Below are 115343 nucleotides of genomic sequence, written 5' to 3'. Positions count from 1 at the left end.
ATCGCGCGCGGGGAGGTTCGTCCCGACCTCGACGTGAATGCTGCCACGGATTTGTTGACCACCAGTCTGTTTGGAGTCGAGGTGGGAACCGATACCGGTCTGACCGGCGAGTCGTTGCGCGACCTCTCCGACCAGCTGGTCGATATGTTCCTGGCCTACGTGCGATCGTCCAATCCAACTCCCGCCGCCATTGACGGACGGGCAGCGTCCGAATTACGCTGACCTTAATCCGGATTAAGGTAGGTGACGAGCTGCATGGCGAAACGTGTCGTAATGGTCGCCGAGATACTGGAAGACCAGTGCACGGGATGCAATAGGTGTGTCCTGGCCTGCCCCACCGTGGCGATCACGATGAGACCGAGACGCCCTGATGAGCCGGGTCCCGGCCGCAATATCGCGGTCGTTGAGGAAAACATCTGCTACAACGCGCAGAACTGCATGGAGGTGTGCCCGGACGATGCGATCGTGATGTGCCCGCTGGACGAGCCGTTCGAGGTCGGCGTGTCCGATACGGGCGTCTCATCCGAATCGATCGGGAACCTGTGTATGCAGGTCGGCCTGCTGCCGGACATGCTCGTATGCGTGTGTACCGACACGCTGGCCGGCGAACTGGCCGAGGCGATCCTCGACGGCGCGCACACACCGGAGGACGTCGCGCGGCGAACCGGCGCGAGAACCGGCTGTACTGAAATCTGTCTGGACCCGATTTTGCGGCTGCTGGCCGCAGCGGGACACGGTGACCCTCGGTGCAACCCGCGTAACGGCTGGCAGTGGTACGGAATACCGGGAAGGCTGATGAACTTCGTGAGTCCCGATGGCCAGGTGGACCCCGAATTGGTAGCGGCATATCCACATCTGCCGATGCAGAAGGATGTCAACGCAATGTTGTTCAAGATGGACGAGGCCTGACCATGTCGATCACACCGATGCCCGCCCCGCCGCTAATGCCGACCTGGAATGGCCGGCACCCCGCCGACGTCGTCGCGGTTCGCGCCGCCGACCTGGACGGCATCGTGACCTTGCCCATCCGCGAACTGACACCGTGGCTGCCGGAACCGATCTGGGCGCCCAACCGCCGCCTGGGTCCCACTGACGAGGAAGAGGTTCGGGCGCGCACCCGCGCCCGGCTCGAAAGTGTGGACTGGTCGAAGATCAACAAGGGTGACCGGGTCAACCTGGTGGCCAATCCGCACGGCTTCGCGCTGTCGGGCATGGCCTACGTGGCGATGCTGGAAGAGGTACAACGACACGTCGAAACGGTGACCGGCGCTTCGGTGCGGCTGCGCATCGCCGAGTCGATGGGCCACATCGAAAACCCCGACTGGATGCGGATTTTCGACCTCGAACGGCGCTTCGGAGATGCGCAGGAATGCCCTCAGATCGGCCAGGGCGTCGAGATCGACACCCGAGTCGGGCCGATGTACCTGACCCGGCAGCTGTTCCAGGGTGACCACTTCATCCACACCCACGTCACCGAGATGCGCGAGGGCTACCTACACCGCATGCAGGACCGGTTGTTCAAGCCCTTCGGTATGGCCTACACCAGGCTCGAGACACGGTCGGCCTACCACTTCGGTTACGGCCCCCGCACCGGGCAACTGGTGGCCCGCGCAGTGTTCGACAGCACCTACATCCAACAGCGCTACGTCTCCACGGTTGTCCTCAACACCAGCCCGGAGGGCGTCATCGACGTCGACGCCGATAACGACCTGGAACGGCTCGATCGTCGCGTGGCCACCGACATCTTCCGCAACTACGCCACACTCATTCGGCTCATGAGCGAAGTCAAGGACGTCACCGTCGTCTTCGACGGCCACGGCAGCACGATCTACAGCTATGCCGGCGGGATACCGTTCGACGTCCTCTACTACGCTAATGCTGACTGGCTCGATCTGGACAACCCCGCGTTATACGCCGCGCTGCTGCCCGAATCGATGCGCGGGCTGATCGGGCAGTACATGATGGGAGAGAACGCCAACATCAAGGCCTACGTCATCAATTACATGGCCGGCGGCGTCCCGTACATGTACTTGCTCAGAGGCGTTCCCACGATGGTTACCAGCCCGAAGGTGATGGACTGGCTTGCGCAGGATCCCTCGGCATGCTGGATCGTCAACGTCGCCGAGGTCACCGACGGGTTGGCCGACGCCGTCCAGCGTGCGATGGCAATTGCCAACTCCGACAACGTCATCGTCTACGACGGGCTGCCGGGCGCCATGCATGTTTCTGAATCGCTCGCGGAGGCGCTCCGTCGAGTCGCACCGCGAGTGATCGAGGACGTCGAAAAGGTGCGGCTACCCAAGTGGCTCGCGCAGCGTGACTTGCCCACCGTGTCACTGACTTCGACGACCTGAGTTCGGTATGCCTGAGGTCGAACTGCTGGACAAGACCGAGATCTGGGTGCGCGGAATCACTTTGGACCGGACCGATCTGCGCTCCCTGGCCGCTGCCGCCGCGCGGGCTCTGGATCTCTCCGGAGACTCAGTGTTTGTGACCGACGCGCGCGCCGACCATGTGGTGTTCGACGTGCTGAAGCCCCGAGCGGAACTCGCTAGCTTTGTCGGGCGAGAAGCCGAGCTGCTCGCCGTGCTTGGCGAAGTCGCCGGCGTCACGATGTCACCGCGTGCGTCGGTGCACTCTCGCGGTGTCATGGGAATGATCGGGGCGCCGTCCGACGAGGTGGACCAGATACTCTCGCGGGCAACCGAAATCGACGAGCAGCTCCGCACCTACGTCTCATCACGTGTCGCCGTGATTTCCACTGGCCCAGAGGTTGTGGCGGGCAACGTCAAGGACACAAACATCGCCGTCGCAACCGACATCATGGGAGCTGCCGGATTCGAGGTGACCGCCGCCGGCGCCGTGCTGGACAACGAGGACGCCATCGTCGGACGTGTGCTACGGCTGACGTCCGAAGGCTTCGGCGTCATCATCACCACCGGCGGCGTAGGGGCAGAGGACAAAGACCGCACGATCGAGGCGCTGCAACACTGCGATCCACGCTTGGCCACAGCGGTTTTAGCCACCTACCCCGTGGGGCACGGGCGACACGTCAAGCCGCACGTGCGGGTGGGCGTTGGGCAAGTCGAGTGGACACGCCTGATCGCGTTGCCCGGGCCGACCCGTGAAGTCGAAGCGGCCCTACCCGTCGTGGTGCAGGGCGTGCAGGAAGGATGGGGAAGGCGGCAACTCGCACAGGCATTGGCGGCCAGCCTGCGGGACTGCCTGCGCTGACGCACAATGCAGCGCCGCACCTCATCCTTGAATGATCGCGGTCGAGGCGAGTACCTTTCCAGTACGATGATCGTCCGAAATGTAGGGGCCCAATGGGCTGTCTTGGAGAAGGGTGCCGATCTTGCCGGTGACGACAGTGGGGGCGGTCTCGTCTGGGCCGACCGAACCATTCACGCTCGAAGAGGTCACGGTCGACGATCCTCGCGACGACGAAATCCTGGTTCAAATCACGGCAACGGGCATCTGCCACACGGACCTTTTCTTCAAGAGCGTGATCCCGGTCGAACTGGGCCCGTGCGTATTGGGTCATGAGGGTGCCGGTGTCGTGACCGCGGTGGGAGCGGGCATCGCCGACGTCCGGCCGGGCGACCACGTCGTGCTCAGTTATCGCAGCTGCGGGGGATGCGTTTACTGTCAGGGCGGCCACCCGGCGTACTGTGATCAGACGGCTGCCCTCAACGCGCTCGGGCATCGAACCGACGGCACCCCTAAGCTGCACAGCGGTGCAACGCCGTTGTTGGGCAACTTCTTTGGCCAGTCGAGCTTCGCCGGCTATGCGCTGGCGGGGCGGGACAACGTCGTCGTGGTCGGCAATGACATCGACTTGGCGATCGTCGCCGCCCTGGGCTGCGGCTTCCAGACCGGCGCCGGCGCCGTGCTCAACGCATTGAGGCCGCCCGCGGACGCACGGCTTGTCGTTTACGGCACGGGCAGTGTCGGATTCGCGGCGCTGCTGGCGGCGCGGGCTAGCGGTGTTGAGACCATCGTCGCGGTTGATCCGCTCTCGGAGCGACGGGCACAGGCCGAACTTTTCGGCGCGATCGCCGTCGACCCGAACGCCGATGATGCCGCGGCTCAGATCAATGCGGCGACGTCGGGCGGCGCCACCCACGCGGTCGACACGACGAGCATCCCGGCGGTCATCAGCGCGGCTCTTGCCGCGTTAGCCACCCGGGGAGAGCTCGTCGTCCTCGGTCTGGGCCCGTCGGATGTCACCATCAACGTGCAGGACTTACTGCTCAGGGGAAAGGTGCTGCGCGGTTGCATAGAAGGTGAGAGCCGGGTGCAGGAGTTCATCCCCGAGCTCGTCGAGCTATACAGCAGCGGTCGTTTTCCGATCGATCAGCTCGTCACGCGGTACAAGTACGACGACATCAACCGCGCCATCGAGGATCAGGAAGCGGGCAGGGTGATCAAGCCGGTTTTGATGTGGTGAGCACTCCACCTCACAGCAATAACCGGAGGGAGGGACACCCCTTTTTCCCACCTAAGAGCGACACCGCGCAATGAGGCCGGGGTTGTCGCTGTCAGGCGAGCAAAGATGACACACAAAGGCGCAGCAGCCGCTGGGGCCCTGTGACGAGAGCGCTGATTGGTCCTTGCTAAGCAGGCACTCTCGGCGGGACCCAGCCGCCGAGGGAGCGCTCGAGTGCCATTGCGACGGCTATGGACCGATGATCCGCACCTCGCGGCGCGACAACCTGCACCCCGAGCGGAAGGCCCTCACGCCCCAGGCCGAGCGGCACCTGAGTCACCGGCAGCTCCAGGGCGTTGAAAATAGGCGGGAAGCGAAAGTGAAGAGCACCGCCTCTGCCGTGCCGAGGCGCCACGCCCGTCGCTGTCGGATAGAGCATGACGCCGTCGTCGCCGAGCATGCTTTCGATCTCGCCTTGCAGCGTGCGAGCGGTTTCGGCCAGCCGTCCGATCAGCTTGGACATCTTGCGTAGCGGATTGATGAGGGTAGTGACCGCGAAGACCGGCGCGATGTGGTCAGATCGCCCGCGGGCCAGCCTGATCGGCTCGCCGACGGCGGAAACCAGGGGTAGGCGGCCAGGCGTCGGGTCGAGAACGAAGGGCCAGTCACCTTCCTCCAGTAGCCGGCCGAGGTAGGGGAGCAGGGAATTATGCAGGCCCGAAACTTTGCGCTGCTCGACGGTCGCGCCCTGCTCGCTGAGCGCGGCGCCGGCCCGCTTCATCGCGCCGAGCATTTCCGCGGAGACCGCCGGCCGCGCTCCATCCGACGCGACCAACAGCACGCGGAGTTCACCCAACCGCACCGCAGACGGTTGCCCCAACTGAAACGCTTGACATTCCGGATCCCCGAGGTCGGGCCCGGCGAGCACGCGCAGCAGGGGCATCAGGTCCTCGGCCCGCCGGGCGATGGGACCGGTGGTATTGATACGGAGTTGCGAGCCTTGGTATTTCGGGAACTGCCCAGACGAAGGCACCAGCCCGCCCGTTGGCTTGTGTCCGAAGACGCCGTTGCAGAACGCCGGAATGCGGATCGATCCCCCCACGTCGGTGCCGAGGCCGAAGGGCGATCCGCCCGCTCCGACGATGGCTCCCTCGCCGCCGCTGCTGCCTCCCGCGGTGCGGGCCGGATCGTACGCATTGCCGGTGCGACCGTAGACGCGATTGTCCGTGGCGGTCCAGGCGGTCAGCTCGGCCACGTTGGTCACGCCCAGCGGGATCGCACCTGCGGCCCGCAGCCGCGCCACCGAGGGCGCGTCCTCTTCGGCGATCACATTCCTGCGCGCGACCAAACCACAACTGTTCGGCATGCCGGCCAGGGCGACGTTCTCCTTGATGGTGCAAGGAACCCCGTGAAACGGCGGCAGACCGTTCGGCCCCTCGCGGCGCAGCCGCTCGTCGGCCGCGTCCGCCTCTTCCCTCGCACGCGAGAAGCGCTCACACACCACGGCGTTGAGGGCTGGATTGACCCTCTGGATTCGTGCGATGTGAGTATCGATGACCTGCCTCGAGGTCACCGAACCTGCGCGGATCCGGCGGGCCAGCGCTGTAGCCGACAGCGTCAGCAGTTCGTCGCAAGCCGGAATGTCTGTCTCCATGTCCGGGCGGCTCGGTTAGATACCTCGCTGGATCGTGGCGCCGCCGTCCACCCTGAGCTGCATGCCCGTGACGTACCGCGACTCGTCGGAGGCCAAATACAGCACCGCGTAGGAGATGTCGGAGGGATCAACCCAGGCAATGGGCATCGCCTGCATCGCCCGGAAGCCGACTTCGGCCTCTTCGACGGTGGGGTTGGGCAGATCGGGCCGGAAGGTCCTGTACATCGGTTCGCTCTGCAGCATGGGGGTGTCGCAGTTGCTGGGGTGTACGGCGTTGACACGAATTGACTTGGGCGCCAACTTCACCGCCAGCGTCGTGCTGTATTCGACGATCACCCGCTTGGCCAGGTTGTAGCCGGCGCCACCGAAGCCCTGCGGCCCCCCTCCCGAGGATGAGTTCGAGAGCAGGCCCGCCACCGACCCGGTCATGATGATCGACGCGCCCTCGTGCAGATGCGGCAACGCGACGTGCACGGCGTTCATCACACCGATCAGGTCGACATCGACGGCGTCGACGAACGCGTCCACCTCTTTACCTTCGCCGAGCGGGCAGATGCCCGCGTTGGCCACGACGACGTCGAGCTTGCCCAATTCGGAGATGCCCGCGCTGAGTGCCTCGGCGAGCGCTGTCCGGTCACGCACGTCGGCCTCGGCGGTGACGATGCGCCGGCCGGTCTTCTCGACCAGCCTCGCGGTCTCCTCAAGGTCTTCGCGACGCGCGAGCGGGTAATCGTTGCTGGCGATGTCCGCGCAGATGTCCACCGCGATGATGTCGGCACCCTCTTCGGCGAGATGCACCGCGTGGCTGCGGCCTTGACCGCGCGCGGCACCCGTGATGAAGACGACCTTGTCCTCGACCCGACCCATGTTTTCCTCCTCGGTATGGAAGCTAATCCTGAATAACGTTGGCTTGCAGGCGCGCGGCGATCAGCATGGTGACCAGCGGCTGGGGGGAGACGACATCGGCCAGGCCGGCGTCGAGCGCGGCGCGCACGCCGGCTTCTGTGTTGTCGTCGAGCGCCGGATATTCACCGGCGACGTGTGCGGCCAACGGGCTGATCCCGCGCGCGAGTTTGCCGAGTTCGGCCAGGTCGGGAGAATCGTCTTCGGACCAGGCCGTCAATTCGAGAATGCCCTCGCGGACTTCGCCTTCGGTACCGTCAAGCGTGACCTGCTTGCCGACGAGAAGCTGGACGACTCCGGTGCCGCATCCGACGACCGACGGCCGGTGCAGTTCGCGCGACACGACGGCCGCATGGCTGGTCGCGCCGCCGATCCCGGTGACGATGCCGCGCGCGGCCATCATTCCCTGGATGTCATCGGGACTGGTGGCCGAGCGCACCAGGATGACATCCTCGCCGTCCTCGGCCGCATCGATTGCCTCGTCGACATCGTTGTAGGCCGTGCCCGACACCACGCCGGGACAGGCCGATAGGCCTTTTGCCAGAAGCGGTGCGGCGAGCCTGGTTTCGGGTTGCAACGACGGTTTCAGCAGCGTCTCGACCTGCGCGGGGTCGATCCGGCGCAGGGCCTCGGCGTCATCGATCAGGCCCTCGTCCCGCAGGGCCAGAGCCAACCGCACCGCGGCCTGCGCCGACCGCTTGGCGACCCTCGTCTGTAACAGCCAGAGCTTTCCCTGCTCGACGGTGAACTCGATGTCCTGAACGTCTTTGGAGATGCGTTCGAGGGTGCCGGCTGTTTCCATCAGCTCGTCGTAGATCGCCGGCTGCTCGTCACGCAGCGCGGACACCGGCTCCACGTCGAAGGTGCCCGACACAACGTCCTCACCCTGACCGCCGGGCAGCCATTCACCGAATGGTTCGGCTGCGCCGGTCATCGGGTTGCGCGAGAACAACACGCCCGTGCCCGAGTCTGACTCCATATTGCCGAAGACCATCGCCTGGACCACGACGGCCGTGCCCCCGAGGTCACTGAGGCCGTGATGCTTCCGGTAGGCGATGGCGCGGGGAGAGTTCCACGACCTGAACACCGCACCGATCGCGCCACCCAGTTGCGCGAACGGGTCGTCGGGTACTTCGCCGTTCTCGTCGCCGAGCACGATGCGCCGATACATGTGACAAAAACGCCGCCGGGTGTCGCCGGCGAGCTCGGGACTATGCAACTCGCCCAGCGCCGACTCAACAGCATCATCGATGCCCAAGTCCAGCACCGTGTCCAACATCCCGGGCATCGACAACGCGGCGCCGCTGCGGACGCTGACCAGCAGCGGCCGCGGCCCGGACCCAAATGTCCGTGACGTCTCCGCCTCCAGCCAGCGCAGCTTGACGCGGACCTCGTCGCGGATGGAAGCGGTCGTGGCGTCGGGCTCGTCGAAATATTGTGCGCACACCTCGGTGGTGATGCAGAACGCCGGTGGGACCGGCAAGTCCTCGCCGCGCATGACGTTGATGCCATAGCCCTTGTTGCCGAGGATCTCTCGTGGCAGCATCGCCGTTCCGTCGAGCAAGACGACGGGCGGGTGCTGGAAGGACGTGGATCCGGTCATTCCTGCCGACTCCTTTCGGCCGACCACAAGCTGTCCACTCATCGTTTCACCACCTGAATATCGGAGCTCGTGATGTCCCACGTGAGGACCGTGACCCCCTCGTCACGCAATTGATGCTTGAGCACCTTCCCCGTGGCGTTGCGAGGTAGTTCGGTGCGGAACTCGATGTATCGGGGTACGGCGAAATAGGGTAGCTTGTCCAAACACCAACGGCACAGTTGTTCTTCGGTCAGGTCGGCGTCGTCGCGGCGCACCGCCGTCACCTTGACCTCGTCTTCGGTCAGGTCTGACGGCACGGCGTGGACCGCGACATCCGCGATGTCGGGGTGGGTGCGGAAGGTGCGTTCGAGCTCGTAGCTCGAGATGTTCTCGCCGCGTCGTCGCAAGTAATCCTTCTTGCGGTCGACGAACCAGAACCACCCATCCGCGTCGAATCTCCCGATGTCGCCGGTGTGAAACCACAGGTTGCGCATCACCGCAACGGTGGCTTCCGGCCGGCGCCAGTAACCCTCGAACATGACGTGCGGTTTGCGGGGACGGACGATGATCTCGCCGGACTGGCCGTCCGCAAGCTCGACGTCGTTGTCGTCGACGATCCGGACGTCGAAATCGTCGTTGCGGCGGCCCGAGGCACCCAGCGGCGCGGTGAGGCCCTGCTGGTTGCTGGTGACGAATGACGCCTCGGTGAGGCCGAAGACCGAGTTACCGGCGCTTCGCACACCGAACCGTTCTTTCCAGGTGGCGATCAACTCGGGGGTCCACGGTGCGCCACCCACATGCTCGATCTGCCCGAAACACTCCGCCATCTCGGCCGTGTCGGGCATCGTCGCGATGAGCGCGATCATGATGCCGAGGATCGAAACCTGCTGTGCACCGGATCTTTTAATCTCAGGCCAGAACCGGGACAGCGAGAACCGCTCGGCGATCGAGACGGTTGTCTTGTTCACCGCCGACGCCAGCACCGATGTACCTGCGGCGTTGAGATGGAACAGCGGCAGCGGCGTCCACAACGCGAATGCGGGATTACGCATTGCCGCGGTGTTTCTCGCGACGTTGCAGATGTAGTTGTGGCTAATCATGCAGCCCTTGGAGGGACCCGTCGTGCCCGAGGTATAGATGAGCATCGCCAAGTCGCCGGGGGCCACCGCAACCGGTTCGGCCAGTCCCTGGTCGGGCGTGATGGCATCTAGGGGCGTCACCGAGCACGGGCACGACTCGGGCATAGTCCCGCGCACCACCAGGTGCTTGAGGTCGTCGAGTTCGCCGGCGATGTCGAAGATGCGCTGGGCATAATCCGATTCGGCGATCACCACCGGCGCGGCCGCATCACCGATCTGGTGGCGCAGGTATTCGCCCTTGAGTGCGGTGTTGACCGGAACCCACACCGCGCCAAGGAAGTTGGCCGCGAACCACGAAACGATGGCGTCGACGTTGTTGTCGAGGATGCAGACCACCGTTTGGCCGGGGCCAACACCCAGCCGGCCCAAGCCGGCGGCACACCGCAGGGAAAGGTCCCACACCGCCGAATAGGTATACGTCTGACCGGCGAAATCGAGGAACACTTTGTCGGGCGACTCTTCGACGGCGCGGGCCAGCACGGCGGTCACGGTGTCGGATTGCCCCGGTGCCCACACCGGCGACGCGCCGGACCGCACGCTGGTGGAGGGCAGGTCGGTTGAGGTCGCAGCGATCGTCACTGGTCTGCTGGTCCTTCCTGGTGTTCGTCACGGGAATTGCTCGTCGATCGGCACGAAGTCGGGCATGGTGAGGCCCCGGCGCAGCCAGTTCGCACCATCGAGCACCAAGGTGTGGCCCGTCAGGTACGCGGCGAATGGCGAGCAGAGATAGGTTGCGGCCCAGCCCAATTCGTGGGGTTTACCCACTCGGCCGGCGGGTATGCGCTTGCCGCCGGCTTCGGGGTTCTGGCGAGCAAGCAGTACGGGAGGCAGATCCTGGTGCGGAAACAGGCCGGGCGCCAGGCAGTTGACGCGGATGCCCTTGGGCGCCCATTCGACGGCCAGCGACTGAGTCATGTTCGTAACGCCGGCTTTGGCGGCGGCGGAATGCGCGGTGCCGGGACCGCCGGTCCATGAGTAGGTGGCGCCGATGTTGAGGATGGCTCCGGGTGCGGATCGGGCGATGGCCCGACGGGCGAATTCCGTGCTGCACAGAAACGTGCCGTTGAGCACGATGTCGACGACACTGCGCCAGGCGTTGGCAGACATCTTCACGGCCTGCGACGGGAAGTTGCCCGCGGCATTATTGATCAAGACATCGGCAGGACCGAGTTCGCGTTCGATCTGGTCGAACGTCGCGGTAACAGCGCTCTCGTCACGTACGTCAAGCTCGACTCCAATCGCGTTGGCGCCCAGGGACGTCAACGCCGCCACGCCGCTGTCCCGGTGTTCGGCTTTGCGGCTGGCGACGGCTACCGCCGCGCCCAGCCGGGCGAATTCGGTGGCCATCGCCTTACCCAAACCGGTGCCCCCTCCGGTGACCACGACGACTTGTCCGGCATAGGTGTCCGGCGGCAGCATGGCCGTACCGACCGGAGGAGGTGCTGGTAGGGGCATTTCAGTGTCCGTCGCTTTCGGATGCGCCGTCAGAGGCGTCTCGGCGTCGCCGCAGCGCCTCCTCCTTGATGCTCAGGTATTCCTCGGAGCTGAACAACGCGGTCTGAGCCAGTAGCTCCTGGCCGAGGCCGTTGCGGATCGGGCCGGCCGTAGCCTGGTTGACCAACATCTTGCCCATCGACACGGCCAGTTTCGGTTGCGCGGCCAGTTGTCGGCACAACGTCATCGCGCGGTCATGGAGCTCGTCAAGGGGCACGACCTCCTCGGCGAGGCCCCACGCATACGCCGTACGGGCGTCGATGCGAGCGCCGCTGAGTACCAGGTACTTCGCGCGTGCCGGCCCCACCAGGGCGGGCAGCACCTGCGTTCCACCGGTGTCCGGTACCAGACCCAGTCCCACCTCGGGGAGGCCGAAGATCGCGTCCTCGGCGATGATGCGCATGTCGGCGGATAACGCGATCTCGAAGCCGCCTCCCAATGCGGCGCCTTGCACCGCCGCGACCACCGGCTTGGTCGATTCGAGCACCTCCAACCGAATCCGTTGGTGTTCCCTGACGAAGGTGAAGTCGTCTTCGCCGTTGGCGCGCTTGCCCAACTCGGCCTTGTCCCTCCCCGAGCAGAACGAACGGCCCTCGCCGCGGATCAACACGCACCGGACCGAGTGGTCGTTGAGATAGGCGCGCAGCGCCTCGCACATCTCGTCGAAAAGGGCGTCGGTGATGGCGTTGTGGCGGTGGGGTCGATTGAACGAGACCACCCCCACGCCGTCGACGAGTTCGGTCTTCAGCTCACCTTCGGTGGTCATGCTCGCCTCCCGCCCGCTCCGGTCCTCGCTCGTTGCTCGCTGCGATCCTCACTCGCGTCGTCTTCAGTGGTCATGCTTCCTCACTTGTCTGGGCACTGGGCAGTCCGCCCAATAGTCCGGCTGCACGCTCGAAAGATTCTGTGGCACAAAGGGTATGCGTTCGTTTGACGAAGCGGTGGGCGCTGTCTTCGACGGTGAAACCCATGGCTCCATGGATCTGGACATTCGCCCTCGCGTTCGCGAAGGCCGCGCGACGACAACACGCGGCGGCTGCCAGTGCGTAATAATCGGGGTCCGACACCCCAGATGCCTCCGTCACCGCGGCGAAGAAGGTGACGTTGTCGGCGGCCAAGGAGTGGGTGGCCATGTCGGCGCACTTGTGCTTGATCGCTTGGAACGCGCCGATCGGCTTGCCGAATTGAACCCGGCTCTTGGCGAATTCGGTTGCCAGATCCCTGGTGGCTCCGCAGATGCCGGCCAGCTGCGCCGACGCCAGGATGGACAGCACCCTCCGCAGCCGGCTCGCCGTTCGGGTGTCATCGGCCGCCGCGGAAGCGGCCCCCAGTTCGGCCAGGCGTGTGTGGCCCACGGACGTTTCATCTTCAAGGCCGGCGCTCGGCTCCAGATGCTGCGGGGCGGTGTAGAGGGCGGCCCGGTCGGTGTCGACCACCAGGACCAGCGCCGAGTCCTCCGGGTCGAGCACCAGCAGTCGGTCGTCATCCCCTGGCAGTGGGACAGCCCGCGCCACCCGCGCCTGGCCGCCGATCAGCTCCGCCGACAGCGCAGTGTCCCCTGTCCACGCCGCCAACCGCGCGGCGGCCAGCGTTGTCAGGATGGGCCCCGGGACGAGCCCGCGACCGATTTCCCGGAAGACGAAGACCTCGTCGAGAAGCGTTGCCCCGGAACCGCCCGCATCCTCGTCGGCGGCCAGCCCCAGCCATCCGAGCTCGGTGATTTCCTTCCACCGAATGTCGTCCAGCCGGGCGATCGAATCGGATAACGGCACCCGCGATTGGATGTATTGACGGGTCGCCTCCGACAGCGCGTCTTGGTCGGCGTCGGGGAGAAAGTCCACGGTGGCTCCTAACGGTTCCGCGGGAGGCCGAGGACGCGCTCGCCAACGATGTCGCGCTGGACTTCGGACGTGCCGCCGCCCATGGTGGTTGCGTAGGAGTACAAGTACTCGCCGATGTCGTTGCCGTACCTGCCACCGCGGTCGAGACCGTGAACGCCGATGACCTCCATGCGGACGCGGCGAATGCGTTGCGCCAGGTCGGCATAGAAGATCTTGATCATTGACCCTTCTGGGCCGGGAACATCGGTCCGCGCTGCCGACGACACCGTCGCATAGGTCATCGCCCGCATCGCCAGCACGTCGGCGCGCAGGTCCCCGAGTTGGGTGCGGACACTCGAATCGTCGAGCGCCCCCAGGCCCGCGGCATCATCGATGAGCCGCTCTAGAGCCACCGACAGTTCCGTCTGCAACTTCATGAAACCGGTGCCGCGTTCGAACCCGAGGGTCGACATCGCGACCGACCAACCGTCATCGATCTCGCCCACCACATTGTCGAGGGGAATGCGGACGTCGTCGTAGAACACCTCGCAGAACTCGGACAGGCCGTCCATCGAGATGATGGGTCGCACGGTGATTCCAGGGCTGTGCATGTCGCAGATGACCCACGTCAGTCCGCGGTGCCGGGCCGACTCCGGGTCGGTCCGAACCAGTAGTTCCTGGAAGTCGGCCATGTGGGCGAAACTGGTCCAGATCTTTTGGCCGTTGACGACCAGTTCATCGCCTTGGATGGACCCCTTGGTGGAGATAGCGGCAAGATCGGAGCCGGCGCCGGGTTCCGAAAACCCTTGGCACCAAACCTCTTCACCCGCCAGAATTTTGCGAAGATGCCGCCGCTTCTGCTCCTCGTTACCGCGGGCGATAAGGGTCGGCCCACCGTGATTCATGCCGACGAAGCCACAGCCGATATCGGGCCCCCCGGCCTTCGCATACTCCTCGAGCCAGATCAGTTGACGAACCAGGGACAGCCCCTGGCCGCCGTATTCGCGGGGCCACGCAATGCCGCCATAGCCGCCGTCGAACTGGCGCCGCTGCCAGGCCATGTCCCAGGCTCGCGCGCCCGCGAAATCGTGCGGGCGGTCGTCTGTCGGAATATTTTCGCGCAGCCAGGCGCGCACTTCCTGCCGAAAGGCGTAGTCCTCGTCGGTGAAGGACAGATCCACTTGGTCTCCTGGCTGTCGGTGCCACTGCAGCGTACAGTTTATCTAGATAAACTCTATCGAATCAAGGTAGCTTAGGGGCACCTGGTCCTCAGCGACGATGCGGCGACCTCCGGTCCGGGGCGCTTCGGATAGGAACGCTCGAATCTTCAAATTCGTCTAAAGGATCTATCGACTGCGTCCTAATGTTTCATCACGACCTGACGATTCACCCAGCGGGAGCCGACGGCGGTGACTAACCACAACTTCTCGCACACCGGGTCCCACCGGCCGGTGCGGCCATTGAAGATGTCGGACCAGATCGCCGCCCAAATCCGCCGGCTGATCGCGCGGGGCGAACTCCTCGACGGTGACTGGCTGCCCACGGAGGCCGAACTCATTCGTCAGTTTGGAGTCTCGCGGCCGACGTTGCGCGAGGCGTTCCGGTTGTTGGAGGGGGACTCGCTGGTCACCATCAGGCGGGGGCCTCCCGGCGGTGCCCAGGTCACCCTACCCGGGCCCGACGCCGTGGCCGGCCTTTTCGGCATGGTGCTCATGCTGGCCGGGACGTCGATCGGCGACGTGTGGGACGCGCGGCTGACCATCGAACCGGCCGCGATCCGGCGGCTGGCCGAGACCGCCACGGAATTACAGCTCGCCACGCTCGACCGTGAGCTGGACGAGGTGCGCGCGGCCGCGGCGCTTGACCCACGATCGTTCCACCAGGCCGGCGTGCGGTTCCACGTCCGGCTCGTTGAGCTCTCCGGCAATCGGACCCTGACCGCCCTGATCGGCATGCTCGCCGAGATCATCGAGCGTGAGCTCGCGAACGCCGTGGCGGAGATGGGGGCGGACAGCGAGGAGGTGCATCGTGCAAACCGGCGGGCGCTGCGCGGCTATGAAAACATCGCGGAGCTCATTCGCGCGGGGGACGGCTCGGGGGCGGAGCATGCCTGGAGCGAGCACATGAATACTGTGCGACGGTACCTGGGCAGTACCAGCGGCGAGGGTGGTGTGCTCGATGTGCTGTATTGAATTCCGTTATGCGGCTTGGCTTCAGCCGTAGATTCGGCTTAGTTGGGCGAGGGAGTCGTCGGTGCGCGTGTGCAAGACGGTGGCCATGCCCAGCGCGCGGGCAGGGACAAGGTTGACCTCGACGTCGTCGACGAACACGCAATCGGCGGGCGTCCGACCAAGTTTTTCTGCGGCGAGCTCGTAGATTGCGCTGGTGGGCTTGCGGATTCCCACCTCGGCGGACACCACGACTTCGCTGAATTGCGGCAGGCGGTCCCACGGGTAGCCGTCGCTGGGGCCCCATGAGTTGCTCACCAACGCCGTTTGCACACCTCGATCCGCGAGCGCCTGCACCGCCTGGATCATCTCCAGGTCGACCCGCTGAGTTGTCTTCTGTACCTCCCGAAACCATGCCGCGCCGTTGACCTCGGCGGCGGCATGCTTGGACAGCACCGGACTGATTTGATCGAGGAACTCCGGTATCGAGATCAGCCCCAACTCGATCAGCGCGAACGGGCTGTCCTCGGTGTGCTCGGGGGAAAAGACCTCGGCGATGAATCCGCCCGGGTCGACGCGATGAGCCCGGCAGCTCCGCTCGAAGGAACCCATGACCGATTCGGTGAGCACGCCGCCGAAGTCGATGAGGAGGGCTGGGTGGTCACCCGCGCGCTGAATCATAGCTTCAGATTATCTAGATGCGGTGCGGTTCGGCGAACCGCGTACCGCGCCGGCTGCAGGGACCTCTGAGGACGGCGTCAAGAATCTAGAGAATCTCTACTCAGGTCATTGACACCGTGATGTAGCGCACCATAGATTTTCGGGGAACGGACTTTACGAAGGCGGGCAACTTTCTATGCATGTGATGGTGACGGGCGCCTCCGGAGACTTCGGTTCCTGCATCATCCCGGAGATCCTGGCCCGAGGTCACGAAGTGGTCGGGTTGTCGCGCCGCCCCCACTCCCTACCTTCTCCACTGTATCGGCACGTCAGTGCCGATATTCGGGATCCCGACGCGGTCGCTGCCGCAATGAGAGGGGTCGACGCGGTCGTGCATCTCGCGTGGACGACACACCCGATGCATGACATCGAAGCCACCCGCGCGATCGACGTCGGGGGGACCCAAGCGGTGGTCACGGCGATGGAACGCGCCGGGGTCTCCCGACTGGTTACCGCGTCGTCGGTGATGGCCTACGGCGCGAATGCGGATAACCCCCCGCTGCTGAAGGAGTCCGATCCGCTGCTGCCGTCCGTCAAACACATCTATTCCACGCACAAGGCCGAGGTCGAGGCACTGATCGCCGCATCCTCGCTCAACGCGGTCATGGTGCGTGCAACAAACATCATGGGACGCACCACCACGGGGGTTACCCAAGAAGGCTTCGCGACCCCGGCCATCCTGGGCATGAAGGGTGGCCGAAACCTCTTCCAGTTCGTCCACCCTGACGACCTCGCCCGGTTCTTCGCAGATGCCCTGGATCACCCCGAGTGGTCCGGGCCGGTCAACCTCGCCGCGCCGGACACGATAAAGATGCCCGAAATCGCCGAGATCCTCGGCAAGCGCTATATAGAAGTGTCACCCAAGTACGCGGACGCAGTGCTCAGCTTTTTGTGGGATCGAGGTTGGTTCTCTCTCGACCCGGGAGCGGTCGAGGCCTTCCTCAATTTCCCGCTGGTAGAGACCACCCGGCTGACAGAGGAATTCGGCTTTCACTGCGCATGGTCGTCGCGGCAATGTGTCGAAGACTTCGGACGTACCAATCGGTCCCACGTCTTCCTCGGGACGCGGCGGGTACCGGTTCCGTGGTGCTTCCCGTGGGCATGGGTACCCGAGCCACCCATCGCCGATGGCCGTCGCAGCGCCGCACCGGAAGGGCTCAGTGGTGAATTCGACACCACCGTGGATCCCAACTGGCAGGTGTTCACCGCGGCGAATACGTCGGAGGCATTTCCTGGTCCGATGACTCCGTTGTCATTGGAGCTGGCGATCGAGGCGCTGCGCGCCGGCGGCACCCAGGCGGCCGAAGTGCTGCGTCTTGACGGCGAGCTCAAACGGGCCCTGACCCAAGAACAGGTCGGGTCATTCGGTCACGGCATCTACGCCAACCTCTCCGTCATCTACGCCATGGGCGAGGCGATGCCCGGTGGCGGTGCGTCCGCGTGGCAGGACATGTTGTTCGGCCAGGGCGCTGGGGAAGTTCCGTCGTTCAACAAGCCCACCGCATGGGAAACACTGCGGCGGTTACCGCTGATGGCGACTCAGCTGAGCGGCTTCGGCAGGGCGATCCGCGGCATCGACGCCCATGCGCGGCGCTCGGCGCGCGACGCGAAGTACTACGCGACGCTCTCCGATGCCCAGCTGCACGCGTGGTTGTTGAGAACTCGCGACGAAGTCGCCAACGCCTGGGCGGCGGCGGGACAAGCCTCGGCCTTTGTCGTTCCGGTGATGGGCCTGATTCAGAAGCAGGCCGGAAAGGGGTTCGCGACCCGGATCCGCGGTGGCACAGACGATCTCGCCAGCGCCGGTGTCGCCCGCGGGGCGTACGCTCTGGCACAGATGGCGAAGGCGGATCCGTTGATCGAGCAGACGTTGCGTGACAACTCGGCTGCGGTGGCCGCGCAGATTTTGCGCCGCGAACGCCCGCGTTTCGTTGCCAAACTGGACGAGGTGGTCGCCGATTACGGGCACCGGGGTCCGAGGGAAACCGAGCTGGCCAACGCGGTCTTCGCCGATGCACCCGACAGGCTACTGGACGTGGTGACCAAGTTGCTCGCGAGCCGCGAACGCGTCACCGACGAGTTGCCGCGCCTAGGTCTGCGGCTGCGGGCTTTGGCGTCGCTGGGTGCGCGGTTTCAGCGGTTGCGGGAGACGGCTCGTGACACCACCATTCGCCAGACCCACCAGTACCGGCTGGTCGCCCGCGAAATCGGCAACCGGCTGGCGGCGCGCGGCATGATCGACAGCCCCGACGACGTGTTCTATCTGGTGCGCGCGGAGCTGAGAAGTCCGCCGGCGGATGCCAAAGCGGTGATCGCCCGGCGGCGCGCCGAACGCAAGCGGCTGGAGACCCAACGACCGCCGCTGAACTTCGTCGGTGAATGGACCCCCGACGGCGACGCCGACACGGAACTGATGCCCGGCGAAACGTTGCAGGGCACCGCCGCGTCCGCCGGCCTGGCCAAGGGCCCGGTCCGCGTTCTCACGGTGGATTCCATGGACGAGCTCGAGCCGGGCGAGGTGCTGGTGACCGCGTTCACCGACACCGGTTGGACGCCGTTTTTCGCTTACGCGGCGGCCGTCATCGTTGACACCGGTGCGGAGATGTCACATGCCGCCGTAGTGGCCCGCGAATTCGGAATCCCTTGTGTGGTGGGGACTCACACCGGAAGCAAAGTGCTCAAGACCGGTCACGTGGTGGAGGTCGACGGCGCGTCGGGTGTGGTGACGAGGGTCGAATGAGTACACCTATCGCTGCGGCCCCGGCGAGATCTTCCTACCAAGGCCTCTTCGTCGACGGTGGCTGGCGCGCAACCGAAACGGAAGCGCCGGTGTTGAATCCGGCGACCGAAGAAACCATCACCGCCGCACCGTGGGGTGCACTCGTCGACGCCGATGCCGCCGTGTCGGCCGCCCGCAAGGCATTCGATGAGGGTCCGTGGCCGAGACTGACGCCCGCGCAACGATCGATCGCACTGGCCCGACTGCGCGACGTGTTGGCCGGCTGGGCCGAGGACATCGTGGGATTGGTGGTCGCCGAAGCCGGCATCCCGATATCGGTGGCGCGGCCCAGTCAGTTCGACGCGCCGATGCAGCTTTTCGAGTTCTTCGTCGAGCGATGCGCCGCGTTCGAGGCACTGCGCCCGCTCCCGGTTACCAACTTCCGGAACCGCCAGGGCGCCAACGTTTTAGGGTCGGGTGTCGTGCAGCGCTCCCCCCGCGGCGTGGTCACCGCCATCACACCCTTCAACGCCCCCTTCTTCGTCAATCTCCTCAAGGTCGGTCCCGCGCTGGCCGCCGGATGCACTGTCGTGCTGAAACCCTCGGATTTCACGCCGTTGGAGGCGTTGCTGTTGGGGGCAGCGGCGCAGGAAGCGGAATTACCGCCAGGTGTGCTCAACGTGGTCACGGGCGGAATCGAGGTGGGGGAGTGCCTGACCACCGACCCGCGGGTTGACATGGTCACGTTCACCGGATCGGACGCGGTAGGTGCCAAGGTGATGGCGCAGGCCTCTACGACTCTCAAACACATCACGCTCGAACTCGGCGGAAAGTCGGCGATGATCGTGCGCGCCGATGCCGACCTCGACGCCGCGGCGGCCAGGGGCGCGCAGGAACTGACCCTGTTTTCCGGGCAGGGTTGTGCATTGTGGACGCGGCACTTGGTGCACCGCTCCCTCTATGAGAGCTACCTCGAGCGCGTGACCGCGATGCTGCGACGTCTTCCCCTCGGCGACCCCACCGATGCGCACACGGTTGTCGGCCCGTTGATTCGGGACACCGCATGCATCAGGGCCGAAAAGTACGTGGCGGGCGCGCTGCAGCAGGGGGCGAGGGTGATGGCCGGCGGGCGTCGCCCCCCACAGATGGCCCGCGGCTATTACTACGAACCCACGCTGCTGGCCGACGTCCGCAGTGACATGACCGTCGCCCAGCAGGAGGTGTTCGGCCCTGTCGGAGTGGCGATCCCGTTCGACGACGACGATGAGGCCGTGCGGATCGCCAACGACTCCGTCTACGGTCTGTCCGGTTCGATTTGGACCGCTGATCCGGGTGCGGCTTTCGGGATGGCGCAGAACATTCAGAGCGGGAACGTCAGCATTAACGGTGGCACCGGGGGCATGAGCCCGTGGGCGCCGTTCGGTGGCTACAAGCGATCGGGTGTGGGCCGAGAATTGGGCGCCGATGTGCTCGACGACTTCACCGAGACGAAAGCGATTCAATTCCATGCCGGTTGACGCAAGAGGGCGATGACCGTGGCAACCCACTATCACGGCCGGCCGATCGAACCCTACCGCCTGGGTGTGCTTATCGACCTGCCGGACCATCCGGGACTCAGCGACGCGTGGCCGGACGCGGTCCAACTGGCATGTGACGAGGTCGCCGCGCGGGGACTGTTGGAACGTCCTGTCGAACTCATCGTCCGCGAGGTATACGCCCAACCCTGGGCTTCGGCGGCCGGGCTGATCAAAACGTACCGAGAGCTCGTCGAGGAGCAGGACGTCCTGGGCGTGGTCGGGCCGATGACATCCGACAACTGTCTGGCCCTGTTGCCGGAGATCGAGCGTCTCGCCGTTCCCACGGCAACGATATGTGGCTCAACGAAATACGTCGGTGACTACGCTTACGCCTTCGCTAATGGCGGCCTGGCCGACGAGCCGGCGGTGATGGCGGCTTGGTTGCAGGCCAACGGTCATCGCAGGATCGCGGTCCTTCGCGAGCGCACCCAGATCGGGGAGGAGTTCGCTCAGTTCCTGCGGTACGAGCTGCAGCCACACAGACTGGTGGTGACCGCCGAACCACCGGTGTATCCGGCGACCAGCGTCGAGGAACTGGTCGGTGCGCTCAAGGTCTGCCGCGACTCGAAACCGGACGCGCTGGTCTACCTCGGCCTGGGTGGTGTCAACCAGTGGGTGCGTCCGGCGCTGGAGCGCATCGGCTGGGATCCGCCACGGATCCAGACGACCGCGTTCGTCAGCGCCACGTACAGCACCGAACGCGCCCAGCGACTCGAGGGATGGGTCGGCGTGGATCAGTACGACGAACGCAACGAGGTGTTCGCCGCCGTGCTGAAACGGTTTACCAAGCGTTACGGGTACACCCCGGCAAACTCGGGCATGTCGACCGCCTACGACATCGGCCACGCATTTGCACTGGCGCTGGGCAGGATGAGGATTGCCACCTCCACCGCCCTGCGCGATGCGCTCGACACCTTGCGCCGCGTCCCGGCGTGCACCGGCGGACCCGGGACCATCATCACACTGGGGCCCAATGACCGCCGCGCCTACAAAGGTGCGGATTTCTTGGTCCTGCGGCGAGCCGTCAATGGCACCACCACATTCGAAGACATTGCGCCAGTCAAAGCTTGGGAGCAGCCCTTATGACCACCAGTACCGGCTCCGGATTGCGTGACTACATCCGCACCGCCGACGACAGTGCCTACGTCGATGCGGCGGCGGCCGAGACACCGCGCTCACGGATCGTCGAGCTGTATGGCCCGCTCGGCGAGGCACGACGACGCGCACCGGTGCATCATCAAAAACAGGCGGAGCTAATTGGCGTCGAGGACTACCGTAAACAAGAAGCCTTCAACAAGGTTTCGTTCTCCTGCGCGCTGAGCTACGAAACCTGCCAACAGGCACTCGCCGATGACCGGATGTCGTCCAAATTCTGGCTCGACACCATCGGCCACGTATGGGGCCGCACCATCATCGGCATGGACGGGTCCGAACACCGACGGCATCGCGGCCTTATCACGCAGGCTTTCACGCGCCGGTCCCTGGATCGCTGGCAGGAGACGGCGATACTGCCGGCGGTTCATGGCTTGATCGATCGGTTCGAACGCAGTGGATCGGCCGACCTGTACCGCGAGTTCACTCTGCTGTTCCCGGTCTACATCATCACTGAAATGATGGGCCTCCCTTACGAGGACATCCAGCGATTCAACACCTGGGCCGGCGAGACGATCGCGGTGTTCTACGACCACGACCGCGCGATGGAAGCCTCCCGCAATCTCGAGAACTACTTGTCGCCGTTGATCGAGGAACGTCGCGGCGGCCACGGCGAGGATCTGATCACCTTGCTGGCCAACGCGGAACTTGACGGCAGCCGGCTGGACACCATCGAAATCGTGTCCTTCTTACGGCTTTTGCTCCCCGCGGGCGGCGAAACCACCGCGCGCTCAACGGCGAGTTTGCTGCTCGGCCTGCTGCAGAACCAGGATCAGCTCGATGCCCTGATCGCCGATCGGAGTCTGCTGCCCCAGACGATCGAGGAAGGTCTGCGGTGGGAGCCGCCGCTGAGCTCTATCAATCGAATCGCGTTGGAAGACTTTGAACTCGGCGGTGTCCAGATCGCGGAGGGTACTGTGCTGGAAATATCGATCGGCGCGGCCAACCGTGACGACACCCGGTGGCAGGACGCCGACGCGTTCGACATCTTCCGGGAGAAAAAACCGCACATCACATTTGCCTGGGGCCCGCACGCCTGCCTTGGCACCCACCTGGCGCGGTCGGAGATGTCGGCGGCGCTCACGGGATTGTTCGACCGGCTGCCGGGGCTGCGACTGGACCCGGAAACCGGCCACGAGGCACGCGTCCAGGGCATTGGCCTGCGCGCGCCCAACAAGGTCCCAGTCGTCTTCGACGCACGTTGAGTCATGCGTTCCATTCTCGACCCGCTGTAGAAAGGCGAAAGAACATGGCTCTGAACAAGACTCCAGCTGCCCGCAAGCTCGGCGAGTACGGCTATGCGCCGGTCGGTGCGATAATCGAAACGGATCCCGCGCAGTTCTGGGGCGAGGTCAATGGCGTGCCGATGGGAATGCAATACCTTTACGGCTCAGTGAGATCGGCCGCCGGAGACTACTGGTGGCCGATCCGCGGCTTCTACCCAGACAAGGCTCGTTATCTGCACCTCGCCGAAGCCAAAATCGGCGAGGACTTCACGTATTCGAAGGATCACAACACCTCCTACTCGGGACCGGTGGAGCACGGCCAGCGCGATGGAAAGTGGGGGGTGTGGCGCCCCGACGGCACACCGATGCTGTTGACGTGGGGCGACAAGTTGGAATGGCACGACGACGATCACGTATCCCTCACCGGTGACCTGGTCGGCGACGGCGTTCAGTTCTTCTCGCCGGATCAAGAGGTTCCGTCGTCGTACGCGTCGCGCCTGTTTCGGGTCGAAGGCACGGTCAAGGGCACTCATGTCAATGGGTTGGTATTCCACGACAGCATCCACATCGACAAGGGAGTCGACTACATCGCCAGCCCCGCGATCGCCAAACACGAAGCGGCTTGGGTGGGGTTCGCCACCGAGTTCGAAGATGGGAACGTACATTCCGGGCACCTCGTGCACGGAATCGGCGAGTTCAACATCATGGTCATCCACCGCACTGACGGCCCTCCGTTGATCGCCAAGGACATCGACGTCGAGATCGAACTCGAAGGCGAACCCTTGGACAAGTCGACCTTCCCGACCAAGGTCACATATCGGGGCGGGGGACAGACCTGGATTTGGGAGGCCCATCAGGGCGGCCGTTGTCCCGTGCGAGACGACCTGCAGGACGAACATCGCTGGCGTCAGGGCTGGGTGTACCAGGCGGGAGAGACGCGCAAGCCCAAGACCACTGAAGCGTTGATGGAGACTTATAACTCTCGACTCCTGAGGACGGGTGCGCTCAAGGGGGTCGGTGTGTGACCGGCACGCTCCCCGGGCGGCCCGCGTGGAGGTGGCCCTCGCGGCGGCGCGGTAACTTCAACTTCCGTAGTGTCGTCAGCACCTACGAATTTGCTTCTCGCGATGCCTATCTCGACCGCGAATATTTTGGGCTGGCGCCGATGGGCACCTACTTTTTCAGTTGTGTCTCGGACCGCGACGGCAACTTCTATGCCCCGATCCGCAAGGTTGTGACCGAGATGTCGACCGGCCTGCAGTTGTCGTCGAACCTCGACACCGACACCTTGGAGATCGCTCCACAGGCATTCATGGCTTCTCATCGGGGCGCTGGGGTGAAGTGGTCGATTGCGGATGAGTTAGACCGGTTCACGGTCATTGCGGCCGCGACGCTCTACAGCCAACCCTTCTCCCTGGCCGTCGCCGACGGCCACTTCGCGTGGAGCGAAGGAGATTTGATGAACATCGAAGGTCGGCGCCTCGGTCTCGGTTATCAGTGGTTCACGCCCAACATCGACGAGCGTGGGGGGAACTTCTACGCGTCGCAGGCGTTTGCGGCTGAGGGCCACGTCCAAGGCCGACCGGTCAGTGGCTACTTCTCACTCGACAGCTTCTATGGCCCCGTCGGCCAGGTCTACAACAATGGTCCGATCTTCAATGCGGTGGAGATGGCCTGGGTGTCGTTCGTCAACACCTATGCCGACGGTGAGCACGAAAGCGGGGGCCTCTGTTTGGGCAAGGAAGAATGGGGTTTCGCGGTGGTGTCCGATCACAACGGACCCGTCGTCGAAACCACCGAAATTGAGGCGGACGTGGTGCTTGACGTGGACAAGTACGTGGAGAGGGCGCGCTACCGCACCGACGGTACCGAGTGGGAATTCACCGCGATCGACCGCGGGCAGATGAGATCACTGGCCGCGGCGCGTCGAGACGCCTATCACGGTCAGGCCGGTAGCGTGCGCCGGGTCGGCGACCGCCGGGTGCCGCTGACGTCGCACGCCTGGATCGAGACCTTCCCGCTCAACGGCCTGGACCGTCACTACACGAAGTAGCTTCAGACATGACGTTGCGCGTGGCGGTAATCGGCGCCGGACCCGCCGGATTTGCCGTGGTGTCAGCGCTTCTCGCGGAGAGCGCGCTAGAGGTGGAGATAGATCTCGTCGACCGTGCCGGCTTGCCCGACGGCTTGCTGCGGCATGGCCCGGCGGCGGGAGCGCGGTGCTTGCGACGGGTTGCGCGCGAGGTCGACGCGGTTCTCGGTGACAGCAGAGTGACCTACTTGGGCAACGTCGTGATCGGTTCGGCGCTACCGCTGGGCGACGTGCGGTCCGTTGTCGATGCGGTGGTGTTGACCACTGGTGCGCCTCGCGACATGCCGTTGGCTGTTGCCGGCTGCAATTCGGTGGGTATCGGTACCGTGAGCCACGTCGAGGCGTGGTTGGCCGGCAACCGCGATGTGGAGGTTGACGAGCTCGACCTCGCGATGGACTCCGCGGTGCTCATCGGAATTTCACCAGTGCCCCTGAAGGTCGCCGAAGTACTTTGCGGACACCCGCCAAGTGGCGTCTCCGACGAAGTGTTTACCCGGCTCGCCACCAGCAAGCTACGCCACGTCCAGCTGGTGGACATGCGACAGCAATCCGAAATATTCGTGCCCCCAGGGGTTCCCGCGGATCTGGTGGTTCGTACGGGACTTACCCCGGTCGGTGTCGTGGGACGCAACCGAGCCCGCGCGCTACGGTGCGTGCACCGGCCCGACGCCTACGGCAGGGTGGTCAGCGTGGACCTGAGAGCCCAACTGTTACTTCGCCCCCGGGCTGAGTTGTTCTGCTGGAACGGCATTGACGAGGACAATGGACACGTCGCCCATCGAGGCAGCCGGGTGTTGATCGGCTCGATACCCACCGCGGGCCTGTACGTCGCCGGTTGGGCGGGGCGAGCACCGTCCGACAACGGTTCGCATCCCGACGATGCGGCCGCGGTCGTCGCCGCGCTGAAGGCCGATCTCGTTGAACTTTCGCCGCCACGCGGGACCATTGCTGAGGTTCTCGCTGAACGGGCCGTCGAGGCCTCCGGCCTGAACGGCTGGTCAGCCGTCGACGCAACGGCTGTGCTACTCGACCGGTTCGCCGGCGAGGGAACGGCACCGTTGGCGGACTATGAGTCGTTGATGGAGCAAGTCGACGAGGACTGACCGGGTGCGTTACCGTGTCAGTAACATAGTCAACCTAGTGCCACACGTAGTCGAAAGAAAACAGGGTCATGCAGATCCGCGAGCACGTTGAATCGGGCAAGCCGGCGCTCATCCTTCATCCGTCCGGGAAAACAGTGAGTTTCGCCGAGATGGAAGCCAGCGCCAACCGATTGGCGCACCGCTTCCGCCAGGCCGGTCTCGGCGAAGGCGACGCGATTGCGGTCGTCATGGAAAATAACGAGCACATTCATGCGGTCATGTGGGCCGCGCGTCGCATCGGGTTGTACTACGCGGTGATCAACACCCACCTGACCGCCGCCGAAGCCGCCTACATCGTGGCCAACAGCGGCGCCCAGGCGGTGATCGGTTCGCGCGTGACACGGCCGGTGTGCGAAGAGCTCGGCAAACATCTGGGCGAGGGGCTGCCGGCACTGCGCGTGATTGCCGACGACGACCTCGACGGCTGGCAGCGCTACCCGGAGTGCATCGCCGGCTATCCCGATACACCCGTAGCCGGTGAGCGCGAGGGCGAACTGCTCCAGTACTCCTCGGGCACAACCGGACGTCCCAAGGGCATCCTGCGCAAGCTGACGCACCTGACGCCGGCGGAGGCGCCATTGCTCCTCACGCCGCTGTTCGACAGGGTGGGCATCGCAGGCGACTCGGTGTATCTGAGCCCGGCGCCGCTGTACCACACCGCGCCCGGCTACTGGTCGATGACGGCTCAATCGATGGGTGCCACGACCGTGGTGATGGAGAAGTTCGACCCCCGTGGTGCGCTGGAGGCCATCGAGCGCTATGGGATCACTCACGGGCAGTTCGTTCCGGCGATGTTCGTGCGGATGTTCAAGCTGCCTGAAGCTGAACGCAATTCCTATGACCTGTCGAGTCTGCGGCGGGTGGTGCACGCCGCGGCGCCCTGCCCGGTTGAGATCAAGAAGGCCATGATCGACTGGTGGGGGCCTATTATCGACGAGTTCTACGCGTCGTCCGAGGGTGCCGGGTCAACCTTCATCACCGCGCAGGAGTGGCTCGCTCACCCGGGATCTGTCGGCAAGGCGGTGACCGGTGTGTTGCACATACTGGACGACAGCTCTCAGGAGTTACCGCCGGGAGAGGCCGGCGACATTTATTGCGAAAATGGGCTTACGTTCACCTATCTCGGTGACAATGACAAGACCGCCGCTTCACGCGACATACGTGGCTGGACCACCGTCGGCGATGTGGGATACCTCGACGAAGACGGGTATCTCTACCTCACCGATCGGCGCCACCACATGATCATCTCCGGGGGTGTCAACATCTATCCGCAGGAAGCCGAGGACATGTTGATCACCCATCCCAAGCTGCTCGACGCGGCCGTGTTCGGCATTCCGGATCCCGAAATGGGGCAGTCTGTGAAAGCCGTTGTGCAGACCACTGATCCGACCGATGCGACCGAGGATTTCGCTGCGGAGCTGATGGGTTGGTTACGGGACCGGCTCGCGCACTACAAGTGCCCGCGGTCGATCTCGTTCGAGCCGTCGCTACCGCGCACCGATACCGGTAAGCTCTACAAGCGCACGTTGGTCGAGAAGTATTCGTAGGCTTCGGCGATCACTCCCGTCTGCCGAGGGTAAGGGCGCTCAACGCCGTCCTCATGTCTTCAGGAATCGAAATTGGACGCCCGTCATCCGCGACCGCGACGAGTACCGTGTCGCACACGCTGAGACAGGCGCCGTCGACGAACAGGGCGGAGGACGCGACGTACGAGGTGTTGCCCAATCGGCCGACCCCAACGCCGGCATGGATGGTTGCCGGCCAGTGAGCTTCGGCGAGGAAGTGGACGACATTCTGTGCCGCCACAAGTCGCAGCGAACGCCGTCCCCGGCGGTAGATACCCGGCGCCGCGCGAGAGTTCATTGTCGCCCGGGCGTTCTCGTGGAGGGATTCCAGCGCCAGGTTGTTGAGATGGCCATTGACATCCATGTCGGCGTACCGCGCCTCGACGGGCACGACGATCGGATAAGAAGCTTGCCGGCACCGCAGCGGGTCCGGTCGGGGACTGGTATGGAACAACTGCGCATCCTCGTCACGCTCGGCGTTCATCATGGCAGTGAATTACCGTGTCACCGCGGCGGCCAGCGCGCTTCTCTCCCGGCCGATTTCGGCACGGGCGATGCTGCGCATGTGGACCTCGTCGGGACCGTCGAAGATGCGCATGGCGCGCTGCCAGCCATACATGCGGGCCAGCGGGACGTCGTCACTGATCCCCGTCCCGCCATGCACCTGAATGGCCCGGTCGATGACGTTGCAGGCCATTTGCGGAGCGACGGCTTTGATCTGGGCGACGAGGGTGCGGGCATCTTTGTTGCCATACTGGTCGATGGTCCAGGCGGCTTTCTCGCAGAGTAGCCGTGCTTGGTCGATTTCGTTGCGCGACAATGCAATCTGCTGCTGTACCACACCCTGCTCGGCCAGCGGCTTGCCGAACGCGACGCGGGTTCGGGCACGGTCCGTCATCAAGGCCAGCGCGCGCTCAGCGGCGCCGATCGCACGCATGCAGTGGTGAATCCGACCCGGTCCCAGGCGGGCCTGAGCGATCGCGAACCCCATGCCCTCGTCGCCCAGCAGATTTGATGCCGGCACCCGCACGTTGTCGTAGATCACCTCGGCATGGCCGTGTTGGTCCTGCCATCCGAACACGGGCGTCGAGCGAACGATTGTCACCCCGGGGGTATCGGTGGGGACCAGAATCATCGACTGTTGCTGATGAGAGGCGGCATCGGGGTTGGTACGGCCCATCACGATCAGTATCTTGCAGCGCGGGTCGTTGGCACCGGTCGTCCACCATTTGCGCCCGTTGATGATGTAGTCGGCACCATCTCGGATGATCGACGTCTGGATGTTGCGAGCATCGCTGGAAGCCACCGCCGGTTCGGTCATCGAGAATGCGCTGCGGATCTCGCCGGCCAGCAACGGTTCTAGCCAGGACTTCCGCTGCTCCTCGGTGGCGAAGAGGTGCAGGGTCTCCATATTGCCGGTGTCGGGCGCCGCGCAGTTAAGAGCCTCCGGAGCGATTTCGGTGCTCCAGCCCGACAATTCCGCCAGCGGTACGTACTCGACGTTGGTCAGGCCAGACAGGGGCGGTAAGAACAGGTTCCACAGTCCACGCTCCTTGGCCAGCGCCTTGAGCTCTTCGACCACCGGTGGAACGGAGTGGTCGTGGGAACCCGCCGCCGCGCGGTGCTCGTCGTAAGGCTTCTCGGCCGGAAACACGTACTCGACCATGAAATCGGTGAGCCGTTTGTGATAGTCAGCCGCCTTGGCAGACATGGCAAAGTCCACTGCAGAGTCCCTTCGGTATCCATTTCGCAGACCGGCACTCTATGCCGGTGCGTCCACGGGCGGCAACGCGTCGCTGCGCAACGCCGTTTTCGCCGACGAGTCGACGCTCGCTATTAGATTAGTTGTCGACGTCGGGGGCCGGGACGGGACCGCCATCGCGGAATATGCAACCGCCTACTGTCCCGGGGTTGCCTCAAGGCGGCCTACCGGCGCCGTGACTGCCGTTGTGGTTCAACCAAAGTCGACCTATCGGGGGCCCCGGTCGGTCGTTCTATCAACTCGCCGAAAGGATCAAGGCTGTGATCAAGGCCGGCATGCGCCTGCAGAGCCAGGTGTGCGATACCCAGGTGATAGTCGTCAAGGCGACCGCCGCTCTCGAGGACCTCCGTGCCGGTGGCATCCCGATGGTGGCCATCGGTGCGGCGCCGTCACCGGACGCGGTACTCGACCCGGACTACGAGCAGGGGAGTGTCATGGGGAAGCGGTACGTCGACGAGGCGGGCGCGGAGGTGCTGGTGACCCGCGCGGGCAGGGGAAGCCTGTCGGTTGGGGATACGGTCCTGAACCTCAAGGAGGTCAAACCGCTTCCGGCCAGTGACTGACACCCTCATTCAGGCTCGGTGGGCTGGGGAACCGCTATCGCGGCAAACCGAGTACCTGCTCACTCAGAATCGTCTGCATCACCTCGGTGGTGCCGGCGGCGATGGTGCTTGATCGGCTGAAGAGCAGTGCCTCGGTGGCGGTTGGCGCTTGGCCGGCGATGGCGGCCGGGCCCGCGAGGTGGTAGGACAACTCGGCCAACCGCTGGTCGACTCGGCTCCAGGCCAGTTTGACCACCGACTGTGCGGGACCGGGATGGCCGGACCCGATTTCGGCGATGGAACGCTCCGCGAGTAGTCCGAGCACCTCGGCATCAACGAGCAGTTGGAGTGCTTCATCACGCGTGCTCACCGAAAGCGGCGCATGCGCGGCAAGTGCGCTGCGCACTGCCGCGCGGGTACGTGCGGCGAGGATCATCGCTGCGGCGCGCTCGTGAGCCAGGGTGCTGATGGCCACCTTCCAGCCCTGGTCGAGCGGACCCACCAGCGCCTCCGTCGGCAATTCCACACCGTCGAAGAAGATCTCGGAGAATTCCGACTGACCGGTGATCTGGCGGATCGGCGCGACGGTGATCCCTGGCAGATCCAGCTGCACCAACAGCACCGACAGCCCGCGATGCGACCGGCCTCCGTCGGCGGCGGGAGTGCTGCGGGCCAGCACCAGACAGGCATCGGCCTCAGCGCCATGCGACGTCCAGACCTTCTGCCCGGTCAGCACCAGGCGATCACCTCGCCGTTCGACTCGGGTGCGCAGACTCGCCAGATCACTGCCGGCTTCCGGCTCCGAAAAGCCTTGGCAATACAGCACTTCGCCGCTGCGGACCTTTGGCAACATCGACTTCTGCTCGTCACTGCCCCAGGCCATGAGGGCCGCGGCGACGGTGTTGACCCCGATGAAACCCGCGATCGGTGGGGCGCCGGCGGTGCTCAGCTCCGTTTCGCAGGCCACCTGGGTGGCCAGGTTGACATTCCGCCCGCCGTATTCGATCGGCCAGTTGAGCCCTACCCAGCCGCCGCGGTCCAAGCGCCGGTGCCAACTCCGGCAAGCGGGGAAGTCGGTGCGTTCGCCGAACTCGGCTCTGAAGTGCGGTAGTTCGTCGTGCAGGAAGTCGCGCAGCTGCGCCACCAGCGCGGTGTCGGCCGCGGCGTTCGGGTGGCTCACCCGCGCGCCCCTTCCACCAGCCGTGCGACGCCGGGCCGATCCACCTTGCCGGTCTCCAGCCGCGGTATGGCGGCCACGAAGATCACCTGTCGCGGCAGTTCGTAGGGGGCCAACCTCGACCGCAGTTGTTGCCGGACGGCTTCCGCGTCACCCGTCGCACCCGCAGTGAGCACTATCGCGGCGACCGGCACCTCGCCCAGACGTTCGTCGGGCAGACCGGCCACCGCGGAGTCGGCGACTTCCGGTAGCTCATTGAGCGCCGCTTCCACCTGCGCCGGGTACACGTTGAAGCCGCCGCACACCACCATGTCGCGCACCCGGCCCACCACGTAGACGAACTGGTCGTCGTCCAATTTGCCCAGGTCACCGGTGCGCGGCCAGGCACCCGGGTTGGCGGGGTGGCCGCTGGCATCCAGATAACCCGACATTGACGAGGGGGCGCGCGCCGCGATCTCACCGACCTCGCCGATCGGCAGCGGTTCACCGTCGGGGTCAAGGATCGCCACCTCGACCCCGGGCGCCACCCGGCCCACCGTGCCGTCCGGCCGACGGCCCGCCCTCACGTCATCCGGCCGCTCGAAGGCGATCGCACCCGCGAACTCGGTCTGACCGTAATTGCGCAGGATCGGGACATGGTACTTCGCCTCGAACGCGACGCGTGTCGCCTCCGGCAGGGCTGCCGTTCCGACGATGGCGTGATCGACACCGGCAAGCTCGGCGTCCTCGCCGAGCTGCGTGAGCTCCCAGGCCATCGCGGGGGTCAACGGCAGCATGCCGAGGCGATAACGCCGGCACAGGTCCACTACCAGCTGGGGTGAGAATTTGGTCGCCAACAGCACCGGCTTACCCAGCCACCACGCCGTCAAAGTGCCGAGCAGTCCACCCATGTGAGCGATCGGGACCATCACCAGCCGAGGCCCGCGGGCTGGAACCCTCGGCGGCCTCCCCGCGTCGTCGAGGCCGGTGCCCGAGGCGATACCGACCAGGCTGCCACGCAGGGCCGCGAAGGTCAGCGATGCCCCCTTGGGTGTTCCGGTGGTACCCGAGGTAAACATCACGACGGCCTCGCCGGCCGGTGCGAGTCGGCCTGAGCCGGTGTGTTCGACCCGCGCGCCCAGCGTGCCATCGGTACCGGGCGTGATGAGGCTGGCCGCTGACGTCTCGGAATTACGGCGGGCCACCTCGGACTCCGGCACCATCGTGCTGGCCGCGACCACCGAACATCCCGCTCGCCATGCGGCGTGGATGGCCACCACCGAGGCGGCGTTGTTGGCGAGCCTGACCAGAACACGGGTGCGCGGAGCCAGTTGTGCTGCCAGGCTTTCGGCTTCCTCTAGCAGTTCCCCGAAGGTGTACTCGACCCCGTCGGCGATCAGGGCTGTGCTTGTTGGGGCAGCCGCGGCCGAGCGGGCAAGGATGGCTGCGACACCGGTCTGAGGTGACACCGAGGCCGCCGTCATGAGCTCTCCTTCGACGAAATGCTTCTTGGCGAAAAGAAGTCCTACCTATGTGGATCGCTCCTGACGGTACGAGCCCGATCCGTCGCCGCGCACCATCGGATTGGTGTCCCCGGCGAAAGCCGTATTTTCGCAACCTCATGCTGGTTGTCGGCCGGGGCCGGCCCCGTCGGGGTCTGGCGAACCGGTAGTGAGAACGCGATTTGCCGCCGTCGGGGCTGATTCGCCTTGCTTTGACGACCGTGTACAGCGTTGTCTTGTTTGGTTGAACAAGACACCCCATGCCATCAGGCAGAGGTATCGACCAGAGAGGCGTGAAGTCAGCGTGAACATCACAGGTGTCCGCTTGACGAGCCGCTGCTACCGCCATGCAACCGAAGACAAGGTCGGTCACCCGATAGCCGCTAGGAGTATTCGATGACACAAACCAGCTCGTCCGAACGCACTGATGAGAAGTTCGCCGCAGCGACCGCCTTTGAGATCGATGACGCCGACATCGAAAAGGACCGCGCCGCTCTGGGAGTGTGGTCGGCGACCCGCCACCAGGAATTGCTGTCAACCGCCACACCCGAGGCCATCCGCAATTTCGCGCACGGCTACGGCGATGACAACCCGCTCTACACCGACCCCGGCTACGGAACGACCACCCGCTGGGGCAGCCAGGTCGCGCCGCAGATCATGGCCGCGGTACTGAACGCCCCCCTGCGCGGCGACAAGGTGCCGAAGGAACTGCGGGGCGGCAGTTACCGCGGCATCCACGCGTTCGTGTCGGGCGGTACCTGGGAGTGGTACCGACCGGTCTACCCCGGTGACACCCTCTACAGTTTTTCCGGGTTGGAGTCGGTAGAGGAAAAGCAGTCCGAGTTCGCCGGGCGGTCCGTCATCCGGATCCTGCGCGACGTCAAGATGAATCAGCACGCCGAAGTGGTGGGCGTGTATCGCACCCTGGTGATCAACACCGAGCGCAAGACAGCCAAGGAAAGGGGCAAATACAGCAACATCCGGGAGCCCTCGTACACCAAAGAGGACATCGAGGCCCTCGACGCGGTCTATGCCGCCGAGACGGTCCGGGGCAGTGAGCCCCGGTACTGGGAGGACGTGAAGGCCGGGGATGACATGGGAAAGATGGCGAAGGGCCCGCTGACCACCACCGATATGGTGGTTTTCCACGCCGGCGGGTATGGATTCGTGCCGTATGGGCTCAAGACGTCCCGGCTGAACTACAAGAACCGCCTTCGGATCCCGGCCTTCTACATCGACAACGAGTACGGCGTTCCTGATGTCGCTCAACGGGTGCATTGGGATTCGGAGTGGGCCAAGGCAATCGGCAATCCGCGTGCCTATGACTACGGGGTGCTGCGGGAATGCTGGATCCATCACTTCCTTACCGACTGGATGGGTGACGGTGCCTTCGTGGTGCGCCAGCACGACGAAATCCGCAAGTTCAATTACCAGGGCGACATCCAGTACCTGACCGGCCGGGTCGACGGCAAGCGTCAGGAAGACGGCTCGACCCTGGTCGACCTTTCGGTCGAGGTCCGAAATCAACGGGGCGACGCCACCGCTCAGGCCGAGGCCACGATCTCGCTGCCCAGCCGCGAGCTCGGCGCGGCGATGCTCCCGGAGACGCCGCGCGACCTTGCCCGGGATGCGGTCCGCATGTTTGAGCGGCACGGCGAGCTGGTCAGGGAGGATCGTCGTGGCTGACGCCGTTGGCGTTTCCATGAGCGTCGATGACGCAATTTTGACGATCACCCTCGACAGGGCTGACAAAGGCAATGCCCTGCGGCAGCAGGATTGCGCCGCAGTGCGGGAGGCCGTGCAGCGGGTGGACGGCGGGGGTGAGGTGCGAGCCATCCTGATTCGCGCCAACGGCCGCCACTTCTGCGCCGGTGCGGATCTGGTCACCGCCAACGCCGCGGACGTCAAGCCGACGGCCGGACATCTGACCCGGGGACTGGCCGTGGGCGCCCACGGGATGATCGCCGCTCTATGGAGCTGCCCGGTGCCCACCGTTGCCGCGGTACAGGGCAAGGCAATCGGTCTGGGCCTGCATCTGGCTGTCGTGTGTGACTTCACCGTGGCCGCCGATGCAGCCAGCTTCGCCGAGTTGTTCTGCAAGCGAGGGTTTTCCGTCGACAGTGGTGGGTCATATCTACTGCCACGCCTGATCGGTTTGCGCCGGGCCAAGCAGATGTTGCTGCGGGGAACCGCGGTCGACTCCGCGACCGCCGCGCGGTGGGGTCTCATCGACGAGGTCGTGGCAGCCAGTGATCTCGATGAGGACGCCGCGCGTCTGGCAGCTGAATTAGCCTCCGGGCCAACGTTTTCACTGGGACACACCAAGCAACTACTCAACAACCGGGCGCCTGTGGGACTGGACGAGGCGCTGTGGCTCGAAGCCGCGTCGGTGGAAGCGACGGTTCGCAGCGCGGACTTCAAGGAGGGCCTGCGGGCGTTCTCCGAACGGCGCGAGCCGGTATTCACGGGACGTTGAGTTTGCGCGACATTCCCATGCAACATGCAACGCTGATCTCAGATGAGCAACGCGAATTAATTCGTGCTGTGCAAGCATTTCTCGACAAACGCTCACCGGAAGCCGAGGTGCGGCGGCTGATGGAAGCCGGCGGTGCCGCCGATCCGGCGGTGTGGGCGCAGATAGCGCAACAGCTCGGCCTGCAGGGCCTGGCGATCCCGGAACGTTACGGTGGCGGCGGATTCGGCTATCTCGACCTGGCGCTCGTCGCGGAGTGCGTGGGAGCCGCGCTGTTGGTGGCGCCGCTGCTGTCGACGGTGGCCGCCGCCGGCGCTATCAACTTTTCGGATGACGAAAAGCTCAAGTCGGCCTATCTGCCGGCGCTGGCTTCCGGCGATCTCGTCGCCACGCTGGCTTTCGCTGAGGACTCCGGTCGTTGGGACGCCGCATCCGTCACCACGACCGCCGCGACGCAGAGTGCCGCGGCGGTCCTGACGGGTACGAAGATGTACGTGCTCGACGCCATGAGCGCCGGTGCGTTGGTGGTATCGGCCCGCTCGGCGGCCGGCGTGGGACTGTACATCGTCGACGCCCGCGCGCCCGGTGTGACCGTTTCGGCCATGGACGCTTTGGATTTGACCCGTCCGCTTGGCCGGGTGGACCTCGCGGGTGCGCCGGCACGTCCCATAGTCGCCGGCGGCCCGGTCTCGGATGTCGTCGACCGTGTACTCGCGGTTGCCGTAACCCTGCTGGCCGCAGAACAGGTCGGCGGTGCGCAGCGCTGTCTGGATATGGCTGTCGAGTACGCCAAGGTCCGTGTCCAATTCGGTCGGCCTATCGGGAGCTTTCAGGCGATCAAACACAAGTGCGCCGACATGCTGTATGACGTGGAGTCGGCCCGGTCAGCGGCCTACCATGCGGCGAGTTCACTTGATAATAGCCACGACTCGCGGGCAGAGGCAGCGCTTGCGCAGGCGCATTGTTCCGCGGCATATAGTCGGGTCGCGGCGGAGAACATCCAGATCCATGGGGGGATCGGATTCACCTGGGAACACCCGGCCCAACTCCACTACAAGCGCGCGAAGAGCTCGGAACTGCTGTTCGGGGATCCGGCAGCCCATCGTGAGCGGCTCGGCGAATTGCTTGGCATCTAACGCATGAGGAGTGAATGAATGGCCCTCGACGAACGGTTCCGCAGCCGGATGACGCTTCCGGCGGTGTGTGCCCCGATGTTCCTGGTCTCGGGCCCCGAGCTGGTGGCGGCGGCCTGCAAGACGGGCCTGATCGGTGCGCTGCCCCGTCAAAATGCCCGTGACATCGATGCTTTCGGTGAGTGGCTGCGTCAGATTCGCGCTGACTTGGACGACTACGCCGAGCAGCACCCCGACGCACGCATCGGGCCGATCGCGGTGAACCTCGCCACGCGGTTCGACGACGACGAGCTGGCGACGAACCTCGACCTGTGTTCCCGCTATGGCGTCGAGATCATCATCTCGGCGCAGGGCAACCCCGCCGAACTGGCCCGACGGGTGCATGACTGGGGTGGCATCATCCTGCACGACGTGACCTCGTTGCGATTCGCCGAGAAGGCCATCCAGGCGGGCGTCGACGGGATGACCTGCATCGGTGCTGGCGGCGGCGGCCACTCCGGCACCATCAGCCATCTGGTGCTGATCCCGAAGATCCGCAACATGTTTGACGGAATCATCGTCATGGCGGGCGCGGTCACCACCGGCGCAGCCATCCGGGCGGCCGAAATCCTTGGCGCCGACCTCTCCTATCTGGGCACCCGGTTCATCGCCACCCAGGAATCGTGCGCCGCCGACGCCTACAAGGCCATGCTGGTCGCCGGCACGTCCGCTGACCTGCTGTACACCCCCGACATCGCCGGGGTCGCCGCCAACTGGATGACCGAATCGATGCGGGCGGTGGGCCTTGACCCCCTGGACCTACCCAAAGCGCCCGTTGGAAAGATCGGCTACTCGCACCTGCCGGAGGGTGTCAAGCCGTGGAAGAACCTGTGGTCCGCGGGTCAAGGCATCGAGCTCATTGATGAGATCCCTTCGGTCGCAGATCTTGTCGCGCAGCTGCGTCGTGAATACGTGGCCGCCTGCGAGACGCGGGACATGGCCGACGCGGCCCGGCTCGTCGACGAAGCTATCCAGGCCTGAGGTTGGAGGACGACACGATGATGGGGAACGGAGTAAGGGCATGAGCCGTCTGCTCGAGGGTGTGCGGGTCATCGAATCGGCGGTGCTGTTCAACGGCGACAGCCTCGGGATGCTATTGGCCGACCTGGGCGCCGACGTCATCAAGGTGGAGGCGCCCGGGCGCGGCGACTATCTGCGGGACTTCCTCGGCCAGATGGCCCCCCATCACAGCCCCGCTCATCTCCAGGTCAACAAGAACAAGCGCAGCGTGGTGCTGGATCTGCGCGACGACGCCGACCGAGCGAAATTCTTCGAATTACTCTCCACCGCCGATGTTTTCGTCGACGGCTTCGCCGGAGACGCATGCGAGAAGCTGGGCATCGGCTATGTCGCCCAGCAACAGGTCAAACCCGACATCATCTACTGCCAGTACAGCGGATTCGGCTCGACGGGACCCTACGCCAGCATCCCGACGCACGGCCGCATGATGAATGCGTTGGCCGGCGGTACACCCCAGGAGGTCGGCCCCGAGGGGTTCGCCCAGCCCGACGGATCCCCGCGATTGATGGGCGGCATCGAAAGCGGTGGCGAAGGCACCGCCGCCGGAGCCGCGCACGCGGCCTACCATGTCGCGGCGGCGTTGTTCGCGCGCGAGCGCACCGGCCGAGGCTGCTTCCTGGACGCCTCGGCCGCCGACGCGGTCTTGGCCTCGGCATGGATCGCCGCGACCTACGCCCTCAACGAGCACCGCATCACCGACCGGAGCAGCTTGCCCAGCGCGGACGCCGCGCAACAGGCCAGCGCCAAGTACGAGTTCTACCGCACCGCCGACGACAAGTTCGTCCTCTTCTGTTGCATCGAGCCCAAGTTCTGGAACGGGTTCTGCAGCATCGTCGGCCGCGACGACCTCATCGATGCGGGCGGCGGGCAGGGTGGCCCGGTCGATTTCGCCACCGGTCAAGACGAGTTGCGCACACAGCTTCGGGACATTATTGCGACCAAGACCCAGTCCGAATGGGTCCACCTCGCGGCTGCCGAAGACCTTCCCATCGGACCCGCCCATCAGGCCGCCGACCTGATGTCCGACCCGCACCTGTCGGCGCGCCAGATCCTGGTCCCCGGGCGCCATCCGGTGGCGGGCGACTTCACCTACATCGGTGAGCCGGTGATCGTGTCCGGTCAACCCTATGAGCCCCCAAGAGGAGCACCGCTGCTCGGCGAGCACACTGAAGAGATCCTCAAAGAGCTCGGCGAACGACGCACGCCTTAAACGGATCAGCTCACGCAGTCGGCGGTGGCCCAGGCGTATCTGGCCAAGGTGAACTGCAGCGGTGCCGTGTCGTCCGGCTGCGCGCGCCGCGACGGCCGTGATTGTGGCCGCTTGAGGTTCACCCGCAGGGCCCTGGCCACGAACGGCAAGACGGTGCGCTCAGCCAGCGCTCGCGACTCTTGGCCGTCGACGTTCGGGCGGTCGAAAACCAAAGACGAGGTCAGGTGGAAGATCGCTCTGGCCTCGGCAGCCGGGTCCGAACACACCAAATCCCCGGTGCGGCGCCCCTCCTCGAGCGCATCGGCCAGCGGTGCGGTCAGCGCGTGCGCACACCGCTCGATAACCTCGGTGTGTTCCGGCAACAGCTTGCGCCAGTGCACGGCAAACAACGACGCCGGCTTGATGATTCGTTGATCGAAGGCCAGGTCCATCAGGGCGTGGACATACTGCCATACCCGCTCGACGGGGGAGGCGGTGTTCTCACCCAGCACTTTCAGGTAATCGGCGATGGCGAGCAGCTCGCCTTCGAGGAGCGCTGACAGCAGATCGTCCTTGCTGTCGAAGTGACGGTAGAAGCTTCTGGTCGACAGGCGCGCCTGGCGCAGTACGCTTCCCAGCTTGAAGCCCCACCAGCCGCCGCGAGCCAACACCTGTTCGGCCGCGGCCATCAGTTGCAGGCGCTCGGTATCGAAGGTCATCTCCGGCATTTGTCACCCCTTGTTCGGCCCAGCTCGCACTCCACGTCATCCGGTGAGGGGGCACCAGGCGAGACCTAGCTCACTAAGTTTACCATCGGGCCCGGTGCCGCCGGTATTGCGACCCGGCCCAGCCGCAGGACGGATGGCAGCGGAAAGCGCGTTTGCGCAGCGAAGAGGCCATCTCGCTCGTCACCGGCGGTAACGTCCTGACGCAACGGCAGGAAGGTTGTTGAGGTGAGAATCCAGGTCGACCAATCGAAGTGTGCGGGGCACGCGTTGTGCAATACCGTTGCTGTTGAGCTCTTTCCGCTCGACAACGAAGGCTATTCGGCGTTGCAGCCCCACGTCGTAGCAGAAAAGGATGAACAGCTGGCTCGAGACGGTGTCGCCTCGTGCCCCGAGGGCGCGTTGAGCCTGGATGAAGGGGACTGAGGCTGGCATGGGCATCACCTTGACCGACGAGCAAGAGGAGCTCCGCGATTTGGTGCGGGGATTCCTGACCGAAAAGGCTCCCAGCGAGGCGGTGCGCCGCTGGATGGACTCCGCTGCAGGCTACGACCCGGAATTGTGGCGGCAGATGGCCCAGCAGCTGGGGCTGCACGGGCTCACGCTGCCCGAGCAGTACGGCGGAGCAGGATATGGACTCGCCGAGCTCGCCGTGGTGATGGAAGAGATGGGCCGCAGGCTGCTGCCGTCGCCGTTCTTCGCCACCGTTGGGCTCGCCGCCCGGACGCTGCTGGCCAGCGGGGACGAGCAGGCGTGCCGTCGCTACCTGCCGGGCATCGCGGAAGGAGAGCTGACCGCAACCGTGGCGGTTTGCGACGAGAATGGATCCTGGGACCTCGCCGATATCGCGACGCCGGCGCGGCGTGACGGCGATGACTGGAGCTTGTCGGGGACCAAGATGTTCGTCATCGACGGGCAGACCGCCGACGCCATCCTGGTGATCGCCCGCGCGGACGACGAGCTTGGCCTCTTCGCCGTCGATCGCAACGCTGCGGGAATCACCGCGACGCGGCTGGACGCGCTGGATCCCACGCGACGGCTGGCCCGCCTGGACCTGCGGGACTGCCGGAGCCGGCGGATCGGGCCCGCGGGCGACGCGACGCCGTTCCTGCGCAGGGCCCTCGACACGGCGAACGTCGCACTGGCCGCCGAACAACTCGGCGGTGCGCAAGCATGCCTCGACGCCGCGGTCGAGTACGCCAAGGTCCGCGTACAGTTCAACCGGCCGATCGGATCGTTTCAAGCCATCAAGCACAAGTGTGCGGACGTGTTGGTCGAGATCGAATCCGCCAGGGCTGCCGTGCTTTACGCCGCATCTCTGACGGAAGATGCCGAGAACGCCTCCGTGGACGACGAATTCCCCATCTGCGCGGCCCTGGTGTCTGCCTACTGTTCGGCCGCCTACACCCGCGCGGCCAAGGAGAACATCCAGATCCACGGCGGCATCGGCTTCACCTGGGAGCACGACGCCCACCTGTACCTCAAACGCGCCAAGACGTCCGAGTTGCTGTTCGGTGCCCCGGTGGCACAGCGGGCGCGGGTAGCCCAACTGGTCGGCATCTGAGAGGAACGTGCCAATGACCGAAGTAATCACGGATGCGGGTCTGCCCGGCGCGCAAGCGGCGGCGTCCGACAGCGACAAGGAATTCCGCGCGGCCCTGCGGTCGTGGCTGACCGACCACCACCCGGGCAAACGCCCGAAAGATCCCGCCGAACGCCTGGCCTGGCAAAAGGCATGGCTGGCCAAGCTTTACGACGCCGGCTTCGCGGGACCGGGTTGGCCCCGCGAATACGGTGGAATGGATTTGCCGTTCGCCCGCCAAATCATCTACCAAGAGGAATACGCCCGCGCCCGTGTTCCCGGGCCGCTGGGTACCGGCTTGGGCATCGTGGGACCCACTCTGATCGCCCACGGCTCCGACGAGCAGAAGCGTCGGTTCCTGCCGTCGATGCTGCGCGGCGACGCGGTGTGGGCGCAGGGCTTCTCCGAGCCGGAAGCCGGCTCGGATCTGCCGGCGCTGCGCGCCACGGCGCGTCGCGACGGCGACGAGTATGTCGTTAACGGACAGAAGGTGTGGAACACCGCCGCCGACATCGCGGATATCCTCTTCACCCTGGTGCGCACGGGATCACGGGAGTCTCGCGCCAAGGGGATCACCTACCTGCTGATCGACGCCCGGGCGCCCGGAGTGACGATCCGGCCGTTACGGGACCTCACCGGAGGTGCCGACTTCTCCGAGATTTTCTTCGAGGACGTGCGGGTACCCGTGGGCAACCGTATCGGGGAGGAAAACGACGGCTGGCGTCTGGTGCGGACCAGCCTGGGACACGAACGGGCGGCCGGCACCATGAACCAGGCGGCGTTGTACCGGCGGGTTTTGAACGAGCTGATCGAGCTGGCCAGGTCGCGAGGCGCAACCGCCGACCCGCTGGTACGAGACCGCTTGGCGGACTTCGAAATTCGAGTGCGCATCATGCGCTACCAAGGGATGAGGACCATCGAGTCGATCCTGACAAAGGGCGAACCCGGACCCGGTGCGTCGACGTCGCGGCTGTTCATCACCTCCTTCGAGCAGGATTTGCACGAGTTTGCGGTTGATCTGCTCGGCAGCTACGGGACCCTGGGCCGCACCGATGCACACAGCGTCGAGCGGGGGCGCTGGGTGTGGGGATTCCTGCGGACCCGCGCCTCGACCATCGGCACGGGCACGTCCGAGATTCAGCGCAACACTATTGCCGAACAGGTACTCGGCTTGCCCTACGACCCCGCGATGCCCCCGCGGTGAGCGCCTCGGCGGCAGTGCCCGCGGCGACGGTGGTGCTCGGGCGCGATGCCGGCTCTGGTTCGGGGGCGGGCATGGAGGTGCTGATGCTGCGGCGCACCCGGGCCGCCTCCTTCGCCCCGGGGGCGTGGGTGTTTCCCGGCGGGCGGGTCGACCCGGCCGACGCCGGATCCGACCGGCTTGACAGCCTCGAGGCGGCGAGGCGCGCCGCGGCGCGGGAAACGGCCGAAGAGGCCGGGATCGACTTAGGCACTGCGGAGTTGCATCCGATGGCGCAGTGGAGCCCGGGCGCCGAGGCGCCGAAGCGATTCACGACCTGGATGCTGTTCGCCGAGGCTCCGCACGGCGTGCGGGTCACGGTGGACGGCGACGAGATCGTCGACCACTCCTGGTTGCGTCCCGATGATGCCTTGAGCGCGCACGGGCGCCGGGAGTTCCTCCTGCTTCCGCCGACATGGATGACGCTGCGGTTCCTGAGCGGTTATCCCGATTGCGCGGCCGCCATTAAGGGCATCAAACAAACCCCGATCGAAAGCTACGAGAGCCGGCTGGTGGCCACCGAGGAGAGCCAGGTCGTGCTGTGGCACGGTGACGCCGGATACGACACCGGCGACGCCACGGCCCCCGGTGGCCGCCATCGGCTACTGCTCGCCAGGGCCGGCTGGCGCCTGGAAAAGTCGACGTAGCGGGGCCGCCACGCGAACCCGGGAATCCGATTTGCGGCATTCATTGCTGTCGCGCTCTGTTGCCGGGGCCGAGAAGACAGCACGATGGGGTGATGGAAACGTCTTGGTTGTTGCGGATTTTCGGGTTGTCCCGGGTGGTCTTCGGAGCGTGGCTCGCATTGGCGCCGAGCAAGCCGGGCGAGTTGTGGTTCGGCGAATCCCGCCCGGGTGCGTCGACGGCGGCGCTGCTGCGTAGTGTCGGCGGCCGCGATGTCGGACTGGGTCTGGGACTCGCCGCCGATCCGCGGCCCTCCTCATTGTGGTTGCGGGTGGGAATCCTGGCCGATGCCGTGGACGCGGCGGCGACCCTGTTGAACCGTGACCGCATTCCGGCCAAGAACTTTTTGACGGGGTTCCTCGGCGGGCTGAGCTACGCGGTGATCGGAGCGGCGATCGCGGTCCGGGGCCGCACCGATCACTAGGCGGCTCAGGCGCCTTTGTGGTCGTACACCTCGGACGGGGTGATGTGTGCAACGGCGCCCAGGTCGCGGCCCAGTTGCGCCCTCAGCTGTCGACGCAACGGGGCCAATAGTTCGTCGGCCTTCTCCTGCCCTAGCGCTGCCGTGTTGCCGTGAACCAGGAGGCTGGCGTCGATGGCGAGTTGGCGCAGCTGTCCGGCCTCGTCGGCCAGCGTGGCAACGGCCACATAGGATCCGGCCGAAGGAATTTTCTCCAGGCGGCGGCCCAGCTCGGCCGCGCCGTCGAGGTCGGGGGCGAGTTCGACCAGTTCGGTTATCGCGACCCGCTTTTCGGCGTTGTCGGCGGCGAGCTCCGGGCCCTCGTGTTCGAGGCGGTGAATGACGTGGGTGAGCAACAGCTTCATGTTCTTGACGGAGCTGCGCGCATGCGGGCCCTCCAGTTGCGGGAGCACGAGCTCGTCGAGGTTGGCGATGACTGCGCGAAGCAGTTCGGGGCAGGTTGGATTGAGCACGATACCTCCCTTTAGAATCCGGCGGCCTGCGCCAGCAGTGATTGCGTTCCGACGGCCCACAGCCCGAGCGACGGGATCTGTAGGCGCTGGTCGGCGCCCGCGCCGAACGGCCGCAAGCCGCCCTGCAGGCCCACGATCGCCCGCATCGACCAGATCCGCCCGTAGAATTCGAGCGCTTGCATGTTCACCGCGAACCCGGTGATGCCTTCGTAGTACGTGATCGCCTTTTGGATATCCCAGAAGTGGAAGGTGGTCCCCGCCGCGACCGCGAGGTCGAGCTCGGGCGCGCCGAGGCTTGCGGTTTCCCAGTCGGCCATGGCGACGATCGTGCTGCCCTGCCAGATTTCCTCGCCAATCCCGTTGTTCTCCTTGCGGATCACCACGCGGGCCGAAGGTGGCGGGAGCTGCTCCCGCAAGGTGAGTATCGCCTCGATCAGCGCCGGATAGGGTTCCACCGCACGCTGCAGCGCGTGCTCGAGGTGCCAGTCGAGTTCGACTTTGGCCGCGTCCTCGACACCGGTGGGCACGTAGTTGGCGAACCGGTCGAAACCCAGGGCCTGCCAATCCAGCGCGTGGATCTGTGCCAGGCGCTCGACGAGTTCCTTGACGACCCGCTCGCGTAGCGAGTCGTACTGCGGGTCAGGGTCTTCCAGATGTGGTGGGTTCACCTCACCGTCGACCCAGGCGCGCACGAAGAATTCGCGCCCGTCCAGCCAGTCGTTGCCAGCGGGCTCGTGCCACAGCATCGGCTGGGTCGGAACATCGGTCTGGTCCAGCATCGTGTACACGTCGGCCTCGAAACCCAGTGACGTCAATCCGAAGCCGCCACCGGGGGGATCCATCCGGAACACGTGCCGCTGCTCGATGTTTCGCCTGTCACGGATTCCCGTGCTGGTGACGAACCACGTCTCGCGCGACATACCGGGCCACGAGCGTTTGACGTTCGTGACCTTCAGGTCGGTCACGTCCGTCAAGCGTTCTGTGAGGTAGGCGTTGAGCCTATCGACGGGCGGCGGTTGGTAGATCATTTCCATCCCCTTGCCGCGTTACGTTCCGAGCCGGTACTTGTGGTGGCCTCGACGTAGGCCGCCGACCCCCTCCATGCACCCAGGGCGGCCGTCAATGGTGATCCGAAGCGGCTGGTCCAACAGCGTGAAGGCGCCGAATTGCCTTGTCTGCGAGCGGTCTCGGATCGCGCAGACATCGGAGACGTCATAGGAATCCGTCTCCATCAGCCGCGGGCCGCGGTAGGCGCCCAGGCCGAGCCCGTCATCGAACCCATCGAGATACCCGAAGCCGACGTAGGCCAGCGGGGCCATCAGTTCGCTGAACGTCAGCGAAATCGTCGTGCCCGATTCGGTGCCGAATTCAAGTTCGCCCGAGCGCACGACCCCGTTGGGATGAAAAGCGAGCTCGTGCGAGACGGCGGTGAACGCGTCGGGAGTCCCGCCGTCCCGGCGTATCGTGCGACCGTCGAGCGCGAGCAGCGAACCGTCGGCCGCCTCGGCGAACGTGCACACACCGCTCAGTTCGGCGGTGGCGAAGGCGCCGCCGAACGTCAGAGAAGGCTGCGAACGCACCGTCACCCCGCCCGACGTGTCGGACGCCAAAGCGTCGGCGGCCGAGGGCGGCATCGGCCCCCCCATCCCCGGACGGACGCCGAACGAGCGGTCGCGGAAGCTCCAGAACTCTCCAGACACCGTGTTGCCCGCGGCGGTGACGGTGCCGCTGGCCCGCCCGTGTTGGTAGAAGCGTCGGTAGTCTTCGACGACGACGCCCGCCACGCGTTTGAAGTGGTGCTGCTCCTCGAACGCGTCGAATCCGGCGTCCCACCGCAGGTCGAACGCCACCGGCAAGTCGGTGGTCTCCTCGCACACCAGGCGGAACGTCCGCAGACCCTCGATCACCTCGATGCGCAGCGGACCCACCGAGGGAGCGAAATCGGGGCGCAACGCCCGGGAGGCCCGGATGTTGCGCTGCACGCCATTTCGCACTACGGACGCGAATCCGTCGACGACGCCGGTGTTCTTGTAGACCCCGAGCCCAGTCGCCAACGCCAGCCGTCCCTGCTCGTCGTAGGCGACGAACCAGTACCGGTCGAACCATCGCGGATCCGACGATGCAACGTGGTCGAGGGTCGTGGCGAGCTGGTGGATCGGCAGATCGTCGTAGGGAGTCAGCATCAGCCGTTGGCGAGCGCCGTCTCGGTCGGCAACACCGCGTCGGCGACGCGGCGGCGGTGCCAGGAAGGCGACCCGAAAAGCGCCCGGTCGAGCAGGGCACGCTTGAGCCACAGGTGCGCGTCGTGCTCCCAGGTGAAGCCGATACCGCCGTGCGCCTGGATCGCATCGCCGCATACGGTCACCGCGGCATCGCACGCGTAGGCCTTGGCGGTCGAGACGGCGGCAACGTCCGCGGGCCCATCCTGCTCGTCCGGCCGGCCGCGCAGGGCGTCGAGGGCCAGCGACAGGGCCGCCCGGCTGCACTCGACGGCCACGGCCATATCGGCGCACTTGTGTTTGATCGCCTGGAAGGAACCGATCGCTCGGCCGAACTGCTGGCGCACCTGCGCGTAGGACGCGGTCCGCTCCATGGTCCGTTCTGCCAGCCCGACCGCATCACACGCGATCGCGAACGCCGCCACCGCCTGCACGCGCGCGACCAATGCCCCGGCCGCGTCGCCGCGAGCCAACACCCGCGCCGCCGGCACCGCAGCGCCGTCCAGGGTAACCGTGCCGAGCCGGCGGGTTCGGTCCGTGGTGGCCGCGGCGATGACCGCCGCCTCCCGGGCGTCGACGGCGGCGACGAGCAGCCCGTCTTCGCCGCGCGCGGCGACGATGAGGTCGTCGGCGCCGGGGGCGTCCAGCACGAAGCCGGCCACACCGTTGAGCACGTAGTCTCCCCGCCGCTCACCCCATTTCAACGCCCACACCGCCGGGGTCAGTTCGCCATCGGGGCCACCCACGACGACGGCGGCGCGCCGCTCACCGGTCGCCAGAGCGGGCAGCATCTCGGCGGCCAGGCTTTGGTTGTCGCCGTGCAGCAGCGCCGTCGGAGCCAGCACGGCGCTGGAGACGATGGGCAAAGGCACTGTGCGGCGGCCTATCTCGTGCAGCACGACCGCGATTTCTGGAAGGCCCGCTCCCACGCCCCCGAACTGTTCGGGCACCAGCAAGCCAAGCAGATCCAACTCGGCGACGGTTTGCCACAGGTTCGTGTCGTAACCATCCGGCGTGTCGAGCGCGGCGCGCACGTGCTCCGACGATGCGCGACCGTCGAAGAGGTTGCGCACCATCTCGCGCAACCCGTCGAGTTCGTTCACCGAGGTCTCCTTAACTGTCGCCTGGTGCGCGCGGTTCGCGCGGTAGACCGAGGTGCTGCTCGCCGATGATGTTGCGCTGAATTTCGTTGGAGCCGCCCGCAATCGTCCACGAATAGGAGTTCAGGAAGTCACCCAGCCAATTGCCCGTCTCCCAGCCGCCGGACAGCAGCAGCTGATATTGGAGTTGGCCGGGCAGCCCGCGCACTTGCGTGGCGAAATCCATCAATCGCTGCAGGAGTTCGCTGTAGTACAGCTTGATGATCGAGGCCTCGGTCCCCACGCCCCCGCGCGACACCATGGACTCGATCAGGTGCTGACACATGGCCCGCAGAATCTGCACTTCACCATAGAAGCCGGCGATCCGCTCGCGGACCATCGGGTCGGCCAGCGCGGGTGAGCCGTCTTCCATGGCCCAGCCCGCGGCGGTTGCGATCAAGTGCTGCAATCCGTTTCGGTGCAGCCGCTCGGCGAGCTCGAGAATGCTGACGCCGCGCTCCGAGGCGAGCGTCGTTTGGGCGACCTGCCAGCCCTCGTTTTCGGGGCCGAGTCGATTGGCCACCGGGACTTCGACATCGTTGAGGAAGAGCTCGCAGAATTCAGCGGCGCCGGTGGCCTGTTCGATCGGGCGAACGGTGATGCCCGGGCTGCGCATGTCCATCAAGAGGTAGCTGATGCCACGGCGCTTGGGCGCGTCGCGGTCGGTTCGAACCAGGATGAAGCACCAGTCGGAGTGCATGGCCCAACTGGTCCAGATCTTCTGCCCATTGAGGACGTACCCGTCGCCCCGCCGCTCGGCCCGTGTGGACAGCGACGCCAGATCGGAGCCGGCGCCCGGCTCCGAGAACCCCTGGCACCACACCTCACCGTCCTGAATTCCGGGCAGGAACCGGCTCTTTTGCTCGTCGGTGCCGAAGTGCAGGATCGCGGGAGCCGCGTTGTAGATCGCGATCTGGTAGAGCGTCAGGCGCGGGGCGTCGGCCCTCGCCATTTCCTCCGCCAAGATGGCCTGCTGGGGCAGCGGCATGTCGGAGCCACCCAAACTCGTGGGCCAGTGTGGCGCCAGAAACCCACCCGACTGCAGCGTCGCGCGCCACCGGCGTTGAAAGGCAACCACCGCGTCCTCGTCGGCGCCGGCCTGGGTTTCCCGCCAGCCCTTGGGGACGTTCTCTTCGCACCAACTGCGCACACGAGTCCGGAATTGCTCACGCGACTCCTGTTCCACCGCCGGCTTCCTCTCGTGTGGTTACGGGCTCGTTTCGCCCGTTCAAGCCACATTGAACCAACCACCAACGGCCGCTGACCACCGTCTGGGGTGAGAGTGGGCTTTTCGGCTTTTGCAAGGCCTTTCTCGAGGCGCCAGCTAGGCGGGTAACACCTGCAGCCGCGAGCGGACCCTGCGGTCGAGGAAGTCCCACAGCACCTGCTCGAACACCGCGTTGTCGTCGCCGGCGACCATATGGTGAGCATCCGCAACCGAAGCGAACTCCGCGTGCGGAACGAGCTCCAGGAACCGGACGGCGTCGTCGATGCTGAGCACGTCGGACTTCCCGCCGCGGACCAGTAGGGTGGGAACCCTCAAATCCCGGGCCGCCGCGCCCAGCCGAGCCGGATCGATCAACGTATCGCGTTGCACCGCTTGGTTATCCGGAGTGGCGAGAAAGGCCGGGTCCCAGTGCCAGAACCATCGCCCGTCGACCTCTCGGAGGTTTTTTCGCAGCCCTTCCAGATTCCGGGGCCGGGGTCGGTGCGGCAGGTACGCCGCGATGTCGTCAGCGGCCTCTTCGAGCGACGCGAAGCCCTCATGGGCATGCGCCATCATGAATCCCCGTATTCTCTCGGCGCCGCTGGGCTGCAGGAATGGTGACACGTCGACAAGCACAAGGCCGAGCGCCAGATCCCCGCGAAGGCCCAACGCCGCCAGTGACGCGTTCCCCCCGAGCGACGCGCCCACGAGCACCGGTGGGCGACCGAGGAATTCGACGATGCGAATGACATCGGCGGCGAATCGGTCGAGCGTGTACACGCCGTCGGTCGACCATCCGCTCTCGCCGTGACCCCGCAGGTCGACGGTCAGCGCGTACCAGTCCCGGGCGCCGAGATCGGCGGCGGTCGCCGACCAGGAATGTCGAGTTTGGCCGCCTCCGTGCAGCAGGACAACCGGGGGGTTGCTGTCATCGCCAAAGACATCGGCGGTCAGCGTGACGTCAGCGGACGCGATACTCAACTTCTGCGCAGCCATAGAGTGCAATCTATTCACACCGTCGATGCGGACTGCGGTTGGCCGTTTATGGCGCGCCCCGCACCCGCAAACCGGCTTTTCGGCGGGTTAAAGTCCGGGTTCGGCGGGTTACGGTACGTCGAGTGATCGACTCCGACGGAACCGCGGCGCTCCCGAAGCGGCTGGAAGAACTCGATGCCGAGTTTGTGGCCAGGGCGCTGTCACGCGGTTTCCCGGAGACCCGGATCGCCGCGGTCGAGATCGCCGATCTCCGTCAGGGCTCGGCCAGCAGCTTGCGACTGCGCATCCAGTACGCGGACAACCCGCACCGCCTGCCGCCAACGATGTTTTTGAAGGGCGACTTCGTCGATCACGAATTCACTTCGGCGGCTGCGTTCGCTGGAGAAGTGCTCTACTACGAATACCTGGCCGAGACGTTGATTGACGCCGTCCACCAACCCCGCGCCTACTTCGCCGGAATGGACGACGTGGGTCAGGCAATCGTGATACTGGAAGACCTTGGCATGCGCGGCGTTCGGTTCGGCGACTGCGAAGAGCCGCTGGATGTCGACACGGTGGCGGACGGCGTGCGTCAGCTCGCCGCCATGCAGGGGGCATTCTGGCGCGCACGCGGCCTTGACGTACACGAGCGTGTCACCGACGTCGCGTCGGTTGCTCAACTGATGAGTTTCTTGGTGCAGCCGAGCCACTTCGACGACTACATCGAGCGTGAGCGTGCCGGCTTTCTCGGCGGGGCCCTGCGTGACCGCGGCAGGATCGAGTCGGCACTGCACGAGATGTTCGCGACGGATACGGACCTGCCGCAGGCCCTTGTGCACGGAGATGCCCACCTGGGCAACACCTTTCGCGAACCTTCTGGCGAGCTCGGTTTCTGTGATTTCCAGGCGATGGGGCGGGGTCCCTACATCTGGGACGTCACGTACTTCCTCACCGGCGCCCTGACGACGGAGGACCGGCGGAACTCAGAGCGTGACTTGCTTGCGCTGTATATCGAGGAGTTGCGCAGGACCGGCGCGGAGGAGGTACCGAGCCTGGATGCCGCCTTCACTGCCCACCGCCGGCACATGATGCACGGCTATCTGAACATCCTGACCCCGGTCGAGATGCAACCCGACCGGTTCGCGGTGTCGATGGGACGTCGCTTCGCCGCGGCCATGGAGGACCTGGACACTCTCGACAGCTTTAACTGATCAAGGGCGCCAAGCCATTACAGATGGTTTTGCACGTGCCGCATTGTCAGTTCCTCGTTCATCCCACCGAGGGATGCCCAGATGAACACGGTTTGCACCGGTGGTCCCGCGGTGTAGTTGTTGATTGGTACGGCGGCATCTTCCGGCGTTCCGTAGAGCAGGCTCCCCATGCCGCCGGCGATGCCACCGGCGCGTGATCGCTTGGGGCCGAGGACGCGTCGTGGCCACCGTCGACGAGGCCTTGTCGGTAGGGCGGGTAGAGATCGGGGGATATCGCCCGCAAGCCCTCTCCGAGTAGTCCGGCCCGTCGTGCTCCGCGGGGGCCGGTGTAGCCCAGCCAGATCGGCACCGGAGCCTGCGTCGGGGCGGGTGGGACCCGGCCCTCCCGCCAGAGTGCACGCAGGGCGCGGACGCGAGTGTCGATTTCGGCGTAGCGCCGATCGATGTCGGCTGCATAGGACTCGAATTCGGGTCGTCGATAACCCGCGCCGAAGCCGAGCTCCAAGCGGCCGTTGCTGATCGCGTCGACGATGGCGGCATCTTCGGCGATTTCGACGGCGGGGCGAAACGGCGCCAGCAATACCGCGGTCCCGATGCGGATCTGCCGAGTGCGCGCGGCCACCGCCGCGGCGAAGGTCAACGGCTGCGGCAAGTAGCCGTCATCGAAGAGGTGATGCTCGGACAGCCAGACGGAGTGGGCACCGAGCCGGTCAGCCTCCTCGCAGAGTTCCAAGCCGAAGCCGTGGACCCGCGACCAATCTTTACGCCACTGCGGCGGGTTCCGCAGATCGAGGTATATCCCTACCTTCACGGTCGGTTGTATACCTCAGCGATCCGTCTGCTCCCTAGGCCGAGGCCTGATATTGGGCGATCAGCCTCTGCGACAAGGGGAAATGGAACAGTGCTTCTGCGTTCTTGTGCGTCATCAGTTCGATTTCGTCCTGCGGGATGCCGTCGAAAACGGCCTTCGCCGACGCCTGCGTCTTGGGGAACGGGGTGTCGGCGTGCGGGTAGTCGGACTCCCACAGAATGCGGTCGACCCGGAAGTCGTACCGATACTTGATGCCGATCGGCTCCTCGATCATGCAGAAGTACATGCTGCGCTCGGCGACCTCGGACGGTTTGATCTGCGCGTTCTCCACGTGTGACCAGTACTGGTGGCGCTCCCACTGCCGGTCTGCGCGCTCGATCGCAGCCGGGATCCAGCCGATGCCGCCCTCGGACCAGACGACCTTCGCGTCCGGATACTTACGTAACAACGGGCTCACCATCAAGTTGACCGACGACCGGGCCGCGTATGCGAACGCCGCCGCGATCTCCGTCATCGGGTTCACGCCGTCGAGTGAAACCTGAGCACCCCCCGAACCGATGTGCATGCAGATCGGCGTCTGATCGGCCTGAGCGGCGGCGAACAGCGGCTCCCAGTAACCGTCGTGGAAGTTCGGCAGTCCGACCACGTTCGGGTCCTCGATGAAGCAGATCGACTTACTGCCCAACCCGACGCAACGCTCGTGCTCCTTGATCGCGAGGTCGATGTCCCACACCGGCAGGATGTGCATCGGCACGAAGACGTCGGGTCCCGTACCGCACCACTCCTCGAGCATGTAGTCGTTCCACGCCCTCACGCATGCCAGCGCGAGTTCCTTATCTTCGAACGTGGCGAACTTCCGTCCCCCGAAGCCGGGCAGCGAGGGAAACGAGACCGATGCGAAGATTCCGTTGGACAGCAAGTCTTTCCGACGCTCCTCCGGGTTGTAGCAACCAGGGATCATGTCCTCGAACCGGGCGGGCTCCATGCCCCACTCCTCGCGGGGCTTACCGGCAACGGCATTGAGACCCATGGTCAGTTCGCGGCCGCCGTCCCACTCCCAGATCTGACGTCCGTCGACATCCACCACATGCGGCGCCCGGTGGCGGTATTTCGCCGGGACGCGGTCCACCCATACGTGAGCTGGCTCCACAATGTGGTCGTCGACGCTGAACAGTGTGAACATCGGTGTTCCTATCGGTCGCTTGCAGGTTCGATGGCGAACGCACGGCCCGCCCGCTGTGTCGATCGTCTCACCATTGCGGCCCGAATTGACCGGGCCAGATGAGAACAGGATTTGCACCGACGATCGCCCACGGGCACTTCGCAGATCCCTATCCTCAAATCGAGTCGATCGAGGGAGAGTCTGTGCGAACGGATACGACACCGGCAGGGGCTCGTGACTACGGCGCCATTTGGGCCGAGACCCGCGGCCGTGTCATCCAGCTGTTGAGCTCGGTTGCCGAAGACGCGGCCGACACCCCGGTGCCCACGGCCCCGGGCGCCACCATCCGCGACGTCATAGCTCACCTCGTCGGCACCGCGGCATCCTCGCCGGAGTCCGGCAAGTTCACCCCTCCTCTTCCCGGGCGGGCCGACCGTTCACAAACGTGGCAAGAACTCCTGGATGAGTCGAAGTCGGCGTTGGGGAAGCTCGACGAGGTGGTCCGCGCAAATCCCACGGCCGCCGGATTTTACATCACCGACGTGGCGATGTGCGAACACGATTTGCGCACCGCGTTGGATCGCCCCGCCGCGCGGGACGACGCCTCGGTCAAGGTGGCGCTTGACGAGTTGTCAGGACGGTTCTCCGACCGGGTGGCCGCCGAGGGCGTGCCGCCGCTTCGCGTCACCGTCGAGCAGTGGGGCACTATCATCGGCGACGGCCGCGCGGTGCGTTGCGTCGTTGCCGACCGCTTCGAATTCGTGCGCGCCATGTCCGGCCGCCGGTCGGCCGCCGAAATCGGCCGCTGGAACTGGGGCGTCGATCCGGCGCCCTATCTTCCGGTCTTCTCGGAAGCCCCGCTGCCGGTGGACGAAATCCACGAACGAGACCCCCGGGTGCCCGTGCATATGCGGGACCGCGAATTCGTCTTGTAGCGCGGCTCTCCTTTCACGCGCCCGGACTGATGAACGCGCGAATAGCGCCGGCCGCTTCGTCGGGCCGATCGAGCATGACGTAGGTCGAGCTGTCGTCGAGGGTGTGCAGTGTGGCGTGCGGGAAGGCGTTGACGAGCCGCTCGGCGTCGGCCATGGGGAACAGCTTGTCCGCGTTGCCCCAAAGCACCAGCACCGGTTTTTTGCAGCCCTCGATGGCCGGGCTCGCGGCCAGGGTGTGTTTGGGGTCGAGGTCGGCGCTGAGGCGCGCCGCGTCTCGGCGAACTTTGGCGGAGGTGGCGAAACCGCCGAAGATCGCCGGCCGGCGGGCGTCGGCGATCCCGTGCCGGGTTACCGCGGAGGCGAAATAGTTCAGCCCCGGTCCGGTGGCCAGCAATCGCAGAATGCCCGCACCCAGCGTGGTGCTGAGCCTGCACGCCTTGACCAGGGGTAGGAATCCGGGCGGGGGAAAGTGGTCGAAGCTGTCGCAGTTGGTGAACACCATCCTGGCCACCCTGCTGAAATCCAGCGCGGGGTTGCCCAATGCGGCCAGTACGAGGCCGCCGCCGGTGTCGTTGGCAACCAAGGTCACGTCCGAAAGGTCGAGCGCTTCAAGGAATTTCACGATCCGTTGGCCGGCGGCCACCACGCCGACCTCTACCCCCGGCTTTACCGGCACGCGTTGCGCGCCGAATGGCCACGTCGGTGCCACGCAGCGATGGTCGCTCGAGAGCCGGCCCGCGACGTCATCCCACAACGCACCGGTCACGTAGACGCCGTGAACGAAGACGATGGGCGACCCGGTTCCGTTATCGCTGTATTCGATCTCAACGTCGTCGATCAGAACGTTGTTAGCCACGGCTAGCCCTTCTAACTGATTACGCGAAAGTCGTTCAAACGAAGCGACTTCCAGGTACGCGCAAGTTGCGTACAGTCTGCATGCAATGTGGGCGAGTTTGTGTGCTTGGCTGGCCGTATGCAATGGTCTCCGTGGGACACCCTTGCGCTCAGATTGGGCGATTGCGCTTTCCGGCCTACGCGTTTAAAAGTTGGGGTTTCCTGGCAAACTGTGACTAAGCTTAGGCCTTTCATGCATAGTCTACATAGTTAGACAGGTAGCCGATGATGAGTTTGCGGTCCCGAGGGTCGGACACAACGGGGCAGCGCGGTGCGTCCAGCGGACGATCGCTGCTGCGTCGCGCCATGGTCTGGGCGCTGGTCAGTGCCGTGGCGCGATCCCGACGTCCCACCCGGCTGCTCGCACGACCGATGCCCGGGCTTGCCGCCGCCGCGGGCGTCGTCCCACTGAGCGTGGTGAGTCTGGTCGTCAGTGAATTCCCCGTGCACGTCATCGTCGCGCAAGCGACCACGGCCGTAAGACTCGTGAGGCGGGGCGCGCTCCGCGATCCGCGGGGCGTGCTGGGGCTTCTCGTTGCCCTCGCCGCATGGTTTCGGTTGATGGTGGCGCGCTGGGATGGGCTGCGCGCCACCGAGGTTCTCGAGGCAAGTCTGCGGATGTCGCTGGGCGAGGGCTACCGAAAGCGGCTGTCCCCGAATTTGCTCGCCGAGTCGCAACTTTCCTTGCGTGACATTTGGTTTCCGCGTTTCACCGAACGCCGCCGATACCTACACCAGGAGGATCTGTCCTACGGAGAATCGGGGATCCGCAACCACCTCGATATTTGGCGCCGCAAGGACCTGCCTCTCGACGCGCGAGCACCGGTTCTGATCCAGATTCACGGCAGCGCATGGACGAAGGGCAGCAAACGGGGGCAGGGCTATCCCCTGATGGCGCACATGGCGGAGCGCGGCTGGGTGTGTGTGGCGATCAACTACTCACTTGCGCCGGCCGCACATTGGCCAGCCCACATCATCGATGTCAAGCGCGCGATCGCCTGGGTGAAGCGCGAAATCGCGTACCACGGTGGGGACCCGAATTTCGTTGTGGTGACCGGCGGCTCGGCCGGGGGTCACCTGTCCGCATTGGCGGCGTTGACCGCCAACGATCCCGTGTTTCAGCCTGGCTTCGAAGACATCGACACCTCGGTGCAGGCGGCCGTACCGCTGTACGGGGTATACGACCTTCTTGACCGGGCGGGCGACTCACCCCCGCAGCAAGAGGAGTTTCTGAGCAAGATTGTGATCGGAGCCCCGCAAGACGAAGCGTACGAGACCTGGGACCAGGGCTCGCCGCTGTCACACGTTCGGCCCGACGCGCCGCCGATCTTCGTCCTGCACGGAAGCATCGACACGTTCACCAACCACGAGCAGGCGCGCGCCTTCGCGACGGCGCTGCGCGAAGTCTCACTCGCACCGGTGGCATACGCGGAACTGCCCGGCGCCCAACACTCCTTCGACGTGATGCCGTCCCCACGCACCGCGGCGACAGTCGAGGCCATCGACCGCTTTCTGACCTTCGTTCGGACCACCACCTCCCATGAAGTCGCCGTTGCGGTGGGATCGCGGTGATAAGGGCGCGGCACACGTAACGCGGAGTCAACGCCGACGAAAGGCCGAACATGTGAGGTGCTGAAGGATGCGCTCCGCGGCTCACCGGTCTTGACACCGCTTTCATGGGCTTGGAGAACCAGTACAGCCAGATGCACACGCTTAAATTCGGCGTGTTCGAATCCGCCACTCCCGGCAAGCCGCTGAACGCGGATGCGATCTGGGAGTTGCTCAGAAGCCGTCTGCATGCCGTGCCTGCTACCGGCAGAAGCTGATGCATGTGCCGTTGGGCCTGCGTCACCCGCTGCCGGTCAACGCCGTCGATTTCAACCTCGACGACCATGTCCACGTTGTCACCATTCCTGCCCGACGAAGAATACGGCCAGCGGTTGGCGGCGTTCGTCGTCCTCGAACCCGGAGCAGACCCGATAGCGCTACCCGAGGTCCTGCGAAACATGGTTCGCGACAACCTTGCCCGGCACAAAGTACCCAGGGCGATCGACGTTATCGACGAGTTGCCTCGCAATGCCGCTGGCAAGGTCGTCAAACGTGAGTTGCTCGACAGGGCGACGCACGGTTAACCGTTCCTAACGCAGGCCGATTGCGCGGCTGATGAAGGGCATCACAATGTGTTCGAAATCCTCGCGTGGCGTCAAGCCGCCGAGGCTGGCCTGATCAGCCGTCATGCCCGCGACCAAGAAGAAGATGGCTCGTGCGTCCGCCTCCGGGTCGTCGGAATGCAATTCGCCGCGATGCTTGCCTTCCTCGATGGCCTCCACCAGGGGAGACATCAGACGCTCGATACACCGGTCGATCACTTCGGGATATTCCGGTAGGAGCTCCCGCCAGTGCGATGCGAACAGCGATGACGGTTTGGCCAGGTCCTCGCGGTAGGCCATGTCGATGGTGGCGGCGACATACGCGCGGACCTTTTCCGACGGCGTGTCGGCCGCGGCTGTCACGCGGCGCAGGTTTACGGTCGCGCCGCCAAGTTCAAACTCCAGCAACGCGAGCAGCAGGTCGCTTTTCTTCTCGAAGTGTCGATAAAAGCTACGCGTTGACAGGCCCGCTTGGCGCAGCACGCTCTCGACTTTGAAACCCCACCAACCGCTGCGCTGCAGCACCTCCATGGCCGCGGCGAGCAATCTGTCGCGTTCGGTTTCGGCCTTTTGTATGGTTGCGTGCTCGCGGGCGACAGCGACAGGTTGGGTACTGCCCGGCGTGGCCTGGTTGGTCGGCGGTTCGTCGACCCCGTCGTTCGCCATGCCGTGCCCGGACTGCGGCTCAGAGTCGATCGCCGACGCCATTGTCTTCTCCAATCTCCGACAGTCGCTACCAGGGTAAGCCGCGCCACAGCCTACGGGCCCCGACTTGCATGAGGTGGCCGTCAACGGAGCGCGCCGGATCCTCGATTCACGTTCTGGCAGGAAGCTCATTTTCAGCGGCAGCACTGGTCAAGCGCGCAAAGCCGCCGATACCGTGGCGGCGGATAGCGGCTGCTACGAGACTTTCCCAGCTGGCAAGGAGTGCCAAGATGCGCGATGCGGTCATTGTCGAAGCCGTCAGGACCCCGGTCGGAAAGCGAAACGGCGGGCTGTCGACGATCGCGCCCGCCGATCTGTCCGGCATCGTTCTCAACGTCCTCGTCGAACGCGCCGGCATCGATCCGGGTTACGTCGACGACGTCGTGTGGGGGTGCGTCAGCCAGGTAGGCGAACAGGCGTTGGATATCGCGCGCAACGCCGTGCTGGGGGCTGGCTGGCCGGAGTGGGTGCCGGGAACGACGGTCGACCGCCAGTGTGGTTCTTCGCAGCAGGCCGTGCACTTCGCGGCGGCAGGCCTGATCAGTGGACAGTATGACGTTGTCATCGCAGGGGGGGTGGAGTCGATGAGCCGCGTCCCGCTGGGGTCGTCGGCCGATGGTGAGTGGCCTTATGGCGAGGGTTTTCGGTGCCGGTATGGCGATTTGGCTCCTCATCAGGGATTGGGTGCGGAGATGATCGCCGAACGCTGGGGACTCTCGCGCGCCCAGCTCGACGAGTTCGGGCTCGAATCCCACGGGAGGGCCGCGGATGCCCATGACGAAGGCCGGTTCGACCAGCAATTCTTTCCTGTCTCCGTGCCGGTGCCGGCCGAGGACGGCTTTCCCTGGGTCGTGCGGGATGAGGGCGTACGGCGGGATGGGTCGCTCGACGCGATGGCACGACTGCGCGCGGCCTTCAAGGAGGACGGCAAGATCACCGTGGGAAACAGCTCGCAGATCAGTGACGGATCGGCCGCCCTGTTGATGACCACCAGCGAGAAGGCGCACCAGCTCGGTCTCGACCCGGTCGCACGGATCCACACGGCCGTGCTCGCCGCCGACGACCCGATCCTGATGTTGACGGCGCCCATCCCGGCGACCGCGAAGGCGCTGAAACGCAGCGGTCTGACCATCGATCAGATCGGGGCCTTCGAAGTCAACGAAGCTTTTGCGTCGGTACCGCTCGCATGGCTCGCCGAAACCGGCGCGGACCACAAGGCGCTCAACCCGAACGGCGGCGCCATCGCCATGGGACATCCGTTGGGGGCCAGCGGGGCACGGATCATGACCACGTTGGTGCATCACATGCGCGACAATGGTATTCGGTACGGTTTGCAGACCATGTGTGAAGGCGGCGGACAGGCCAACGCGACGATCCTCGAGCTGATCTAGCGGTGTGGGTGGGTCGCGGCATGCGAATCTGCGGGACACTGTCGATTTTGTATTCGGTTGACCGGGAGGTGAAGTCATGAGCACACCGGAATCATGCGTGACCGTCGAGGTCCGCGATTTCGTCGCGACGGTGACGCTGGCCCGGCCGCCGGTCAATGCCGTTGATAGAGCGGCCCTGGCCGAGATCCGCGACGTGTTTCTTTCACTCAGTGGCCGCAAGGACGTGCGGGCGGCGATCTTCACCGCGGCCGGCCGGCGGGCGTTCATGGGCGGCGCCGACCTCGACGCGGTCGGCGCGCTCGATCAGCAATCACCCACCCACATCACCGACCCCGGTCTGGTCGCGCGCGAGGCGATGTGGTCCGTCACCGATTGCGCGGTTCCGGTGATTGGTGCGATCAACGGTCCCGCGATCGGCGCGGGACTCGCGTTCGCCGCGTGCTGCGACATGATCGTGGCGGCCGACCACGCTTCTTTCGGGGCGCTCGAGATCAATGTCGGTCTGCTGGGCGCGAGTTCGCAGCTGTCGCTGATGGTGGGGCGCCACAAGGCGCGGGAGATGTTCTTCCTCGGCGAGAAGGTCCCGGCGGCCGAGATGTACCGGCTGGGCGCCGTCCGGTCGGTCGTTGCGGCCGAAGAGCTGATGCCCACCGCGCTCGATCTGGCCCGAAAGTTGGCGGCCAAGAGCCCCATCGCTCTGCGGTTGGCCAAGGAATCCATGAATCGCGTCGAGTTCATGCCCCTCAAAGAGGGGTACCGCACCGAGCAGGACTACACGAACCGGCTCCTGACGTTCGAGGACAGCTCCGAGGCACGCGAGGCGTACCTGCAGAAGCGAGATCCCGAATGGCGGTGGCGTTGACCGGCTTTCCGGGAATGGAGCCGCCGGACATCCTGTCCTTGCTGGGCCGGTCCGATGTCGTCGGCGTCGCCGTGGAGGACACCGAAAGGTCCGTCAGCTACTCGGAACTGGGGCCATCCGTCCGGGGACTTGCGGGTGCGCTCGCGCGCGAAGGTGTGTCGGCCGGTGACCGGGTAGCGGTCATGCTGCCGAACTCGTCGGCCTCCGTTGAGCTTTACCTCGCGTGTGCGTTGTCAGGCGCGATCTGGGTCGGAATCAATCCCGCCGCGCCGCAGGCCGAGCGTGATCGACAGTGCTCGCTGGTAACGCCCACGGTGGTCGTCACCTCGGAGGTTGTGTCGTCGACGCCGGCCTCCGGCCGCGTCGTGGAACTGGAAGAATTGCGGCAGCGTCGCGCGGAAGCCCCGTACACACCACCGGACCTGACTTTCCCGTGCGCCATTGGCTTTTCGAGTGGAACGACCGGAACGCCGAAAGCAATCGTACACAACAGGGCAGCGGTGTCCCTGGTTGCCGCGGTCCTCGCCGAGACGCAGTTGTGCGCCGGCGACCGGGTGGGCGTGATCCTTCCGATGAGCATCCACAACCTGATGGCCGTTGGCGCGCTGCCCGCACTCTTCGCCGGCGCAACGTGCGTGGCAGTCGACCGAATGAACGCCGCCGGCGTGGCCGCCGCGTGTCGTGACCGCCGGCTCAGCCTGCTGAACGCGCTGGTTCCCGCCACGATCTACGATCTGGTCCACGACGACGACGCGATCGCGCCCGGGATGTTGTCGTCCTTGCGCTTCGCGGGCACCGGAGCCGCGGGACTCACGGAAAGTCTGCGTGCGGCTTTTGAGGCAAAGTTCGGTGTTCGACTGGTTGGCACCTACGGCATGACCGAGGCGCCCGGTGTCGTCTGCTCCGAGAAGCCCGACGCATCCCACATTCCCGGTGCCAGCGGTACACCGTTGCCGCATCTGGCGGTCGGCACGTGCGACGATCACGGCCGTCGCCTGACCGAGGGGCAGGAGGGGGAACTGCTGGTGTCCGCGGCGGACAGCGGAAAGTGGGCCGACCTCTATCGCCCGGCGATGGGCAGGTGGACTGAGAACGGTTTGGTCCGCACTACTCTTGACGAGAAGTCCTTTCGCACAGGCGATTACGGATGGGTTGACACTGATGGCGCGATTCATGTCACCGCGCGTCGAGCCGACGTCATCGTCCGGGGTGGCGTCAACGTTAATGCCGCCGAGATCGAAAGCCTGCTCGGTCAGCTTCCCGGAGTCCGTGACGTCGCCGTGGTGGCCACGCCCGACGCGCGGCTGGGCCAACGCATTCTCGCATTCGCCGAACCCAGCCCGGGTATTTCGCTGGATGCAGCCGAGTTGCGCCGACAAGCACAAAGCTTGCTGTCACACGGGAAAGTGCCCGACGAGTTCGTTGTTGGCGGGCTGCCGCGCAACGCCATGGGGAAAGTCGCGCGAAAAGAACTGGTGACTCCAGCGAGTTGAGAGTCCGCTTTTCACCACTGAGCTGCCGCGCCTGTTGAATTGCCGTCCACCGCGTTCCTAGCATCAGAAGAGTCGCCGCCGCAGGGAGGGCTCGTGAAGGTCATCAAACAGGTCGTCGAAATCGTCGATGAAAATTGCACAGGTTGTTACCGCTGTGAGCGCATTTGTCCCACCGGCGCCATCTCCATGATTGGTCCACGCAACAAAGCACTGGCAGCGGTCGAGGATTCCGCCTGCATCGCTTGCTTCCGCTGCATCGACGTCTGCAACGACGATGCCATCTTGATCGCCGAACTAGATGAATCCCATACTGTCGGAACGAACGTGAAGGACCTTGACCCCGCCGATGTGAACGGTTTGTGCGAGCAGGCGGGCCTCGATCCCAATCAGATGGCATGCCTGTGTAGTTCCACCAAGGTGAAGGAACTCGCCGCCGCGACGCTGGGCGGGGCGGACACCTACGAACAGCTCGCGCTGGCCACCGGGGCAGCGTCCGGTTGCCTGCTGTACTGCAGCGTGCCGATGCGCCGCATCCTTGAGGCCCGCCACGGCGAAGTGCAGCAAGACAAGCAACACCTGCGTCGCTATGACACCGACCACGTGTTGCTCGACATCCCCGAGGACGCGGCGGATCGCTACCCGCTGTTCGCACTGCGCCGCGAACAGGCCGCCGCCCGCGAACGACAAAATGAGGTGTTCGGTCGTGACCGCTGACGCGCTGACCTACCCCGCCGCAGAGCCCCCCGCCGTGATGCCGACGGTCTACGGGCCGCCAACCCAAACACAACGCGGACGCGACCTCGCGGGCATCGTGTCGGTGAAGGTTCGCGACCTGTTTCCCGACATTCCCGAGGCGATCTACACCGGCGGCCCGGACGTGTCGGCGGTGCGCGCATCGACCGAGAGGGCGCTTGCCGGCGTCGACATGTCGATGATCAAGCCCTCCGACACGGTCAACTTATTGTGCTCCGAACACGGTTTCGGCATGCTCGGCGGCCACGCCTATGCCGAGATGCTGACCGCAATCAAGGACTCCATTCGACAACGCACCGGTGGGGCGAACGTCCGGCTAGTGGTGATCGCCTGGCTCGGTGCCAAGGAGCCCGACGAGATCATCGAATATTACGGGCTCGCCGAGCGTTTCGACGGCAAGGTGCGTGGTGCCACCCCCATGGATCAAGGGATCGCCGTCGAGACGGCGATGGGCACGCTCTACGGCCTTCGCAAGGTCTACGACGGCGACTGGATCATCCACGCGCACTACGATGATCCCCGCGAAATCTACCTGCACCGTGCCATCGACCGGATCACCAAACCGTTCGGAATGTCCTACGCGCGCATGGAGACCCGGTCGGTCTTTCACATCACCATGGGTCCGCGCAGCGGAAACTTCATCGGGCGGGCCATCGCAGACTCGGAATTCGTTCGTTCGAAACTCGCCTTTACGGCCACGCTGATGACCTCACCCGACGGCGTGCTGAGCGTCGACGCGGACAACGATCTCGACGCCGTCGGAAACCGCTTAACGGCCAACATCTTGGCGTCCTACGGAAAAATGCTGGCCCTGTTCCGGTCGATCCAGGACTGCGTCGCGGTCATCGACGGCGGCAAGTGGCCCTACTACATTCACGCCGGCGGACTGATCTTCGGCCACCTCTTCTACAACAAGGTGGACTGGTTCGACCTCGATCGCGTCGAAGACGACGTGGCGATCGAAAGCGCCATGGGCGCTGGGTTATCCGAGTCCATCAAAGCCGCGGTGGTCAACCAGGCGCTGATCGGCTTGAACTTCACCAGCCTGACCCTGATCTGCCCGACAATCGTCGCCAACCCGGATATGGCGTTGGCCCTGCGCCACGACTTCGCCAACCCTCTGTTCTTCAAGCGCGCCGAGGTGGCCGACAACCTGCCCGCGGCTGTTCAGCGCGCCATCGAGGTGGGTGGTAGCGACAAGATCATCGTTTTCGACGGCAGCTACGGGTCATTGAACGTCAGCGCATCGATGGCGCAGCATCTCGCGGAGCTCGCGCCAGCCTGCGGCCGGGAGGTCGACGAAATTCTGCTTCCCAAGTGGCTCAAGCAGCGCGGTATCGATCCGGCCGCCCTGGCTCTGTGACACAACTCGACGGCAAGGTCGCCGTCATCACCGGGGCTGGTACGGGTCTCGGTGCCGCCACCGCCACGCTGTTTGCGCGCGAAGGCGCCGCCGTGACGCTCGTCGGCCGACGTTCCGAGAAACTCGAAGAGGTGGCGGCCGCCATCGAATCCGAGGGTGGGTGCGCGCTCGTCCTGCCTGGTGACGTAGCCGACCCCGACACCGCGGCCCGGGCGGCTGCGCAATCCGTCGAGCGGTTCGGCGGCGTGGACATCTTGATCAATAACGCCGGGCTGCACGCCGCGCCCTACCCGTTGCATGAGACGCCGCTCGAGGAGTGGGACAGCTTCTTGGCGGTCGACCTCACCGGTCCGTTCCTCTTCGCGAAAGCCGTTCTGCCGTCAATGATCGAACGCCGCGACGGGGCGATCGTCAATATCGGCTCGATGGTGGCGCTGGTGGGCTTCAAAGGCAGCAGTGCCTATGCGGCCGCCAAGGGCGGTCTGGTGTCGATGACCCGAACGATCGCTGTCGATTACGCGCCCTACGGGATACGAGCCAACTGTGTCTGTCCGGGTGGGATGGAGCCGGTCGAGTACGGCAACCTCACCGACGACCAGCTGGCGCGGTTGCACGAAGCCGTGAAGCTTTCCGGCGGGCCACTAATGAGCAACCTGGCCAACGTCGGTGACGTCGCGCAGTTCCTGCTCGTGCTCGTCGGGCCCAGTGGCAAAGCACTGACCGGAGCGGTGATCCCCTTCGACGGCGGATTTACCGCCAAGTAGGGGCTAGGCTCCCGGCAACAAGTCGCTGCTCAACCTTTTACCGGGCGTGAACGTTGCCGGCACGTTGATCCAACCGTTGATGATGCCGATGGTCGGATAGCGCTTGGCCGCTTGATGATCGATGCGATAATCGGGCATCCGCGCGAGCACACGACTCACCATCGTGCTCAACTCGATCCGGGCGATGTGCGAGCCAATGCATCGGTGGATGCCGATGCCGAATGTGGTGTGCCGATTCGGGAACCGATCCATAATCACTTCGTCTGGGTTGTCGAAGACCGTCTCATCCTGGTTGGCCGATGCCCAGCTGAGGAGCACCCGATCGTTGGTTTGCAACTCGACGTCATTGACGGTTACCGGTTTCGTGACGGTGCGGGCCAACCCTTGTTGCGGGGTGAAATACCGCAAAAATTCCTCGCACGCCTGCGGGATCATGTCGGGATTGTCGATGAGCTGTTGACGCGCCTGCGGATTATCGGCGAGGTAGATGAGGGCGTTCGCTGTCACAGCGGTCGTCGTGTCGAATCCACCCGCCATGACCAGATTGACCATAGAGAACACCATGTCGGTGGGGACGGGCTGGCCGTCTATCTCCGCGGTCACGAGTTCACCGATGAGGCCCTCTCCGGGTGACTTACGTGTCTCTTCGATGATCGCGTAGACGCGGCCCAGCACTTCCAGGTATCGCTGCAGGACGCTTCCCTGCTGTTCAGGGGGCGTATAGATGATCTCGTGCTGGACTTCGCCGTAGTCCCGCCAGTTTTCGATCGGCAGGCCCAGGAATTCACAGGTGAACAGCGACGGGACGGGGTTGGCGAGATCGTCGACGATGTCGAATGATCCCTTCTCGACCACTTGGTCCAGACAGATGTCGACCCACCGAGCGACGCGCGGTTCCCAGGTCTTGCTCACCGCGGGGGAGAAGAACGGGTTGAGCAATTTGCGGTAGGGCAGATAGTCGGGGGCGTCCATCTCGATCGGGAACATCGGAACGGGTGACGAAGGGATTGTGACGCCAAGCGGGCTGATCCCGTTCACGGTGTGCCCCGATGCGAACGTCTCGTCGTTCTTCGCGGCGGCTACTACCTCGTCGTAGCGGCTGATCACCCAGAAGCCCCCGTGCGCGTCGGTATGCGCGACCGGACACTGCGCACGCAGCTTGGCGTTGATCGACCGCGAATTTTCGGCGTAGTCCGGGGAGTGGTGGTCGAAAGCCGTCATCTTGCATTCGTCGAACGTCGTCATAGGTGCCTCTCAGCTAGACGTATGTGGGAAATCAGGGCTTGTTGACATTGCCTGCGTCTACCGGCAATTGGACGCCGGTGATGTAGCGGGCGTCGTCGGAAATCAAGAACAACACCGTCTTGGAGATCTCTTCGGGCGTGAGAATCGGAATGGCCGAGTACGGCTGGTCGGCGGGACTGTCCAAGTCGGGAAGCATATTGGCGGCACCCGAGACGAACAATGGCTGCGGGACCGCGCACTCGTAGGCGCTTGGATCGCCGCCCATCGCGGTAAGTACGCCCGTGGGGTGAATCGTGTTGACCCGAATACGATGGGGCGCAAGCTCGTTGGCGAATGCCTTCATGAGGCCCACCACTCCGTGCTTGCTGGCCACGTAATGGGCGTAGGGTACCTGTCCGCGGATGCCGGCCGCGGAACTCGTGATCACGATCGATCCGCCCGTGCCGCCGTTGATCATGTGCGGCGCCGTCGCCTGAATGGTGTTCCACACACCCTTGAGGTTGGTGTCCACGACGAGGTCGTAGAGATCCTCGGTGATGCTCAACGAGCCTTCTTTGTGAAAGGTGCAAACACCGGCATTGGCGCAGACGGCGTCGATGCGGTTGAATTCGCGAATAGCCTGTCCTGCAGCACCTTTCATCGCGCTCGCGTCACGGACGTCCGCGACGACCGTCAGGCAGCGCCGGCCGGCGTTCTCGACCAACTTGCGCGTTTCCTCCAAATCGGCCTCGGTGGCATACGCATAGCGCACCTTGTCACTTGCTTGGCGACAGACGTCGACGGCGACGATGTCGGCGCCTTCATTGGCCAGCTGCAGCGCGTGCGAGCGACCCTGTCCGATACCAGCGCCGGTGATGAAGACGACTTTGTTCTCAACCCTGCCCATTGTTTCCTCTCACTGCAGACCGATGTAGACGTTTTTGGTTCGCTGGAATTCGCGCAGTCCCCAAATGCCGCCTTCGCGACCGAAACCGCTCTGCTTCACGCCCCCGAACGGCGCGCCCGAAGGCACGATCGGGAATCCGTTGACCGCCACACCACCGGAGTCGAGGGCGGCCGCGAGAACGTGTGCACGCCGCAGGTCTCGGGTGTGTAGGTACGCGGCCAGGCCATACTGCGTGTTGTTGGCCAGCTCGACGGCCTCTTCTTCCGAACCGAAACGCAGGATGCTGAGGACGGGGCCGAAGATTTCTTTCTGGGCGAGGTCGCTGGCGGGGTCGACGTCTCCAAACACGGTGGGCGAGTAGTAATAACCGTTGACGAGCCCGTCCGGTTGGGCGCCGCCGCAAAGCAATTGCCCGGCCTTCCCGTCGGCGGCGCCCGCGACGGCCTGGCTGACGCGTTGCAGCTGCTCGGCGGTGGCCAGCGGCCCCATGACCGTGGTGGGCTCCCAGGGGTCACCGACACTGAGAAGCTTTGCGCCGCCGACGACCCGGGACACCACATCTTCGTAGACGTCGGTGTGGACCAACAGGCGGGTCGGCAGCATGCATCCTTGGCCCGACAGCGTCACGAGGCCGGCGCCGATCGCCATCGTCGCTGCGGCATCCAGGTCGGCGTCGGGAAAGACGATGTTCGCGGACTTGCCACCGAGCTCCAGCACGACCGGGGTCAGCGTTTGGGCCGCCGCCGCCAGCACCTTGCGTGCCGTCTCGCCGCCGCCGGTGAACGTGATTTTGTCGACGCCGGGGTGGGTGCACAGCGCGGCGCCCGCCTGGCCGTCGCCCGGGATCATGTTGAGCACACCGGGCGGCAGGCCCGCCTCCGCGGCGATCTCCGCGAACCGAAGCGCCGTGAAGGGGGCGTTCTCCGGCGGTTTGAGCACCACGCAATTGCCCGCGGCCAGCGCGGGCGCGATCTTCATCCCGATCGAAACCAGCGGGCCGTTCCAGGGGATGACCGTCGCGATTACGCCCAGCGGCTCATCCCGCACGTAGTCGAAGGCGTCGCCCGCCGGCACGGGAATGACCTCGCCCCCGGACTTGCCGATCCACCCGGCGTAGTAGCTGAACCAGTCGGCGGCAATCTGTGCGGCTGGTCCGGCCAACAGATTGGGGGTGCCCATCTCGTAGGTGGCGATCGCAGAAAAGCGCTGCTGGTCGGCCAGTATCTTGCCGGCGATGGTCTGCAGAATGTCTCGGCGACGGTTGAGGTCGAGGTCGCGCCACGCGGGAAACGCAGCGCGGGCCGCGGCTACCGCGGCGTCGACCTCACCTGCGCCGGCGAGCGGTACAAGCGCTTGCACCTCACCGCTGGCGGGGTAGTGGTGCTCGTAGGTGCCGCCGCTGCCCGAGGTGAGTTCGTCGGTCCCGATGATGAGCCGGGGGTTGGGGAGGCTGTCTGGCAGTGTGCTTTGCACGTTTTCGCGTCCAATCCGTTGAACGTAAGCGCGTCCGTGGGTTCGTGTGATCCAGGCAATCTTCGGTCGGAATCGATCACGAGGGCAACGGCCGCTGTGAAAGCAACGTTTGCGGTCGGACAGGGGCGAATTTTGGTGCGACCAACCGTCTCGGCCCGGAAAAGGGCGCTTTCAATCGTGGGTCTGTTCAGGCAGCCGACCGCTTCCTACATTGGCACTTGACGGTTCGCCTTTGATCAGGAGGTATACGCGTGGCCGGTCCGCTCGAAGGGATCACGGTCGTCGACTGCTCACGCGGGCTGGCGGGGCCCCGCGCCACCGGCCTGCTGGCGGATTACGGCGCCGACGTCTGGTGGGTCGAGCCTGTCGGCGGTGACCCGTTCCGCGAGGCACTGGTCACCGAATACGCGGTCTTCAACCGCGGGAAGCGCAGTGTGCAGCTGGACCTGAAAACCGACACCGGCCGTGAGGATTTGTTCGCGATGCTGGCGTCGGCCGATATCTTTGTCACCAGCTGGCGTCCCGGTGTGGCGGAGCGGCTGGGGGTGGACTGGCGCCGCGTTCACGAGGCATTTCCGCACCTGGTCTACGCGTCGATCTCCGGTTTCGGTGAGGACGGCACGCTGGCCGAGGTACCCGGCCACGAGGCGATCATCCAGTCCTATGTCGGGGTGACCGCCGAGCAGGTCGGCATGCGACCGCCTCCGATCTACGAAGGCCTGCCGTTCGCCAGCATCGGCGCGGCCTATTTGGCGGTGATCGGGTCGTTGGCGGCGTTGTATCGAGGGTTTGGTGACAACAGAGGCCGTCACGTCCAGACGTCACTCGTCGACGGTGCATTGAGTTATCTCGGCATGTTGTGGGGGGATGCCGATGACGTCAACACGGTGCCGCCAGTTGTGCCCGGCAGCATCAGGCTGATCTCCCGCTCGTTTCGCTGCGGGGACGACGAATACCTTGGTGTCCACACCGGAGCGGTGGGCGCATTCGGGCGCCTGATCCGAGAGTTGGGACTGGACAACCGCGTTGGGATCGCCGAGGACGGCTCGGACATGCGCCTTCCCCTCAATGAGGAAGAACGCAAGGTCGTGCTCGAGGAACTTCCGGGTATCTTCGAAACCCAGCCCCGAGACGTGTGGTTGAAGCGGCTGCTGGATGTCGATGTATGCGCCATCCCCGAACTGCATCCCGGTCAGATCTTCGATCAGCCGCAGGTGCGGCACAACGAGATGGTGGTCACCATCGACGACCCACTGCTCGGCCGGGTGGAAGAGGTCGCCCCGGCCATTCGCCTGCAGGGCTTGGAGCATCGTCCATCCGCCGGTGCGCCGACCGCCGGACAGCATGACAGTGATTGGAAGACGGCGCTTTCCGGTCGCGAACGTCCGGTGGTAACCGCTCGTGGGGATGACGGAGCGACCCTGCTGGACGGTGTTCGCGTGCTCGACGCCGGGGCCTACTACGCTGGTCCGTTCAGCTCGCGGCTGCTCGCCGACCTCGGTGCCGATGTCATCAAGCTCGAGACGACGCTGGGCGACCAATTGCGGGGAATCCAGCGTCCGTTCAGATCGGCATCGGCCGGCAAGCGTGCGATTTCGCTGAATCTCAAGGACCCCGAGCTGCACGCGGCGAGGGACGGGCTGCTCAAATGGGCCGATGTGGTCCTGCACAACATGCGACCCGGCGCCGCGGATCGAGTCGGTCTCGGCTATGCGCAAGTGCACGAACTCAATCCGGATGCGGTCTACCTGTACGCCCCGGGCTGGGGATCTACTGGTCCCGACTCGTTGCGACAGTCGTTCGCACCGCTGATGTCCGGTTACGTCGGAATCGGTTATGAGGTGGGCGGTCAGTTCAACCCGCCGTCGTGGCCGCTGGGCAACGAGGATCCCGGTAATGGGCTCACGGGTGCGGTCGGCATCCTCATGGCGCTAATCCACCAAACGCGAGGTGGCGCAGGGTGTTACGTGGAGAACCCACAACTCAACGCCACGATGACGCACATAGCCCACGTCGTTCGCCGGCCCGACGGCACCGTCCTCGGTGCGGAGCTGCTGGATCCGATGCAAACGGGTGTCGGCCCGTTGGACAGGCTCTACGAGACCCGTGACGGCTGGGTGTGCGTGGTGGCTTTGAGCAATGCCGAGATTCGGCGGCTGGAATCGGCTTTGGATGTAACCATTCTCGATGATCCGCGATTCGCGTCGCATGGTCTTCGGATGGAGAACAGCTACGAACTGGTCGACACGCTTTCCGAATTATTCCTGCGGCAAGACAGTGCGGACTGGCTGACACGGCTGCGGTCGGCGGGGGTGGCCGCCATGATTCCCAAGACCGAGAGCAATAGCCAAGCGTTCCATCGCGATCCGATCAACCACGCGATCGGTCGGATCGCGCAGGTGCGGGATTCCAACGGGCTGTTCGTCCGCGAAGCCGCGGCCATGGTGCGGGTCAGCGGGGCGGCGTCGGCGCCGCATCGCCTGGCGCCGGAGTTCGGTGCGGACACCGAATCGGTTCTGCTCGAACACGGGTATAGCCCGGACAAGATCGCCGACCTGCGCAGCCGGGGCTCAATCAGGTGAATCCCGTGGGTGTCCGGAACTCGATCGACTGTGGCGTCGTCGCCGGGGAGGTGAAACACCTGGCTCGAGGAATCGGTGATGAGGGAAGCAGTGGACCACTCGGTTGTGGAGGCGGCCAGTAGAGTACTGGCGATGACGGCCGAGTCCGTGGAATTCGACTACACCGCTCTGCGGGACAGGTGGTATGCGCAGGGCTGGTATACGTCGAGAACATGCATCGATGCGTTCGAGCGCGCCGCGGTCGAACATGCCGACAAACCCGTGGTTTTCGTCGCCGAAGGAAACGAAACCACGGTAACGGTCTCTGCGATTCATGACGCCGCACTGGCAATCGCGGGCGGCATGCAGCGATTGGGCCTCCGTGCCGGTGACGCGGTGGCCGTTCAGCTGACCAACCGATTCGAGTGCGCGGTTGCCTATCAGGCGGTGCTGATGTGTGGGGCGGTGCTGGTTCCGATCGTGCACGGCTACGGTCCCAACGAGGTGAAGTTCATCCTCGCGGAATCACGGGCCAGCATGCTCATCATGCCTGCCAGGTTCCGATCGACCGCATATCTGGAAAGAGTCGCCGGATATTCGGAGCTTCCGACTCTCGACCATGTCGTTGTCGTGGGCGCGGCTGAATCCGGACCGGGCTACCTCGCCTGGCAGGAACTCGCCGCCGATTCGGCCGATTACGCCTTGCCCGCAGTGCACTCGGATGACGTGTGTGCCCTGCTGTACACCTCCGGGACTGTATCGGCCCCCAAAGGTGTACAGCACAGCCATAATTCGTTGCTTGCGGAGCAGACCACGTTGCCGGATCTGCTCGCGGGTGGCAGCGACGATGTGCAGTTGGTGACGTTTCCACCCGGTCACATCGCCGGGCTGAATTCGATGCTGAGACCGCTGACGTCAGGAATCCGATCGGTGTTCCTCGATCACTGGGATCCCGAGCTCGCCGCCGAATTGATCGCGAGATTCGCGGTGACCGGCACGTCGGGTGCCCCGTTTCATCTCTACGGATTGCTGCAGCTGCAAGACGTAACGGCCAAGCTCGCGACCTTGCGGGAGTTTCTCACCGGCGCCGCGCCGGTGACCGACGAGTTGGGGCGGCAGGCCGCGGCGGCCGGTATCGTCGCCTACCGGTGCTACGGCATGACCGAGCATCCGACCGTGACCGGCGCGCGCGCCGACGATCCGCTCGATGTGCGGATGGGAACTGATGGCCCACCGATGAGTGGATGCGCCGTGCGGGTGCTCGACTCGGACGGTGCCGGCCAGCCGCCCGGGGTGGACGGCGAGGTGGTAGTCCGGGGGCCCGACCAGTTCGTCGGTTATCGCGATCCCGCACTGAATGTGGGCGCCTTCACCGCCGACGGTTGGTTTCGGACGGGCGACCTCGGCCATCTTGATGCGGGGGGACGGCTCACTATCACTGACCGCATCAAAGACGTCATCATCCGCGGCGGCGAGACCATTTCGTCCGGTCAAATCGAGGATGTGCTGCATAGCCATTCCGCGGTGGCCGAGGCGGCGGTGGTGGCCGCGCCGGATCCGCGCTACGGCGAGGTGGTGGCCGCGGTGGTCGTTTTGAAAGCCGGTGCTGCACTGGATATTGCGGAGCTACGGCAGTATTTCGAGACGGCAGGTTTGGCGCGGCAAAAGACACCCGAACGTCTTGTCGTGGTCGACTCATTGCCACGGACGGCGCTGGGCAAGGTACGCAAGGCGGACTTGCGCGCGAGGCATTTCCGGTGAGCATGACCTGAATGGAAATAGGCCAGCGCCCGCCGGGCACCAGCCTATGAATAGATCATGTAGATAAACTATTGCGAAAGCCAGCGTTTGTGAAACAGCTCACGCCAGCCTAACGTTGCTGCTTCGCGGAGAATCCACAGCTTTGCCCTCCGGCGGGATTTTGTTCAAGCGCGGCAACAGGTCCCAAACATGCTCAATATTGTTGACGCCCAAGACCGTGGGCTCGTTCCCGGCCGAATACCGCAGGTGGCTTACCGATACGTAGTCCATGGCGCATGGAAATAGCCTCGGCGTGCCGAGAGCGCGTTGCAGTAGGACGTTGATGACACCGCCATGGCCGAACACCGCGACCCTGGCGTGTCGTCCAGCCGTTGAGATCAGGTGGTCTGCGGCCGCGGTGACTCGTGCTTTGAAAGCGTCTGCGTCCACGCCATCGGGCAATTGTCCGCTTACCAACCGCGCGAACTGCAGCGGATCCTCGGCGCGCATCTGCTCGACCGGAACGTATTCCGCTAAGCCATAGTCATACTCGGCCAGCCTCTCGTCGACCTCGACAGCAAGATCCAGCGAGCCGGCAAGTGGTTGGGCGGTCTGCCTCGCCCGTAGTTGGGGACTGCTGACGATGCGGCTCACATGGTGTCGGCGCAATGCGTCCGGTAGGCGTTCAGCCATGCGAAGCCCCAGCTCTGACAGGCCGGGATCGGCGCCCCCGCCGTTGGCGCTTGGCACTGGCAAGGCATGCCTGATCAGCAACGGCTGCACTGCCGAACCTCGCTTCTCGGACTGCGTTGCACGGTCAGCATGGCGGAGGGGCGGCATCCCAATCGGTCATCGTCCAGCCGTCGGAAGGATTTCCGGTGACCACCACGCGGCCCAGGTTCGGCAGCTGTTCGCTGGTCAACAGCGACTTGTCGGGATTGTGCACGTTCATCAGTACCCAGAGCATGATCGCCCCGCCATGCGAGAAGGCGATGGGGTTCAATTCGCTGCTGTCGTAGATGTGTTGGACCGCATCGGTGAACCGTGTCTGGAATTCGTTGCCGTCGATCGAGCCCGGGATCCGCGCGTTGCGGTCACCCTCCAACCACCGTGACAGGACACCCATAAATGCTTTCGCGCTGGACTCGGGCCGGCCCTCGTAATCGCCTGCCTCAATCTCCCGCAGGCCCGGCAATGCCTCGACGGGCTCTCCCAGCGCCTGGGCGGTCGGTGTCGCCGTTTCTTGAGTGCGGACCATGGTGGAGGCGTAGACGCCGTCGTAGCGGTTCGAGCTCATCGGTCCCGCCGCGAGCGCCGCCTGACACCACCCCTGCGGGGTCAGGTGGGGACCCGGAGTCGAAGTGTCGATCAACCCTGAGGCATTGCCCGCCGACTGGGCGTGCCGCACTAACGTCAGTGTGATCGCGTGCGCTGGGGCCGCGTACGCCGACCCGCAGTGTGCGGCTAAGACCGCGATGACGACACCTACCAGTAAACGTCCCGCTGCCATCCCGATTTGAAAGGTCCGCCGCAGCGCCTTACACAGCTCAGCAGACACGTTCAGAGAGCGTGCGTGTTCAGGATGATTCGGCGATACATGCGCATGAGTTTAGATGATCCGAATTAACTTAAGGCGACCGTGTTCCAAACCTTGGTAGGTTCGCTGTTGCGCTCAACGGACATGCGACTCCCCAAGGGTGTTAATCGGCCGAACTCGCTGACCTCAACGCCTGCGTCCCTCCGAAGTATTCCGCCAAATGTCCTGATGCCGCATGTGACGGTGGCACCCTCAAGCAATGTCATTACGGGGCAACTGCAGGCCCGGGCGTCCGGCTGCCGCGAACGCCGATGACACGCGTCTGCGGATCATGTAAGCTGCTCGTCCGGTGTTAGCGAGCATGGATACGAGGACGCGATGTTCCCGGCCATTGCAACACGTGCGGAGCTGACTCGAGCGGCGATCAATCACGATTTCACGACCAAGAGTGTGCTGTATCGGGAGGTTCCGAATGACACCAAAAAATTTGTTATCGGGGCGAGTATCAAACAGATGAGACCGGGCTGGCGGCGCAGCTGACGGCGTTCATCTCCACGTCGGTGGAAGCTAATTCCGTGAATCCTGCACGGTCGTCGTTTTTGATCACAGGCATAGTCGAATCGAAGCGCAATCCGGCATTGTCCGGAATCGAAGCGGAAGCGATTCGGCGCAGATGAGGCTCTCAGGCGCGAGCCGGTTCCGTTGGCGCTGACTGCTCGAGCAGGGCTTGCTCGCGGAGTGCTCGAAGCAGTGCCCACATCATGATGATGACCCAGGCGCCGAACGTTGTGAGGCCGAGGTAGAAGACCAAAATGCCTTGCCAGGCAACAGGACCGCTCTTGGCGAAGTAGGGCAGGAGGGCCGGCAGGAAGCTGAGTGGGATCCACAAGTTGGCGTATCCGACCCAGCGCGGGAAGACCGGTCGGTCGGAGCGGTCAATGAAGATCGCTACCGCGATCGGTACTTCCTGCAGCACGAACACCACAATCGGGGTGATGAGAACCAGCCACGCAAGGTCGTTGATCGCCTGGGTCACTACCGGGTCGCGGTCAGGCCGGAATGCGGCGACGTTCATGATGATTTCCGGAACGAAGGCGACGATCACCACGCAGGTCCCCGCGACCTGCTGCAGGTTCGCCAGCGCCTCCGGCACGCCCTCAATACGCTTCATCTGGGTGTTGATCAGCGCGACGAGCGGTGCGAGAAAGCCCAATCCGCTGGCGGCCAGCAGAAAACCGAGCCGGGACATGGTGGTGTGCGTGCTGTAGAACTCCGCGATCTGCCCGGCGGTCAGGTTTGCCCCCGGAGGCACCGGCAGTAAGCCCGCCAGCAGGTAGCCGGCGAAAGTCAAGACGATCAGCGGGATTCCGCTGAGGGCCATCGCCCGCTGCACCTTGAATGACACCTACGCCCTTATCCTTCCGGTTCGGTCCGTCTTGTCACGCGGTGCCGGCGTCGTCTCGACAACCGCGCCACACAGACATGCCCTAGCCCTTCAGGCCTTGGAACATCTCGATGTGGCGGCGCACGGATTCTTGAGCTTGCTCGGGGCCCAGGGCGAGCGGAGTCATGTCGAGCATTCCGATGAAGCTTGCCCCGGCCTCGATGAATCGCTCGTTGAGCTCGCGGAGCTGCGCCGGCGTGCCGACGTGGTAGGACTTTCGCACCATCGACGGCGATACCTGATCGACAATCCGTTGGATCTCTTCGTCGCTTTGCTCGAATGGCGCCCACTTCATCGCGTAGTTCCAGCCCGCGGGCATGACCGACGACTCGCCCTCCCCGGCCCACCTGTCGGAGTCGACGCGTCCGAACTGTCCCGCAAAGTACTTCACCAGCGGATTGGAGAGGACCTCGTTGATGCCGTCCTCGTCGTCGTGGCAAACACAGATATTCCAGATGCCGAAGCCGAAAGCGTCGGGGTCGCGGCCGTAGCCTGCGACGTTGTCGCGCAGTGCCTTGACCGTCTCGGCGAACTCCTCGGGAGTTCGAATGGACTGCGGCGTCGCGGCTTCGAAGCCGTCCGCGTACCGCGCCGCGATGTCAAGCAGGATCGGACCGCCACCGAGGGCCCAAAACTCCGGTCGGTTGACCGGGCGCTGGGTGCCGATCGTGGCGTTCTTGTAGTGCCAGAAGTTGCCCTCCTCAGTCCACGGCTTGGGCTCGTCGTAGAGGCGCCGCACAAATTTCAGGAGATCCTCGAGGCGCTGGAGGCCCTCGGCGCGCTTGTAGCCGAAAGGTTTGGACTGGCGGAGTTCGCCTGCGCCCACCGCGATCACGACCTTGCCCTCGGTGCAGTTCGCCAAGCTCATGAGCTTGCGCAGGAGCTCAGCGGGCGCCGAACGGATCGCGTCCGTGGAGAGCCGAACGCCCATCGTGGGGTTTGCCGCCAAGGCGTACGCCGCCTGCACGAAGGGGTCGTACGTGGAGTTCGCATCGATGAACGACGCCGCAGGTGTGTTTTCTGGCCGCCAGAGGTTCCCCGGAAACCATCCAGACAGCTCGTCCCACAGCCACAGGTAGTCCACGACCTGGGTCGCAGCCATGGCCTTGGTGAATTCGGCCACGAGCGGCATGGGTGTGTCGCGGTGGTTGTCAAACGGCAGCGCCGTCTCGATCTTTTTGCTCATCTGTGTCTCCTCACTTTTCGCCGGAGGTCCCAACTTTCGCCGTCATCCAGGGGCCGGTCGGCGATTACTTCGAGCGGGGCCGGCGTCGGCGCGCTGTACTCGACCATCTGTGTGACGGGAGGCACAGTAACATGTGGTCATACTCAGTGTCTAGAATCTAGGTTCGCTAAGTCTCGGTGCCGGCCGAGGGCAATGTGCCGGTAATTTCGCTCGCATCTCCAATGCGGGAAGCCTTGTCTGCGACGGTATTTGCGCGTGAGTCACCGATGCGCGATGCAGTATGCGCAACCGCTCCCAGACAATAATCGAACTTGACGTCTAGACGACCTATCTCTAGAGTCTCGCGGATGAGCATCCCGCGGACAATCGAGGAACTCGACGGCACCTGGCTGTCCGCCGCGCTAGGTCAACAAGCCACCATCAAGTCCCGCAGCCGCATTCCGGTGGGCTACTCAACCGCCATATACCGCCTCGAACTGGAGGGCCCGGGTGAAGTGCCGGCCTCGGTCGTCGTCAAGCTTCCGGTGGGCGGACCGGTTCGACAGCTGCTCGAGGGCATCGGCGCCTACGTTCGCGAGGTCACGTTCTATGCGGAGCTCGCCAGAGATGTCCCGGTTCGCGTGCCGACGTCCTATGTCGCCGAGATCGCGCCCGACTCGACTGATTTCGTGCTGGTGCTGGAGGATCTCTCCGGCCTTGAGCCCGCCAACCAGCTCAAGGGCCTGACACTCGAGCGGGCCGAGACGGCCATCGTTGAGTTGGCAAAGTTCCACGCCTGGTCGTGGAATCACGACCGGCTACAAGGTCTGGCCGATCGCTTTCCGCCGCTCGACAGCGAGCGAGCGGCCGCCGTCTACGGCCAGTTCGCGCAGTTCTTCGGTACATCGTGGCAGTCCGCGCGCGAGCTCCCGGTCGTGGCCGATGAGGTCAAGGAATTCGGTGACCGGTGGAGCGAGCTGTTGCCGACCTTCGTCGCCGAGCTGTCGACGCCGCGCACGATCGTTCACGGTGAGCTGCGCGCCGACAACCTTTTCCTGCTGCCGGACGGCGGGCTTTTGATGATCGATTTCCAGACGGTTGCGCAGCAGGCGGGGATCGTGGATGTCGCCTACCTCGTCGCGCAGAGCCTTCCCGTGGAGGTGCGCCGCGGAAACGATGAAGGGCTCGTGCGCCGCTATGTCGACACGCTCGCCGCGCTCGGGGTCACCGATTACGACTATGAGCGCGCGTGGCGGCAGTACCGGATCGCTCTCGCTTTTAACCTGATGCTGCCCGGGCTCGCATTCATGCAATATGAAAACACCGACGACTACGGCAAACAGTTGCTGGTGGAGATGCTGCGCCGCACATCAGACGCGATCGAAGCGACCGGCGCGCTGGACCTGTTCGCCGCGCACCGTCAGAGCTGACGCAGCGAGTCCGTCGCTAGCGCGAGGCTGTGCGCCGCCTACGGGCCGCCGCGGTCGTAGAGCGTCCGGTAGATGATCTGCCCGATGGCCGCAGTGTGGGCCTCGAGCTCGCTGGGCGTGGCGTTTCGGTCGATCTGCATGGGTACGCGCTCGATCAGGCAGATGAGCCATTCGGCGGTTGCCCGTGCGTCGAGTTCGGGGCCGATCGCGCCGTTGCGTTGGCCGGCGCGGATGTGCTCGGTCAGGGCGGCGAAGTGCAGCTCGAAGGCCTCGGCGAACTCCTCTCGCACGGTCGGGTCGTGGAGGACGGTCTCATACATGGCCCGCATCAGCGTCATCCGGGCCCGATAGACGCCGAAGATTTCGCGCAGTAGCTCGTGGAGTCGCCGCTGCGACAACTGGGAGGCGTCCGTGGCGTACCAGGCGTTGCTGACCGCAAACAAGGTTTGGCGTGTTTCGAGCAGCCATCCTTCCAGCAGGTCGACCTTGTCTTGGAAGTGTATGTAGAAGTTGGCACGCGAGACCCCGGCCTCGGTGACAAGGCTGTCGACGGTGATCGAGGCGAGGCTTTCGCCGTGCTCTAACCGACGCTCGAGGACGGTTAGAAGGCGCGCCTCTACGGCTTCGCGACGGCTCGGTCTGTCACGCAGGGAGCGGCTGGCGCGCCGTGACATCACTCGTGTCCTCGGATAGTCCGCCAAATGATCTCGGTGACCGACGCTAGCCGAGCCTGCAGCTCTTGGGGCGCCGAGTGGATCAGCAGCCGGTTGAATCCTCGCTCAAGCATCCACACCAGCGAAAACGCGGTGTGGGCCGGGTCGATTTCCGCGGGCGTCAGGCCGGCGGCCTGCGAGGCGCGTAAGAAGTCGGCGGTCGCCTGTACCGCAACGTCCATGAGCGCGCCGAACTGCGTACGTAGCGCCTGGTCGTAGACCGTCGCCGCAGTGATCGCATCCAGCAGCAGGCCATGCGCCCGGTAGTCCTCGAACATCGCCGCCACCGCGAGCGCGATCTCGTGCTCACCGGCCGAGGGGGGCAGGTGCCACCAGGCGGCGTCGAAGCCGACCAGATCGGACATCACGCGCTGGGCCAGCGCGCTCAGCAACGCCGTCTTGTCGTCGAAGTAGACGTAGAAGGTCGACTTCGCGAGCCCACCTTCCCGGACGAGGTCGTTGATCTTGATCTCTTCGAACGTGGCGCCTTGCCGCAGCAGCCGCTCGACCCCGTCGCTGAGCCGGTCGAGCAGCTCCGGCTGGGGTTTAGGCTGTTCAGCAGTCGCGGGCATCACCGATCACGCCGGCCCGAGCGCTGGATTACGCGGGAAAATCACCTGCAAACTCTACATCTAGACCATGGGTTTGGCCCCACATGTCACGGTGTCGACACAAAATGGGGCGCCTCGCCCTATGAACCCATTCGGGGCTTCCGCATCCAATGCAACGCCGACGGGGCCTCCTGCTGCGCTGACGCGCGCGCTCATGGATACCACGCATCTAGACATCGAGTTCGACCACAAGTAGGGTGTGGATCTCAATGGGGTGGGTCGCATTTCGAGCGGGAGGTTGCACATGTACGACGTGATCGTCGTCGGCGCCGGGCACAACGGCTTGACGAGCGCCGCGTATCTGGCGAAGGCGGGCAAGAAGGTGCTGGTGCTCGAAGCACGCGATGTCGTCGGTGGGCTGGCATGGACGATGGAAATGCCAAATGCGCCAGGCTATTTCGTCAATCCGTGTTCGGTCGAATTCCTGCTCACGGGTGTCCAGCCGTCGGTGGATCACCAGCTCGAGCTCCACAAGTATGGTCTCAACTGGGTCTACCCCGACACATTGCTGACGTGGTTGGGGCCGAACGGGCAGGTGATGCCGATTTGGCGCGACCGCGCACGGCTGGTGGAGGAGATCGCCCGGTATTCCAAGAAGGACGCGCGCAACTACGACCGGCTGGTCGACGAGATCACCGTGACCCTCAAGGCGGCGCTGCCCTACCTTCAGGGCCATCCGTTCCGGGTGCGCCCGCAGGCCCTGTGGGAGATGCTGACGGTCGCGGCCAAGGGCCGCAAGCACATCGCCCGGGGCGCGCGGGCGATGATCTCCTCGATCGAGGCCGTCTGCGAGGAGTACTTCGAGCGCGACGAGATCAAGGTCCCTCTGGCTTGCTACTCGCTGGCCAGCTTCGCGCCGGCCTGGGAGCAGGGAACAGGCTTACACCTGTCGCTGATCTGCGGTTTGCACGAGTGGGGGGTCCGCCACCCGGTCGGGGGCACCGGCGCCTTCACCCAGGCCCTGGCGCGCTGCGTGACCGCGCATGGCGGGGAGATCCTCACCAACGCCCGCGCCGAGGAGATCCTCACCCACGCCGGACGGGCCCGCGGTGTGCGACTGGCTGACGGACGCCAGTTCGCCGCGCCCCAGGTCATCGCCGCGATCCCGCCGCATCATCTGGTCAACCGGCTACTCGATCCCGCGATCGTGCCGGACGAGGTCAAGGATGAGATGCGCGGCATCCAGGACCTGCACGCCAACATCTACACGTTCAAGCTCGACGCCGCGCTGGACCGGCGCCTCCGGTTCCCGTTCCACGGCGCGGGGCGAGAAGACGAGGCACTCTCGGCCATCACGATCTGCGATGACATGGAGTACATGAATCGCTCGGCCAACCTGGCCACGTGCGGAGAGTTCAGCGCCGATATCCCGATCCAACACATCACTTCGTCGATCTACGACCGCACGCTGGTACCGCCCGGCAGCGACGGCGACACCTGCTACATGTACGCGTTCAACACGCCGGTCCGGCTATCGGATGGGCGCAGCTGGGCGCAGGAACGCCAGCGCTACGCGGACCTGATGCTGGACAACTTCGCCCGGTATTGTCCCGACATTCGCGACGCGATCATCGACATCGACCTCACTAGCCCGGACGATTTTGTCACCCGCTACAACGTCGGCAATTACGAACACGTCGACTGCACGATGGCGAATATGGGCCCGTTCCGACCGGTACCGTCGCTGTCGGCCTATCGCACGCCGGTCCGAGGGTTGTGGCACAGCGCCGCCGGCGCCTTCCCGATGGCCTTCCTGAGCGGATGGCCGGGGCGTAACAGCGCACGAGAAGTGTTGCGCGACATGGACGGCGGGCCCGTGAGCAAACTGATCGACCGGATCCTGTACCGGCGCCGGCCCATGGCGCCCGTCACCGCCGGCCCGGTCACCAACCGGACGCCCGACGCGTCCGGAAACGGGCAGGTTAAACACGAGGCCCCGACTGCGGGCCCCGGGGTCACAGTGGGATGACCCAGGGGGTCGAAGTGCCCGACCGGCCAGCCTATCTCCGCGACGCCGACGAGGGGTTTCATCAAGCGCCCGAGGGCGTCGCGATGTGGTCGGAGAACTACCTGAGCGGCGTGTGCTTTCCAGCCGCCAAGGCCGGCGCCTGGTTTCACCAGTCTCGCCCGCAGCACGATTCACGGTTTTGGGAATCGGTGTTCACCTTCATGCTCCCCGGGGATCGCTTTCTCGTGGCGAAGGGCGCGGCCCGCGCCGACGCGCACGCGTCGGCGTTCGGCGCAGGCCTGACATACGAGTGCCTGGAGCCTTTTCGGCTCTGGCGCAAGTCCTTTCACGGGCTGGCCCAACTCGTGTCGGGTGATCAGTTGAGGCGCGGCCCCCTGCCGGACGGGCCGCATCTCGCGGTCGACATGGACCTCGTGTGGGAAGGTGTCGGACCGACCTTCGACATGGACATGAGCGAGCAGGTGTGGGCTGAGGTCAAGGCTCACTATCAGCAGCACTGCCGGGTTCGCGGCCAGCTGGTGTTCGGCGGCGAGCAATACGAGTTGAGCGGCTTCGGTATCCGCGACCACTCCTGGGGACCGCGTGACCTTGCCCAGCTAGGCAATCACGTATGGATTTACGGGGAATTCCCCAGCGGGCGGCGAATCATGTATTTCCATCACGCCACCGCAACCGGCGGAGGGTTGCTTGAGCACGGTCACGAACTCGACCGCGAGCTGCAGCCGATCACGAAAATCGGCGGGCTCCCCGTCCCACGACCACCCGCCGCCTGGCGCGATGACTACCAAGTCGAGTTCAGACGGCTCGATGGCGACGTGTGCACGCTTCGCGGCGAGATACTGACCGCCGTCCCGCTGGCCTTGGACAACGGCAGTGAACTGATCCTCGGCGCGCCCGGGCCGACCGCCTCGCATCACCTGTTCGAAAGCGCGAGCCGGCTCGAATGGGACGGCGAAATCGGCTATGGAATCACCGAATGGTCCTGGAGGACAGACCAATGACGAGACGAATCCCGGATCTTCAGCACTGGATTGGCGCGAGATGACGATGTCGCAGCCGCACGAAAGATTGAGTCCTCAGGCCGCTAACTGCCTGCGACCCGTGTTTCTGTCGGATGCAGACGACCTGCCACACCCGATCGTCCACGAGCCATTGTGGTCCGAAAATTACCTCAGCCACGCCGTGTTTCCCGACACCGGCTGCGCCCATTGGCTGCATCAGGGGCGTACGGCGTTCGACTCACGGACCTGGCAGGACTTTTTCGTCTTCTATCTGCCGGACGACCGGTTCCTGTGCGCCAAGGGCACGGCCCGGTTGCCGGATGACCGCGGGCCGCAGGGCCCGGCGCTGATCTATCGCTGCGATGAACCGTTCACGCAGTGGACCAAGAGCTTTCACGGTCTCGCACGGCTCGTGACCGGCGATCAGCTGCGCGCCGGACCGCTGACCGATGGGCTTGGCGTCGGGGTCGACATGGAGGTCACCTGGACCGCTCGAGGGGCCGCATTCGATATGGACATGAGCGGCCAGTCCTGGGGACACACCCACTACGAGCAGAACTGCGACCTGTCCGGGTTCATTGCCTTCGGTGACGAACGGATCGAGCTGGCCGGTACCGGGCTGCGTGACCACTCCTGGGGCCCACGCGATTTCGCTCCGATCGATCACCACTGCTGGATCCACGGCCAGTGGCCTGACGGTCGCAGCTTTATGATCTTCCACCTGCTCACGATGCAGGGACAGGTGCTGTCCCACGTCACTGTCGACGATGGTCGCGGCCGGATGAATGCCCGAATCGTCTCCGACGCCCCGCTGATCGACACGCTCGTGCAGGGGCAGGACCCCTACACGCTCCGCTTCGAAACCGAGCGCGGGATCGTCGATATCACGGCCCAGCCTGGTCGATCGGCGACGCTCTCGATGGCCGGAACCAGCGAGATGGTGATCGGACGCGACCCCGAGCCCACCGCATCCCACTGGCTGGCCGAGGCGACCACACGGTTCACCTGGGACGGCGACGAAGGTTGGGGATTAACCGAGCGCACTCAACGCCGCTTCCGCTAACGCTTGGGCTGATTCGCGATCACCCTTCCTGCCCGCAGCATGGGCCCCTGCTTCGCGGATGACGCACGTGCTCAGGCAATTCGATGACCGTATCGAATCGGCGCTTGCTGACGGATTGGTCCGCGACGCACCTTCTTTGAAGGACCCGCGCCGCACCGCATGATCGATCGTCGCCCTCTATAGGGGAGCGGCGATGGCGCACGCCCTCAATCCCGGCCGACTCGGCGAGTCAGTTGACCGAATCCACGCGCGACCTCATCGAGGCGTCCATCGAGACCGAAGCTCAGCGGGGATGAAGCTGCCGGGTCTGCCACATGCGTGACCGCTCGGCCGGGCCACCTGCGTTGGATGTACGGCGGGCCCTATGCATTTCCACCATCGCGCTGACGTGTACAGAAGTTCGAGAAGATGAGGAAACCGGGTCGGCCATTTCACCGAGAATTCTGCCAATCCGCTGGTAACGGGATCGCCATCCGTCACGGACTGTGAGAACCTACACTGCTTTTACCATCAAAATTCCTCATCGGCGACGTGGAGATTGTCACAAACCAAGACCGCGGTGGTGGCGGCAATCGTAATGATGAACAAGGCAAGTCGCGTGGACGTGTGTCACAGCTGTGCGCAAACCGGAACCTGGGTTGCGCGTTATCGATGTCATCGCCGCTCCCGCAGCAATTCTCACTACATCGATAGCGGCAACATCGCCGAGCTCGGGACGTCGTCCGCAGTGTTTCGACAACCGTTCCAGCGACAACCATGGTGCGCCCACCGCTTCTTGGTCCGAAACCACCAGTGGTGGAAGGGTTTTAGCTGAGCCGAACAGTCCGAATCGATCCATAACAGTGCGGCGCCACTGCGCAAATGGTCGTCGACGCAGTTTGCGTTGTATGCCAGTACACTGCGGCCTCAGTGCGGCAAGAGTGTTGTACGCCAGTCCAATACGCGTGTTAGGCCGCGGAGCCGTGAGTGTACCGCAATGGGCGGTGTTGCGGAGACGCGACACCGCGCATACCTTCGATAGGGCTGGATCTTCCTGGCGTCTACCAGGGGGGAAATCAAACGGGTAGACGGTCTACCCCGGGGAATCAAGACGGATACCCCATTCACAATCGAATGGAAGAATGCGATGACAACAATTCATAACCTCCGCAAATGGGCTCTTGCCGCGGCCATGGCCGGCGCCCTTGGCGCCTTCGGCATCGGCACCGGCGTGGCAAGCGCTGATCCGGACAACGGCGGTTTTGGTGTCGGCGGTGGCGGCAGCAGCGATACCAGCGGCGGCATTAACCTCGGACCGGTGCAAGGAGGCGTCGGCAGCAACACCGGCAGTGACGTGAACCTGGGTCCGGGCGGCGTCAGCGGTGGGGCCGGTAGCGACACCGGTGGCGGCGTTAACGTCGGTCCGGTGCAAGGAGGCGTCGGCAGCAACACCGGCAGTGGCGTGAACTTCGGTCCGGGCGGCGTCGGCGGTGGGGCCGGTAGCGACACCGGTGGCGGCGTTAACGTCGGTCCGGTGCAAGGAGGCGTCGGCAGCAACACCGGTGGTGGCGTGAACTTTGGTCCGGGCGCCGGCCGGTAATCGTCGGGAGGCAGGGCTGGTGCTGTGGCGGATGCGACAGCACCAGCCCTGGCTGGCAGCCAGCCGGCAACTACCAGTTCGGCGATGTGGACGACCCACGGCTCTAAGGTGCAACTCGCCAGCAGCAACATGGCCTCGACTGACCGCGCCGTCGGCGCCAGCTGTCACCTGAGCAAGCGAAGCCCAGGCAATGGGCGCATTCGTGACATCGTGACCTGTGCGCTTCGACACCATCAACGCGTGTGGGGCGTCGACATGAGCCAGCCAACAAACGTTCCGGTCCGGACACTGCTGGGGCAATGATTATCCGCCAAAGCCTCGGCTGAAGTTCCGCTGCCTCCCGACCGCGGTGACTTTCGATGAGCGGCAGCACCATGTGTCGGAGGTCGGGCACGTCCGGTCGTGCACAACCGGACGGTTCTAGGATCCGCCACGAAAATGAGAAAAAGCGGTCCGCCATTTTGATGAGAATTCTGAAGCCCTGCGGGTAGCAGAGGCGCCGTCTGCCACGCAGAATGAGAACCCACATCGTCGATCTCGGGCCCGGATCGGGCTGACGAAGTCGATGCAACTTAAGGCCGCGCGGGTGACATACGCGCCGATGCAACTCGCGTATTCCATCGGCTCACACTGTCCTCGCGCTCACGCAGTCGCCGTCTGGCAGACAACAGATCGTCACGAGTTACCGCCGCAGCCTCGTTCGATGTAGACCGTCACTGCGACAAAAGCCTCGTGGCTCTTCGAGATACTGTGCGCCGCTGACGTCTTTTCTTGGCGGCCTTTGGGCGGGCAGTCAGGCCTTGGCCCATCAACTCCAATGTTGCCTCGAAGCGCTCGAAAACTTCTTCATGCGAGCCGAAGCGCTCGATGGCGATCCGGAAGGATCCGATGGCTGCGACTGCTAACGCCGCCGCGTAGGTGTCAGTGGCGGGATCGGTCCCTTCGGCAGTAGTGACGGCTTCCACGATCGCCTGCTCCCAGACATCAGCGTGCCGCACGTAGCGGGCTCGCAGGTCCGGCACCGTCATCCACTGCTTCAGTAACCGCGGCGCATATTCTGGGTCGCCCTGGAGGAAACCACCCGTGGTCATGCGGACGGCGCTGGTGACGGCCTCCCAAGGCGACGACCGTTGCCGCAGTTCCTCTGCGAGGACGTCCCGCAGAATCTCCAGAGAATCACCGAGGCCGGCGAAAAGTACCTCTTCCTTGGTGCCGAAGTAACGACGGAAAGTGCTCGGCGAGAGCACAGCTCGTTCGGCGATGTCCTCAATTGCCGTCTCCGCGTACCCCTTTGACTCGAACAGCTCGAGCGCTGCGTGAACGAACGCGTCCCGGGATTGGTCGCGCTTCCGCCGCCGCAGGGTGCTCATGGTCAAAGGATAGATGAGCTGCCAGTGTCCGAATGTGACGCTCATATAAATATTGACGGATTTTGTCAATTGATATAATTTCTCACTATGCTGTCAAATGTGCCGCTTCAGATTGATCCCGCTGAGCTGCCCGCAGCTGAGCTGTCCGGAGGCTGGACAGAGAATTTCTGCAACCAATGCTTCAGCCCAAACAGCCGGGCGGGCCTTTGGTTTCACCTGTCGCGCCTTGCCGGCCCGTGGCCGGTGTGGCGTGACATCCTGATCGCCTACCTGCCCGGCGGCCGATTTCTAATTGCGAAAGGGTTTGGCGAGGGAGCACACGAGCGGGGGCCGGGAGCGGGGATGCTGTCCCTGACCTGCCATGAGGCATGGACGCACTGGACGATGCGGTTCAGCGGTGCCGTCCGCGACGTTCGGGGTGACGAACTGCGGGCCGGAGCGCTGCGCGATCAGGCTCATCACCTGGCGCGTATCGAGATGACCTGGACCGCGATGGCACCGGTGTGGGACCTCGGTGAGGAGATGAAGACCCAGACCTGGACGCAGAGCCACTATGAGCAGGCGTGCCGGACGACCGGTACCATCACGATCGGCGACGAGCGTTTTGATCTCACAGGCACCGGCATCCGTGATCACAGCCGCGGCCCACGCGATTTCGGCACCGTCCACGACCACTGGTGGCTCAGTGGCCAATTCCCCAGCGGCCGGTCGTTCGCGGTGCTCGAGGTGACCGGCCATTCGTCAGACAGCCATCTGCTGCGCCGCAGCTACATCAGCGACGGATCGGCCTCGATCCGCGAAGTCGAGGTCGTCACCCTGGAGTCAGAACTCGGCCCGCACGGCCCGATCAGTCACCGCACAGTCCTGCGCGACGGCGCGGTGACCCAGACGATCACTGGTCAGATTCGCCAAACCATGCCCTTCGGGATGGGCCAGCCCAATGAGCTGATCTTCGGACACACGCTAAAACCCCCGACAACTCTGCGGCTATGGGAGGCGCAAACCGAATTCACTTGGGACGGAGAGACCGGTTTCGGACTCACTGAGCGGTCGCTGACGAAGGACATCGATGTCTGAGCTGGCCGGCAGACGCGCATTGGTGACCGGCGCTAGCCGCGGCATCGGCCGTGAGATCGCCCTGAGACTGGCCCGCGCCGGTGCCGAGGTGATCCTCATCAGCCGCACTCGCACAGCACTCGACGCCGTCGCCGGTGAAATCCGCGCCGCCGGCGGTACAGCGATCACCGAACCGTGTGACATCGCCGACCGCCCGCAACTGCTGCGCGTGGTGGCCCGGGCTGGCACTGTCGACATTCTCGTCAACAATGCCGCACCCGACGAGAAGTTCGTGCCGATCGTGCAACGCGATGACGAACACTGGGACAAGGCCTTTGCCGTCAATTTCACAGCTCCCTTGCTGCTGACACGCGAGCTCGGGCGAACCATGGCGGCCAACGGCGGCGGAAGCATCATCAACATCAGTTCGATCATCGCGCAGGACCCGGCGCCGATGCTTGGTGCCTACGTATGCAGCAAGTCAGCTCTCGAAGCGTTGACTCGGCTCACAGCAATCGAACTCGGCGGCAGCGGAGTGCGCGCGAACGCGATCGCCCCAGGCATCGTGGAGACCGATCTCACCCAGGCGCTGCTGTCAGACGGCCCCACGTGGCAGGAGCTGAAGATGGCGATCCCACTCGGCCGTGCCGGACTTGTGGAAGAAATTGCCGAAACCGCCCTGTTCCTTGCCAGCGCTCGCTCGTCATTCCTGAGCGGCCAGATCGTCGCTGTCGATGGCGGAACCAGCGCGGGCCAACATGCATTGCTCGCGGGAATGCAAGCTCAGCAAGCCGTTTAGACCGCCGACGAGAAGAGGGCACCGCTATGGCGCTGAAGAACATCATCGATCCTGACACCGCCCGACCCCAGCTCGAGCGGTGGTACGCCACCAGTCACCCTGAAGCGCAAGACATCCGGGTAACCGACGTCGATATTCCCAGCGCCAATGGTATGTCGAGTGAGACGATTCTGTTCAACATCGCCTGGACGGAGAACGGGCAGCAACACAGCCAACCATCGGTGGCCCGGGTCACGCCGACGGCGGAGGGCCTACTCCCCGAATACAACCTCACCCATGAACGGCAAGTCATCGATGCGGTCGCCGCCAGCACCACCGTGCGTGTTCCGGTGACCTACGGCGTCGAGACCGACGCCTCCGTCCTCGGCGCACCGTTTCTCGTCATGGAGCGACTCGACGGTCGCGTCCCCACCGATGATCCGCCCTTTACCGCCGCCGGTTGGGTCACCGAACTGTCGATAACTCAGCAAGCCCGCATGTATGACAACGCACTGGTCGCCATGGCCGGAATCCAGTCCGCTGACATCAGCGGATTCGGACGAGACACCGTCGGGCACCCGGGCCGAGATGGCAGCCCGCTCGCCCAGCAGATCGCCCACTATGAACGCCTATACGCCTGGGCCGCAGGGGATCGCGTCCATCCCACCATCGATGGCGCCCTGGAATGGCTCCACACCAACTTCCCCGCGTATGAAGCGCCTCCAGGCCTCAGCTGGGGCGATGCCCGCGTCGGGAACATGATGTTCGGCGAGGACCTCAGAATCACCGGAGTGCTCGACTGGGAAATGGCCACCATAGGCGAAGCCGAACTCGACCTCGCCTGGTTTCTGTTCCTCAACCGCACCTACACCGAGGGTATGGGGCTTCCCGCCGTGCCCGGGTGGCTCTCCACAGAGGCGACAATTACCCGCTACGAGCAGCTGATCGGACGGCCGCTGCTGAACTTCCACTTCCATGAAATCCTTGCCGCCACACGCGCTTCGATCATGATGATGCGGATCGGAATGATGATGATCGAAGCGGGCCTGCTCCCCGAAGACGCCTCGATCCCCATCAACAATCCCGCCAGCCAACTGCTGGCCACCATCATCGGGCAGCCGATGCCGAGTGAAGCCCCGGCATGGATCTCGGGACACCGCAATGTCAACTGACCACGCAGCAACAAAAGCTGGTCCGAAGTCCATCGGTGCCCGGCTGTCGACGAGAATGGCCGAGCCGCAATCGAAGCGCAGCCGCCCTGTGCTGTGGTGGGCGGCGCTGGGAGCAGCCACCATCGCGTTCCAGGCCTATATCTACATTGCCTGGATAATCTCTGACGACTTCAAGGCAACCCCGACCGGCGCCGATCCAGTGCCTCACATGGAGAAGGTGTTCGCCTGGATACTGCAGTCCTTACTGGCTGCGCTCGCGCTGATCTCGCTGTGGTGGGTCATTCGCGGCTGCAGTCGCGCCGGACGGATGACACTCGACGCCAAACTGCTCATCGCCGGGTACTGCCAACTGTGGTTGGACCCGATCGGCAGCGCGATACGTCCCCAGTTCTTCTTCAACTCCTACTACGTCAACCGGGGTTCGTGGCTGGGACAGATCCCCGGCGCGATGACGCCGAACGGCCACCTGCTCGCCGACCTCCTGCTCGTGGAACTGCCTGTCTACGGCAGCCTCATCGGCATCTGTGTCGGCGGCTGCGCGCTCATACGCTGGATGCGGGCTCGGCGCCCCCAAACGAGCAATGTGGCCCTCCTGCTGTGGGTCTGGCTGGTATTGGGAGTCTTCATCTTCGTCTTCGAGGCGATCTTCGTTATGCGTACGGGTGCCGCCGTGTGGTTGGCTCCGACCCATTCGGGAACGATCTTCTACGGCACTCGTTACCAGATGTCCATCATCCCTGACCCGCTGTTCTGGAGCGTATTCATGGTCGCCATGATCGGGCTGCGTTTCTTTGCGACGGACAAGGGTGCCGCGCGCACCGATGCCGGCCTCGACCAGCTCGGCGTCGCCCCGAGATGGAAGACGACCATCAGCACCCTGGCCGTCGTCGGCTTCGTCAGCGCCGCGATGTTCGTCTCATCGGCGCTCGCCATCGGGGCGTCGCTGTACTCCAAAACACCAGACAACCTCCCCAGCTACTTGCGCGACGGGATCTGCGGTGAAGGCACCAACTACGAATGCCCGAATCCCGGTGTCCCGATCCAGACGGTGTCAAGACCGGAACAACCATGAAATACAGCGAACAGCCCACTACGCAGACTTCAATCCACCCTCAGAGCGCCAAGGAGATCAATATGGCCGAATCGGCTAGCGAGAGAATAAAATTCGATCCGACCAGCAAGTACTCGTTGCGGGCACTCGGTCCGTTCATGCACGCGCATACGTGGGTCTACCGCGCGAGTCGCGGACGCCTTGGTCGGCGCTTCCCTGGATTGGTCGCACCGATGCTGGTGCTACACCATGTCGGGGCGCGCAGCGGGCGGCACTTGGATTCCGCCCTCGGCTACATGGAGCGTGGCGAAGACATCGTGATCGTTGCTTCCAAAGCGGGTCAGGACACTAACCCGGCGTGGGTTTACAACCTGCGCGCCAACCCCGAGGTGGACATTCAGATAGGCCCCAAACGGCGGCGAGTCCATGCGCGGGAGGTCCAGGGCGAGGAACGCGAACGACTATGGGCCGAACTGATCGCCTTTAATCCCATCTGGGCCCGCTACCAGGAGCGAACCGCGCGACAGATACCGCTTATCCTCCTCGAACCCCGCACCTGACTGTCGAGATCGAGCACCTTCCCCGGCGCCAGACGACGGCACGCGAACACGGGTGGGATGTGCTGGCCCGCGAACTACGCGGCGAACGTGACTCTGAACCTCCCTCTACGTGACCGGAAGGCAACCCGTGAATCTCATGGACACGCGAAAGGCCTGTTGGGGCAAGGCTATTCGCTTGGCGCCGCTCAAGGATGTGGCACGAGAATGAGACGTAGTCGTATGACACGGGGTGAGACGCTCAAAATTACCGCAGTTCACCGCGCTGCCATGTGACAGGGCGACTGGGATGTCTACAGTGGCGCTGGGTGGCGCCGCCGATGGTCTGAGACGATGGGGCTTTGAAGAGCGCCTGCAGGATTAGTGTTCGTTCTCAACGAATTTGAGGCCAACGACGTCGGGCTGGCATCCCTTATCAGTAGTGGTACCGGGCTTTCAGGATCTTGACTTCGTTGTCGTCCGCTCGGTACACGAGCCGACGTTCGTCGTCGATCCGCCGGGACCAATACCCGGACAGTTCCCCTTTGAGTGGTTCTGGTTTTCCAATCCCTCCGAATGGGTCGCGCTGGATTTCACCGATGAGTCGGGTGATCCGACGGGCCATCTTGAGGTCGGAGGCTAACCAAAATAGGAAGTCCTCCCAGGCGTCAGGATCGAAGTCGATACTCCTCACTCCTGCCCGCCGGCCATCTCCTGAAGTTCGTCGATCGACTTGGTGTAAGTGGTCGGGCCGGATGTTGCACCAACATTGTACGGCAAACTCGTACGATGGATTGCCTGGATTTGATAGGCCCCAGGTTTGATGAGAGCGGGCGATCGGCATTCGCAGTGGGTCGTTCATTTCGTGGTGAGGAGGTCGACGGCAACAGTCCCGACCGAAGCCGCTCGGCTCGTCGACTGCCGCCGTCACCAGGCCGCCGAGTCAGCGGAAGCGGACGTTCAACGTTGCCAGGCCGAAGATCTTTCGGCCATTGGACTTTGCGGCGACGATGACGACGCCGGTACGGGTTCCGGGTCCAGCGACTTGATCCGGCCGCTGAACTCGATGTCTGCGCCCTCGGTAGCAGACACGATGGCGGGCTGGGACAGCCGCACAGCGTAACGGGTGATCGCGCCGGGGTGCCCGTCCATGCTGAAGCGTATGCGGCACCCACACCCATGGTCAGCATTCCGTGGGCGATCACATCGGACTGGCCGGCCAGCTTGGCGATGTTCTCGTCCCAGTGAAGCGGGTTGGCGTCGCCGGCCACGCCGGCGTAGTTCACCAGGTCGCCGCGGGGACAGTCGGATGTGTTGCACCGGTAGCTCGTTGCCGACATTCACGTTATCGAAGGACTGCGTTCCCGGGGTGCGGGTTGTACCTCCTTGGGCGATCCGGGCCTCACCCGCGGGCCGCACTGTCTTCTGGTAAACCGCATCGGATTCGTCGATTCCGAGGAGGTTCACGTCGTGCATCACCACGTTCTGCACGGCCGTCCTGATGGCCGGATCGACATCCTCGGCGGTGATGCCGACGACCGTGGTGTGCAGGGTGTACACCACGGTCGCCTGCAGTGTCGGCGAAAGTGTTGGTCACGGTGATCAGGTCCCTGCCGGCGATCCTGCGCACCACGACAGTTCGATATCAGTCTGTAGTTCGTCGCCGGCCACGATCGGTCGGTGTTGCTCGAAGACTTCTTCGGTCTGCAGGTACATGTCATAACCGATGACCACCGATTCGAACAGGTGCCCATTGGCTGCCATGGCCGGGGCCGATGTGAAGGTCAGCGGTGCCACCGGGCCCGAGTATCCGAGCTCCGCGGCTGCTGCGACATCCCAGTGTGCGGGTTGAAAGTCCTGCACTGCACGGGCGTACTCGCGTACCTTCTCGTAGCCGACCCGGTCTGGTAGTAGTGGCCGACCCGCGATTCGATTGTCGAGACGTCTGCTGCTGTGGTCATGAATTTGCTCAACTCTCCTATCGGCTTGTTCGAGTGACGCCGACCAAAGCACACTAACGCGCAGACCTCGTGTCAAACGGCGCCGACCGCTCGCTCGTTTGTGTCCGACCGGCCTCCGCCTTCCACGAGGCAGTCGTCATCGCCGATGTGAGCTCTTGTCTACTTTCCCCTGCAGATGGTGCAGGCGGCGCACCAGGATGCTCGAGAGCATCGCGCATGTCGGCGCACAAGGAATATGGATCCTGCATTGACGAGAAGGCGACGAAGCGCGCGGGGCCATCCAATAGACGTACACCTCTCACAACCATTGCGAAGGAACGGCTTTCAATGGGCTAGCTATCGCCCGGACGATCACCGTCGACCACGCGATCTATCCCTGATGGCTTCGGTCGTCCACACGGGCAGAAAAGGCGCTCGGGTCAGAAAGTGATCGCTTTGTCCGATGGCGCGAAGTAGTGCCTGTGTGCGCAGGATGCAACACCCCATTCGCACCATCGCGAAGATCTCGTACCAGTGGAGATCGACGAGCGGTCGACCGATCATCTGCTCGTAGTGTCGAATGACCTCTTCACGGGTATCGAAACCGGGCAACTCCGGGTCGAGGTTGAGGCCGTTGACCTCCAGCATCTGCTTGCGGGTGGCGAGCCACCACGCGAAGTCGGTTTCGGCCGGGCAGACGCAGGCCTGCTCCCAGTCCAGCGCGCCGACGATCTCGCCGGTGTCGTCGAAGATCGCATTCGAAAGTCGGGCGTCGCCCCAGCAGACCGACAGATCCGCGGTGTCGTCAGGCCGGTGACGTGTGAGCCACTCGAAGGCTTCCGTCATGAGATCGGGAATCTGGTTATCGGTTCCCCACTTCACGTAGTCGCGCCACCACGCCAACTCGGCGCCAATCCCCACTCCGCCACGCCTTTCCAGCCAGGTCGCCCCGCCTACCGGTACGCGGTGAAGGCGTGCAAGCGTTCCGAGGAACGAATCGTGCGCGCGCCGTTGAACGTCGGGCCCGGCGCCATGCAGCCACCCGCGCGTCGCGTACGACGTGTCCGAGGGTGTGTGTCCGACGATGCGCGGCATCACGAGAAACCTTGAGCCGAGCCATTTTTGGTCCTCTTCGTAGAAGATCGGCGACGGCGTTGCGATCCCATGCTCGTGAAGCAGATTCTGGGTGAGGGTTTGTGCGCCTAAGTCGTAGGCGGGGAAGATGCCTCCACCCGAGGGCGGGATCCGGATGACGTACTCGTTGTCCTCGCCGCCGATCCCGGCGGTGAAGAGAAGGCTTTCGCTCGACCATCCCGCGGCTTTGTTAGCGGCACGCAGTTCTGAAACCACGGGTTCGCCGGTGAACCTGTGCGCGAACCACTCCCGCAGCTGTATTCGGGTGGCGGCCAGGTCGCGTTGCGTGAGGGCGATGCCAGCCATGCTGACCACATTTACATAGAGTGCACCGGATGTAAATATTTCTAGGTTTACGTTGCGAGTTACATATGTAATACCCTCGGGGGGTGATTAAACCGGCAACCGCGCGCCTTCGGCGACATCAGGGACACCTCGCTTCCCCTGGCCGTCCTCGTGTACGGCTTTCCCGATACGCCCCCGGCTTCTTCGAGTCGTTGTGGTCGGACTGGTCACCGGGCTACGACCCCACCGGCGACGTCGCCGAGCTGCGCCGATATGTCAACGCGGCCAACATCGCCGACGTCATCGCGCCCTACCGGGCGTCCTTCAACCCGGACTTCGCCGATCCCACCGCGGAGACGGAAGCGGCGGCGAGCATGCAACCGCCGCCGGTGCCGACGTTGTATCTGCACGGCGCCGCCGACGGTGCGCTCGGTGCGGATCTGTTGACCGATGTCGAAGCGCATCTCCCTGGCGCCGGTTCGGTATTCGAAATCATCGACGACGTAGGCCATTTCCTGCATCTCGAGCAGCCACGTGCGATCGCGGACAAGATCACGGGCTGGCTCGAAGGCTAGCCGGCCAGGGTGCGTCGCAGGCGCCGCCGAGACGCGCCGAGTCCGGCGGCGTGGCGAAGTTCGGCGAGGAATTGCCCGGGGCTGCCGCTGGCGATCATGTAGTGGCACACCGCGATACGCACCACCGCCGCGGCGGCGATGTCGCTGTCCTCGCCGGGGATGATGCGGGCGATGCGGTCGTGCATGATCGGCAGCACCCGTTTCATCTGGTGCAGCACGTGCTCGGGTTCGGTGTCGGCGAGCGATCCCAGCGAGTAGGTGCTCTGAAAATCGACGATGAACCGCAACGCGGCGTCCAGTCGCTCGGCGCCGGTCAACCCCGTCATCGCCGCCGCAATCCCCGAGTCGAAGTTGTCCTGCTCGTAAAGGCCGAACGCCTCGAGTAACCCGTCCTTCGAGCCGAAGTACCGGTACAGCGTCGGGCGCGACACCTTGGCCTCGGCGGCGACATCGGACAGTTGCAACTTGCGCCGCCCGTCTCGCGCCAGCACGACGAACGTCGCCGCAAGGATGCGGCGTCGCGCCGACTGCTCCACATCGGTAGACGGACGAGATGGCACGGTTACTTCCTTTACATACATGGGTCCAAATGTCACACTAGCGGCTATCCGTTCCCGTTGTGTCTGCACGATAGTGCGAGACACACGTTGCAGCAATGTTAAGCCTGTGCAGCCCGTCGGCAGGGGAGGTGGCGAACGATGACGAAGCTCGTGGTCCCCGCCGTGCTGTCGAATCTTCTCTACGACGAGTTCAGGTACCGCACGCCGGGTGGCCGCCGCCGTCGAGCACGGCGCGCCGGCGCACGGAAAACTCCGCCCCCCGCAGAAAGCTGATCGCCTTGCTGTCAACGAATTACGGCGCACTGGTACCCGAGGACGAATTGCTCACCCACCAGATCGTCGACACGTTCGCGACCGTCAGCCAGTCCGATCCGTCGTGGACGGAAAAGATCTGGACGATCGCGCACGCCCGCGACAACTCGCTTCAGGTGGTGCTCGGCATCGGCAAATACACCAACCGCGGGGTGTTCGACGGGGCGGCCGGTGTGTGCCGCGGCACCGAACAGTGGACGGTGCGTGCCGGGCGACGGCTGTCATCGGATCCGGCGGGCACCGACGTCGGGCCGGTCCATTACCGCGTGGTCGAGCCGTTGCGGGCCGTCCGGGTGAGCCTCGACGCGACGGAGCACGCCCCGATCGCCTTCGACGTCGAGTTGCGGGGCAATTTCACCGCCGCGCTCGAGGATCCGTGGCCCGACCGTAGTCCCGACGGCTATCGCGTGACGCACAATGTGTTGCGGTATCACCAGATAGGCGTGGCCGCGGGCTGGGTCGAGGTCGAGGGCACGCGCACCGCGATCGAGGCCGACAAGTGGATCTCGATCCGAGATCACTCCTGGGGCCTGCGACCGGGAGTCGGCAAGCCGATACCCGGACTGCCGAGGGGCGGACGGAAGATCAAGCAGATGTTCATGACCTGGCTGCCGATGACGATGACGCGGCCCGACGGTTCGAGCTACTCGCTGTTCGTGATGTACCAGGAAGAACACGGCGACGGCTTCCTCGAGATCCGTTGTCAGGCACAGCAGCAGAACGATGACGGCACCTCGCACCGGTTCGTGTCGGTCGAACAGGATATGCATTTTCAGGATGACAATCGCCGGTTCACGCACGGAACGCTCACCCTCGTCGACACCGATGGGTCCCGGCGGCCGTTGACCGTCACCGCCGCAGGCCCGACCGGCTTTCATCTGGGCGCCGCGGGGTACTACGGCTGGAACGACTGGGTGTATGGCCAGTGGGTCGGCGAGGAGAGGATCGAAGGCAACCACGTCACCGACGCCGACAAGCCCGAGAACGCCCGCAAACTACATCAGCTTCGGGATCTGCTTGTGCGCGTTGACGATCCCCTGGGCGGCGGTACGGGCGTTGGCAACGCCGAGACGTTCGCGCTCGGCGCGTTCCCCGAGCGCGGCCTGACCGTGGAGAACTCATTCTTGTGAAGGTCGCGGTGATCGGCGCCGGTGCCGGCGGTATCGCGATGGGGATCCAGCTCGCGGCCTCCGGCCACGAATTCACGATCTTCGACCGCTCCGACGGCTTCGGCGGCACCTGGCGCAACAACACCTATCCCGGTGCGGCCTGCGATGTCCCATCGCACTTCTACTCGTACTCGTTCGCACTGAACCCACGGTGGAGCAAGACCTTCGCCCAGCAGCCCGAAATCCTGGCGTACCTGGAGCGGGTGGCGTCCGACCACGGGCTGAAGCGGCATTTCGCCGGCAACACCCGGGTCACCGAGCTGCGGTGGGACGACCGCGCACAGCGATGGTCGGTCCGAACAGCCGAGGGTACCAGCTTTCACTTCGACGTCGTCGTCAGCGCCGTCGGGATGCTCGATGTCCCCAACATCCCGAAAATTGCCGGCGCAGAACGATTTCAGGGCCGCACCTTTCACTCGTCCAACTGGGACCACTCCAGATCGACTGCGGGCGAGCGGGTCGCGTCGATCGGAACGGGTGCGAGCGCGATTCAGTACGTCCCCGAGATCGCCCGCGACGCCGCGCACCTGACGGTGTTTCAGCGCACCCCTATCTGGGTCAGCCCCCGCTACGACGAACCGTTCACCCCGGAGCAGCATGAACTCTTCGAGCGCGCCCCCGACGAGGCGCTCAAGGTCCGTGATGCCGCGTTTCAGGCATACGAGTCCGCCAACTTCGGCGCCGACTCCGAGATGACGAAGGGGCTGACGGACATGGCCCGCGAGTACCTGGCTCGCAAGGTGCCCGATCCTGAACTGCGCGCCAAGCTCACCCCGTCCTATCCCGTCGGCTGCAAACGGCCGCTGCAATCGCGTGCCTGGTTTCCGACGTTCATGCGGCCGAACGTGACGCTGACGACGTCGCCGATCGTCGAGTTCACCGAACAGGGCCTCCGCACCGCGGACGAGACCGATCACGAAGTCGACACCGTCATCTACGGGACCGGCTTTCGCGCCGCCGACTACCTACTCAGCCTCGACGTGTACGGATCCGGCGGCCGGCGCCTGCGTGATGACTGGCGCGACGGCGCCGAGGCATATCTGGGTACCGTCGTGCCGGGCTACCCGAACCTGTTCACGCTGTACGGACCCAACACCAACGGCGTCACCTCGATCATTTACATCCTGGAGGCGCAGGCCGAGCTCGTCCGCCGCATCCTGGGCGATATGGTCACCGCCGGCGTGCGAGCCATCGACGTCAGGCGTGAGATCCACGACGCCTATAACGCCGAAATCCAGCGGGCGATGGAAGGCACCGTGTGGCTGGCCAACTGCAACAGCTACTACCGACACCCGAACGGGAAGGTCGTCACGCAGTTCCCTTACAGCGGAACGACCTTCGTTGAAATGCTTGCCCGGGTAGGGCTTGCCGACTTCGATTGGAAGGAATTCCCCGCGTGCCAGGAATTCACCACACGGCGATAGTGACCGCCGACGTCGACGCCTCGATGCGGTTCTGGCGCGAAGGCCTGGGCTTCACCGAACTGTTCGACTACACCTTCACCGGCGACTGGCCGACGTTGTTCGGGGCCGCGACCGATCAGCTGCGGTCGATCTTCCTCGGCGACGCGAACACGCCGGACACGGGCATCGTGGAGCTGGTTCAGCTCGATGGCGCGAGGCGGGCGGCCTCGCAGCAGGATGCGCCGGCGTTCGGGTTCTTCCTGCTGTCGCTGCAGCGTGACGTCGACGCGGCGCTGGCCACGCTGGCCGCCCTCGGCTTCGACGAGGGCGTGCGTCGGATCGAGATGCCCGCACCCGGTGGCAAGAAGGTGGCCATGGCCGTGGTCACCGCACCCGATGGTGTCCGCGTCGAGCTGATCGGACCGCCGCAGTGACCGCGGTCGTGACCGGCGGGGCGTCCGGCATCGGGCGTGCGGTCGCCGACCGGCTGCGCGCCGCGGGAACCGACGTCGTGGTGTGGGACATCAGGGGCGGTGAGATCGACTGCGACATCAGCGATCCCGATTCGGTGTCGGCCGCGATGGAGTTAACGGTGGCCGGGCACGGGGCGCCCAACCGACTCGTCGCCTGCGCGGGCCTCGGCGCGTCCGGCCTGCTGCTCGAACAGGCGACAGCCGACTGGCGGCGCGTCATCGACACCAACCTGACCGGAACCTGGCTGACCATGCGAGCCGTCGCCCAAACGATGGTCGACCAGGGCGCGGGCGGATCGATCGTCGCGGTGTCCAGCATCAGCGGGACGCTGGCCGACCGCGATGTGGGCGCGTACTGCGTCTCCAAGGCGGGCATCGACATGTTGGTCCGGGTAGCCGCGGCGGAATGGGGCGCCCACGGCATCCGCGTCAACGCCGTGGGCCCCGGCGTCACCCGCACACCGATGCTCGCCAACCCCGAGCAGTTGCCCGGCTGGGTCGAGGGACTCACCGAGCGGACCGCGCTGGGCCGCCTCGGCGAGGCTGACGACGTTGCCGAGGCGATCGTCGCGGTTCTCGAAATGTCTTGGGTCACGGGCCAGACCGTGTTCGCGGACGGCGGCCTGGCGCTACACAGCCCCATCGATGCCTACGGACAGATGCAACGCGTGATGGCGCGACGCACCAAGAGATGAGCTACCAGAGTCCGAATCATGGTCGTTGCGCAGTGGCTGGGCTAACCGATCGGCCTGTACACGTGTACCTAGGTTCGCAACGAGGGCGACTCGCTGAGTCTTTCGGCAGACGGTGCCATGCACCGCATTCCGCGAAAGTCACGACAAACTCAACCGCAAACGGTGGCGACGTAAACGCTCGTTTGTTGGCACAGGACTTAGTGCCGGCCTCGAAAATGCAGGGCCATCCCCAGGGCGTCGAGCACCACGGTGGTACGCATGTGTGACGCCACCCGCCAGCCCGCGATCATCCGGGAGTAGGCGTCGACGATGAAGCACACATACGCAAACCCGCCCAGGCGAAGGCCTAGCCGACGAGGCCCTCACCGAAGACCTGGTACCGGTCAGGGCGAAGAGCCAGCAGAGTTCGGACGCACGTGGTCTGTGCCGCTATGAAGGTGGTATGGCGGGGGGTGGATAGACGCCGCGCAGGATCCAGGGAAGCGCGTTGAGGCCGTATTCGAGTTCGTCGCGGGCGTGGTAGTCGGGACTGGGGTCCAGCGGGATGTTTTCCTGCGCGGCCGCTATCGGAGGTGGTCCCGTCGTTAGTGCTGGATGTTGTTGGCCACCTTGGCCGTAGACGGCTACCACCACGGTGCGATCTGGGCTGTTTTCTGACCACACCCCGATTTGGTTGTTAGTGCAATCGGACATGATGGCGTAGGCGGCGGGGTCTTTGTACCACCGGTTGATCAGTTCTATGCCGCTGATTGACATGGCGGGGTTGATGGCCATGGTTTCGGTGACACGGCCATTGTATCCGGCGCTGTTTGCGCGATCTTGCGTGGTGGATCCGTCAGAGCCGATGTCGCCGTCGAGGTTCCGGTTGTGCAGGACGTCGACGGTGTGTCGTTGGGCGGCGAGTTGTAGTTGGGGGTTGATCCGGACATCGTTGGTGCAACCCGCTTGCTGCTGAACGGTGTAGACGTTGGCGACTACGCCATTGTTGAGCCGGTGATTGTTCGGCACCAGGGTGTTGTTGTCGCCGTCGGCATGCGCTGCGGGCGTGTCCGGTAGGACGCTGCCGGTGATTGTCAAGGCAAGCAAAACGATGCTGCAATAACGTATCTCGGTCTTTTTTGGGTCCGCCGACGTCAGTGGCCCGGTGGCAGCAGCATCGATTTCCATGTCTTGTCCTTCGGTGGCGTATGGGCCAGGTCGGATTGGGTGTAGAGCTTGCCGTCGGGTCCGGTATAGGCGCCGGTGGCCGGGTCGTATTGCGCGGTCGCGATCGGCGCAGGTGCGGCGGGCGACGGCGGTGAGCCGGGCGGTAGCTGCGGGACGCTTTGACCGGACAGGGTGGCGTTGGGATCGCCCCTCCAGTTGAAGCCGTCGTTGAGCGGTACATACTGCTCGTCGCTCTCGCACATCTTGACGGTGGGTGCGCGCTTACCCGGCACGGTTTCGCACGGGATATTGCGGGCGCCGCGCACGTTGAGTGGTGAGTCTTGGGGGACCCGGCAGTACAGGTCGCCGGGTGCGCGCTGCGGGTAGTCGACGAAACTGGCGCTGCGCTGTTGTTGAGCGGGAAGGAACCCGGTGGTGCAGGCGGGGGGCAGGTTGATGTTGAGGTTGAAACTGAGGTAGGCGCCGCGGTAGGGCTGTTTGGTATTGGCGTTGGCCACCAGTGTGGCTCCCATGATCGAAATGCCTTCCGGCAAAAGCACGAGCAGTTGTTCGATGTCGTTTCGGTAGGCCAGTGCGACGTTGCCGACGCTGAGAAGGTTGGCCATCAGGATGGGTAGGGTCGGTTGCATCCGATCGATCAGCTGGCGTGCTTCGGCGGCCGCCGCGCCGCCTTTGTCAATGGTGCCGGCGACGGCCTGGTCGTGCGTTTGCAATTCACTGGTGACGGTGGCGAGGTGGGAAGCCCAGCCCTGAATTGCTTCTGAGGTGCGGTTCTGCGACTGGGCTACGGGTTGCCATTGATCGATCAGGCTAAGCAGCGGGTCGAGGTTGTTGTGGGCTTCGATCGACAGGTCGGATGAACCTTTGACGAGGCGAGATAGTTCGGGGCCCAGCCCTCCTACGGCCGTATAGGACTCATCGATGACCGTCTTGAGGTTGTCATGCGGGATGGCGCGCAAAGCCGTGTTCGCAGCTGCGAGAAGGGAATTGATGTCGGGAGGTACCGACGTGTGGCCGGCCTGGATCACGTCGCCGTTCTTGAGTGGCGGTGAGGTGGCATTCTGGGGGAGGAGCTCGACGTACTGTTCGCCGATCGCGGATTGACTATGCACTTCGGCCTTGAGATCCGAGGGGATATCGATGCCGGATTTCAGCGAGAGCGCCGCTTCGACGCCGGTGTCGGTCAGGGAAACCGATTGCACCCGGCCCACTTCGGTGCCGCGGTAGGTGACGTTGCTGCTGGGGTAAAGGCCGCCGGTTTGTGGCAGGCGTACTGTCACGGTGTACCGGCCGACGCCGAAGAACATGGCCGGCAGCTTCATGAAGTGCAAAGACATGACGGTCACCGCCACGATCGCAACTGCGGTGAAGATTGCCAACTGAATCTTGATCGTTTTACTCAGATACATCTAGGGCCCCTGGTCCTGGTGGTAGGGGATGACGAGCGGATTGCCCGGTGTGCCGCGGTAGCCTGCGGTGCACGGGCTGGGGAATTGACCGATGGTGCGGCCCCACTGCAGCTCCAACTGGGTCAGATGGCACTCCCAGCGGGTCCCGGTGAATATGCCTTGGTCGATGCGGCTCAGCGTGAGATCCACGATCGCCGTCATATTGGCGTAGTCACCCCGCATCCATTTCTCGATCTCTTCGTTTGGAAACGGGAAGGTGGAGATCAAACTGAGCGAGCGCGTCAGGCTGGGGCCGGCGTTTGCCAGCGATTCCAACACCGGTGCGAGTTGGCTGAGTTCCTTGACGAGATTTTCTTTGGTCTTATTGACCGTGTCGGCGGTCAGCGCGCTGAATTTGCTGAGCGCATCGGCCGCGTCGACCAGGTTGTGCCGCTGGTTGTTGAGCACCGCCAGCGCGTCGGGGATGGTCGCCAGGGCCCGATCCAGCACGGGTTGTTGCGCGGCGAACCTCGCGACCAGCCTGTTCAGACTGTCGGTGGCCGCGATGATGACACCGGTCTGGTCGTTGAGGTTTGCGCTGAATTTGTCGAGTTGACCGATCAGGCTGCGCAGATCTCTCCCGCGGCCTTGCAGGGCCGTACTGAAGGCCTCGGTGATGTCTTGGATATGGCCCAGTCCGCCCCCATTGATCACCAGCGACAGCGCCGCCAGCGTCTGCTCGGTGCTTGGATAGGCCCCCGCACGGGACAACGGGATCAGTGAGCCGCCGCGTAATCTACCTTGCGTCGGGCCATCTTTGGGCGCTGCAAGTTCGATGTGTAACGAACCCAGCAGGCTGGTTGTGCCGATCCGGGCGGTGGCGTTGGGGGGCAGGTTGACATCTGCGTTGAGGCGCATGGTGACCAGCGCATGCCAGCCTTGGCGCTCAATTTTGGTTACGTGTCCGATGGTGACGTCAGCCACCCGCACCCGGGAGTTGGGTTGGATGTTGTTGACATCGGGCATCTGAGCCTGGATCACGAAAGAGCCCGGGCCGTTGCCCTGAGTGCCGGGCAGGGGCAGGGAGTTCAATCCGTGCCAGCTGCAGCCCGATATCCCGGCCACCGCAATGATAATCACGAGAGCTGCGTGGCTGCCGCGTAGACGGTGTGGCCTCATGAACCGCCTCCCGGTGGCAGCATCAACCCGGGCAGGCCGGCGGCGGGGTTGGTTTGCACGATGGTGGTATCGGGTGCCTGCGGTGCCGTATCCGGGGCGGGTGGGACGTAATCGGGCCGCATCCAATCCTGGCTGTAGGTGACCTCGTTGGGTCTGGCCTGCGCTCCAACCAACAGGTTTTCGCCGATCGGCGGGAAGTTGATTTGGCGGTTCTTGAAGATCGGCGCCATATATTGCGCGCATAGTTTGGCCGCTTGTTCGCCGCCTAAGCGGGAGGCGGCCTGCACCGCTCCGCACAGGAAGTTGATGGGGTTGGCCATGTTGTTGATCGCCAGTGCGCCGGTCAGCGATCCGTTGGACGCCTCGTAAATGTTGTTGAAGTTGCCCAATGTCGTTGGGGCCAGGTGCAGTGTCTGCTTGAGGTCATCGAGGCTGGCGACTACGGCGTTGCTGATGGAGGTGAGCTTGTCGAAGGCCGTGCCGAGCGCTTCGCGGTTCTCGGCGGCGAAGTGGTTCACGTCGCCGACTACCGCGTTGAGGTCTTCGGTAGCGTGAGCGACTTTGTTGGGGTCGTCGGCCAGCAGCGAGGACACCGAGGCCAGGTTGCGGTTGAGTTGTTCAAGCAGATCGGCGCTGTCGTGCAGCGCGGACACCAGCGTCGACAAATTTTTGAGGGTGGTGAAGATGTCTGTGCTGTGGTCGCCCAGCGCCGAAACCGTCTGGGACAGTTTGATGATGGCGTCGCGGATGGCGCCGCCCTGTCCGCGCAGGTTGTCGGAAGCGGTGTTGATCAGTGCGCCCAGCGTGCTGACTCCTCCTGGCTGGGTCGGCTTGAGCAACTCGGTCAGCCGCTGAAGTTGGGCTCGCAGGTCATCCCATTCGACCGGGACCGCGGTGCGGTTCTGGGGGATAACCGAGCCGTTGGCCATGGTGGGTCCGCCGGTATAGGGCGGGGTCAGCTGAATCGCTCGACCGGTGACCAACTGAGGCGACAGGATCACAGCCTTGGCATCCGCGGGCACCTTGTGTTTGCGGTTGATCCAAAACGAGACTTTGGCCCGCTGCGGCTGAGGTTCGATCTTGTCGACCTTGCCCACGGCCACCCCCCGGATGCGGACGTCATCCCCGGGGAACAGGCCGGTGCTGTTGTCGAAGTAGGCGACCACCACGTTCCGTGCGGCCTGCTCGGAGGTGCTCAGCGCCACCGCGACCCCGGCGGCGAGAACCAACGCCAACGCGATCGCCAAAACGGCGCGGGCGCGCCGCAACTGGGCGGTCATCGCTGGCCCGCCGGCTGCTGGCCGGGTGCGACTTCACCCGGGGCCGGAACATAGACGGGTGAGGGCGTGGGTTCGGGGGTCGACGCGAGCCCGGGCGGGGCTGGCGCGGGTGGGCCCGGTGGCGGTCCGCCTGGCGGCGGGGCCGCTGGCGGTTGCCGGTAGGGGTAGCAGCCGGGCCCGGGTAGGGGGCATGGGTGGTCGCCGGGGTTCCCGGTAATCGCGTCGGGAATGCTGAGCCTGGGCTGGCCACCTTGTCCGGTCCGCGGGTAGGGCATGGGCAGTGGTGGGGTGCCGGGCTGACCGGTCTGCGGGTCACTGAGCTGTGAGGGCAGCAAGGTGGCCGGGTCCAGTCCGAGGTCGGAGAATGCGGCGCTGATGAAAGGCTGCACGAACTGGCCGGGCAGCAGGTTGACTACATAGGCTTTGAAGAACGGGCCCGAGCCCACCGATTCGCCCAGCGATATGGCGTAGGCGTTGATCATCTTGATGGATTGCTGCACGCGTTCCTTGCGGGTGTCCACGATCGCCAACACCCCGTTGAGCTTGTCCAGCGCCGGACGCAGCTGCTGGCCGTTGTCGGCGATGAATCCCTTCAATTGCTGTGACACCGCGGAGATATTGGTCCAAATCTGGTCCAGGGCGGCGCTTTGGGTGCGCAGCTGTGCCAGGAGCGCGTTGGTGTCTGTGACCAGGCTGACCACCTGATCGGTGCGCTTGGCCAGCACTGCGGTGGCTTTGGAGGCGTTGTCGAGCAGGTTACGCAGTTGGGCGTCGCGGGTGTCCAGGACTTGGGCAAACCGGGCCACGCCCTGCACCGTATTTTTCAGCTCGGCCGGGGTGTCGGCGAAGGTTTGCGCCAGCGCGGCTAGTGAATCGGACAGCTGGTCGGTGTTGAGCCCACTGATGGTGGTCGCCAAATCGCCCAGGGCGTCGGGCAGCTGGTAGGGCGACACCGTGCGGTCGAGGGGAATGGCGCGGTCGAGGTCGCCGGCACCGCGTGGCGTTACGTCAAGAACCTTGCTGCCCAACAGACTCTTGGTTTTAATCGCGGCCTCGGTGCGCTCGCCGAGATGAACAGCTTTGTCGATCTTGAACGTGACCAGCACGCCTGGCCCCTCGAGTTGGATGTCAGACACCTTGCCGACCTGAAAGCCCGATACTTCGACCCCGGCGCCGGAGAACAACCCGCCGGCGTCGGCGAAATACGCCGAATAGCTTTTGCCCCCATTGAAATACGGCAGCTTCTGGTATTGCAGTGCGGCCATCACCACCGTGGCGACGGCCATTAGGCCCACGGTGCCGACGGCCAGCGGGCTGCGCTCGGAAAACGATTTCATTTCGGCGTACACCGCCCGGAGCTTTGACCGGCCAGCTTCACATACACCGGTTGACCGCCCTTGCCATTGACCTTGAGCACGAGATTGCACAGATAGAACGTGAAGAAGTCGCCGTAGATCGCCTGCCGGTTCAGGGCTTGGTATTTGTCGGGTAGGGCGTTGAGCAGATTGTCGAGGTAGTCGTGGTCGGTAACCGCAATGCCCGCGGTGCGGTCGGTCTGGTGAACGAGCTCCTGGAAGGGGCCCCGTGCATGCGAAAGCAAATCGGCGACCGAACCCGCGGCGGCATTGGTGTAGGCCACCGCGTTGGAAATGTCGGTTTTGCGCGCTGCCAAGCCGGCGATCAATTCCGAGAGCGAGGTCACCGCTTTGTCCAACTTGTCGGTTTGGCCGCCCAGCGAGCCGAGCACCACGGTGAGGTTGTCGATAACTTGACCAACCAGAACGTCGCGGTCGGCCAACGTATTGGTCACTGCCGCAGCCTGATCCAGAAACGAGCCGATCGCGGGGCCCTGGCCCTGGAATGCCTGCAGCAGCTGTGAGCTGAGCTCGTTGACCTGTTCGGGGTTAAGCGCCCGAAACAGCGGCCGGAAACCACCGACGAGCGCATCGAGATCCAATGCGGGCTTGGTGCGTGCCACGGGGATCGTTTGACCGGCGCCCAATATTGCGGTTGATCCCGCACCGTCTTCCAGGGCCAGGTAGCGGCCCCCGAACAAGTTGTCGTAGCGAATCGCGGCTTGGCTTGCCTGGGTGAGGACCACTGAACTATCCGTGGAGAAGTCCACTCGTATCGTTGCGTCTCGATTAACCGAAATCCCTTGAACCTTACCGACTTCCACCCCGGCGATGCGGACCAGATTGCCCTTCTTGAGACCAGACACATTGGTGAACTCGGCGCGGTAGGTGGTGCCGGTGCCGAACCGGAACTGCGCGAAGATGGTCAGGAGCAGAAACGCGCCGAACGCGCAGACCGTCAGGAAGACGGCTAGTCGCCACACGACGGCTCTTAGCTGAGTTCGCACAGCATCTCTCCCGGTCTCCTATGAATCGTTTGCGGTCATGGCGATGGGGGCATCGCCGGAGCCGGCAGGGGCGGAGCGGGCGGCACGCCCGGCCATAGCGGCACCCCTCCCGGTCCGTAGCGGGCCGCGCCGAACGGCGGCGCCCCGGGGTCGGGCCCGATCGCCGCCCCGGGGATGCATTGGCGGATGCTGGGCGGCTGCGGGTTACCTCGGGTGACCGGGCCGTAGTTCACCCAACACGGATGTCCGATGCCCGGATTGGGCCGCATGTCGAGCCCGGTTCCCCAACCCGTGTCGGTGATCAGCTGGCGCACCGGAAAATTCTTGGTCGGGTCGGGTAGCGAACCACATCCCGGTTTGCCGCCCGGCCCGCCCTTGGCGTTGACGACGGGCAGGTTGTCGGGATAGGCGTAGGGGTCGTTGCCGAGCAGCAGCGCGATATCGAAGTCGAAGCCCTGACCGCTGGTGCCGCCGCCGTACGCCGAGCGGCCGCCATGGTCGAGGAACCACTGGGCACCCTGCAACATGCAGGTGTACTCGGGGCTGTAGGTCTGCAGTAAATTTGTTGTCGGTTCCCATGTGTTGATGGTGCCGATGAGGCCGTCTCTGCTGGTGCCCAGCAGATTGGTTCCTGCCCTCGATAAGCCGACGGCGTTGAGCAGCAACGTATCCAGTGTGTCCGAATGCTTGACCACGGTAGTGCTCGTGGTGCTCGCGGCGTCGAGAATCTGCAGGATATCGGGGGCTGCTGCAGCATAGGTGTCGTTGAGATCCTTGAAAGTGCGCCAGTCATCGCGCAAGGTATCGCTGCGCGAATTCAGGGCCAGCAGAACCTCATTGAGGGCGCTAGTCGCTTCACCCATGCGTTGGCCCTGACCGCGCACCCCCTCGGCCACCGCGGTCAGGACCGCGTTCAGCTTGAGTGGATCCACCATGGTGAGCAGGTCAACCACGTTTTCGAAGACGGTGTTGATCTCGGTGCTGGAATTTGTTGATCGCAGCACCATGCCGGCCGCAAGGCGCGCCGCGCTGGGGTGCTGCGGATAGACCAGCTCGACGAATTTGGCGCCGAACGCGGTGGTGGCCTTGATTTGGGCCTCCACATTGGCGGGGATGTGGCGGATCTGGTCGTGGTCGATATCGAGCGTCAAGCTGATCTGGCCGTTGTTCGCACCACCGACGTCGCCGACCTTGCCCACCTGGACACCGCGCAACTGCACCTTCGCGCCGGGCTCCATCACCAGCCCCGCCCGGTCCGATCGCAGTGTCACCGGCACATAAGACTTGTAGGTGCCGGCGAAAGCCGTTGTGGTGACAAAGAAGAATGCGCCGATCGTCGCGAACAAGATCAGTGTCCACCACGCCGGGTGAATTTCCTGCCCTCGTTGCCGCAATACCATCGCGCTAGCTCGCCAGATGGAAATTGCCGGACTTACCGTAGACGGCAAGCGTGATCATCACGATGACAACCGCGGCGACCACCATCGAGCTGCGTACGGCCCGACCCACCGCCTCACCAACTCCGGCCGGGCCACCGCTCGCGGTATAGCCGTAGTAGGTGTGCACCAGCATGACGACAACGGTGATCGAGATGCACTGAAAGAACGACCAGATCATGTCTCGCGGATTGAGGAAGGTATTGAAGTAGTGGTCGTAGACTCCCGAGCCCTGGCCGTAGATGGAGGTGGTGCCCACGCGGGCCGCCAGGAAGGCCATCATCATCGCCACGCAATACAGCGGGATTACCACCACCACCCCGGCAGCCACTCGGGTGGAAGCCAGATAGCTGATGCTGCGGATACCGATCACTTCGAGCGCATCGATTTCCTCGTTTATCCGCATCGCTCCCATTTGAGCGGTGGCACCCGCACCGATGGTGGCCGACAACGCGACCGAAGCGGTGCCAGGCACGATCAGCCGGACATTGAAGTATGACGACGCGAATCCGGTCAGGGCTTCGATGCCCACCGACGCCAACTGGTTGTAGCCCTGCACCGCCACCAGCGCACCAGTGGTCATCGTCAAGAACGCGACGATGACGACCGTCCCGCCGATCACCGCGAGCGCCGCTGCGCCCAAACCCATTTGGGCGATCAGTCGCAGCAGCTCAGTCCGGTAATTGACAACGGCATCCGGGATCAAACGCAATGTCGTGGCGTAGAAACGCGTTTGCGCCCCGATCCGGTTCCATCCGCTGATCGCATTGTCGGCGGCGCGCCGCAACAAAGGGTGCAGCGGCGCGGGAATGGTGCCCGCAGGACTGGGCGCGGCGGCATGGATCATCGTTTCACCTCACTGCACCGTGAACTGGACGCCGATTGCGGTCACGATGACATTGATGGCGAACAACACCATGAAGGTGAACACCACCGTCTCGTTGACCGCGTTACCCACACCGGCCGGGCCGCCGCCCACCGAGATGCCCTTGTAACAGGCGATGAGACCCGCCGCCATCCCGAACAGCGTCGCCTTGGCTAACGAGACGAGCACGTCACCGGCGCCGGTCAGTGTGGTCAGGCCTGTCACGAACGCGCCCGCCGAGACGTGCTGGATATAGACGGTGAAAAAGAACGCCCCGCCCAGGCCCACGATGGTCACCGCCGACGACAGCGCCAACGCCACCGTCGTCGCTGCCAGCACGCGAGGAATCACCAACGCCTGAATCGGATTGATCCCCATCACGCGGAGCGCGTCGAGCTCCTCGCGGATGGTGCGTGCCCCGAGATCGGCGCACATCGCGGTCGCTCCCGCTCCCGAGACCACCAGGACTGTGACAATCGGACCGATCTGATTGACCGTGCCGATCGCCGCTCCCGTGCCTGAGAAATCCCCGGCACCGATTTCGGTCAACAAGATATTGAAGGTGAAGGTCAGCAGTACCGCGTACGGCAGGGTCATCATCACCGCCGGCACCACCGACACCCGCGCCACAAACCAACTCTGAAATAGATATTCACGCCAGGCGAAGGGCGGCCGAAACATCAACACGAAAGTGTCCAACGACATCGCGAAGAAGCCCCCGACCGCACGCACCGGTTTCGTGGCCATATTCAACGACGTCACGCTGCCACCTTTCTGGTCACCGTCGACGGGGAGCTGCGCGCGATGGATCCAAGTCATGATCCGTTCTGGCGTAACAGCTCTCATATCGCTGCGCACCGAAGACTCCCGCCCCACCGCTGGTGTGCATGCGGCGGCCCCATCAGCCGACGACATTGACGAACCGTAACGGCGGTACGGCTGTGATGGCGGCATCTAGAAGAGGGATATCGCTCCTCCTTCTGGGGCATTCACCCAAGGTGGCGACCAATTTGGGTTCTGCGGTGATAGGCCGCGGGCGTGACCGCATCTTCCAGGCACCGGATTCGATGCGGAGGTACTCCCTATGGAGCGTGTGGGAAGGATTGTTGAGCACGTGTTCGCACCGCACCCTGCCGCGTACGGCGAATGGGAGTTAACTAAAAAGGTATCGAATCACCAGTTCGTGAGGGTATAGGATGCTAGCCATCACACACTTCGGAGGTGAACCATAGCTGCCGAACCGCTGACGCCACAGCCTTCCGTGCGGATCCGAGATCCTGAACGCAAGGCGCGGATCATGGCCGCTGCCGCGGATCTTGTTGCGCGCAACGGCTTTCATGCCGTTTCGATCGCTCAGATCGGGGCAGCCGCGGGTATTACCGGCTCCGGAGTGTACCGGCACTTCGAAAGTAAATCCGCGGTCTTGGTCGCTCTCTTCGATCGCGTCATCGACGAGTTACTACGTGACGAGCAGGAAATCCTCAAGACCACCACGGATTTGGGTCATGCGCTGGACCGCCTGATCGCCGGCCAGGTGGAGTTCGTTGTCGGCGATCGTGAATTGGCGCAGGTCTACTACAACGAGATCAACAACCTGCCTGAAGAAGACCGCCGCCGGCTACGCCGCAAGCAGCGACTCTATCTCGAGGAATGGGTTCACGCGCTCAACGAATTGCGCGGTGACCTCACCGATAGCGAAGCCCGCACCGTGGTGCACGCCGTGATTGGTGCGATCCAGTCACCGCTGTTTCATAACACCGGGCTCGCCGAGGACCGACTGCGCGTTGTGCTGACCGAGGCTGCACGCGCCGTCCTCGGTATCACCGCGTGATCGATCGGGCTCGGCGGGCGGCAGGAGAGACGCAGCGAAGCGCACCAGAACCAGCGCGAAGCAGATGCTGACCACCGTCGCCGCAGCCACCAACGCTGCGGAAGTCTTCTGTGCGTGCAGCGCGATGATGGTCGGCCAGCCGCCACCGAAGTTGGCCATAAAAAAGGTACAGGGAAACACGACGAACAAGCCCATGAGCTGCCACCCAGCGGTGCTGCGACTGCGCAGCTGCGCTGCGGCGATGGCAAAACAGACCACTTGGGCTGCCTCCAGCACACCGATTACCAAGGGATAGTGGAAGATCCGCAGGACATGCGGACCCCAGTAGGTGTACGCGCCGCCGTTGATGCCGAATATCTCAAACACGCATGACATCACCAGTTCTACCGCCGCCCAACGAAACAACCTGTTCCGAGTGAGAGTGCCGCGGTGTGCATCTTGAGCGATGAAGATCGCTGCGCTTGCGTACAACACGACGTATCCGCTATGCGTCCAAATCGGCTGGGGGATATCGAAGGCCGTAAAGTGGGTCCACATATCGGAGCCTGCATAGAAGTACAGCATCATCGCGACGTCATAGAGGGGCTCGGCGAAGGCTCCGGCCATCGCGGCCAACACCATCAGCGTGTAGAACGGGGTGCGTTCGCGGAGCCCCATGCGCACCGTGAGCAGAAGAATCACCGCAGTCAACACCCAGCTCGCGTACGTCAGAATCGCCTGCGTTGTCAGGTTCAGGGCGTGATCGATCGGTGGCATAGTCGCCGACAGTAGGATCTGGCTCACCGACTTTGGCAGCCACCAGGGGAGGATCTTCATCCCCCGTGCGGACAGCCTGTGAGCAGCCATTCGGCCAGGTGTGTCAGGGTAGCGGCATGTACATCGATGCCAACATCGGCGGTTCTGTTGACGGAACCGGTGGCGCCGACCTCGAAGGTCTGGCCGCGCAAGTGGCGACTGCCGAGCTCTTGGGCTTTGACGGCGTCTGGTCCACTGAGGTGAGCCGGGATCCATTCCTGCCGTTGATGATCGCCGCGGAGAGGTCTCGCGTACTGCAGCTGGGAACTGCGATCGCGGTGGCATTCGCCCGTAGCCCGATGACGATGGCGACCGCGGCCAATGATCTGAATTCCTTCAGCCAGGGCCGATTCGTTCTGGGTTTAGGATCTCAGATTCAGGCGCACATCCAACGCCGCTTCGGGATGCCCTGGTCGGCACCTGCCCAGCGGATGCGTGAATACATTCAGGCGCTGCAGGCGATCTGGCGCTGCTGGCACGCCGGGGAGAATCTCGACTTTCGCGGGGCGCACTACCAGCACACTCTCATGACCCCGATGTTCACTCCCCGGCCCAACCCGTTCGGGCCGCCCCGAGTGGTGGTGGCCGCTGTGGGTCCGCACATGACAACAGTTGCGGCCGAGGTTGCTGACGGGCTGCTGGTGCACGGCTTTACGACCGCTCGGTACTTGCGTGAGGTGACGGTCCCGCTCATCGATGCGGGTCTGCGTGCTAGTGGTCGTGCCCGAACGGACTTCAGCATCACGTACCCCGGCCTGGTCGCCACCGGCGGCGACGACGAGTCGCTCACGACAGCAATCCAGCTGGTTCGTGACCAGATCGCGTTCTACGGGGCCACCCCGGCATACCGCAAAGTGCTGGACCTGCACGGCTGGGGAGATCTGCATCTAGAACTTCATCGGCTGTCCAAACTTGGACAATGGCAGGCGATGTCGGGCCTCGTCGACGACACCGTCCTGCATACGATCGCAGTGGTCGGCAGCCCCGCGGAGGTCGGCGCCGACATCGCGCGGCGGTTCGGTGGGTTGGTCGACAGGTTCACGCTCTATACCCCCTACCTGCTCGGCGACGAAGACGTGGGCGCCGTCGTCAGCGCGATCAAGCAGCCCCTCGTCGCCTCTCCCTCGATGGGGCAATAGCTCTCATCCCGGGGTTAGTCGTTATTGGCGTGGTGCGTCGATACCGTCAGCGGAAGCCGTAGAACGCCGCGCGACGAAGGAGCAGTCCCCGTGGAAGCTGAGTGCGCGATCGAGCTGTCGAAGCCTAACCGTGCCGATGATCGGGCAATGGTCTAACGATGTGGGGTCCCATGCCCGATGTCCTCGACCGGGTCTGCGTGTATCACCGGGACTCGGTGGCGATCATCGAGGGTGATCGGGCACTGACGTATCGGGAGATGAACGAGTGGCGCAATCAGATCGCCCACGCGCTGACCGTACTGGGTGTCGAGAAGGGCCATCGCGTCGGCTTGCTGATGCCCAATGTGTTGGAGTTCATCCCGTGCCAACAGGCGATCTGGGCGACTGGGGCGGTCCTCGTCCAAATGGCGACGCGTGCCTCAGCGAGCACCCTGACCTCGAATCTGAGTTTGACTGGGGCCACCACCCTGATTTATCACGCCAAGTTGGAAAGCGTCGTCGCCGAGATCTGCCACGCGGTCCCCGCTCTGCGCACACTCATCCGTGTCGGTGCCACAGCCGAGCAGCCAAATCTCTTGGATGCCAACGACTTCGCGGAAATCGTCGACCGCCAACCGCGCACCCGGCCGCAGGTCGATATCGATGAACACGATGAGGCATTCATCTTGTTCACTTCGGGAAGCACCGGGGAACCCAAGGGTGTCGTGAACTCCCATTTCACCTGGGGCTATTACGGGATTTCGGCCGGACTGGACATGGCCGATATCGCGTTCGGCGAGGTGTTCGCACACGGTGCACCACTGACTCACTATTCCCAAGCATTCGTGATGCCGACATTCGTGCGTGGCGGCACCAACGTGATGCTGCCCGCCCTGGACGTATCCACGCTGCTGGCCAATATCGAGCGCCACCGGGTAACTGCCACGGCTGTGGTACCCACGATCATCTATCTGCTTCTCGATGATCCACGCCGAACCGATTTCGACATATCGACCCTGAAAACGATGATCTATGCCGGCGCACCGATCGCACCCGACCGGCTGCGCGCGGCCCTGGACGTGTTCGGCCCGGTCTTTATCCAGGTCTACGCGGGCACAGAGCAGGGCTTCGTCTCCTGCCTGCGCAAACACGAGCACCGCAGCGATGGTGCGGCCGGGCTGGCGCGGCTGGCCTCGGCGGGCCGCCCGCTGGTCAACGTCGGCATCGTGATCCGCGACGAAAACGGCCATGCCGTCAAAGATGGCGACCCCGGCGAAGTCTGCACCAAGCAACTCGGTCAAATGCAGTCCTACCTCGACCCGTCGCGCAATTCCGAGGTTATGCGGGACGGTTGGATCCACACCGGTGACATCGGCCGCCTCGATGACGATGGCTTTCTCTACATCGTCGACCGCAAGCGCGACATGATCGTCACCGGCGGCTTCAACGTGTTCCCCCGACAGGTTGAAGACGTACTGATCACCCATGCCGCGGTATCGCAGGCGGCGGTAATCGGTGTGCCACACGAGAAATGGGGTGAGGCGGTTCTTGCCGTCGTCGTGATCAAACCGGGATCGGCCGTGACCGAAGAAGACCTCATCAATCACGTCAAGGCCCGATTGGGCAGCGTCAGCGCACCCAAGACGGTGGTCTTCGCCGAGGCCGTCCCGCTGAACGCGACCGGGAAAGTCGACAAGAAGAGCCTTCGCAAACCATACTGGCAAGGCTTGGCTCGCCAAGTCGGATAGGCGAGAATTTATGTCCGATATCAGTTTTCGTTATGCTGCAGGGCAAAATCGGCGGCTCCGTATCGCGGTAGACCTCGGCCGCGACTGGGTCGATTTGACCGCGTGTAATCGCCCGAACTTCACCACGGTGAGGATTAAAGCGTCTGATCTGTGCGCGGCTCAACGCGAAACCGCGCGAATTCACCGGGATGCCAGTGAACGCAGCGATCATTGCGACGTTACGACCGTCTTGGTGGACCTCGAAGCGATGACCGCCGAGCATTTCAGCGCCGCGCGTGCTCAGCTACTGTCCCTCGGCGCCTCCGACGGTGTGCCCGATCATTCCGAATCACTGCGGTATGTGGGAACACCGGCGGGACTTGCCGGGCTGATCGGAGACATTTTTGTTGCGCGTGTCGCGGACGGGGTCACGGTGCGACCGCTGTCGTCGACAACGCTGCGTGATTTCTGCGAAATCACGTTGCCCCGGCTGCGGCGTTTTCCCCTACAGATCGACGCGACGCAGCTGAGGTTGATCTATCCGCGCAGCGCGGCCTGATATATCTGCCCGACAAGGAGTTTCATGTCTAGCCGCGTGGAGGCATCTATTTATCGGGCCACGTTGCGCCGTCATCCCGCCGGCGTGGCTGTCATCACCCTCGCCTCGCCAAGCGGCCCCGTGGGATTCACCGCCACCTCGCTGGCGTCGCTGTCGCTGAATCCGCCGCTGGTGAGTTTCAATATCACCCACACGTCGTCCAGTATCGCCGCGCTACGGAATGCTGAATCGTTGATCATCCACTTGCTGGCCGAACACCAACTTGCTTTGGCTCAACGCTTTTCCCAGAGTGCAGAACTTCGGTTCGCCGACACCGCGTCATGGACTGCGCTGGATACGGGTGAACCACTGCTGCACGACACCCCGGTCTGGTTTCGGGCCGAGCCGCGCCACCTCATCGAAGCCGGCGACTCGACGCTGGTTATCGGATTGGTCACCCACGCGCATTGCGAGGCCACTCAGGACGACAAACCACCGGCTCCGCTGATTTATCACTGCGGTGCCTACCTGCGCGCCGCCCCATTTCCGTCGTGAAGCGCGCTAGCACCTTTTCCAGCGCCGCCCGTCTGCTCGCGGTGGTTAGGTGAGCGAGCTCGGCGGCAGGAAGCGGTCGCCGCAGCGGGCTGCCAGTTCCTTGGCCCGGGCCACGAAGGCATCCTTACCTGTGCCGCCGGCACCGGAGTAGCCGACGATGAACTGCGCGCTACCACCGGTGTAGGGCGGGAAGCCGATGCCCATGATCGAGCCGATGTTGGCGTCGGCGGTCGACGTCAGCACGCCCTCTTCCAGGCACTTCTGCGTCTCGAGCGCCTCGGCGAACAGCATCCGATCGATCATGTCCTGCAACGGAATCTCGGCACTGCCCGACTTGAACGTCTCGCGCAGGCCCGGCCACAGGCCGGTGCGCTTGCCGTCGACGTACTCGTAGAAGCCGGCACCCTTCAAACGGCTGGGCCGCCCGATCTCGATCATCTTCTCCAGAACGGACTCTCCCGGGTGCGGCTCGTAGGTGCCGCCCGCGGTTTCGACAGCCTCGCGGGTGGCGATGGACACCTTCTGCAGCAGTTCGAGGTTGAGCTCATCGAGGAGTTGCAGGGGCGGGGCCGGGTAGCCGGCCTGCGAACCGGCGTGCTCGATGCTGGCCGCGGGCACGCCCTCGCCGAGCATCGTCATTGCCTCGTTGATGAAGGCCGTGATGACGCGGCTGGTGAAGAACCCACGGCTGTCGTTGACGACGATCGGGGTCTTGCCGATGGCCAGCGTGTAGTCGAACACCCGGGCCAGGGCCTCGTCGGAAGTCTTCTCGCCCTTGAT

Annotated in this window: 105 protein-coding genes and 4 pseudogenes (1 of these 109 running past the window's edge); 59 read left to right on the top strand and 50 right to left on the bottom strand. The window is 64.4% G+C overall.

The features are described from left to right. The 5 genes from EPN51_RS23585 to EPN51_RS23565 form a co-directional block, all read left to right on the top strand. A protein-coding gene (locus EPN51_RS23585) for a TetR family transcriptional regulator (RefSeq protein WP_293047492.1) crosses the window boundary here: on the top strand, window positions 1–222 show its 3' end. 1044 nt of this gene lie to the left of the window's left edge; only the last 222 of its 1266 coding nucleotides appear in the window; its start codon lies beyond the left edge, outside the window; its stop codon occupies window positions 220–222. Between the two features lie 33 nt (window positions 223–255). Further along, complete coding sequence (locus EPN51_RS23580; protein ID WP_293047491.1) at window positions 256–909, top strand: (2Fe-2S)-binding protein; 654 nt, start codon at window positions 256–258, stop codon at window positions 907–909. Between the two features lie 2 nt (window positions 910–911). Continuing rightward, window positions 912–2354, top strand: coding sequence for a hypothetical protein (locus tag EPN51_RS23575; protein ID WP_293047490.1), 1443 nt, complete (start codon window positions 912–914; stop codon window positions 2352–2354). Between the two features lie 7 nt (window positions 2355–2361). Continuing rightward, the gene (locus EPN51_RS23570; protein WP_293047488.1) at window positions 2362–3234 is read left to right on the top strand and encodes a molybdopterin-binding protein; all 873 of its coding nucleotides are present in this window, start codon (window positions 2362–2364) and stop codon (window positions 3232–3234) included. 127 nt (window positions 3235–3361) lie between these two features. After that, the gene (locus EPN51_RS23565) at window positions 3362–4450 is read left to right on the top strand and encodes an NAD(P)-dependent alcohol dehydrogenase (protein WP_293047585.1); all 1089 of its coding nucleotides are present in this window, start codon (window positions 3362–3364) and stop codon (window positions 4448–4450) included. A 166-nt stretch (window positions 4451–4616) separates the two neighbouring features. Here EPN51_RS23565 and EPN51_RS23560 read toward each other — a convergent pair whose 3' ends face one another. From EPN51_RS23560 to EPN51_RS23525, 8 genes are all read right to left on the bottom strand, one after another. Beyond that, a complete protein-coding gene (locus EPN51_RS23560) occupies window positions 4617–6083 on the bottom strand; it encodes an amidase (RefSeq protein ID WP_293047486.1) in 1467 nt (488 codons plus the stop codon). Window positions 6084–6098: 15 nt separating this feature from the next. Further along, the gene (locus EPN51_RS23555) at window positions 6099–6950 is read right to left on the bottom strand and encodes a mycofactocin-coupled SDR family oxidoreductase (RefSeq protein WP_293047484.1); all 852 of its coding nucleotides are present in this window, start codon (window positions 6948–6950) and stop codon (window positions 6099–6101) included. 22 nt (window positions 6951–6972) lie between these two features. Then, on the bottom strand, window positions 6973–8589 hold the full coding sequence (locus EPN51_RS23550) for a pyruvate, phosphate dikinase (protein ID WP_293047482.1): 1617 nt from the start codon (window positions 8587–8589) through the stop codon (window positions 6973–6975). A gap of 38 nt (window positions 8590–8627) precedes the next feature. Then, entirely contained in the window at window positions 8628–10286 is a 1659-nt protein-coding gene (locus tag EPN51_RS23545) for an AMP-binding protein (RefSeq protein ID WP_293047481.1), read from the bottom strand. 27 nt (window positions 10287–10313) lie between these two features. Further along, the gene (locus EPN51_RS23540; RefSeq protein WP_293047479.1) at window positions 10314–11162 is read right to left on the bottom strand and encodes an SDR family oxidoreductase; all 849 of its coding nucleotides are present in this window, start codon (window positions 11160–11162) and stop codon (window positions 10314–10316) included. 1 nt (window position 11163) lies between these two features. After that, window positions 11164–11967: an enoyl-CoA hydratase/isomerase family protein gene (locus EPN51_RS23535; protein WP_293047478.1), complete on the bottom strand. Its 804-nt coding sequence runs from the start codon at window positions 11965–11967 to the stop codon at window positions 11164–11166. A 70-nt stretch (window positions 11968–12037) separates the two neighbouring features. Then, entirely contained in the window at window positions 12038–13042 is a 1005-nt protein-coding gene (locus tag EPN51_RS23530) for an acyl-CoA dehydrogenase family protein (RefSeq protein ID WP_293047476.1), read from the bottom strand. A gap of 8 nt (window positions 13043–13050) precedes the next feature. After that, window positions 13051–14202, bottom strand: coding sequence for an acyl-CoA dehydrogenase family protein (locus EPN51_RS23525; RefSeq protein ID WP_293047475.1), 1152 nt, complete (start codon window positions 14200–14202; stop codon window positions 13051–13053). Window positions 14203–14430: 228 nt separating this feature from the next. Here EPN51_RS23525 and EPN51_RS23520 point away from each other — a divergent pair, with 228 nt between their 5' ends. Continuing rightward, window positions 14431–15213: an FCD domain-containing protein gene (locus EPN51_RS23520; protein WP_293047473.1), complete on the top strand. Its 783-nt coding sequence runs from the start codon at window positions 14431–14433 to the stop codon at window positions 15211–15213. 21 nt (window positions 15214–15234) lie between these two features. Here EPN51_RS23520 and EPN51_RS23515 read toward each other — a convergent pair whose 3' ends face one another. After that, window positions 15235–15870, bottom strand: a complete 636-nt coding sequence (locus EPN51_RS23515) for an HAD family phosphatase (RefSeq protein ID WP_293047472.1) — start codon at window positions 15868–15870, stop codon at window positions 15235–15237. A 175-nt stretch (window positions 15871–16045) separates the two neighbouring features. On the opposite strand from EPN51_RS23515, the gene EPN51_RS23510 reads away from it, so the two are divergent. The 8 genes from EPN51_RS23510 to fadD4 all read left to right on the top strand — a co-directional run bounded on the left by EPN51_RS23510 (window position 16046) and on the right by fadD4 (window position 27364). Further along, entirely contained in the window at window positions 16046–18649 is a 2604-nt protein-coding gene (locus EPN51_RS23510) for an NAD-dependent epimerase/dehydratase family protein (protein ID WP_293047470.1), read from the top strand. After that, window positions 18646–20145: an aldehyde dehydrogenase family protein gene (locus EPN51_RS23505; RefSeq protein ID WP_293047468.1), complete on the top strand. Its 1500-nt coding sequence runs from the start codon at window positions 18646–18648 to the stop codon at window positions 20143–20145. The genes EPN51_RS23510 and EPN51_RS23505 overlap by 4 nt, the downstream gene beginning before the upstream one ends. A 12-nt stretch (window positions 20146–20157) precedes the next feature. Beyond that, window positions 20158–21291 carry an ABC transporter substrate-binding protein gene (locus EPN51_RS23500; protein ID WP_293047467.1) on the top strand — a complete coding sequence of 378 codons (1134 nt, stop codon included), beginning with the start codon at window positions 20158–20160 and terminating at the stop codon, window positions 21289–21291. Then, window positions 21288–22562: a cytochrome P450 gene (locus tag EPN51_RS23495; RefSeq protein WP_293047465.1), complete on the top strand. Its 1275-nt coding sequence runs from the start codon at window positions 21288–21290 to the stop codon at window positions 22560–22562. Before EPN51_RS23500 ends, EPN51_RS23495 begins: the two co-directional genes overlap by 4 nt. Window positions 22563–22606: 44 nt before the next feature. After that, the gene (locus tag EPN51_RS23490) at window positions 22607–23608 is read left to right on the top strand and encodes a hypothetical protein (RefSeq protein ID WP_293047463.1); all 1002 of its coding nucleotides are present in this window, start codon (window positions 22607–22609) and stop codon (window positions 23606–23608) included. Next, entirely contained in the window at window positions 23605–24636 is a 1032-nt protein-coding gene (locus tag EPN51_RS23485) for a hypothetical protein (protein ID WP_293047462.1), read from the top strand. Before EPN51_RS23490 ends, EPN51_RS23485 begins: the two co-directional genes overlap by 4 nt. Window positions 24637–24644: 8 nt before the next feature. Then, entirely contained in the window at window positions 24645–25778 is a 1134-nt protein-coding gene (locus EPN51_RS23480) for a hypothetical protein (RefSeq protein ID WP_293047460.1), read from the top strand. A gap of 68 nt (window positions 25779–25846) precedes the next feature. Continuing rightward, the gene (fadD4, locus tag EPN51_RS23475) at window positions 25847–27364 is read left to right on the top strand and encodes a fatty-acid--CoA ligase FadD4 (protein ID WP_293047459.1); all 1518 of its coding nucleotides are present in this window, start codon (window positions 25847–25849) and stop codon (window positions 27362–27364) included. Between the two features lie 10 nt (window positions 27365–27374). On the opposite strand, the gene EPN51_RS23470 is transcribed toward fadD4, so the two are convergent. Both EPN51_RS23470 and EPN51_RS23465 read right to left on the bottom strand, forming a co-directional pair. Beyond that, window positions 27375–27866 (bottom strand): acyl-CoA thioesterase, encoded by a 492-nt coding sequence (locus EPN51_RS23470; RefSeq protein ID WP_293047457.1) that lies wholly within the window; start codon window positions 27864–27866, stop codon window positions 27375–27377. 12 nt (window positions 27867–27878) lie between these two features. Then, entirely contained in the window at window positions 27879–29093 is a 1215-nt protein-coding gene (locus EPN51_RS23465; RefSeq protein ID WP_293047456.1) for an acyl-CoA dehydrogenase family protein, read from the bottom strand. A gap of 311 nt (window positions 29094–29404) precedes the next feature. Between EPN51_RS23465 and EPN51_RS23460 the strand changes: the two genes are divergently transcribed. Beyond that, the gene (locus EPN51_RS23460; RefSeq protein WP_293047455.1) at window positions 29405–29707 is read left to right on the top strand and encodes a hypothetical protein; all 303 of its coding nucleotides are present in this window, start codon (window positions 29405–29407) and stop codon (window positions 29705–29707) included. A 34-nt stretch (window positions 29708–29741) separates the two neighbouring features. Here the strand turns inward: EPN51_RS23460 and EPN51_RS23455 are convergent, their stop codons facing one another. Both EPN51_RS23455 and EPN51_RS23450 read right to left on the bottom strand, forming a co-directional pair. Further along, on the bottom strand, window positions 29742–30866 hold the full coding sequence (locus EPN51_RS23455) for an acyl-CoA dehydrogenase family protein (protein WP_293047453.1): 1125 nt from the start codon (window positions 30864–30866) through the stop codon (window positions 29742–29744). Further along, window positions 30863–32326, bottom strand: coding sequence for a fatty acid--CoA ligase family protein (locus EPN51_RS23450; protein ID WP_293047452.1), 1464 nt, complete (start codon window positions 32324–32326; stop codon window positions 30863–30865). Before EPN51_RS23450 ends, EPN51_RS23455 begins: the two co-directional genes overlap by 4 nt. Before the next feature lie 414 nt (window positions 32327–32740). On the opposite strand from EPN51_RS23450, the gene EPN51_RS23445 reads away from it, so the two are divergent. From EPN51_RS23445 to EPN51_RS23425, 5 genes are read left to right on the top strand one after another with little or no spacing between them, the layout of a single operon-like run. Beyond that, complete coding sequence (locus tag EPN51_RS23445) at window positions 32741–34030, top strand: MaoC family dehydratase N-terminal domain-containing protein (RefSeq protein ID WP_293047450.1); 1290 nt, start codon at window positions 32741–32743, stop codon at window positions 34028–34030. Then, complete coding sequence (locus tag EPN51_RS23440) at window positions 34023–34820, top strand: enoyl-CoA hydratase-related protein (protein WP_293047448.1); 798 nt, start codon at window positions 34023–34025, stop codon at window positions 34818–34820. Before EPN51_RS23445 ends, EPN51_RS23440 begins: the two co-directional genes overlap by 8 nt. After that, a complete protein-coding gene (locus tag EPN51_RS23435; RefSeq protein WP_293047446.1) occupies window positions 34817–35953 on the top strand; it encodes an acyl-CoA dehydrogenase family protein in 1137 nt (378 codons plus the stop codon). Before EPN51_RS23440 ends, EPN51_RS23435 begins: the two co-directional genes overlap by 4 nt. Window positions 35954–35971: 18 nt before the next feature. Next, the gene (locus EPN51_RS23430; protein WP_293047444.1) at window positions 35972–36970 is read left to right on the top strand and encodes a nitronate monooxygenase; all 999 of its coding nucleotides are present in this window, start codon (window positions 35972–35974) and stop codon (window positions 36968–36970) included. A gap of 40 nt (window positions 36971–37010) precedes the next feature. After that, window positions 37011–38219 (top strand): CaiB/BaiF CoA-transferase family protein, encoded by a 1209-nt coding sequence (locus tag EPN51_RS23425; RefSeq protein WP_293047442.1) that lies wholly within the window; start codon window positions 37011–37013, stop codon window positions 38217–38219. Between the two features lie 5 nt (window positions 38220–38224). Here EPN51_RS23425 and EPN51_RS23420 read toward each other — a convergent pair whose 3' ends face one another. Further along, window positions 38225–38926, bottom strand: a complete 702-nt coding sequence (locus EPN51_RS23420; RefSeq protein ID WP_293047440.1) for a TetR/AcrR family transcriptional regulator — start codon at window positions 38924–38926, stop codon at window positions 38225–38227. Window positions 38927–39151: 225 nt separating this feature from the next. Here EPN51_RS23420 and EPN51_RS23415 point away from each other — a divergent pair, with 225 nt between their 5' ends. From EPN51_RS23415 to EPN51_RS23395, 5 genes are all read left to right on the top strand, one after another. Further along, window positions 39152–39349: a ferredoxin gene (locus EPN51_RS23415; RefSeq protein WP_293047438.1), complete on the top strand. Its 198-nt coding sequence runs from the start codon at window positions 39152–39154 to the stop codon at window positions 39347–39349. A 7-nt stretch (window positions 39350–39356) separates the two neighbouring features. Then, on the top strand, window positions 39357–40487 hold the full coding sequence (locus EPN51_RS23410) for an acyl-CoA dehydrogenase family protein (protein WP_293047436.1): 1131 nt from the start codon (window positions 39357–39359) through the stop codon (window positions 40485–40487). A gap of 13 nt (window positions 40488–40500) precedes the next feature. Continuing rightward, entirely contained in the window at window positions 40501–41709 is a 1209-nt protein-coding gene (locus tag EPN51_RS23405) for an acyl-CoA dehydrogenase family protein (RefSeq protein ID WP_293047434.1), read from the top strand. Beyond that, window positions 41706–42392 (top strand): NUDIX hydrolase, encoded by a 687-nt coding sequence (locus EPN51_RS23400; RefSeq protein WP_293047432.1) that lies wholly within the window; start codon window positions 41706–41708, stop codon window positions 42390–42392. The genes EPN51_RS23405 and EPN51_RS23400 overlap by 4 nt, the downstream gene beginning before the upstream one ends. A 92-nt stretch (window positions 42393–42484) precedes the next feature. Next, complete coding sequence (locus EPN51_RS23395) at window positions 42485–42853, top strand: hypothetical protein (RefSeq protein WP_293047430.1); 369 nt, start codon at window positions 42485–42487, stop codon at window positions 42851–42853. Window positions 42854–42858: 5 nt separating this feature from the next. Here EPN51_RS23395 and EPN51_RS23390 read toward each other — a convergent pair whose 3' ends face one another. From EPN51_RS23390 to EPN51_RS23365, 6 genes are all read right to left on the bottom strand, one after another. Further along, window positions 42859–43362 (bottom strand): hypothetical protein, encoded by a 504-nt coding sequence (locus tag EPN51_RS23390; protein WP_293047428.1) that lies wholly within the window; start codon window positions 43360–43362, stop codon window positions 42859–42861. 11 nt (window positions 43363–43373) lie between these two features. Beyond that, window positions 43374–44390 carry a phosphotransferase gene (locus EPN51_RS23385; RefSeq protein ID WP_293047426.1) on the bottom strand — a complete coding sequence of 339 codons (1017 nt, stop codon included), beginning with the start codon at window positions 44388–44390 and terminating at the stop codon, window positions 43374–43376. An 18-nt stretch (window positions 44391–44408) separates the two neighbouring features. Continuing rightward, on the bottom strand, window positions 44409–45545 hold the full coding sequence (locus EPN51_RS23380; protein ID WP_293047424.1) for a hypothetical protein: 1137 nt from the start codon (window positions 45543–45545) through the stop codon (window positions 44409–44411). Then, on the bottom strand, window positions 45545–46684 hold the full coding sequence (locus EPN51_RS23375; RefSeq protein ID WP_293047422.1) for an acyl-CoA dehydrogenase family protein: 1140 nt from the start codon (window positions 46682–46684) through the stop codon (window positions 45545–45547). Before EPN51_RS23375 ends, EPN51_RS23380 begins: the two co-directional genes overlap by 1 nt. Before the next feature lie 10 nt (window positions 46685–46694). Then, on the bottom strand, window positions 46695–47906 hold the full coding sequence (locus tag EPN51_RS23370) for an acyl-CoA dehydrogenase family protein (RefSeq protein ID WP_293047421.1): 1212 nt from the start codon (window positions 47904–47906) through the stop codon (window positions 46695–46697). A gap of 138 nt (window positions 47907–48044) precedes the next feature. After that, window positions 48045–48923, bottom strand: coding sequence for an alpha/beta hydrolase (locus EPN51_RS23365; RefSeq protein WP_293047419.1), 879 nt, complete (start codon window positions 48921–48923; stop codon window positions 48045–48047). A gap of 122 nt (window positions 48924–49045) precedes the next feature. Between EPN51_RS23365 and EPN51_RS23360 the strand changes: the two genes are divergently transcribed. Continuing rightward, the gene (locus EPN51_RS23360; RefSeq protein ID WP_293047417.1) at window positions 49046–50113 is read left to right on the top strand and encodes a phosphotransferase; all 1068 of its coding nucleotides are present in this window, start codon (window positions 49046–49048) and stop codon (window positions 50111–50113) included. A gap of 58 nt (window positions 50114–50171) precedes the next feature. Here EPN51_RS23360 and EPN51_RS23355 read toward each other — a convergent pair whose 3' ends face one another. Both EPN51_RS23355 and EPN51_RS23350 read right to left on the bottom strand, forming a co-directional pair. Next, the gene (locus EPN51_RS23355) at window positions 50172–50924 is read right to left on the bottom strand and encodes an LLM class flavin-dependent oxidoreductase (protein WP_293047415.1); all 753 of its coding nucleotides are present in this window, start codon (window positions 50922–50924) and stop codon (window positions 50172–50174) included. A gap of 34 nt (window positions 50925–50958) precedes the next feature. Continuing rightward, window positions 50959–52107: an amidohydrolase family protein gene (locus EPN51_RS23350; protein ID WP_293047413.1), complete on the bottom strand. Its 1149-nt coding sequence runs from the start codon at window positions 52105–52107 to the stop codon at window positions 50959–50961. A gap of 182 nt (window positions 52108–52289) precedes the next feature. On the opposite strand from EPN51_RS23350, the gene EPN51_RS23345 reads away from it, so the two are divergent. Further along, window positions 52290–53021 carry a maleylpyruvate isomerase N-terminal domain-containing protein gene (locus EPN51_RS23345; protein WP_293047411.1) on the top strand — a complete coding sequence of 244 codons (732 nt, stop codon included), beginning with the start codon at window positions 52290–52292 and terminating at the stop codon, window positions 53019–53021. Window positions 53022–53034: 13 nt separating this feature from the next. Here EPN51_RS23345 and EPN51_RS23340 read toward each other — a convergent pair whose 3' ends face one another. Next, window positions 53035–53877 carry an alpha/beta hydrolase gene (locus EPN51_RS23340; protein ID WP_293047409.1) on the bottom strand — a complete coding sequence of 281 codons (843 nt, stop codon included), beginning with the start codon at window positions 53875–53877 and terminating at the stop codon, window positions 53035–53037. Window positions 53878–54143: 266 nt separating this feature from the next. Here EPN51_RS23340 and EPN51_RS23335 point away from each other — a divergent pair, with 266 nt between their 5' ends. The 3 genes and pseudogenes from EPN51_RS23335 to EPN51_RS23325 all read left to right on the top strand — a co-directional run. Next, window positions 54144–55487 (top strand): alpha/beta hydrolase, encoded by a 1344-nt coding sequence (locus EPN51_RS23335; protein ID WP_293047407.1) that lies wholly within the window; start codon window positions 54144–54146, stop codon window positions 55485–55487. 104 nt (window positions 55488–55591) lie between these two features. Beyond that, window positions 55592–55741: a hypothetical protein gene (locus EPN51_RS23330; RefSeq protein WP_293047405.1), complete on the top strand. Its 150-nt coding sequence runs from the start codon at window positions 55592–55594 to the stop codon at window positions 55739–55741. Window positions 55742–55828: 87 nt separating this feature from the next. Then, window positions 55829–56047 (top strand): annotated as a pseudogene (locus EPN51_RS23325) (acyl-CoA synthetase); the annotation flags it as partial. A gap of 6 nt (window positions 56048–56053) precedes the next feature. On the opposite strand, the gene EPN51_RS23320 reads toward EPN51_RS23325, so the two are convergent. After that, window positions 56054–56773: a TetR/AcrR family transcriptional regulator gene (locus EPN51_RS23320; protein WP_293047403.1), complete on the bottom strand. Its 720-nt coding sequence runs from the start codon at window positions 56771–56773 to the stop codon at window positions 56054–56056. Window positions 56774–57000: 227 nt separating this feature from the next. Here EPN51_RS23320 and EPN51_RS23315 point away from each other — a divergent pair, with 227 nt between their 5' ends. From EPN51_RS23315 to EPN51_RS23290, 6 genes are all read left to right on the top strand, one after another. Further along, complete coding sequence (locus tag EPN51_RS23315; protein ID WP_293047401.1) at window positions 57001–58161, top strand: acetyl-CoA C-acyltransferase; 1161 nt, start codon at window positions 57001–57003, stop codon at window positions 58159–58161. Between the two features lie 76 nt (window positions 58162–58237). Next, window positions 58238–59023, top strand: a complete 786-nt coding sequence (locus EPN51_RS23310; RefSeq protein ID WP_293047399.1) for an enoyl-CoA hydratase-related protein — start codon at window positions 58238–58240, stop codon at window positions 59021–59023. Next, window positions 59008–60516, top strand: a complete 1509-nt coding sequence (locus EPN51_RS23305; RefSeq protein WP_293047397.1) for a class I adenylate-forming enzyme family protein — start codon at window positions 59008–59010, stop codon at window positions 60514–60516. Before EPN51_RS23310 ends, EPN51_RS23305 begins: the two co-directional genes overlap by 16 nt. Window positions 60517–60609: 93 nt before the next feature. Next, window positions 60610–61230: a 4Fe-4S dicluster domain-containing protein gene (locus EPN51_RS23300; RefSeq protein WP_293047395.1), complete on the top strand. Its 621-nt coding sequence runs from the start codon at window positions 60610–60612 to the stop codon at window positions 61228–61230. Continuing rightward, window positions 61220–62632, top strand: a complete 1413-nt coding sequence (locus EPN51_RS23295) for a hypothetical protein (protein WP_293047393.1) — start codon at window positions 61220–61222, stop codon at window positions 62630–62632. The genes EPN51_RS23300 and EPN51_RS23295 overlap by 11 nt, the downstream gene beginning before the upstream one ends. After that, complete coding sequence (locus EPN51_RS23290; RefSeq protein WP_293047391.1) at window positions 62629–63396, top strand: SDR family oxidoreductase; 768 nt, start codon at window positions 62629–62631, stop codon at window positions 63394–63396. Before EPN51_RS23295 ends, EPN51_RS23290 begins: the two co-directional genes overlap by 4 nt. Before the next feature lie 3 nt (window positions 63397–63399). Here the strand turns inward: EPN51_RS23290 and EPN51_RS23285 are convergent, their stop codons facing one another. Genes EPN51_RS23285 through EPN51_RS23275 form a run of 3 tightly spaced genes read right to left on the bottom strand, consistent with a single transcriptional unit; the run spans window position 63400 to window position 67000 of the window. Continuing rightward, complete coding sequence (locus EPN51_RS23285) at window positions 63400–64641, bottom strand: cytochrome P450 (protein ID WP_293047390.1); 1242 nt, start codon at window positions 64639–64641, stop codon at window positions 63400–63402. A 31-nt stretch (window positions 64642–64672) separates the two neighbouring features. After that, the gene (locus tag EPN51_RS23280; protein WP_293047388.1) at window positions 64673–65527 is read right to left on the bottom strand and encodes a mycofactocin-coupled SDR family oxidoreductase; all 855 of its coding nucleotides are present in this window, start codon (window positions 65525–65527) and stop codon (window positions 64673–64675) included. A 9-nt stretch (window positions 65528–65536) separates the two neighbouring features. Then, entirely contained in the window at window positions 65537–67000 is a 1464-nt protein-coding gene (locus EPN51_RS23275) for an aldehyde dehydrogenase family protein (RefSeq protein WP_293047386.1), read from the bottom strand. A 251-nt stretch (window positions 67001–67251) separates the two neighbouring features. Here EPN51_RS23275 and EPN51_RS23270 point away from each other — a divergent pair, with 251 nt between their 5' ends. Next, window positions 67252–69582, top strand: coding sequence for a CoA transferase (locus EPN51_RS23270; protein WP_293047384.1), 2331 nt, complete (start codon window positions 67252–67254; stop codon window positions 69580–69582). Between the two features lie 132 nt (window positions 69583–69714). Further along, entirely contained in the window at window positions 69715–71322 is a 1608-nt protein-coding gene (locus tag EPN51_RS23265; RefSeq protein WP_293047382.1) for an AMP-binding protein, read from the top strand. A 99-nt stretch (window positions 71323–71421) separates the two neighbouring features. Here EPN51_RS23265 and EPN51_RS23260 read toward each other — a convergent pair whose 3' ends face one another. Together EPN51_RS23260 and EPN51_RS23255 are read right to left on the bottom strand one after the other, a co-directional pair. Continuing rightward, entirely contained in the window at window positions 71422–72084 is a 663-nt protein-coding gene (locus EPN51_RS23260; RefSeq protein WP_293047380.1) for a histidine phosphatase family protein, read from the bottom strand. 34 nt (window positions 72085–72118) lie between these two features. After that, window positions 72119–72811, bottom strand: a complete 693-nt coding sequence (locus EPN51_RS23255) for a histidine phosphatase family protein (RefSeq protein WP_293047584.1) — start codon at window positions 72809–72811, stop codon at window positions 72119–72121. A 393-nt stretch (window positions 72812–73204) separates the two neighbouring features. On the opposite strand from EPN51_RS23255, the pseudogene EPN51_RS29070 reads away from it, so the two are divergent. Beyond that, window positions 73205–73378, top strand: a pseudogene (locus tag EPN51_RS29070) (hypothetical protein); the annotation flags it as partial. A gap of 142 nt (window positions 73379–73520) precedes the next feature. Here the strand turns inward: EPN51_RS29070 and EPN51_RS23250 are convergent. Together EPN51_RS23250 and EPN51_RS23245 are read right to left on the bottom strand one after the other, a co-directional pair. Then, the gene (locus tag EPN51_RS23250) at window positions 73521–74243 is read right to left on the bottom strand and encodes a hypothetical protein (RefSeq protein ID WP_293047378.1); all 723 of its coding nucleotides are present in this window, start codon (window positions 74241–74243) and stop codon (window positions 73521–73523) included. 82 nt (window positions 74244–74325) lie between these two features. Next, the gene (locus tag EPN51_RS23245; protein WP_293047376.1) at window positions 74326–75468 is read right to left on the bottom strand and encodes an LLM class flavin-dependent oxidoreductase; all 1143 of its coding nucleotides are present in this window, start codon (window positions 75466–75468) and stop codon (window positions 74326–74328) included. 347 nt (window positions 75469–75815) lie between these two features. Here EPN51_RS23245 and EPN51_RS23240 point away from each other — a divergent pair, with 347 nt between their 5' ends. Continuing rightward, a complete protein-coding gene (locus tag EPN51_RS23240) occupies window positions 75816–76877 on the top strand; it encodes a phosphotransferase (RefSeq protein WP_293047374.1) in 1062 nt (353 codons plus the stop codon). 38 nt (window positions 76878–76915) lie between these two features. Here the strand turns inward: EPN51_RS23240 and EPN51_RS23235 are convergent, their stop codons facing one another. Both EPN51_RS23235 and EPN51_RS23230 read right to left on the bottom strand, forming a co-directional pair. Further along, entirely contained in the window at window positions 76916–77551 is a 636-nt protein-coding gene (locus EPN51_RS23235) for a TetR/AcrR family transcriptional regulator (RefSeq protein ID WP_293047372.1), read from the bottom strand. Then, entirely contained in the window at window positions 77551–78162 is a 612-nt protein-coding gene (locus tag EPN51_RS23230) for a TetR/AcrR family transcriptional regulator (RefSeq protein ID WP_293047370.1), read from the bottom strand. Before EPN51_RS23230 ends, EPN51_RS23235 begins: the two co-directional genes overlap by 1 nt. A 283-nt stretch (window positions 78163–78445) precedes the next feature. On the opposite strand from EPN51_RS23230, the gene EPN51_RS23225 reads away from it, so the two are divergent. The 4 genes from EPN51_RS23225 to EPN51_RS23210 all read left to right on the top strand — a co-directional run bounded on the left by EPN51_RS23225 (window position 78446) and on the right by EPN51_RS23210 (window position 83813). Beyond that, window positions 78446–80170 carry an NAD(P)/FAD-dependent oxidoreductase gene (locus EPN51_RS23225; RefSeq protein WP_293047368.1) on the top strand — a complete coding sequence of 575 codons (1725 nt, stop codon included), beginning with the start codon at window positions 78446–78448 and terminating at the stop codon, window positions 80168–80170. 14 nt (window positions 80171–80184) lie between these two features. Beyond that, window positions 80185–81171 carry a hypothetical protein gene (locus EPN51_RS23220; RefSeq protein WP_293047366.1) on the top strand — a complete coding sequence of 329 codons (987 nt, stop codon included), beginning with the start codon at window positions 80185–80187 and terminating at the stop codon, window positions 81169–81171. A 100-nt stretch (window positions 81172–81271) separates the two neighbouring features. Continuing rightward, window positions 81272–82234: a hypothetical protein gene (locus EPN51_RS23215; RefSeq protein WP_293047364.1), complete on the top strand. Its 963-nt coding sequence runs from the start codon at window positions 81272–81274 to the stop codon at window positions 82232–82234. A gap of 1126 nt (window positions 82235–83360) precedes the next feature. After that, the gene (locus tag EPN51_RS23210) at window positions 83361–83813 is read left to right on the top strand and encodes a hypothetical protein (protein ID WP_293047362.1); all 453 of its coding nucleotides are present in this window, start codon (window positions 83361–83363) and stop codon (window positions 83811–83813) included. A gap of 713 nt (window positions 83814–84526) precedes the next feature. Here the strand turns inward: EPN51_RS23210 and EPN51_RS23205 are convergent. Continuing rightward, the gene (locus tag EPN51_RS23205) at window positions 84527–85183 is read right to left on the bottom strand and encodes a TetR/AcrR family transcriptional regulator (RefSeq protein ID WP_293047360.1); all 657 of its coding nucleotides are present in this window, start codon (window positions 85181–85183) and stop codon (window positions 84527–84529) included. A 99-nt stretch (window positions 85184–85282) separates the two neighbouring features. Between EPN51_RS23205 and EPN51_RS23200 the strand changes: the two genes are divergently transcribed. Genes EPN51_RS23200 through EPN51_RS23180 form a run of 5 tightly spaced genes read left to right on the top strand, consistent with a single transcriptional unit; the run spans window position 85283 to window position 89800 of the window. Continuing rightward, entirely contained in the window at window positions 85283–86260 is a 978-nt protein-coding gene (locus tag EPN51_RS23200; protein ID WP_293047359.1) for a hypothetical protein, read from the top strand. Next, a complete protein-coding gene (locus tag EPN51_RS23195) occupies window positions 86253–87038 on the top strand; it encodes an SDR family oxidoreductase (RefSeq protein WP_293047357.1) in 786 nt (261 codons plus the stop codon). Before EPN51_RS23200 ends, EPN51_RS23195 begins: the two co-directional genes overlap by 8 nt. 26 nt (window positions 87039–87064) lie before the next feature. Then, window positions 87065–88189 carry a phosphotransferase family protein gene (locus EPN51_RS23190; RefSeq protein ID WP_293047355.1) on the top strand — a complete coding sequence of 375 codons (1125 nt, stop codon included), beginning with the start codon at window positions 87065–87067 and terminating at the stop codon, window positions 88187–88189. Beyond that, window positions 88179–89261: a spirocyclase AveC family protein gene (locus tag EPN51_RS23185; protein ID WP_293047353.1), complete on the top strand. Its 1083-nt coding sequence runs from the start codon at window positions 88179–88181 to the stop codon at window positions 89259–89261. The genes EPN51_RS23190 and EPN51_RS23185 overlap by 11 nt, the downstream gene beginning before the upstream one ends. After that, window positions 89258–89800, top strand: coding sequence for a nitroreductase family deazaflavin-dependent oxidoreductase (locus tag EPN51_RS23180; RefSeq protein WP_293047351.1), 543 nt, complete (start codon window positions 89258–89260; stop codon window positions 89798–89800). The genes EPN51_RS23185 and EPN51_RS23180 overlap by 4 nt, the downstream gene beginning before the upstream one ends. A gap of 412 nt (window positions 89801–90212) precedes the next feature. On the opposite strand, the gene EPN51_RS23175 is transcribed toward EPN51_RS23180, so the two are convergent. The 3 genes and pseudogenes from EPN51_RS23175 to EPN51_RS23165 form a co-directional block, all read right to left on the bottom strand. Further along, the gene (locus EPN51_RS23175; RefSeq protein WP_293047349.1) at window positions 90213–90470 is read right to left on the bottom strand and encodes a Txe/YoeB family addiction module toxin; all 258 of its coding nucleotides are present in this window, start codon (window positions 90468–90470) and stop codon (window positions 90213–90215) included. Between the two features lie 249 nt (window positions 90471–90719). Then, a pseudogene (locus EPN51_RS23170) lies at window positions 90720–91737 on the bottom strand (fused (3R)-hydroxyacyl-ACP dehydratase subunits HadA/HadB). A gap of 351 nt (window positions 91738–92088) precedes the next feature. Beyond that, window positions 92089–93156 (bottom strand): phosphotransferase family protein, encoded by a 1068-nt coding sequence (locus EPN51_RS23165; RefSeq protein WP_293047347.1) that lies wholly within the window; start codon window positions 93154–93156, stop codon window positions 92089–92091. 83 nt (window positions 93157–93239) lie between these two features. On the opposite strand from EPN51_RS23165, the gene EPN51_RS23160 reads away from it, so the two are divergent. Next, window positions 93240–93710 (top strand): alpha/beta hydrolase, encoded by a 471-nt coding sequence (locus EPN51_RS23160; RefSeq protein ID WP_293047345.1) that lies wholly within the window; start codon window positions 93240–93242, stop codon window positions 93708–93710. On the opposite strand, the gene EPN51_RS23155 is transcribed toward EPN51_RS23160, so the two are convergent. Beyond that, window positions 93707–94291 (bottom strand): TetR/AcrR family transcriptional regulator, encoded by a 585-nt coding sequence (locus EPN51_RS23155; protein WP_293047343.1) that lies wholly within the window; start codon window positions 94289–94291, stop codon window positions 93707–93709. The two genes, EPN51_RS23160 and EPN51_RS23155, sit on opposite strands and share 4 nt — an antisense overlap. Before the next feature lie 257 nt (window positions 94292–94548). Between EPN51_RS23155 and EPN51_RS23150 the strand changes: the two genes are divergently transcribed. The 4 genes from EPN51_RS23150 to EPN51_RS23135 are packed head-to-tail and all read left to right on the top strand — an operon-like array spanning window position 94549 to window position 98322. Continuing rightward, complete coding sequence (locus tag EPN51_RS23150) at window positions 94549–95712, top strand: hypothetical protein (RefSeq protein ID WP_293047341.1); 1164 nt, start codon at window positions 94549–94551, stop codon at window positions 95710–95712. After that, window positions 95709–97175, top strand: coding sequence for an NAD(P)/FAD-dependent oxidoreductase (locus tag EPN51_RS23145; RefSeq protein ID WP_293047339.1), 1467 nt, complete (start codon window positions 95709–95711; stop codon window positions 97173–97175). The genes EPN51_RS23150 and EPN51_RS23145 overlap by 4 nt, the downstream gene beginning before the upstream one ends. Beyond that, window positions 97148–97588 carry a VOC family protein gene (locus tag EPN51_RS23140; RefSeq protein ID WP_293047337.1) on the top strand — a complete coding sequence of 147 codons (441 nt, stop codon included), beginning with the start codon at window positions 97148–97150 and terminating at the stop codon, window positions 97586–97588. The genes EPN51_RS23145 and EPN51_RS23140 overlap by 28 nt, the downstream gene beginning before the upstream one ends. Next, the gene (locus EPN51_RS23135) at window positions 97585–98322 is read left to right on the top strand and encodes an SDR family oxidoreductase (protein WP_293047335.1); all 738 of its coding nucleotides are present in this window, start codon (window positions 97585–97587) and stop codon (window positions 98320–98322) included. Before EPN51_RS23140 ends, EPN51_RS23135 begins: the two co-directional genes overlap by 4 nt. 221 nt (window positions 98323–98543) lie before the next feature. Here EPN51_RS23135 and EPN51_RS23130 read toward each other — a convergent pair. From EPN51_RS23130 to EPN51_RS23085, 10 genes and pseudogenes are all read right to left on the bottom strand, one after another. Beyond that, a pseudogene (locus EPN51_RS23130) lies at window positions 98544–98654 on the bottom strand (DDE-type integrase/transposase/recombinase); the annotation flags it as partial. Window positions 98655–98751: 97 nt separating this feature from the next. Then, entirely contained in the window at window positions 98752–99489 is a 738-nt protein-coding gene (locus tag EPN51_RS23125) for a CAP domain-containing protein (RefSeq protein ID WP_293047333.1), read from the bottom strand. Then, window positions 99456–100898: an MlaD family protein gene (locus EPN51_RS23120; RefSeq protein ID WP_293047331.1), complete on the bottom strand. Its 1443-nt coding sequence runs from the start codon at window positions 100896–100898 to the stop codon at window positions 99456–99458. The genes EPN51_RS23125 and EPN51_RS23120 overlap by 34 nt, the downstream gene beginning before the upstream one ends. Then, window positions 100899–102056 (bottom strand): virulence factor Mce family protein, encoded by a 1158-nt coding sequence (locus EPN51_RS23115; RefSeq protein WP_293047330.1) that lies wholly within the window; start codon window positions 102054–102056, stop codon window positions 100899–100901. Then, entirely contained in the window at window positions 102053–103336 is a 1284-nt protein-coding gene (locus tag EPN51_RS23110; protein WP_293047328.1) for a virulence factor Mce family protein, read from the bottom strand. Before EPN51_RS23110 ends, EPN51_RS23115 begins: the two co-directional genes overlap by 4 nt. After that, window positions 103333–104673 (bottom strand): MCE family protein, encoded by a 1341-nt coding sequence (locus EPN51_RS23105; RefSeq protein WP_293047326.1) that lies wholly within the window; start codon window positions 104671–104673, stop codon window positions 103333–103335. Before EPN51_RS23105 ends, EPN51_RS23110 begins: the two co-directional genes overlap by 4 nt. Next, window positions 104670–105698 carry an MCE family protein gene (locus EPN51_RS23100; RefSeq protein WP_293047324.1) on the bottom strand — a complete coding sequence of 343 codons (1029 nt, stop codon included), beginning with the start codon at window positions 105696–105698 and terminating at the stop codon, window positions 104670–104672. The genes EPN51_RS23105 and EPN51_RS23100 overlap by 4 nt, the downstream gene beginning before the upstream one ends. Window positions 105699–105733: 35 nt before the next feature. Then, window positions 105734–107098, bottom strand: a complete 1365-nt coding sequence (locus tag EPN51_RS23095) for an MCE family protein (protein ID WP_293047322.1) — start codon at window positions 107096–107098, stop codon at window positions 105734–105736. 4 nt (window positions 107099–107102) lie between these two features. After that, a complete protein-coding gene (locus EPN51_RS23090) occupies window positions 107103–107981 on the bottom strand; it encodes an ABC transporter permease (protein WP_293047320.1) in 879 nt (292 codons plus the stop codon). Between the two features lie 9 nt (window positions 107982–107990). Then, window positions 107991–108746: an ABC transporter permease gene (locus EPN51_RS23085; protein WP_293047582.1), complete on the bottom strand. Its 756-nt coding sequence runs from the start codon at window positions 108744–108746 to the stop codon at window positions 107991–107993. A 550-nt stretch (window positions 108747–109296) separates the two neighbouring features. On the opposite strand from EPN51_RS23085, the gene EPN51_RS23080 reads away from it, so the two are divergent. Beyond that, a complete protein-coding gene (locus EPN51_RS23080; RefSeq protein WP_293047318.1) occupies window positions 109297–109830 on the top strand; it encodes a TetR/AcrR family transcriptional regulator in 534 nt (177 codons plus the stop codon). Here EPN51_RS23080 and EPN51_RS23075 read toward each other — a convergent pair. Then, on the bottom strand, window positions 109738–110586 hold the full coding sequence (locus EPN51_RS23075; protein WP_293047316.1) for a hypothetical protein: 849 nt from the start codon (window positions 110584–110586) through the stop codon (window positions 109738–109740). The genes EPN51_RS23080 and EPN51_RS23075 overlap by 93 nt on opposite strands. Before the next feature lie 116 nt (window positions 110587–110702). Between EPN51_RS23075 and EPN51_RS23070 the strand changes: the two genes are divergently transcribed. From EPN51_RS23070 to EPN51_RS23055, 4 genes are all read left to right on the top strand, one after another. After that, on the top strand, window positions 110703–111764 hold the full coding sequence (locus tag EPN51_RS23070; protein WP_293047314.1) for an LLM class F420-dependent oxidoreductase: 1062 nt from the start codon (window positions 110703–110705) through the stop codon (window positions 111762–111764). 158 nt (window positions 111765–111922) lie between these two features. Further along, on the top strand, window positions 111923–113491 hold the full coding sequence (locus EPN51_RS23065) for an AMP-binding protein (RefSeq protein ID WP_293047312.1): 1569 nt from the start codon (window positions 111923–111925) through the stop codon (window positions 113489–113491). A gap of 10 nt (window positions 113492–113501) precedes the next feature. Continuing rightward, window positions 113502–114029 carry a hypothetical protein gene (locus EPN51_RS23060; protein ID WP_293047310.1) on the top strand — a complete coding sequence of 176 codons (528 nt, stop codon included), beginning with the start codon at window positions 113502–113504 and terminating at the stop codon, window positions 114027–114029. Window positions 114030–114053: 24 nt separating this feature from the next. Further along, window positions 114054–114563 carry a flavin reductase family protein gene (locus tag EPN51_RS23055; RefSeq protein WP_293047308.1) on the top strand — a complete coding sequence of 170 codons (510 nt, stop codon included), beginning with the start codon at window positions 114054–114056 and terminating at the stop codon, window positions 114561–114563. A 45-nt stretch (window positions 114564–114608) separates the two neighbouring features. Here the strand turns inward: EPN51_RS23055 and EPN51_RS23050 are convergent. After that, a partial coding sequence (locus tag EPN51_RS23050; protein ID WP_293047306.1) for a 3-hydroxyacyl-CoA dehydrogenase family protein occupies window positions 114609–115343 on the bottom strand: 735 nt, incomplete at its 5' end.

Source organism: Mycobacterium sp. (assembly GCF_004298145.1).
GTDB lineage: Bacteria > Actinomycetota > Actinomycetes > Mycobacteriales > Mycobacteriaceae > Mycobacterium.
This window is presented reverse-complemented; position numbering and strand designations above follow the sequence as displayed.

Coding starts and splice junctions, on each gene's coding strand:
- EPN51_RS23080 (WP_293047318.1), top strand. CDS start 109,297: ATGGCCGCTGCCGCGGATCTTGTTGCGCGCAACGGCTTTCATGCCGTT.
- EPN51_RS23465 (WP_293047456.1), bottom strand. CDS start 29,093: ATGTCTGCCAAGGCGGCTGACTATCACAAACGGCTCACCGATTTCATG.
- fadD4 (WP_293047459.1), top strand. CDS start 25,847: ATGCAGATCCGCGAGCACGTTGAATCGGGCAAGCCGGCGCTCATCCTT.
- EPN51_RS23180 (WP_293047351.1), top strand. CDS start 89,258: ATGAAATACAGCGAACAGCCCACTACGCAGACTTCAATCCACCCTCAG.
- EPN51_RS23060 (WP_293047310.1), top strand. CDS start 113,502: ATGTCCGATATCAGTTTTCGTTATGCTGCAGGGCAAAATCGGCGGCTC.
- EPN51_RS23185 (WP_293047353.1), top strand. CDS start 88,179: ATGTCAACTGACCACGCAGCAACAAAAGCTGGTCCGAAGTCCATCGGT.
- EPN51_RS23515 (WP_293047472.1), bottom strand. CDS start 15,870: ATGATTCAGCGCGCGGGTGACCACCCAGCCCTCCTCATCGACTTCGGC.
- EPN51_RS23580 (WP_293047491.1), top strand. CDS start 256: ATGGCGAAACGTGTCGTAATGGTCGCCGAGATACTGGAAGACCAGTGC.
- EPN51_RS23065 (WP_293047312.1), top strand. CDS start 111,923: ATGTGGGGTCCCATGCCCGATGTCCTCGACCGGGTCTGCGTGTATCAC.
- EPN51_RS23395 (WP_293047430.1), top strand. CDS start 42,485: ATGGAAACGTCTTGGTTGTTGCGGATTTTCGGGTTGTCCCGGGTGGTC.
- EPN51_RS23570 (WP_293047488.1), top strand. CDS start 2,362: ATGCCTGAGGTCGAACTGCTGGACAAGACCGAGATCTGGGTGCGCGGA.
- EPN51_RS23365 (WP_293047419.1), bottom strand. CDS start 48,923: ATGGCTGCGCAGAAGTTGAGTATCGCGTCCGCTGACGTCACGCTGACC.
- EPN51_RS23190 (WP_293047355.1), top strand. CDS start 87,065: ATGGCGCTGAAGAACATCATCGATCCTGACACCGCCCGACCCCAGCTC.
- EPN51_RS23230 (WP_293047370.1), bottom strand. CDS start 78,162: ATGCCCGCGACTGCTGAACAGCCTAAACCCCAGCCGGAGCTGCTCGAC.
- EPN51_RS23450 (WP_293047452.1), bottom strand. CDS start 32,326: ATGACGGCGGCCTCGGTGTCACCTCAGACCGGTGTCGCAGCCATCCTT.
- EPN51_RS23070 (WP_293047314.1), top strand. CDS start 110,703: ATGTACATCGATGCCAACATCGGCGGTTCTGTTGACGGAACCGGTGGC.
- EPN51_RS23225 (WP_293047368.1), top strand. CDS start 78,446: ATGTACGACGTGATCGTCGTCGGCGCCGGGCACAACGGCTTGACGAGC.
- EPN51_RS23555 (WP_293047484.1), bottom strand. CDS start 6,950: ATGGGTCGGGTCGAGGACAAGGTCGTCTTCATCACGGGTGCCGCGCGC.
- EPN51_RS23405 (WP_293047434.1), top strand. CDS start 40,501: ATGACCGAAGTAATCACGGATGCGGGTCTGCCCGGCGCGCAAGCGGCG.
- EPN51_RS23120 (WP_293047331.1), bottom strand. CDS start 100,898: ATGTATCTGAGTAAAACGATCAAGATTCAGTTGGCAATCTTCACCGCA.
- EPN51_RS23075 (WP_293047316.1), bottom strand. CDS start 110,586: ATGCCACCGATCGATCACGCCCTGAACCTGACAACGCAGGCGATTCTG.
- EPN51_RS23380 (WP_293047424.1), bottom strand. CDS start 45,545: ATGCTGACTCCCTACGACGATCTGCCGATCCACCAGCTCGCCACGACC.
- EPN51_RS23500 (WP_293047467.1), top strand. CDS start 20,158: ATGACCGTGGCAACCCACTATCACGGCCGGCCGATCGAACCCTACCGC.
- EPN51_RS23330 (WP_293047405.1), top strand. CDS start 55,592: ATGGGCTTGGAGAACCAGTACAGCCAGATGCACACGCTTAAATTCGGC.
- EPN51_RS23540 (WP_293047479.1), bottom strand. CDS start 11,162: ATGCCCCTACCAGCACCTCCTCCGGTCGGTACGGCCATGCTGCCGCCG.
- EPN51_RS23490 (WP_293047463.1), top strand. CDS start 22,607: ATGGCTCTGAACAAGACTCCAGCTGCCCGCAAGCTCGGCGAGTACGGC.
- EPN51_RS23480 (WP_293047460.1), top strand. CDS start 24,645: ATGACGTTGCGCGTGGCGGTAATCGGCGCCGGACCCGCCGGATTTGCC.
- EPN51_RS23155 (WP_293047343.1), bottom strand. CDS start 94,291: ATGTATGTAAAGGAAGTAACCGTGCCATCTCGTCCGTCTACCGATGTG.
- EPN51_RS23445 (WP_293047450.1), top strand. CDS start 32,741: ATGACACAAACCAGCTCGTCCGAACGCACTGATGAGAAGTTCGCCGCA.
- EPN51_RS23385 (WP_293047426.1), bottom strand. CDS start 44,390: ATGATCTACCAACCGCCGCCCGTCGATAGGCTCAACGCCTACCTCACA.
- EPN51_RS23285 (WP_293047390.1), bottom strand. CDS start 64,641: ATGACGACGTTCGACGAATGCAAGATGACGGCTTTCGACCACCACTCC.
- EPN51_RS23265 (WP_293047382.1), top strand. CDS start 69,715: ATGACGGCCGAGTCCGTGGAATTCGACTACACCGCTCTGCGGGACAGG.
- EPN51_RS23495 (WP_293047465.1), top strand. CDS start 21,288: ATGACCACCAGTACCGGCTCCGGATTGCGTGACTACATCCGCACCGCC.
- EPN51_RS23245 (WP_293047376.1), bottom strand. CDS start 75,468: ATGAGCAAAAAGATCGAGACGGCGCTGCCGTTTGACAACCACCGCGAC.
- EPN51_RS23575 (WP_293047490.1), top strand. CDS start 912: ATGTCGATCACACCGATGCCCGCCCCGCCGCTAATGCCGACCTGGAAT.
- EPN51_RS23110 (WP_293047328.1), bottom strand. CDS start 103,336: ATGACCGCCCAGTTGCGGCGCGCCCGCGCCGTTTTGGCGATCGCGTTG.
- EPN51_RS23550 (WP_293047482.1), bottom strand. CDS start 8,589: ATGACCGGATCCACGTCCTTCCAGCACCCGCCCGTCGTCTTGCTCGAC.
- EPN51_RS23320 (WP_293047403.1), bottom strand. CDS start 56,773: ATGGCGTCGGCGATCGACTCTGAGCCGCAGTCCGGGCACGGCATGGCG.
- EPN51_RS23210 (WP_293047362.1), top strand. CDS start 83,361: ATGACAACAATTCATAACCTCCGCAAATGGGCTCTTGCCGCGGCCATG.
- EPN51_RS23315 (WP_293047401.1), top strand. CDS start 57,001: ATGCGCGATGCGGTCATTGTCGAAGCCGTCAGGACCCCGGTCGGAAAG.
- EPN51_RS23425 (WP_293047442.1), top strand. CDS start 37,011: ATGAGCCGTCTGCTCGAGGGTGTGCGGGTCATCGAATCGGCGGTGCTG.
- EPN51_RS23280 (WP_293047388.1), bottom strand. CDS start 65,527: ATGGGCAGGGTTGAGAACAAAGTCGTCTTCATCACCGGCGCTGGTATC.
- EPN51_RS23195 (WP_293047357.1), top strand. CDS start 86,253: ATGTCTGAGCTGGCCGGCAGACGCGCATTGGTGACCGGCGCTAGCCGC.
- EPN51_RS23255 (WP_293047584.1), bottom strand. CDS start 72,811: ATGGCAGCGGGACGTTTACTGGTAGGTGTCGTCATCGCGGTCTTAGCC.
- EPN51_RS23510 (WP_293047470.1), top strand. CDS start 16,046: ATGCATGTGATGGTGACGGGCGCCTCCGGAGACTTCGGTTCCTGCATC.
- EPN51_RS23310 (WP_293047399.1), top strand. CDS start 58,238: ATGAGCACACCGGAATCATGCGTGACCGTCGAGGTCCGCGATTTCGTC.
- EPN51_RS23055 (WP_293047308.1), top strand. CDS start 114,054: ATGTCTAGCCGCGTGGAGGCATCTATTTATCGGGCCACGTTGCGCCGT.
- EPN51_RS23085 (WP_293047582.1), bottom strand. CDS start 108,746: ATGGCCACGAAACCGGTGCGTGCGGTCGGGGGCTTCTTCGCGATGTCG.
- EPN51_RS23350 (WP_293047413.1), bottom strand. CDS start 52,107: ATGTTCACACTGTTCAGCGTCGACGACCACATTGTGGAGCCAGCTCAC.
- EPN51_RS23115 (WP_293047330.1), bottom strand. CDS start 102,056: ATGAGGCCACACCGTCTACGCGGCAGCCACGCAGCTCTCGTGATTATC.
- EPN51_RS23470 (WP_293047457.1), bottom strand. CDS start 27,866: ATGAACGCCGAGCGTGACGAGGATGCGCAGTTGTTCCATACCAGTCCC.
- EPN51_RS23335 (WP_293047407.1), top strand. CDS start 54,144: ATGAGTTTGCGGTCCCGAGGGTCGGACACAACGGGGCAGCGCGGTGCG.
- EPN51_RS23090 (WP_293047320.1), bottom strand. CDS start 107,981: ATGATCCATGCCGCCGCGCCCAGTCCTGCGGGCACCATTCCCGCGCCG.
- EPN51_RS23240 (WP_293047374.1), top strand. CDS start 75,816: ATGAGCATCCCGCGGACAATCGAGGAACTCGACGGCACCTGGCTGTCC.
- EPN51_RS23105 (WP_293047326.1), bottom strand. CDS start 104,673: ATGAAATCGTTTTCCGAGCGCAGCCCGCTGGCCGTCGGCACCGTGGGC.
- EPN51_RS23165 (WP_293047347.1), bottom strand. CDS start 93,156: ATGGCTGGCATCGCCCTCACGCAACGCGACCTGGCCGCCACCCGAATA.
- EPN51_RS23205 (WP_293047360.1), bottom strand. CDS start 85,183: ATGAGCACCCTGCGGCGGCGGAAGCGCGACCAATCCCGGGACGCGTTC.
- EPN51_RS23235 (WP_293047372.1), bottom strand. CDS start 77,551: ATGTCACGGCGCGCCAGCCGCTCCCTGCGTGACAGACCGAGCCGTCGC.
- EPN51_RS23505 (WP_293047468.1), top strand. CDS start 18,646: ATGAGTACACCTATCGCTGCGGCCCCGGCGAGATCTTCCTACCAAGGC.
- EPN51_RS23410 (WP_293047436.1), top strand. CDS start 39,357: ATGGGCATCACCTTGACCGACGAGCAAGAGGAGCTCCGCGATTTGGTG.
- EPN51_RS23095 (WP_293047322.1), bottom strand. CDS start 107,098: ATGGTATTGCGGCAACGAGGGCAGGAAATTCACCCGGCGTGGTGGACA.
- EPN51_RS23305 (WP_293047397.1), top strand. CDS start 59,008: ATGGCGGTGGCGTTGACCGGCTTTCCGGGAATGGAGCCGCCGGACATC.
- EPN51_RS23420 (WP_293047440.1), bottom strand. CDS start 38,926: ATGCCGGAGATGACCTTCGATACCGAGCGCCTGCAACTGATGGCCGCG.
- EPN51_RS23535 (WP_293047478.1), bottom strand. CDS start 11,967: ATGACCACCGAAGGTGAGCTGAAGACCGAACTCGTCGACGGCGTGGGG.
- EPN51_RS23430 (WP_293047444.1), top strand. CDS start 35,972: ATGGCCCTCGACGAACGGTTCCGCAGCCGGATGACGCTTCCGGCGGTG.
- EPN51_RS23125 (WP_293047333.1), bottom strand. CDS start 99,489: ATGGAAATCGATGCTGCTGCCACCGGGCCACTGACGTCGGCGGACCCA.
- EPN51_RS23560 (WP_293047486.1), bottom strand. CDS start 6,083: ATGGAGACAGACATTCCGGCTTGCGACGAACTGCTGACGCTGTCGGCT.